Origin of the sequence: Enterovibrio coralii (assembly GCF_001559595.1) — a bacterium.
Lineage (GTDB): Bacteria > Pseudomonadota > Gammaproteobacteria > Enterobacterales > Vibrionaceae > Enterovibrio > Enterovibrio coralii.
Genome location: NZ_LNTY01000059.1, coordinates 1 through 115343 on the forward strand (window position 1 = coordinate 1; position 115343 = coordinate 115343).

The window sequence follows — 115343 nt, forward strand, 5'->3', positions numbered from 1 at the left end:
TCCTAATTGTTGTCAGTTTTTAGCCTTGTCTGACTCTCTTTCGAGCAAGGTATTTGGTGCGAAGGGAGAGACTTGAACTCTCACGTCCGTAAGGACACTAACACCTGAAGCTAGCGCGTCTACCAATTCCGCCACCATCGCATTTTGTTCTTTTCCAGACTGAAAGCCGTTGGCTTTCCGAGAATCGGTAGTTTCTCTTATCCGGTTGAAAGTCGCAAGACCTTCGATATTAGTGGTGGCTACGACGGGATTCGAACCTGTGACCCCATCATTATGAGTGATGTGCTCTAACCAACTGAGCTACGTAGCCAAACCAAAAATATGGCTGGGGTACCTGGATTCGAACCAGGGAATGGCGGCATCAAAAGCCGCTGCCTTACCGCTTGGCGATACCCCAACAGCAACCACGCTTTAAAGCATGATCCTTAAATCTTTTACTCTTAAAGAGTAATGGTGCGGAAGGAGAGACTTGAACTCTCACACCTTGCGGCGCCAGAACCTAAATCTGGTGCGTCTACCAATTTCGCCACTTCCGCATTGTTGTTTTCTTATGAAAACGTTGCACTAAAAAGAATGGTGGCTACGACGGGATTCGAACCTGTGACCCCATCATTATGAGTGATGTGCTCTAACCAACTGAGCTACGTAGCCATCTTTTCGTTTCAGAGGTTTCCCCCTGAGTGCGGGGCGCATTATGCGAATTAGCGTCATAACCGTCAAGGCTTTTTCCAAGGTTTTTTTTGTAATTTGGCGACTTCGGTGTGAATTTAGACGATGTGGTGGAATTTATAACAATATGGGGTTGTAGCCTTCACGATTTCGTTACCTTGGAACGAAAAAAAGCTGGCAATAAGCCAGCTTTTTACGATTACTTTTACGTAATTATTATACGTTGAAGCGGAAGTGAATCACGTCGCCGTCTTTAACGATGTATTCTTTACCTTCAAGACGCCATTTACCTGCAGTCTTCGCACCTGACTCACCGTTGTTCTCGATGTAATCGTCGAAACCGATAATTTCTGCACGGATAAAGCCTTTTTCGAAGTCAGTGTGGATCTTACCTGCTGCTTGTGGCGCAGTTGCACCGACAGGGATAGTCCAAGCGCGTACTTCTTTAACACCAGCGGTGAAGTAAGTTTGCAGCGTCAGCAGATCGTAACCCGCGCGGATAACACGGTTCAGACCTGGTTCTTCCAGACCCATTTCTTCTAGGAACACAGCCGCTTCGTCAGCGTCTAGCTCAGACAGTTCGCCTTCGATTTCCGCACAAACCGCAACAACGGTTGCGCCTTCTGCTTCTGCGATTTCACGAACGATGTCCAGGTATGGGTTGTTCTCGAAGCCGTCATCGTTAACGTTAGCGATGTACATGGTTGGCTTCATGGTCAGGAAGTTCAGGTAATCAACCGCTGCTTTTTCTTCTTTAGTCAGTTGAACAGAACGCAGCATGTTGCCTTCTTCCAGAACTGGCAGCAGTTTTTCCAGAACGCTGATTTCGAATTTCGCGTCGCGGTCACCGCCTTTCGCTTTCTTCGCTTGACGCTGAATTGCACGCTCACATGCTTCCAAGTCAGACAGTGCCAGTTCAGTGTTGATAACATCGATATCGTCAGCTGGGTTTACTTTACCCGCAACGTGGATGATGTTGTCATTTTCGAAACAACGAACAACGTGGCCGATTGCATCTGTTTCACGGATGTTTGCCAGGAATTTGTTACCTAGACCTTCACCTTTCGATGCACCCGCAACCAGACCCGCGATGTCTACGAATTCCATCGTGGTTGGCAGGATACGCTGTGGGTTAACGATTTTTGCCAGTGCGTCCAAACGCAGATCTGGCACTGGTACCACGCCAGTGTTTGGTTCGATAGTACAGAACGGGAAGTTAGCCGCTTCAATACCTGCTTTGGTCAGAGCGTTGAACAGAGTTGATTTACCGACGTTTGGCAGACCAACGATACCGCATTTAAAACCCATGAGATGGTAACCTTTCGTTATATAAACAGAGTAATACCAAACAGATTAAGTACTTAACCCGTGGGGCTTGTTACTTAAGCTGTTTGGTATATGCACAACTCGCTGAGCTTATTGTGCCTTAAATGTATGCAGGCGATTTTGCGCCTTAGCCAGATCGTCTTTCAGCAGAATGTCGATACAACGTACCGCTTCGTCGACAGCTTGCTCGATTTGGCTGTGTTCGTTCGCAGGCGCTTTCGTCAGTACGTAGCCTGCGACTTTGTCTTTGTGTCCCGGATGTCCGATACCGACACGAAGACGATAGAATTCTTTGTTGTTGCCCATTTTGCTGATGATGTCGCGAAGGCCATTGTGACCACCGTGACCACCGCCTTTTTTGAACTTGGCAACACCCGGTGGCAAATCAAGTTCATCATGCGCCACCATGATTTCTTCCGGTTTAATTTGGAAGAATTTCGCCAGTGCTGAAACTGACTTTCCTGACAGGTTCATAAAGGTTGTAGGGACCAGCAAACGCAGATCTTCACCGCCCACACTGATTCTGGCAGTCAGGCCGAAGTACTTTTTGTCTTCTTTCAGCGACACGTTATGAATGCGTGCCAGCTCTTCAACTACCCAGGCACCCGCATTATGGCGGGTTTTAGCATATTCTGGCCCTGGATTTGCCAGACCCACTAAAAGACGAATTTGATCGCTCACGCAGAGATTCTCGTTGTTCTGTATTTTCAGTGATGAGCACAGACAGTAGAACCGCCCCGTGCCAAAAGCGGCTTATCCTACCATTATCTGCGCAAAACAAAAACGCCCCGCGAAAGCGAGGCGTTTTTCTCTAACAACTTTCGATTAGTCGAACATTGCAGAGATAGACTCTTCGTTGCTGATGCGACGGATAGCTTCAGCCAGCATGCCTGACAGTGTCAGTTGAGACACTTTACCGGTTGCTTGCATTTCCGCGCTCAGTGGGATTGAGTCAGTAACGATCACTTCGTCAATCACAGAGTCTTTGATGTTCTGTGGTGCGTTGCCAGAGAATACCGCGTGAGTTGCGTAAGCGAATACACGTTTCGCGCCACGGTTTTTCAGAGCTTCTGCTGCTTTACACAGAGTACCACCGGTGTCGATCATGTCGTCAACGATGATGCAGTCGCGACCTTCAACGTCACCGATCAGGTGCATAACCTGAGAAACGTTTGCACGTGGGCGACGCTTGTCGATGATTGCGATGTCAGTGTCGTCCAACAGTTTCGCTGTTGCACGTGCACGTACTACGCCACCGATGTCTGGAGAAACAACAACTGGATCTTCCAGTTTCTTCGCCAGCATGTCTTCTAGCAGAACAGGCGTACCGAAGATATTGTCTACTGGTACATCGAAGAAGCCTTGGATTTGTTCTGCGTGCAGGTCTACAGTCAGAACGCGGTCAACACCCACGTTAGACAGGAAGTCTGCGATTACTTTCGCAGTGATTGGCACACGCGCAGAGCGAACACGACGGTCCTGACGTGCGTAGCCAAAGTAAGGAATAACTGCAGTGATTCGGCCAGCTGATGCGCGACGCAGTGCGTCGATCATCACAACCAATTCCATCAGATTGTCATTGGTTGGCGCACAGGTCGACTGGATAACGAATACGTCGCTACCCCGTACGTTTTCATTGATTTGTACACACACTTCACCGTCAGAAAAACGGCTAACAGTAGCGTCACCTAGTGACATATACAGGCGATTCGCAATACGTTGAGCGAGTACAGGCGTTGCATTACCAGCAAACAGCTTCATATCAGGCACGGTGGAAAACCTCGGGGTTGTATCCATTGGGTGTTGACTGTCTCATCGTTTTTGCGACTCCAACGTGGTTAAGAGCGGTGAAGTATTCACACCACGAGCCACAAAGCCAGTGAGCCAGTCGGGCAATTGGTTAAATGTTGAACGGGCTGCCTCTTCATTTTCGAACTCAGCAAAAACGCAAGCACCTGTTCCGGTCAATCTTGACGGCGCGTATTCTAGCAGCCACGAAATAGCCTTATCAACCTCTGGGAACAACTCTCTGACAATCTTTTCGCAATCGTTTTCGTATTTTTCTGCCAATAGCTCATTTAATGTGCGCTTGGGTGTATTGCGAGTCAGGTTTTCGTGTCCAAAAATTTTGGCGGTAGGAATGCTAACATCCGGTTTTGCCACTAAATACCATTTCTCTGGTGCATGCGCCGGTTGAAGCTTTTCTCCGACACCTTCAGCGAATGCCGTGGTACCACGAACAAACACAGGCACGTCTGCGCCGAGTGCTAATCCCATTTCGGCTAATTCATCAACAGAGAGCTGTGTATTCCAAAGATAATTCAATGCTATCAGCGTAGTAGCGGCGTTTGATGAGCCACCGCCCAAACCACCGCCCATTGGCAACACTTTGTCGATATGGATATGTGCGCCGAGCTCGCAACCTGTTTTGGCTTTTATCGCCATAGCCGCGCGGTAAACCAGATTGTCTTCAACGTTAACGCCATCAATGTCTGGCGACAGGGTCACCTGACCAGCATCATTGGGGGTGATGGTCAGGCTGTCTCCGTAGTCCACAAACTGAAACAAGGTTTGTAAGTCGTGGTAGCCGTTGTCACGGCGACCTGTGATGTAAAGAAAGAGGTTGAGCTTGGCAGGTGAAGGCCAAACGCTAGCTTGTTGCATCATTCGTACGTCCACTGAGAAATGACGAGATTCACTTTCTGGTCATTCTGAGTCATCTTAATTTTTGAAGGCAGCAGGCTGTCAGTGTTGGCGTCATAACCGGTGTAATCGAGCTGCCAGCCTGGTTGGTTTGAATCGAGTGCGTTCTCACTCAAGGTCGCGAGACGGTTATCGGCACCGAGCTGGTAGTCGTTGTCAGCAGCCGGCAGGCCTTTAATCCAATACATCATGTCTTCGACAGGAAGGGCGACGCCTGTCAGCGAGCGCAAGAGTAAATCCGCATTTCCGCCGACGTAACGTTTACCGTCATTATCGACAAGCACAGCGCGCTCTGGTGTGGCATCCAGTTTGAGAAGCGTGGCACCAAGGAAGTTGGTCAAACGCAGAGAAAGGGTATCCCCTTCTTGTTGCCAGATAAAGTTGGCGGATACGCGCTGCTCAGGGCTGATAAAGGCCACTTTGCCCTTAACAGTGAAATCTTTAATGTTTGATAAAGCGGCTTTCTGGGCATCCCATTGCGTCGTTGGGGCTGGCGGTGGTGTCGTTGTACAGGCAGAAAGGCCAAAAAGGCTGAGAAACAAAAGGAGAATAAGGGGATGTTGTCGCTGCATTGCTAACTCCATGTCAAACCATGTTCCGTGCTAAGCGGAGTAGCCAGATTATATCCCTGTTGCTGGGAGAAATCTCTGTTCCGTTGATTTCGTGGAGATTGAGCGAGTGAAAGAGAAAGACGAACTCGCTGCGTTTTGTATGGAAAACCACCACAAATGTATGAGCTGTGAAGAAAAATTCACACTTCGCTTTGTTAGCGGGATAGGGAATATAATGTTATCTTTTATTCGACGGGCCCATAAAGTAAAATCCACGGTTCGGATTTCTCCTGGTGCTGTCGGTAACCCTGCTTAATGAGCTTGTTAGTTCTCGGAATCAATCACAAGACTGCTACAGTCGATTTGCGTGAAAAAGTCGCTTTTTCACCACAACAACTTCAAGATGCGCTTAACCAGCTTAAAGAAAAGCAGGTCGTGCAGAGTGGGGTTATTGTGTCTACCTGTAACCGAACCGAAATCTATTGTGAAGTAGACCAACCGAGTCCGGGTGCAGTGGTTGATTGGTTGCAGGAATTCCACAACCTTGACAGCGATGCCTTGTTACCTTGCCTTTATACCCATCACGACCAAGCGGCCGCGCAACACCTAATGCGTGTAGCTTGTGGTCTGGATTCTTTGGTGTTGGGTGAGCCTCAAATCTTGGGGCAGGTGAAACAAGCTTATGCGGAATCAGTCGATCATGATGCCATCAGTGGTGCGCTTGAGCGTCTGTTCCACAAAACCTTTACCGTTGCTAAACGCGTACGCACAGAAACTGACATTGGTGGCAACGCGGTTTCTGTGGCGTTCGCCGCGTGTTCATTGGCGCGTCAGATTTTCGAATCGCTGGAAAAATCCACAGCCTTGCTGGTAGGTGCGGGCGAGACCATTGAGCTGGTTGCCAAGCATCTTTATGAGCACAAGTGCCAGAATATCATTGTGGCAAACCGTACCCGCGAACGTGCTAAGCCGTTTGCTGATGCGTTTGGCGCAGAAATCATTTCACTGGAAGAAATTCCAGAGCATATGCATAAAGCCGACATCGTGATCAGTTCGACTGCTGCGCCATTGCCTATTATTGGCAAGGGCATGGTGGAGAAAGCGATCAAGGCGCGTCGTCACCAGCCAATGCTGTTGATTGATATTGCTGTGCCGCGTGATATCGAAGAAGAAGTGGGCGATCTCAACGACGCCTACCTCTATACCGTCGATGATTTGCACTCGATTGTGGAACGCAACCGAGAGCAGCGTAAAGCGGCGGCCGTGCAGGCCGAAGCCATTGTCGATGAAGAAAGCCTCAGTTTTATGACGTGGTTGCGCTCTCGTGATGCTGTCGACAGCATCAAACAATACCGTGCCCACTCTGAAGCCCTGAAAGAAGAGTTGTTGAGCAAAAGTCTGCAATCACTGGCTGGTGGTGCAGATCCTGCCAAAGTGCTGGCAGAGCTGAGCAACAAACTGACCAACAAACTGATCCATGCGCCGACCCAGGCCATGCAAGAAGCCGCCCGAAACGGTGACGAGCGCACGCTAGAAACACTGCGTCAAAGCTTAGGTCTGGATCCCCTGAAATAGTTTTAAGAATTACTATGAAACCATCTATCTCACCAAACTAGAAGTGCTCAGCGAGCGCTACGAAGAAGTACAACACCTGCTGGGTGATCCGGGCATCATCGGTGATCAGGACAAATTCCGCGCACTGTCAAAAGAGTACAGCCAGCTGGAAGAAGTGACCAAGTGTTTCAACGCCTATAAACAGGCCGTTGATGATTTGGAAGCTGCGCAGGAAATGGCAAACGAAGACGATCCAGAAATGCGTGAAATGGCACAAGAAGAAGTGAAAGCAGCGAAGGCAGAAATTGAACGCCTGACTGACGAGCTTCAAGTGCTTCTGCTGCCAAAAGATCCAAACGATGAGCGTAATTGTTTCGTTGAAATTCGTGCAGGTGCAGGTGGTGATGAAGCCGGTATTTTTGCTGGTGATTTGTTCCGCATGTACAGCCGTTTTGCAGAATCTAAAGGTTGGCGCGTAGAAGTCATCAACGCCAACAACTCTGAGCAAGGCGGTTATAAAGAGATGGTAGCGAAAATCTCTGGAGACGGTGCTTACGGCGTATTGAAGTTTGAATCTGGTGGTCACCGTGTGCAGCGTGTTCCTGCGACTGAATCTCAAGGCCGTGTTCACACCTCTGCGTGTACCGTTGCGATTCTGCCGGAAATCCCAGAAGCGGAAATCCCAGAAATTAACCCAGCAGATCTGAAGATCGACACCTTCCGTTCATCGGGTGCGGGTGGTCAGCACGTTAACACCACTGACTCTGCAATCCGTATTACCCACTTGCCAACGGGTACAGTGGTAGAGTGTCAGGACGAGCGTTCACAGCACAAAAACAAAGCGAAAGCGATGGCGGTTCTGGCAGCGCGTTTGATCAAAGCAGAAGAAGAAAAACGTGCCGCGGAACAAGCGAGCACGCGTCGTAACCTGCTGGGCTCGGGTGACCGTTCAGACCGTATCCGTACGTACAACTACCCACAAGGTCGTGTTTCTGACCACCGCATCACCCTGACGGTTTACCGTTTGGATGACGTGATGGAAGGGGACCTGAACTGTTTGATTGAGCCTATCAACCAAGAGTTCCAAGCGGATCAGCTGGCGGCTCTGGCTGAACAGCACTAATGCCAATCAGTATTGAAAATGCGCTGCGTGAAGCAGCGCTTTTGTTAGCTGAGCACCAAAGCCCATCACCGCGCAGTGATGCCTTGGTATTGCTGTGTCACGTCCTCGATAAACCAAGCAGCTATCTCTACACTTGGTCAGACAAACTGCTGACTGATGATGAGAACAACGCGTTTACCGCCTTGCTCGAACGCAGAAAGCTGGGCGAGCCTGTTGCTTACATCATCGGATATCGTGATTTTTGGTCGCTGCGTTTAAACGTTGAACCAAGCACCTTGATCCCTCGCCCTGATACAGAACGTCTGGTAGAACTCGCGCTTGAGCGTTTGCCGTCGCAAGCGGATTCTGTGCTAGATCTTGGCACCGGAACCGGTGCGATTGCGCTGGCGATTGCCAGTGAGCGAAAAGATCTGCAAGTGACCGGAGTTGACCTTCGTTCCGAAGCGGTGGCACTTGCCGAGCGCAACAGGGTTGAAAATGGTATTACTAATGCCCAATTTATGCAGAGCAGTTGGTTCGATAATGTGCCTGCACATCGCTTTAGCATGATTGTGAGCAACCCGCCGTACATTGACCCAGAAGACCCTCATTTGTCTCAAGGGGATGTGCGTTTCGAACCTAAATCTGCGCTCGTTGCTGATGACCATGGTTTGGCGGACATCCGCCAGATTTGCCAGCAAAGCCCAGACTTTCTCGTTGACGATGGATGGCTCCTGATTGAACACGGTTACGATCAGGGCGAACCCGTTCGCGCCATTTTTTCCGCGGCGGGATTCGTTGACGTTGACACACTGCACGATTATGCAGGGCTTGATCGTGTTACGCTGGGGCGTTTTGCGCGCTAGTACAAACGATACCCAAACAACCTGATTCCTGCATGTTCAGGTTGATTGGGTATACAACAAACAAGAAAGAGAGATTGACGGAATTATGTACGTTGCATTGAAGCATACTCACCTATTGTTTATCGCCTTGAGCGTGTCTTTGTTCATTTTGCGTTTTGTATGGCGTCAAATGGGCAGCCAGATGATGCAAAAGAAATGGGTGAAAGTCGTCCCGCACATCATTGATACGGGGTTGCTTGCAACAGGTATCGCGCTGATTGCCATTACGGGCTTTGTGCCATTTACCCCAGCGGGTATGTGGATGACTGAGAAGCTCACCTGTGTACTTGCCTATATCGCTCTTGGCTTTGTGGCTCTGCATTACAGCCACGGCACCATGTTCCGATACTTTGCCTTCTTTGGGGCACTGGGTTGGGTTTATGCCGCGGCTAACTTAGCAATTACGAAAACACCACTGCTGTTGGGGTAACAATGATCGCGTTTACAGATCAAGAACTTGATGAGCTGACGCTTGTAGAAGGCGCGCTGGCACTGAATGCTGCCATCGATTCCTCTACGTCGATGCATTGGGTTCGAGCGGAACTTGAGTTGTTGGCGAAAGAAGCCGAGAACGCATTGGCAGGGGAAGCTAACGACGAGTTGCGATTAGAAGGGTTGCTGCGCCTGTTCTACAAAGATTGGGGCTTTAGTGGCGACTTCGAACAATACTTTTCTTCCGAAAATGCCTTTGTTGAAAAAGTGCTGAAGCGCCGCAAAGGCATTCCAGTCAGCTTAGGTGCGGTGTTGCTGTTTTTCACTGAAAGACTTGAGTTGCCAGTGGAGCCAGTGGGTTTCCCAACGCAGCTCATTTTGAAAGTGAACTGGCGTGACCGTGCGCCGTCTTACATCAATCCGTTTGATGGCGAGTTTCTGTCAGAGCGTACCTTGCGCGGTTGGTTGATTGGCAAAGAAGGCCCCGTGGCGCAGTTGCGTCCTGAAGATCTTGAAGCATCCGACAATCCAACCTTGGTGGGTCGCTGGCTGGCCGTGATCAAAAGCGCATTGTTACGTGAAGAAAAGTACGACATGGCACTGCGCTGCAGCGAACTGGCATTGACCTTCAGCCCTGACGATCCGTACGAAATTCGAGATCGTGGCTACATCTTCCAGCAACTAAAATGTGACTGGGTAGCAGCAGAAGACTACGAATACTTTATTGCTCAGTGTCCGGATGATCCGGCTGCTGAACTCCTTAAGCTGCAAGTCAAAGTACTGACTGCAGAAGCTCCAATTTTCCATTAATCAGGAACTGACCATGACAACACAAAAAACGGTTCAAATTGGCGATATTCAAGTTGCTAACGACAAGCCATTTGTTCTATTTGCCGGGATGAATGTGTTGGAATCTCGCGATCTGGCGATGCAGATCTGTGAGCACTACGTGGAAGTGACCCAGAAACTGGGTATTCCTTATGTGTTTAAAGCCTCTTTCGACAAAGCGAACCGCTCATCTGTGCACTCTTACCGTGGCCCTGGTCTGGAAGAAGGCATGAAGATCTTCCAAGAGCTGAAAGACACCTTTGGCGTGAAAATCATCACTGACGTTCACAATGAAGCGCAAGCGCAGCCTGTGTCTGAAGTGGTTGACGTTATCCAGTTGCCAGCATTCTTGGCGCGTCAAACTGACTTGGTTGAAGCGATGGCGAAAACCGGTTCAGTGATCAACGTGAAAAAACCACAATTCATGAGCCCGGGTCAGGTGGGTAACATCGTTGATAAATTCGCGGAGTGCGGCAACGAGAAGGTGATCCTGTGTGAGCGTGGCGCATGTATGGGCTATGACAACCTTGTGGTTGATATGCTGGGCTTCGACGTAATGAAAAAGGCAAGCAACGGCAGCCCAATCATTTTCGACGTGACCCACTCACTGCAATGTCGTGACCCGTTCGGTTCAGCATCTGGCGGTCGTCGCTCTCAAACGGTTGATCTGGCACGTGCAGGTTTGGGCACTAAGATCGCGGGTCTGTTCATTGAAGCGCACCCGAATCCAGACAGCGCGCGTTGTGATGGTCCTTCAGCACTTCCTCTGGACAAGCTGGAGCCGTTCCTGAAGCAAATGAAAGCACTGGATGATCTGGTAAAAAGCTTCGACGAGCTGGATATCCAATAAGGATTTCTTGTTCAGCGAGACAAAAGAAAAGCCGGCGAAAGCCGGCTTTTTTGTGTCTGATGTAACGCCAAGAATTACAGCTTGAAGCGCGAGATTTCGCTGTTGAGCTGCTGAGACAGACTTGAAAGCTCAGACGCCTGAATCGTTGCTTGATTCGCTTCTTCCGCCAACTCATCCGACGCGTTGCGAACCGCGTCGGTGTTACGGGTGATTTCCGCCGTCACCAAAGATTGCTCCTCTGCGGCAGACGCAATTTGAGTTGCCATGTCACTGATGGTTGATACTGACGACGTGATTTGTGACAGGCTGTCTGTCGCGCTGCTGGCGTCTTCCACGCTGGTGGTCGCAAGGTGACGACTATCTTGCATGATCTGAACTGCTGACTGTGTGGTGGATTGCAGCGTTTCAATCGTCGCCTGAATCTCACGGGTTGAATCGTGGGTACGCTGACTCAGTACACGAACTTCATCGGCAACCACAGCAAAGCCACGACCTTGTGCGCCTGCACGCGCCGCTTCAATCGCCGCGTTCAGTGCCAGCAAGTTTGTTTGCTCGGCGATATCTTGAATGGTCGACAAGATAGAATTAATGCTTTGCGCGTGGGCATGCAACTCGGTAATGACAGACGTTGCTGATTCGACTTCTGTCGACAGATTACCGATAGACTGTTGGCTTTGGTTGACCTGAGATGCACCCGTGTGCGAACGATTCACCGCATCTTTTGACAGTTGCGCGGTATTTTCTGCGCTGCCTGCAATTTCCTGCGTGGCGGCTGCCATCTGGTTAATTGCGGTCGCGACCATGTTGATTTCATCTTGCTGGCCGCGAATACGAGAGCTTCGAATATTGGCGTGCTCGGCTGCACTTGAGGCTTGCTCAGACAGGGCTTCTCCGACGCTCTTCAGATGCGTCACCATGGTGTGCATGTTCGCCACGAAGGTGTTGAAGTTGTGTGCCAGTTGACCCACTTCATCGTTGCTATGCGGTGTGAGGCGCTGTGTTAGGTCTGCTTCGCCGCTTGCGATTTCTGCCATCGCTTTTGACACGCGGTTCAAATCTCTAAACAGCACATTCACCAGCCAAACCGACAGTGCCAGTACCACCAGAGTAACGCCAAAGCTGGTAATAATAAGCGTGGTTACCGCGCTGTTGTGTTCTGCAAGTTCTGTGCTCATGTCCAGTTCAATACCAATGAACCAATCTGCGGATGGTAAAGAAACGAAGTAGTAGGCTTTTTTGTCGCCGTTTAGTTCCATTGGCAGAAGATTGTCTTCGCTCGCTGATTGACGCACTGCGCTCATGGTGAGTGCTGGGTTGTAACGCTCCAGACGCTCACCGTTTAGGGACGCATCATTGTGCGCGATGATCACGCCTTTGCCCGTCACCAACATACCGACGGCGTTGTCACCGAAATCAAACTGGGAAAGGTCATCAACAATTTTGCGCAGGCTGATATCACCACCCAGCACGCCTTGAAGCTTACCGTTGCGATAAACAGGCGTTGCAATGGTGACCATGGTTTCACCAGTCAAAGCATCTGTATACGGGTCTGTACAAACCGTATCGTTGGCTTTAACCGCATCTATATACCAAGGGCGCTGACGTGGGTCGATATCAACGCTGGCACCGTTTGCCAGAGCCAGTGAACCGTCAGTTTCCGCGTAGAACGTCATGGCAAAATTGCCGGAGACTTGGAGCATTTCCAGCGCATTGATTTCATCTTCATGCGGCTGCGTTTTGACAAAGCCTGTCATTGCTGTCGCGTAAGCTTCTAACCAGTTGGTAAAGCCGACTCTCGCTACTTCAGACATGCTTTCGACACGGTATTCAAGGCTGTGGTTGGTTTGCGATGAGAGTTGGTTTGCGGCCAGCAGTGACAAGGTGGTTGCCATTGCAATAACAGCGATAAGGCAGGTGCCAATCAACTTCTGCTTAAGAGTGAGCGTCATGTTTACTTCCTTGCATGGAACTCAAAATAGTAAAGCAAGCCCGACTGCCGTTAACGTTTCAAGGTTGGTGTTGATTCAGTTTGCAATCCCATGTTGAGCGGCATGGGGTAATCCGTTGACTCGAGGTGAGCGTGGCGGGTGACTTTCAGACTGTGACAACATCGAAACGTTACAGGCAAAGAGAACCTGCAAAGTGAATTTTCGTACGATGTTCTATATCGACGTCTCGGGATTGTACTTTAAGAAAAAGTGCGACTGAAAGAGAGTTTTTTTACAACACGATGAATTGACAAAACAATTTCGAGATCTTGGTTCAGTGTTTGGCTTGTGATCAGATTGATGGTTAGAGCGTCATGTTCGGCATGAACTTTCACCGTTGGCAGGGGGGGAGGGATAAAATAAAGAGACGTTTAGACGTCTATTTGTTGACGGGGAAAACGTTTCCTTTTACTCTGCGCTTCACATCACAAAAAATATGCAACACAACATGACAGAGAAGCAATCACAAATCAAACCTTCAGCGCTCGCGCTCTTGCCCTTTGGGCTTTTCCTTTGCCTGTTTATCGGTACTGGTATCTACTTCTCGGCGCAAAACGTCGACTTCGCCTTTTACCAATTGCCTGCACCGATAGCGGTTTTACCAGCCATTGTTCTTGCTGTATTGATGAGCAAAGAAAAGCTCAATGCAGCGATTGGTCAATTCATTGAAGGTGTTTCGCATCGCGACATCACCGCAATGTGTCTTATCTACTTGCTTGCAGGCGCATTCTCGGCTGTTGCTAAAGCAACTGGCGGTGTTGATGCAACAGTAAACTTGGGTCTGGCGGTATTGCCATCGAGCTTTATTCTGCCGGGTCTGTTCCTGATCTCAGCCTTCATCGCAACCGCGATGGGTACATCAATGGGTACCATTGCAGCGGTTGCGCCAGTTGCGCTGGGTATCGCACAAACGACGGGCATTGACTCTGCGCTGATGGCAGGTGTTGTGCTAAGCGGTGCGATGTTTGGTGACAACCTTTCTATCATTTCTGACACCACGATTGCGGCAACGCGTTCGCAAGGCTGTCACATGAAAGACAAGTTCCGCGAGAACGTGAAGATTGCTGTACCTGCGGCATTGGTTGCTCTGGTGATCTTCTTCTTTGCGAACGAAGTGACACAAGCTCCGGTTGCATCAGATGTGGATTGGTTGGCGGTTCTGCCTTACCTGACCATCTTGATCCTAGCTGTTTCTGGTATGAACGTATTCGTCGTACTGTCTATCGGTATCGTGTTTGCAGGTATCGTTGGCATTGTTCAAACACCTGACTACAGCATGATGGCGTTCAGCAAAGACATCTACGCAGGTTTCGGCAACATGCAGGAAATCTTCCTTCTGTCTTTGCTTATTGGCGGTCTGGCTGAGCTGATGCGTCAACAAGGTGGTCTAGCTTTCGTTACCGACAAGCTGAGCCGTTTGATTATGGCGCGTGCAGACAAAGCCGCAGAGAAAGGCTCGCCACGCGCAAGCGAAGCAGGCATTGCGCTGCTGGTCAGCATGACCAATATGTGTACCGCGAACAACACGGTAGCAATCATTGTTGCTGGTGGCGTAGCGAAAGAACTGGCGACACAACATGACGTTGCGCCTAAACGCAGCGCAAGCCTTCTGGATATTTTCTCGTGTGTTATCCAAGGTCTGTTGCCATACGGTGCACAAGCACTGCTGCTCGGCTCTATTTTCGAACTGTCTCCACTGGCGGTTGTTAGCCAGTCTTACTACTGCTTCCTGCTGGCGATTGCTGCGGCATTTGCCATTGCCCGCTCTAAAGGCCAGCACGGCAAATAATAAAAACCTCCACCCAAATCGCTGAGCGAAAACTCCGCGATTTGGGTGTGATTCGGTGATCCATCTAGCACTTTGTTGAAAGAAGAATGTGATGGTTGGCGTAACTATTTAGACTACATCGTGAAATACGATTATTTACGTTAACCATAACAGTGTGAGTACACACTCATCTTGTTAACGCGGAAATCCCTTTTCGCACTATCAACAGAATAATAGGTACACCCCATGACGGATCGCCTTTCTCTTAAAGCAGCAATCAGTGCTGCGTTGCTTGCTTCACTGGCTGGTTGTTCAACCACGCAAAATACGGACATCCCACCGGGCTGGCAGCCTGACACCACCTACAACATCACCATCTTGCATACCAACGACAACCATGGCCGTTTCTGGCACAACAAATATGGTGAGTACGGTATGGCAGCGCGTAAAACGCTGATCGACAATCTGCGCCAAGATGCTGAAGCGAAAGGTTCTGCCGTACTGCTTCTGTCAGGCGGTGACATCAACACTGGTGTACCTGAGTCAGATCTGCAAGATGCAGAGCCGGATTTCAAAGGCATGACCATGATCGGTTATGACGCGATGGCTCTGGGTAACCACGAATTTGATAACCCGCTGGACGTGCTTGAGAAGCAAATGCAGTGGGCAGATTTCCCAATGTTATCGGCAAACATCTACGACAAGGCGACGGGCGAGCGTAAGTATCAGGCATACCAAATGTTTGAGAAAAACGGCCTGCGCATTGCGGTTATCGGCTTAACCACCGAAGACACAGCGAAGATTGGTAACCCAGAATTTATCGGCGAGCTAGAGTTCCGCGACCCTAAAGCGGAAGCGAAGAAGCTGATTGCTGAAATCGAAGAAACTGAAAAGCCTGACATGATCATTGCGGCGACGCACATGGGCCACTACGAAGATGGTAACCGCGGCGTGAACGCACCGGGTGACGTCGCTCTGGCGCGTTACTTGGACGAAGGCACGTTGGACATGATTGTGGGTGGTCACTCACAAGAGCCTGTCTGTATGGAAGGCCCAAACATGTACAACACGTCGTTCAAGCCAGGCGATGAGTGTAAGCCAGACCAACAAAACGGCACTTGGATTGTTCAGGCGCATGAGTGGGGCAAATACGTCGGTAAGGCTGATTTCGAATTCCGTAACGGTGAATTGAATCTGGTCTCTTACGACTGATCCCTGTGAACTTGAAGAAGAAAGTGAAGGTGAACGGCGAGAAGAAACGCGTCTTCATCCAAAACGAGATTCCAAAAGACAAAGAGATGTACGACTTCCTGAAACCGTATCAGGAAAAAGGCCAAGATCAGCTAAATATCAAGATTGCTGAAACCAGCGGTAAACTGGAAGGTGACCGTAACGTTGTACGTTTCGAGCAAACTAACCTAGGCCGTATGATCGCAGCAGCGCACATGGATCGCGCAAAAGCGGATTTCGCAGTCATGAACTCTGGCGGTGTGCGTGACTCTATCGAAGGCGGTGACGTTACTTACAAAGACGTGCTGACAGTACAACCGTTCGGCAATATGGTGACCTACACCGACATGACGGGCGCAGAAGTGCTGGATTACCTCAATGTGGTAGCGACCAAGCCAGTTGACTCGGGTGCATACGCGCAATTCTACGGCATCTCGATGACTGTCTCTCCGGACGGCGTTAGCGATGTAGTGATTGGTGGTGAAGCACTGGATCCAAACAAAACCTACCGCTTCACTGTACCTAGCTACAATGCAGCGGGCGGAGATGGCTATCCGAAAATCAGCGACCACCCAGGCAACGTCAACACAGGTTTCGTTGATGCTGAAGTGCTGAAAGACTTCCTTGAGAAGAACTCGCCAATTGATGTAAACAGCTATGCACCAAACGGTGAAATTGTTTACAAGTAATTGAGTAGATCAATGCTTCTCGGTTAGGGAAATGTCCCGCTTTGAGAAAATTGGAACAATGACAAAAAAGGCACTGGTGACAGTGCCTTTTTCTATGTCATTATCAGCTTACGATTTATAAGGGTTTGCTTTATCAAACTTGTTAAAGCGGCTCGCTAGCAACAAGAGATCTATCGGATGACACCGGCAATTACCCTCGCGGAAAAAGCAGGCATTTCCTTTCATGTTCACAGCTATGAGCATGACCCACATAACACTAACTTTGGGCTGGAAGCGGCAAGCGTACTCGGACAAGACCCTGAGCGCGTGTTTAAGACGCTTCTGTTTGCCATGAATGGTGACCCGAAAAAGTTGGCGGTAGCGGTTGTCCCTGTATCAGGGCAATTGGACTTGAAATCAGCGGCCAAAGCGGCGGGTGCAAAAAAAGCTGAGATGCTAACCCGGATATCGCCGAGAAAACCACAGGGTACATCGTGGGTGGCATTAGCCGCTAGGCCAGAAAAAACGCCTGCCAACGTTTCTTGATGCCAGCGCAGAGGGTTTTGAAACCATTTACGTTAGTGCAGGTCGACGTGGCCTCGAAATTGAACTTTCTCCTTCCGATCTCCTCTCACTAACACAGGGGAAAATGGCAACAATCGGTAAGCAGGGGAAATAAAACATGCGCGTATCGTGGCAAGTTATTTTATTGGGTTCTTTGGTCTCTTTTTCTTCCATGGCGATTGAGAAATCAACGCTTCTGGAGTGCTATAAAACCAATGAGACGCATGTTGAAGTGACCGCTTGCTCGATAATTACCTCTCTATGGCTGAGAGTAAGCTCGGACATGTACAGGCGCAGCTAAGCCAAAAAATGTCTGAGTTGGACCAAGTGACCTCGCATGGTCATGCTGAAGCCTCTGCTGCGAAAGCGTACGAAGGTTTTTCAGATTGGCGTAACAAGCAATGCAAGCTCGTCGAGGCAACATTTGCGTCTGGATCAGGGAGTGGTCAGGCGTACTTAAATTGCATGATTGATGTCACCAACGAGCAAATATCGCGATTGAAGCACTTAATGGGTAGCAAGGAGTAAGCGAAGTGAGTGTGTCTGTTTGGCTGAGTCTGGTGTTGGTCTGTATGTTAGGCGCAATGTCGCCAGGACCGAGCCTTGTGGTAATGGTCAGACATAGTCTGGCAGGTGGGCGATTACATGGCATAGTCGCTGCGTGGGCGCACGCGCTGGGGGTTGGCCTTTATGCTGTGCTTACCTTGCTGGGTCTAGCTGTCATCCTTCAAGAATCACCGATGGTGTTTAAAGGTATCGCTTACGCGGGTGCGGCCTATTTAGCGTGGCTCGGTATTAAATCTATTCGTGCCAATGGTGGCGTTGCTGCCAAATTGGAAAAAGGCGAGAAAACCACATTGCTTGAAGCGGCCAGAGACGGTGCCATGATTTCAGTCCTCAACCCTAAACTGGCATTGTTCTTCTTGGCTCTGTTCAGCCAGTTTGTTGCCATCGGGACTGACATTACCAGCCGTTCTATCATTGTACTGACGCCGATTATCATCGACGGTCTGTGGTATACCATTGTGGCGCTGGTGCTTTCATCTAGTCGTATGTTGGAAAAGCTTAAGCAACGTGCGGTGCTTATCGACAGGCTCTGCGGCGTCGTGTTGATTGGCTTGGCGGCACGTGTGGTTGTTGCGCTCTAAATACCTCAAACCGTACTTAGCAAAAAGGCACTCATTGAGTGCCTTTTTCGTTTTAACCTTTGCGCGCCAAGTGGCGTTCGCGGGTTTCGAGTTTCTTCTCTTGGCTTTTCTTCAAAAGCACGTAAACCGCACCCGTTCCACCTTGGTGACGCTGCGCTGAGTGGAAACATTGCACGTCGGTGATTTGTTCCAACCACTGGCACACATAGCTTTTCATCATTGCTGGTGGATTGGAACGCTCGCCTTTACCGTGGACAATAACCACAGTACGAATATCCATTTTCTGACACTGCTTGAGAAACTTCAGTATCTCGTCACGAGCATCTTTCAAGGTGAACTTGTGTAAGTCCAGACGCGCATGGGCATCATACTTGCCCAGTCTTAACTTACGAAATACACCGTCCTGAACACCGGAGCGTTTAAACGCCACAATATCATCAGGCTTGAGCATTTTTGCGTAATCCAGAGAAAGGTATTCTGGATCACCTTCAGACAGCGACTGCGCCGCTTCTTGGCGAGCGAGCTGCGCCTCTGTTGGTTTGTGAGCCTGTGCCGTTGTATCAACCGTATCGTGCTTGATAGGCGCAACGTCAGACATCATCTCCCGAAATAAATCGAACTCGTTGTTACCGTTCATGGTCTTTGCGGGTTAGTGAAGCATCGCCAGAGTATATACCGAATTGATCACGATACCCAAGCGACAGTAGCGGGTGGCGTATGCAGGTTGCATTGGTGTCTTGAATAGTTCTCTGACCAGAAATAAAGGCGCGTAGAAATGAAAAAAACCAGCAAGAAAGCCTTGCTGGCGTAAGCAAATGGAGAGAATTGAAACTTTCTAGTATTGAATAATTAGTTTGATTCAGGCGTCTTCATTGCCTTGTACACAAAGAAGCAACCCATAAAGCTGATCATGCCCAGAGCCACAAAAATCACGATCATTGAGGAGAGGCCGATAGCGTTGCCGAAAAGTAGGTCTAACCAGAAATCCATGTTTGAGTGTCCTCTGTCTGTAAACGTTACAGATAGGTTGCCAATTGGTGAAAGTTTCAACGATGATCCAGATCAATGGATCGGGGGTTAGTAGCACGTGACTGTCTATGGTGTGTTTGTGGTCGCATTTCACCCGTCTTGGTGATCCTTTGAGCGAACGGTCCGTAAAAGGTCAAAAACGTGAGAAAACACTTGAGTCTGGGCCAAGGATGAGTATTATTAGCCACCTCTAAGGCGTACAGCGTACTTGGAAACAGTCGGTGAATAGCGCAGTTTGGTAGCGCATCTGGTTTGGGACCAGAGGGTCGGGGGTTCGAATCCCTCTTCACCGACCACTAACTCTAGTCTTAAGCTGAATAGCTTGAGCAACATCGTCGGTGAATAGCGCAGTTTGGTAGCGCATCTGGTTTGGGACCAGAGGGTCGGGGGTTCGAATCCCTCTTCACCGACCACTAATTCAAGACTTGAGCTGAATAGCTTAAGCAACATTGTCGTTGAATAGCGCAGTTTGATGGCGCATCTCGGCTCCTGGGAATAGCGGACCAGAGGGTAACCCTCTGAATAGCAAAACCAAGTGAAAACAAATTTAGTTCGGTGAATAGCGCAGTTTGGTAGCGCATCTGGTTTGGGACCAGAGGGTCGGGGGTTCGAATCCCTCTTCACCGACCACCATTAGATAGCCTGCTCAATGAGCAGGCTTTCGTCGTATTGGGAAAGTGAAAAGTGATTGTTAGTCATGCGTGCCGCATGATGGGCCGGGTACGGAAGGCCGCCCCGTTCCAATCCCTCTTCACCGACCACTATTAGAAAGCCTGCTCAATGAGCAGGCTTTCGTCGTTTTAGGCCGCGTTAAAGCGAGGCTTTTCTGTTTGTCGTGAAAACTCTCGAAACGAATGCAGGGTTTTTGATGCGTCGGGAGTGCGCTAGAATGGGGCAGTTTTCAGGTGCCCCTGAGCAATGGCAAAGGAATTGGAATGAAAAAATCTATCTATCTTTGGTTTATTCTGCTTTTTCTCGTTTCGATGATCGTAACGAAAGTTGTTGTGAGTGGTTAATACCACTCACCATGAACGCTAGTTTGGCAACGACATGTTGCAACTGACCTTTTGACCCTCATTAAGGGCTTTCACTGTAAAGCCATCATCTTCTAGCAAATCAAGTAATCCCTCATTGCCATAGAGGTGTAACGCACCGACGACAACTGTGTAGACGCCTTGGCTGAAATGCTCGGTATTACTTAAGGTTTCCGCCCAGCGGCGATTGCGGTCAGTGATTATCACCTCTTCAAGCTCACCTGACTCTTCCATCATCTCATCGACAACATCAGTCAGGGCATGGCTGTCACCCGCTTCCCACGCATCAATCATACACGGCATGATCTCTTGCGACTCTTCCCAGTGATTTAGGGTATCGAGTAAGAGGGGCAGACCGTCGTCTCTCATTGAGGAAATAAAGTCCAACTGCTCCTGAACGGTTTCCAGCGCAATGATGGGGATATTTTTTTGCTGTGCCAGCGTCAGGAAATGCACATCAATGCCAAGTTGAGGCTCAAGGCCCAGTTGTTGGGTCTGTGCTTGTTGAATCGCCATGGCTGCTTGCCACGGTGGCATGTTTTGAAGCGCGATAGGCGGCAGGCTTACATCTTTAGCAATGTTGTTCAGCGTCACTTGCTCTTGAGCATTCAAAAACGTTTTTGATGCTTCGCCAGCTGGTACGGTGAACTGGGTATCGTTGAAAAGGTCGGCTTCGACAATGAGGCCTTCGCTGTCACTGAAGGCGTCAGTGATTTCTTGGGGGAGGGGATAAAAACTTGGTTTTCCCATGTGGACAGAGCCCATCAGGACAAAATTCAGTTCACCTCTTTGGGCTTGCCATACAGTCGGCTCTGCAATGACATTAGCTGCAAAAAGCAGTGAGAAAAGAGGAAGTAACAGTTTTTTCATAAAGCCCCCATACCAGAACTTACCCAGTATGGAGACTTAGCAACCAAAAGTCTTTCTTAGTTGTGGGTGTTGTACACCATGGTCATGCCATTTTTAGAAAAGCCGATAACATCGTAACGGTCTTTCTGGTCGCCATATTCCATGCCTGGTGAGCCAATTGGCATACCCGGTACTGCCAGACCCGCCAGCTTAGGCTTTTGCTCTAGGAAGTTTTTCACGTCGCTTGCTGGGATGTGGCCTTCGAACAGGTAACCATCAATCACTGTCGTGTGACAAGACGCAAGTTGAGGTTTGATGCCTAGCTTCATTTTGATTGGGTTCATGTTGACATGGTCTTCAGACTTCATTTCAAAGCCGTTTTCTTCCATGTGCTTAACCCACTCTTTACAGCAACCGCAGTATGGGGATTTATAAGTGATTCCGGTTGCAGCCATGGTGCTCGCAGAAAGCATTGCCAGCGAAAATGCGGCCAATTTAGGCAATTTTTTCATCGTTGTCTCCTCAACGCTTTGATATTTTATTGCAGCAGTGAGGCGCGTGTTTCGCGCCATCTGCTAAGTTCCTGTCACCAAACTGGTAAAGACTGCGCCTCAGTCTTTGCCACAGTGATTGAGAGTAAGGCAGCGATACCTTCCTCTCGATGTATTCGAGAGAAACCTCTCGTGCATCGTATGTCACCACCAGACTGCGTTTTCCGTTGGTGACTGACTGAACGCCGTTTATCGCAGACAGCTTTTTCAGCACATCATCAGACACATCGGCATTCAATCTTAGTTTTCGTGATACGCAAAATGCGTTGTTCGCTTCACGGTTCATTTGGTGTCTGTCTTTCCAGCAATCCAAAACCACCAGATGATCAGTGCGATCAAACCAAGCCCAATGAGATTTACCAGCATGATTACTTCCTCTTGCTTGGGTTAAACCAACGCAGACGGTTGGCATTGCTCACTACGGTAATGGAGGACAATGCCATCGCAGCACCTGCGACCACTGGGCTTAACAACGAACCGGTGAGGGGATATAGCACACCCGCTGCAATTGGAATACCCAGAGAATTGTAAATAAATGCTCCAAACAAGTTTTCTTTCATGTTGCGAAGCGTGGCTTTTGACAACAGCAGACCATCGGTTGCCGCATCAATGGAGTGACGCATTAAGGTCATTTGCGCACTTTCAATAGCGACATCACTACCGCTACCAATTGCGATACCGACCTCTGCTTTCGCAAGGGCAGGCGCATCGTTAATGCCATCACCAATCATGGCGACTTTTTTGCCTTGTGCCTGAAGTTGAGTGACTACATCGGCTTTACCGTCAGGCAGCACACCCGCAATCACATTACTGATGCCTGCCTGCGCGGCGATGGCTTTTGCCGTATCTGGGTGATCGCCTGTTAGCATGACAACGTCAAAGCCCAGTCGTTGAAGCCTTGCAACCGCTGCTGCGGAGTCATGACGAAGCGGGTCACTGATCCCGATAATGCCAAGAAGCACTTGGTTGCTGGCAAGGTAAACGGCTGTCTCTCCGCGTTTTGCAAGCTCTAGTGCTTGGCTATCAGAGGCGTCGGTATCTATGCCTTGTTCTTGCATTAGTCGCGCATTACCTAGTAGGTACGTGTTTCCGTCGATGTCGGCTTTCAGGCCCTTACCTGGAATGCCTTCAAAGCCATGAATGACGGACAAAGTCAGCGATTCTTTTTCTGCTGCATCCAACACGGCTTTGGCCAGTGGGTGCTCAGAGCCTTGCTCGAGGCTTGCGGCAATTTGAAGAATCACATTCTGCTCACTTTGCAGGGCGACAACCGAGGTCACTTGTGGCTTACCTTCGGTGAGCGTGCCGGTTTTATCCAGCACCACAGTATCTACTTTCGCAGCGTGTTGGAGCGATTCTGCATCGCGGATAAGTACGCCCAGTTCAGCGGCGCGACCCACACCCGTTGTTACTGACATGGGTGTTGCCAAGCCCAACGCACAAGGACAAGCGATGATCAGCACGGTTGTTGCAGTGACCAGCATAAAGCTTAACTTTGGATCGGGGCCGAAGTTGTACCATCCAATGCGGTCAGGATCGCGATGATCATGACGGTCGGGACGAAGATGGCTGATACTGTGTCTGCCATACGTGCTAGTGCCGGTTTGCTGTTCTGCGCTTGTCTTACCAAGTTAATGATGCGCGACAGCATGGTGTCGCTACCAATGCCGGTTGCTTTGAAGACCAAGCTACCGTTTTGGTTAACCGTACCAGCATGGAGTGTTTCGCCTTGGGTTTTTCGCACCGCCAAAGGCTCGCCTGTCAGCATCGACTCGTCGACAAAGCTTTCGCCACTCTCTACCACGCCATCGACTGGGATTTTTGCACCCGGTTTTACACGAAGTAACATGCCAGCTTGTACATCCGCTAATGACACTTCGCGCTCTTTGCCATCTTCAATCAGCAATGCGGTTTGCGGTTGCAAGTCCAGCAGGCGATCTAACGCTTTTGACGTAGATGCACGTGCTCTGGCTTCCAACGCATGGCCTAAAGTGACCAGGCCGATGATCATGGCTGAGGCTTCAAAGTAAACGTGTCGTGCTTGCTCAGGAAAGAGTGCTGGCATGATGACGACCGCAGCAGAGTAAAGCCACGCAGCACCGGTACCCAGTGCCACCAAGGTGTCCATGGTCGCTCTGTGGTGGCGCGCGGCTTTATAAGCGTTCACGAAGAAGTGTTTACCCGAGGTGCAAAGCAACGCGAGTGTGACTAGCGCGATAATGCCCCAGCCAATTTGGCTTGCTGTGCTTTCGATGGTCATTGAGCCACCCAGCAAACCCCAAGCCATCAGCGGTGCACCTAAACCCAGTGCCAGCCATGTGTTGCGCTTGTGTTCAGAAAACTGCTCTGCATGCATCACGGCTTGGCGTTCACGGCGTGTCGCTTCATCTTCACTGACTTCTGCGCCGTAACCCGCTTCCTCCACAGCATGGATAAGCGTTTCTACGTTTGCTGCACCTTTAATCGAAGCGGTTCTTTCAGCAAAGTTCACGCTGACCGATTCAACGCCCGCAACGGCTTTCAGTGCTTTTTCTACCGAAGAGACACAGCTTGCGCAGGTCATGCCTGACAGGATCAGTTGTTGAGTTGGCGCGTTACTTGATGTCGCGGGTGTTGTTGTTGCATCTGACGTGCGGTCTACGGTGGCATTTTGAATGTCGGTAACCGCATCCACAGGCCGCTTCGGTCGGATTCAGACTCATCAGGAACCTGATAGCCCGTTGCCTCGACGATGGCGGTGATTTTCGCGCGATCCAACAGTCCCGTGATGCTGGCTTCTGTTTTGGAGATGTCAGCGTGGAAGACATCTTGCGATTGCTCAAAAGCAGTAGTCAGTTTCGCGACGCAACGTCCGCAACTGAGTCCTGCTAACGGCACAGTGACAGTTTGACCAACGCGATAACCCAAAGACTCAACCGCATTGATGATGTCACTCAATGGTACATCAGCGTTAACCGTCAGAGATGTCGGAGTAGCGTCCACTGTGGTCACGCCGGATATAGGTTCTACCGCGGCAATCACTTTGCGCGCACAGCCCATGCAATTCAGACCTTGCAGGGGCAGGGTTCTGAATGTGGATTCAGCGGTTGGGATCGGCGATGTCGATACGTCTTGAAGTGCCATAACCATTACCTTATGCCCGATTTGCAACTTGCGTTCGAGCAGGACTATTGTTCATAATGCCGAAGCATAAACCTTCCACCAACTGTAAGGTCAAGGGTCGTTTTTGACAGGAGTGAATAATGAAAATAAATGAAGTAGCTCGCCTGACGGGTCTTACAACCAAAACAATTCGTTTTTACGAACAAAAAGGTGTGATCAGTGAACCTCACCGTAGCGAGAATGGCTACCGAGATTACGGCGACCGTCATATCAGTGAATTGCAGATGATCAAACGTTCGCGCTTAGTGGGCTTTAGCTTGGACGAGTGTCAGGAGTTGCTTGAGATGTCGCGAGATCCTAATCGACGCAGTGCAGATGTGAAGCAAAAAGCACTGGAGAAGATCTCTGAGATCGATGAGAAAATCAAAGAGCTTCAAGCAATGAAGACATCGTTGAAAACCTTGGCAAGCTCCTGCCCGGGTAATGACAGTGCGTGCTGTCCAATCATAGAAGCTTTATCGAAAGGCGAAGAGTGATCGGTGTGAAACACTGAGATAAATACCTGTTGATTTTGAAGTCAATCCAATAAGCACAAAAGGAAATGGTTGCTTATTAAGCGTTTCATCAAAGCCGTGAGAGCATTCAGTCTCAAAGGATAGCGTCTGGAGATGGCGATGAAAGTGCTTAAAATTCTTGGTGGTACCATTTTGGCGTTGGTACTTGTGTTGGTTGGCGTATTTTTCTTGATGCCAGCACCCGAAAAACCGGTGCCGACTGGTCGCTATGCCGTTGGCATCAGTGAGTTTGAAGTCAAAGATGGCGCAACGTGGGTACCAGTCACTGCTTGGTATCCGGCCAGCACAAACGAAGGAACCGCCTTCCCCTATATGGATACTTATCTCGCTGAAGCCTTTGCTCAGCAACAAGGTCTTCCCGCCGCATTGCTAGAAGATACTCGACCTTCTCATGCCGTCATCAATGCAGAGGCAGCGGAGGGTAAACACCCTGTCCTTTTGTTTAATCATGGCTTTGGCTCGTTTGCCACTCAAAACCTGACCCAAATGGAAGAGCTGGCGAGCCAGGGGTACATCGTGTTGTCGCTCAGTCATCCAATGCACAGCATGGTGAGTAAAAATGCGGAGGGCGTGCTGGTCTATCAACGCGCCCCTCTAACGCAAGAAGAAATTGCACAGGCAGTCGATATTGGTGATAGAACTTCGAAGGCTATGCGTGCCAGTCAATCATTCGAACAATGGGTTGCGGCGTCCTCTGCTCTGGAAGCGGGTCTTTTTAAATCCATGCCTGCTACTATCCAAGAATGGGCAAGTAACAATGAGGTAGTGCTGAATGCGCTGGTTTCATTATCGACAACGCATCCTGATCTTCCTTTCGCAAACCAGCTAGACGCCGAACGAATTGGTGCGCTTGGGCATTCTTTTGGCGGCAGCGTCGCGGCGCATTTGGCCTTTAACAACCCGCAAATAAAAGCCGCGATGTCGCTGGACAGTTTCATCTATCCAAGTTCTGTGAGCGATCAAAGTGCGCCGATTTGTGTCTTGTATGGAGACACCAGCACACCGCCAGCACAAGAGAGTATGGCGTGGGTGAACAAGACACTGCTCGCCTCGTTGGCCTCTGAAGGAAATTGTGAAGTCTTGTTTAAAGGTGCGGCACACATGAATTTTTCTGATGTTAACCATTTGCCAGGCGTGTCCTTTGTGGGGTTGACTGGTCAGATTGACCCTAAGTTCATGCATCAGGCATCTAACAGACAAATACTGGGTTTCTTTGACCACCACTTCAAAGGCACGCCATTGCCAGGCTCGGTCGACGGGGTGGAAGTGGTGCTGCACTAACAAAAAAAGCCGCTCAATGAGCGGCTTTTCTTTTATCGCAGATTAGTAGAGCAGTGCATAAAGCTGGCGGCGGTAGCGGCCTGCCAGTTCATTGCCTTGGCCGAGAGCAGCCAGAATATCCATCATGGTTTTCTTCGCATCGCCATCGGCAAAGTTCAGGTTCTTGCGCAGCAGACCAATCAATAGCTCGAGCGCCTCTTCTTGACGATTCACTTGGCTGTATTGAATAGCAAGCTCGAAGGCGAGATCGGCATTGTCAGGGTCGGCATCGAATGCTTTTTGAAGTTCTCGGATCTCTGGAGTGTCAGCGGCTTGCTTGTGCAGCTCGACTTTTGCCACGAGTGCTTTGTATTGCGCATCCTGATCTTGCATTAGCACGGTGCCCAAAATGGTTTCCGCGAGATCGTACTGCTGCGTTTCAACATAACACTCGGCCAACGCCAGCTTGAACACACCAAGCTCTCCCAGCGATGCTTCCAACAACTTGAGCTGAGCCAGTGCGTCAGTGAAGTTGCCATCGGCGATCAACGCTTGGGCTTGTTTGAACGCCATTTCGTCTTGGCTAGGCAGGTGGCGGTTCAACAGCTCTTTCACTGAGTCTTCCGTTTGCGGGCCGGCGATGCCATCAACAGGCTGACCATTACTAAAGAGTGCGATGGTAGGCAATGAGCGAACGCCAAATTGTGCCGCAAGCATTTGCTGCTGTTCGCAGTTCAAGAGTGCCAAAGTGAATGCGCCGCTGTACTCGTGTGCGAGCTTTTCAAGAGCGGGAATAATCTCTGTGCTTTCTGGGCTCATTTGCGCCCAGAAATGGATCAGTACGGGAGTCTCTACGGAGCCTTCCAGGATCTGCTGAAAGTTCTGCTCGGTAAGTTCAACAATGTAATTCGGTTGCATGGCTTTGCCTGATCTAATGACTTATTGTCTAAAGGTGGGGGGAGCGGCGCGAAAATTCAAGGCATGAAGGTGCGAACTTCTGCCTGTATCACTTTGAAATGGTGGGAAACAAAAAAGCCGCTGTCTTCACAGCGGCCTTCTTTTTGCGCTCGTCGATATGAGACGCTGACTTAGAACACAAGCAAAACTGCCAGCGTAACACTCAAACAGAGCCAGTTCAGTTGACTTAAGGACATAGTCCGGCTCCTTTAGGGATAATTTAGTTCTTTTTGTAATCCCCGTTCACGGCCTGATCCGACTCGCTTCACATCGAAGAGGAAGAAGGTGGCAGGTGTTTCACGGTACGGTAAGGAGAATAACAAGTGTTTATTACAGTACTGTGAACATGAGCAAATTGTTTTTAAGTCTATTTTTTCGACAAAGTTCGCATTTAGCCGCCTTTGGACAACAATTTGTCCAACATGCGTGAAGACAGCAGACGTTTACTTATCGCCATATACTGCGTTGGCTTGGTGACACGGTAGCGGATTTTGGCTCGTGAGGCAGTCAGCGCATGAACCAAAGGCTCAACAATGGCCTCGGATGGCAGAGTATATTTGTTGCCGGAGGTTTCACTCTCAAGGCGCTGTTTTTGTTTGAGGTATTCCGCTTCGTGGCGGCTGTCATTCAAGTTGATAAAATCAAAAAAAGCAGCCAACGCATTGGCGCGAAAGCGGCTTTCTATCGGGCCTGGTTCAATCAAGCTCACTTGAATGGGGGTATTTTCCAGCTCAAGACGCAATGTGTCGGTATAACCTTCAATCGCAAACTTACTGGCGTTATACGCACCGCGATATTTTAAGGCCACAAACCCCAGTACCGAACTGTTTTGCACGATGCGTCCGGCACCGTTTTTCATCATCATGGGAATGACGGCTTGCGTTAAGGTGTGCCAACCAAACACATTGGTTTCAAATTGCTTTCTGAGAGCATCGGTCGGCAAGTCTTCCAGCGCGCCCGGTTGTCCATACGCCCCGTTATTGAACAAACCGTAGAGTGTGCCGCCTGTGTGTGCTTTCACTGTCTCTACTGCCGAGAGAATGCTGTTTGTATCTGCTAAATCGAGCTGTATGCAATGAAGCCCTTCAGCTTTGAGTTTTTCAACATCTTGTTGAGCGCGGCAAGAAGCAATCACATCAAACCCTTGCTTTTGCAGTGCATGAGCACAGGCGTAGCTATCCCCGTTGAACATCCGGTGATTAAGACCGATTTCGTCATGAAAGTCATATTCCTTTTTAATGGAGCCTTATTGATTGAGATAGGGAGACATTTGCTCTGTCATAAAGTCAGCAATCCAAGGCTGAGCAATGTCTTTGGGATGCAAGCCGTCTGACATCATCCAGCCGTCGGTCATCACGACTTTCTCCATAAAGAAGGGCAAAAGTGGGATTTGCATTTCTTTACTTAACTCTGGATAGATATTGGCGAAAGCATTGCTGTATCGTTGACCATAATTAGGAGGAATGTGGATTTGCATCAGCATCACATTTGCACCACTTTCCGTACTCATGGTGATCAGTTCTTCTAGGTTGGAACGTATTTTCTTTGGCGGAAAGCCACGTAGTCCGTCGTTTGCACCTAATTCGATCATCACCCAATCCGGTTTGTGTTGTTCCAGCAGTTGGGGCAGTCGGTCAAGGCTGTTGCCTGTGGTGTCACCGGAAATACTGGCATTAACGACGTTGGTTACCGGCGTTTGATCTGCCAGTTGTGGTGCCATGAGTGAAGGCCAACTCTTTTCTATGGCCATTTGATAGCCAGCGCTCAAGCTGTCGCCCAGTACCATCAGTGTTTGTGCAGCACTGCTGTGACTAACAATCAAAAGACAAAATGTAAGGATACGAAACATGACAACTCCAGTGATTAGGGCTAACAACGTCTCAAAAATAGTGACGACCAATGCGCAGACTCTAACCATTTTGCAGGATGTTTCCCTTCAGGTCGAGCAGGGGGAAAGCATTGCTTTAGTTGGAGTTTCAGGTGCGGGTAAATCGACACTGATGACACTTCTCGCAGGGCTTGATACGCCAAGTCAGGGCGAAATAGAGCTATTAGGCTCGCCACTTTCTGCATTAACCGACGATGAGCGTGCTGCGATTCGTGCGGAATCTATTGGTTTTGTCTTCCAAAGTTTTCTTTTAGTTCCCTCTCTCACCGCGCTCGAAAATGTTCTCTTACCTTGCACTATCCGCGGGGATGACGAGGATGAAGAACGGGCGATGGAACTGCTTCATTCTGTTGGGCTCTCCGGCCGTGAAACCCATTTACCGTCGCAACTGTCTGGTGGTGAGCAGCAACGCGTCGCCATTGCCCGCGCTTTTATGACCAAACCCCGCGTATTGTTTGCCGATGAACCGACAGGCAATCTCGACCAACATACCGCTTCAACCGTGATCGATTTGCTGTTCAACTTAAACCGCGACCACGCCACAACCTTGATTTTGGTGACTCACGATCCTGACTTGGCGGAACGCTGCAACCGAACGCTTCACCTGAATGCGGGCGAATTGATGGGGGCAGCATGAGACGAACGTTAATTTGGCGCTGGGCTTGGCGCGAACTGTTTCATGGTCAGCTTTGGCCTGTTGTGGCTGCGCTGGCACTTATCATTGCCTGCGTGTTTGCACTGTCTGCGTTGGCAGGACGTATTGAGTCGGTTTTGACCCAACAAGGTCGCTCAATGCTTGCCGCGGATTTGGTGCTTCGCAGTAACCAACCACTAGCGGCAACAGAGCTGGCCAAGTTTGATGCTTTGGGCGTTGAAACGTCTGACCAAACCCGCTTTGGCACCATGGCGTTCAGTGATGAAAACATGCAGCTCATCAGCGTGAAAGCGGTGGAGAGCAACTACCCACTTCGCGGCACGTTAGAGCTTCAAGGACAAGACGCTATGCGTGACAACGTTCAGCCTGGTGAGCTTTGGCTGGAAGAGCGCTTGTTCACCCTCCTTGATGTGTCGGTGGGCGACAAAGTGGATGTCGGGGATTTGACCCTGACTGTCACAGGCAAGATTATTTCTGAGCCCGAACTTTCGTTTAACCCGTTCAGCCAAATGCCTGCTGCCATGATGCATCACAGTGATGTGGATGCCGCTGGGGTGGTGCGTCCGGGCAGCCGCGTAAATTACCGCTACTTCTTTAGCGGTAGCAACAGCGAATTGGCTGATGTGAAAGCTGCTTATACGGTCCAAGAAGGCCAACGTTGGATTGATGAGAACACGGGTGACCGCACCGGTGACATGTTGGATCGCAGCCGCGGATATCTGTCTCTGACTGTGGTGCTGGTGATCATCATGGCAGCGGCCACTTTGCTCCTGACGTGTCAGCATTATGTCGACAGCCGTACCCAAACACTGGCAATGGTGAAAAGCTTGGTGCGCAGCGAAGCTGGGTGCGCAGATGGCTCAGTAAACAGTTGGTGATGTTGATTGTGTTCGCCTCTGTCATTGGTCTGGCATTTGGTGCAGGGCTTGAATATCTGCTGCGCCTGCCGCTTGCTGATGTATTGCCGTCGCCGCTACCCAGCTATGGCATTTTACCTTGGGTATTAGGGCCGCTCGTCGCGTTGTTGGTGGCACTGCCTGCGCTGGGAATTCCGCTGATTCGTTTGATTGATGCACCCGCGATTAGCGTGTTGCAATCACAGGGTGCAGTCAAAGCAAGAAAGAACCCGTGGAGCTGGCTGCTCGCGTCAGTGCCTATTCTGGCACTGGTTGCTTGGTCGTATGACAACCGTTTGATGTGGCTGGTGCTTGCGGCCTTGGTGGTGATGCTCAGTGTCTTAGCCGCAATCGGTGTTTTAGTGCTTCGTTTTGCACAGCGTCGCGTTAAGCGTCCAGCATTCAAACTGGCGCTGTCTCGTATTACCCGTAATCCAGCCGCCAGTGGCGCGCAACTTGGCGCGTTGGCAACGTCGTTTATGTTGTTGTCGATTATCTGGCTGCTAAGAACGGATTTATTAGATGACTGGCAGCAAACCTTGCCTCCAGAAGCACCGAATGTGTTTGCACTGAATATCGCCAAGAACGAGTTGGATGATTATGTTGGCCGCCTCGATGCAAATGGTTTGCAGCGTTCGGAAGCGTATCCGGTGATTCGCGGTCGTTTGGTGGGTCGCAACGGAACGAGCTATGCCGAGTTAGAACCGAATCGCCAAGACAGAGATGAAGCATTAAGGCGTGAGCTGAACTTCACGTGGCGTGATGAGTTACCGAGTCACAATGTGGTGATGGAGGGTGAGTGGCCAAGCCAAGGCGGCGTCTCGGTTGAAGAAGGCATTGCTCAACGTCTGGGGCTTCGCATTGGCGATGTACTGACGTTCAGCGTCAACAGCCAAGAGTTTGATGCCACCGTCAATTCCATCCGCGAAGTCGAGTGGCGCAACATGAAGCCTAACTTTTACTTCATCTTTGACCCGGCATTGGTCGAAACTCTGCCTGCAAACTGGCTGGTGAGTTTCCGACTTGAACAAGGGCAGAGCGATATCATCAATGCTTTGGGGCGTGATTTCCAGACCGTTACCTTGCTGGATCTGCGTACCATGAGTGAGCGCATTCAGGTGATCCTCCGACAAATAAGCATGTCGCTTTCTGTGCTGGCGGGGCTTGCGGTGGTGAGTGGTCTCTTGCTGCTACTTACTTTACTGCGCATTACGCTTGCGGAAAGGCAGCGCGAGATCATGCTTTACCGCACACTTGGGGCGAGCAAGAAACGCATCAACACCACGCTTTGGGCGGAATACGGCATCATGGCATTAGTGTCTGGTTGTATGGCGGTGGGCGGTGCAGAGCTTGCTATGGCTGGGCTGTTGAAGTGGGGCGTTGAATTGCCTGTTCGATTGCACCCAGAGGTGTGGCTGAGCTTGCCAACGCTTGCCGTCGGTTTGGTGTTTATCACAGTGGCATGGATGATCAAAGGGCTGCTTGAACCGCTAAAACGTTAGTGGCAGGTCTGCCTTGGAATAAGGCAACAAAACGGCGCATCTGCGCCGTTTTCTGTTTCAACGATGCCCTTCGCTAGTTAGCGAAAATATTGTCGAGCGCAGGACGGATTTCGCTGAATTGGAACGCATAACCTGAGTCCAGCAACGCCTTTGGCACGACACGTTGCCCTTCAAGCAGCAATTGTCCCGCTTCACCGAGCATAAGCTTAATGGCAAAAGGCGGAGTAAACAGAATATGCGGTCGGTGTAATGCGCCCGCCAATGCCTCGCTGAATGTTTTGTTGGTCACGGGATTCGGTGCGGTTAGGTTAAAAGCACCGTTTGCGGACTCGGTATTCAACAAATACAAAATCCCGCCGACCATGTCGTCGATGTGGATCCACGGGAAATATTGCTTACCCGCACCGATAGGGCCGCCAAGACCCAGTTGGTAAGGCAGTAACATCTTCTTCAATGCACCGCCTTCTTTGCTCAAGACGATCCCTGTTCTGAGCAGGCACACGCGGGTTTGTGCCGCTTTTGCGCGAACCGCAATTTTCTCCCAGTTTTCACAGACAGAATGGGCGAAATCTGATGCGTCAGAGACAAAGGTTTCATCAATCACCTTGTCGCCTTGGTCACCATAGATCCCAACCGCGGAACCGCTGATAAAGGTGTGTGGCGGATTATCGGCTTCGAGGATCTTTTTTACCAAATGTTCGGTAATGCCCCAACGGCTAGAGCAGATAATGCCTTTTTGTTGATCGGACCAGCGTTTGTCGACGATCGGCTCGCCTGCCAAGTTGATCACCGCATCAATCGCATTGAAATCCGGCAAATCATCCAGATTTGAGATGCAGTTGAGCTGGCGAGAAAACAGCGAACGCGCTTTCGACTCAGAGCGAGTCAGCAAGGTGATTTCATGGTCTGAAAGCTTATCAATCAGCGCACGTCCGATTAAGCCCGTGCCGCCAGTGATCAGAATATGCATGGTGAGCGTCCCTAAATGCGTTTTATAGATTCAGTATGCATTCAAACAGTTATTTGATCATCTTCGGCAAGCACTTCCGTTAGACGCTCTGAAAAACCTTGTTACATTTATCACCCTATAGACAAAGTGTGATGGTATTTTTCTTTACACTGGCGCACTGTTAGGTAGGCAGTTTGCTTATTTACATTCTCCATCTTTCCCCGATGTTTTAAATCTGGCTATCCGGAGTGAATGTGAAAGGAATCACCGCATTATTATCTGCGATGCTGGGAAGCTTGAAGGATTTGCTTCCAATCATCCTTGTCATTGGATTTTTCCAAATCGTTGTCCTGCAACAACCGATGCCGGACAGCTTATCTATTCTTGTGGGTCTCGTTCTCGTTGTGATGGGACTGACTTTCTTCGTCTTCGGTTTGGAGATGGGGCTGTTTCCCATCGGTGAATCCATGGCACATGCACTGGCACGAAAAGGCAGTGTGTTTTGGCTGATGGTCTTCGCATTCTTACTTGGCTTTGGCACCACCATCGCCGAACCTGCGTTAACCGCCGTTGCAGCGGAAGCCGCCGAAGTTGCCGCTGAAGGCGGCATGATTGCGATGGAAGAAGCGGCGCAAGAAACCTATGCCAACGGGTTGCGTATTACGGTCGCGCTATCAGTGGGTTTTGCCATCATGTTGGGCGTGCTGCGTATCCTCAAAGGCTGGCCAATCCATCTCATCATCATTGGTGGCTACCTGCTGGTGGTGCTGATGACCATGCTGGCACCGCGTTACATCATCGGCATCGCGTATGACTCAGGCGGTGTGACGACTTCCACCATCACGGTACCTTTGGTGACGGCACTTGGGGTGGGGTTGGCAACCGTGATTAAAGGGCGAAATCCTATGGTCGATGGCTTTGGCCTCATTGCCTTTGCCTCATTGTCTCCCATGATCTTTGTGATGGTTTACGGGATGGTGGTGGCATGACGTTTAGCACTCTCATTCCAACGTTTGTTGAAACGCTTTTCTCTACCGTGCGCGATGTGTTCCCCATCGTTTGCATCATCTTTGGTTTTCAATTTGCAGTGCTTCGCCAGCCCATTGCCAATTTAAGACGCATTATCTTCGGCTTCGTGTATGTCCTGATTGGGCTTTCATTGTTTTTAATGGGCTTAGAACTGGCACTTTTCCCGCTTGGCGAGTCGATGGCAATTCAACTTACCACGCCAGAGTTTTTGTTTGGGGAAGGGGAAACGATGCCGCTGGTGGTCGAGTGGCACCATTACTACTGGGTTTATGTTTTTGCCGCCGCCATTGGCTTTAGTACCACAGTCGCCGAGCCTTCTTTGATAGCAGTGGCAATCAAAGCTTCGCAAGTGTCTGGTGGAGCCATCAGTGTGAATGGCTTGCGATTTTCTGTCGCGCTTGGCGTGGCAATAGGAATCTCCCTTGGTTGCTATCGCATTGTGGCAGGCGACGCTATCCACTATTACATCATTACAGGCTATGTGTTTGTGGTGATACAAACCTATTACGCCCCCAAGTTTATCGTACCGTTAGCGTATGACTCGGGTGGGGTAACCACGTCGACGGTGACCGTTCCCTTGGTGACAGCCCTTGGCCTTGGTCTTGCATCGACAGTTCCAGGAAGAAGTCCTTTGATTGACGGCTTTGGCCTTATCGCCTTTGCCAGTTTGTTTCCCATGATAACGGTGATGGGATACGCCCAAATAACGGCGCGGCTGGCGAAACGTCAGCAAGCACAACAAGAATAGAGGTAATCCAGATGCGATTTAAGTTAATCGTGGCGTTCATCGAAGACTCGAAAACCGATGATGTGCTTGATGCAGCAAGGCAAGCAGGCGCGACAGGTGCAACCGTCATCAACAATGCTCGCGGTGAGGGTTTGACCAAGAAGAAAACCTTTTTTGGTCTGACATTGGACGTACAGCGAGACGTGGTGCTGTTCTTAGTGGAAGAGCATTTGGCGAGAAGCATTCTGGAAACCATCAATGATGTAGGTGAGTTTGATGCTTCGTCGGGCAAGGGGATTGCTGTGCAGCTCGATGTGGAAGATGCCGTGGGTGTTGCCCATCAAATCCAAGAATTAAGTAGCGTGATTGAGGAAGAGTTATGAAGCTAACTAAGCGCGTCAGGGATGTCATGAAAGATGACTTTGCGCTGATCGACGGGTTAACCACGGTGGCTGAAGCAATTCGTATTGCGCGAGATCGTCAAATCAAAGCCTTGGTGATTAAAAAGCGCGATGAAGACGATGAATACGGCTTTGTGCTGATGAACGACATCGCTAAAAAAGTGCTGTCAAAAAACCGCTCACCAGAGCGCGTGAATGTTTATGAGATCATGACCAAACCAGCATTGGGTGTGTCACCCGATATGAACGTGAAATACTGTGCCCGACTGTTCGAACGGTTTGGTATTAGTCGGGCACCAGTGATTGAAAACGGAAAAGTGTTGGGTGTCGTCAGCTACAACAGCATCGTAATGTACGGGATGCTTGCGGACTAATTAGCGATCATTGTGCCCAAGGTCGCGTGCTGGGTCGAAATTGTCTCTCACGCGCTGCTTGAGCACCTTGGCTTCAGGGAAACCGCCGTCGCGCTTTCGTTCCCAAATCACTTCACCATTGCAGAGGATTTCAAAACGTCCTCCTGTATCTGGATGCAGCGTAAGGCTAGTGATCTCTTCACTGAAGGTTGAGAGTAGCTCTTGCGCCATCCAGGTCGAGCGCAGCATCCAATTGCATTGTCGGCAGTAGTAAATCTCTATGCTAACCATCACATCTCCTTGTCTGATGAGGTTTTTAGAATGCGCCCATCAATAGCTTAGCCCCGACGATAAATGTCAGAATTTCAAAGGCTATCTTAATCATTTTATTGCTGTATTTGTCGGCGAGATACGCGCCTAGGTACCCGCCAATCATTGAGCCAGCCAGTAGTGCTGGGATCCACGGCCAATAAATTTCGGCACCTGCGTAAGCAAGGGTGACAGCACCTAAGCCGTTCCAAAACAAACCGACACTCACCAGGGTTAAGGCGACGGCTTGTTTGTAATCAAGCCCGAACCATCTGACGAGAAACAGGGTCACGAAAAGGCCTGTCCCCGCTGTGAGTGATCCGTTGAGAAGCCCAATGGCACTAAGGCCAATACAACCTAGGACCATGCCCATGGTATCGCGGTGCTTAGGGCTGGACTCTTGTCCCAGAGACTTTCGCATGCGCGAGTAAACGCCCAAACCAATGATAAAGGCGCCGAGCAAGGCTTCAGCGACAGGGCCGGGTACGAAAAGGATAAGGTTGGCACCACCGATAACACCGGCAGCACCCGCGAGTGTCACGTAAATCGTGAGTGCAGGGTCGAGGTTACCGCTTCGCCAGTGCTTGAGCGCAGCACCAAGGCCAAGCGCAACAGAGGCCACTTTGTGAGTAGCAAGGGCGACAGAGAATGTCAGGCCGAGAAACAGCAAAAGAGGAAGCTGCAACAAACCTGCACCGCCACCGGCGAGAGAGGCAAAGGTGTTTGCGAGGAGCGAGCCAATAAACAGCCCCAAGGTTGAGAGAAAATCCATATTCGCTCTGAAATCCATTTTAAGTGCTGTGTTGATAACACGGGCGTTGCGGGAAGCCAAGAAAAAAGCCTGTGAGGTCACAGGCTTTTCGAGGTTTTCGCAATAAAGGAGGCAGATTACCAGCCTTTAACGATGCCGCCGTCAAACACTTCTGAAGCCGCGTTGTACACTTCGTCAGTTTGGTAAGCTTTCACGAACTGCTGTACGTTTTCTGCTTTCACGTTGTCAGTACGCGCAACAATCAGGTTCACGTATGGTGACTCTTTATCTTCAACAAAGATGCCGTCTTTTTCAGGGCTCAGGTTGATAGAGCTTGCGAACGTGTTGTTGATGATTGCCAGAGTTACGTCATCCAGAGAGCGTGGCAGTTGCGCCGCTTCCAGCTCAACGATATCCAGGTTTTTCGGGTTGCTGGTGATATCCAGAACCGTTGCACGCAGGCCTGCTTCATCTTTCACTTCAATCAGACCTTGCTTCTCAAGCAGCAACAGTGAGCGGCCTAGGTTTGTTGGGTCGTTAGGTACTGCGATTTGCGCGCCGTCTTCGATCTGGTCAACAGAGGTCACCTTGGTTGAGTAGCCCGCGATTGGGTAAACCAGCGTGTTACCTGCGATTTCAAACTTGTAACCACGGTCAGTGATTTGCTGATCCAGATAAGGTTTGTGTTGGAATGCGTTCGCGTCAATTGACCCTTCTTCCAAAGCCGCGTTTGGCGTAACGTAGTCAGAGAAGGTCACCAGCTCAACATCCAGGCCATACTTCTCTTTTGCAATCTTCGCTGCCACTTCCGCCACTTGTTCTTCAGCACCCGCGATAACACCGATTTTTACTTTGCTCAGATCAACAGTTTGTTCTTCTTTACCACAACCCGTTAGTGCCAGAGCAGAAGCAAGACCGACAACAGCAGCCACTTTCTTAAGAGTAAATTTCATAACGCATCTCCTTAAATTGAATAATCCATTTTGTTTGGGCTAGTGCCCTTATTTATCTGTGGTCAACTCGCTTCACCAGGTAATCACCGGCAGATTGAATGAGCTGAACCAAAATCACGAGCATAACGATGGTGATCATCATGACAGTGCCATCGAAGCGCTGATAACCGTAGCGAATACCAACGTCACCCAGACCGCCGCCGCCGACTGCACCCGCCATCGCGGAGTAACTCACCAGCGTAATCAAGGTAATGGTCACACCGTTCAAAATACCTGGCAGTGCTTCTGGCAACAGGACTTTGCGGATGATTTGCAGTGGCGTTGCGCCCATTGATTGCGCAGCTTCCACTAGACCTGACGGCACTTCTAAAAGCGCACCTTCAACCAGACGCGCAATGAACGGAATCGCACCCACTGTCAGTGGCACAATAGCCGCTGCGGTACCGATTGAGCTGCCCACAACCAAACGCGTGAACGGAATGATGGCAACCAGCAAAATGATGAATGGGATAGAGCGGCCAATGTTCACCACCGTACCCAGCACTTTGTTCAGTGCTTTGTTTTCCAGCAGGCCACGTGGTTTGCTTAGGTGAAGCAGCACTCCCAGCGGGATACCGAACAAAAAGCCAATGGCACCTGACACGAACACCATGGTGAGGGTCTGGCCTAGGGCTTCAATGAGAAGATTTACCAGACGTTCGTTCTCGACGAACCAGCCTGAAATGCTTGCGATATTAAGCGACATAGCCCAGCACCTCGATATTGATATTGTGTTCCTTCAAATACGCCAACGATTGATTCACATCGTTTTCTTCACCGAAAAATTCCGCCAACATCAGGCCGAATTTCACGCCACCGGCGTAGTCCATGTCTGCACTTAAGATGCTGACATCAATATTGAATTTGCGAGATACCTGACTGACCAAAGGTGCATCCACGCTTGCGCCTGTAAATTCAAGGCGAACCAGTGGCGGCAATTTACCTTGGCTTTCGCTTTGCAAACGCTCCGCGTATTCCTGAGGAATGGTCAGATTCAGTGTTGAGCGAATAAAGGTGCGCGCGAGTTCTGTTTTCGGGTGCGCAAAAATGTCGCCAACTGGACCGTTTTCTAGCAGTTCACCACCGCCAATGATCGCCACTTCATGACAAATGCGCTTCACTACATCCATCTCATGGGTGATGAGCAGGATAGTCAGGCCTAGCTTTTGGTTGATGGTCTGCAAAAGGTTCAAAATAGAGTGGGTCGTTGCAGGGTCCAATGCGCTGGTGGCTTCGTCACACAGCAAGACTTTAGGATCGCTTGCCAGAGCACGTGCAATTGCAACACGCTGCTTTTGGCCGCCACTCAAGTTTGATGGATAGCTCTGCTGCTTGTCGCTAAGGCCAACAAGGTCCAGTAGCTCAGTCACTTTCTCGTTGATGTGTTCTTGGCTTTTGCCTGCCAGTTCGAGTGGCAGCGCAATGTTGTCAAACACAGTGCGAGAAGACAGCAGGTTGAAGTGTTGGAAAATCATGCCGATTTTCTGACGCTCTTTGGTCAGTTCAGCATCGTTCAGCGAAGTGAGTTCAACACCATCGACGGTGACAGTTCCGCTGGTTGGGCGTTCGAGAAGGTTAACGATACGGATCAGTGTGCTTTTACCCGCACCTGATGCACCGATGACACCAAAAATCCTGCCCTGAGGAATGTGAAGGTTAATATCACGCAGGGCATGGATGGTTTGCGTGCCCTGTTTGAACTCCTTATTAACCTGTTTTATTTCGATCATACGCCTTCCTGGACAAAATCGTGTTAAATAAACGTTAAAATGCTAGCGATATTCTTTGCTTTTGTTTTGCATCTTGGAATTTGATGCTATTTATTGTCGTGAGCTAAGTCAATAGATATTTTTACGGCTAGACGTCTAAACGTATATTTGAAATTTGGGAAGCCAGCAGAAGGGGCGATAGGACGGGCTTTGTGACGACGAACACCTTGTGTCGTGATAGATACAAATACCTAATCCTTGTGACTATGTAACCTCTTTTTTGCCCTTCACACTATTGGTTGCCGCTTTTTTGTACTAGCCCACGATGGCACGCGTTTTCATGGACTACGGTTTGGGTTTGCTTTCGCAGTTTGAGCCGTAATGTGAGCCGATCTTTTCAGCGAGTAATGTTGCTTGCGAGTGCCCTCAGCTGGGTGCTCGTGTCGTTGATGCCGGTGATCAATGCTCACGGTGCTAACGCTGGAGTGTGGGAAAGGCTCTGCACATTGCATGGATTCAAATTCGTGCAAGTGGAGGGGAGTGACGCCGCTTCCCATAAAGAAACAACGCATGGAAAACCCTGTCCTTTCAGCCACTTCTCTAACTGCCACCAATTAGCGTTATCAACCAGCGAAAGCCATACATGGGTGAGGTATGTCGGAAACCCGGATTACGTCTTTTACACCCCACGACTAAAGTTTGAATCTCCCAACGCCAGAGCCCCGCCTTTCATGCTGTTTTCTGCTTAAAAACAACCCTCTTCGATGAAATTGCATCATCTCCTTTGACGCTTTTCATCGTCAAATTTGCACTGCTTGCGGTGTGATTGTTTATGAGAAAGGAAGATCAATGAAAGAGCTTAACAAGGCGTCTGCAACGGGCGTCGATAAGGCGCGCTACTTTACTGCTTGGCGTTGGCATTTTTACGCCGGCTTGTTTGTTATCCCCTTCATGCTAATGCTGAGCATAACGGGGCTTATCATGTTGTTTGATAAAGAAATTGAATCTGCGCGTTATGCTGATTTGCTCACCGTTGACGTGCTGGACGAAAAAGCGACGCCGTCACAGCAACTCAACGCGGTAAAACTCGCAGCCCCAGATGCTGTCATCACCCAATATATCCCTCCAAGAGGCGAAGGCGCACCGAGCCGATTCTCTGTTCGATTCACTGACGAAACTACACGGTTCTTGCTGGTGAATCCCTACACGGCAGAGGTACTCGGGCAGATAGACCGAAGTGACAGTTGGTATGAGCTTGCCAACGACATTCATGGCACCTTATTGATTGGCGATGTGGGGGATTACCTGATTGAAATCGCAGCCAGCTTTGCCATTTTGCTTCTCGTCTCTGGCATCTATATGTGGTGGCCGCGAGATGCACAAAGCCGTGCTGGTTTTTTGAAGATCAGAATGGGCAGTGGGTCTCGAATCTTGATGCGGGATTTACATGCAAATCTTGGCGGGATCTTTTCTATCGTGCTGCTGTTTTTTGTTGTCTCTGGCCTTGCATGGGCAGGCATTTGGGGTGGAAAGCTGGTGCAACCGTGGGGAAGCTTTCCAGCGGAACGTTCTAAAAATATCCCTCAATCGACAGTCATCCATAAAGATCTCAATCATGGCTCAGAGGAAGAAATGCCATGGAACTTGGAGCTGGTGTCAGTACCTATGTCAGGAGTTAAAGGCGGACAGGTTGATATAGATGACATGGTGCAACTGGCTGAAAGTAAGGGCTTTACCCACTACAAGCTTCGGTTTCCTGAATCAGAAACGGGCGTGTTCACCTTGTCCGCCAACACTATGAGTGGCGATATCTCCAACCCTACGCAAGACAGAACGACACATGTTGACCAATACAGTGGTGACATCCTCGCAGACATTCGGTTCGCCGATTACAACCTGCTCGCAAAGTCGATGGCGGCGGGAATTGCGCTTCATAAAGGCGGAATCAGCATCATCAATAAGGTGCTGAACGTAGTTTTCTGTGCCGTCTTTATTCTTGTTTCTATCACTGGGGGATTGATGTGGTGGAAACGACGCCCGAAAGGCGCGGCAAGGTTGGTTGCACCGCCAATACCTGCGCCAAAAGGGCTATGGGCAGTCGGTTTGCTTACCTTGTTGACCATCTGTGTGCTGTTCCCTTTGGCGGGGGGGACGGTGATCGCGATAGTGAGCATTGATTGGCTCATCTTTCGTAACGTCGATGTTATCAAGCAAGCAATAAACTAAATCGAATCAGCCCCGTTAAGGGGCTTTTTTATGGAGGGCGAATACACAACGCATCCTTGGTAGCACGGCGTTATTAAGCCACAGAGGCTCATATCTATCAGGTGCTTAAAGAATGCTCGCTTATTGTTTGACCAACTTCAAACAACCCAGTGTTGTGACTATTGGCACACCCTCAAAATGAGTAAAGTGTTTGAAACATCTTATTAACTAATTTGGTTGATAAGAATAACAAGGCGAATTAACGCAGTACCTGTTCTTATCGATACACCCTTTTGTGCTGCTGTCATTTTGGCCGAACCCAAGCAAGGAGACCGAACTCATGTTGAAACGTCGTTCTTTTCTCGCAGCAACAACCGTCGCACTCGGCGTTCTGTTGTCTGGTTGTGGGGAGCAGAAACAAGAAGCCGCTGCAGAAGCAAAGCCGGCTGAGCAAGAAAAAATCGAATGGAAAATGGTCACTACGTGGCCGAAGAACTTCCCAGGTTTAGGCACGGGTGCCAACAATCTTGCTGAGCTGATCACCGACATGAGTGATGGTCGCTTGGAAGTGAAAGTGTACGGTGCAGGCGAGCTGGTGGGTGCGCTGGACGTGTTTGACGCAGTGTCTCGCGGTACGGCTGAAATGGGCCATGGCGCAGGTTATTACTGGAAAGGTAAAGCACCAGCAGGCCAATTCTTTGCGGCAGTGCCGTTTGGTCTGACAGCGCAAGAAATGAATGGCTGGATCTACAACGGTGGTGGTCTCGAGCTGTGGGCAGAAGCCTACGAACCTTTCGGTATTATCCCGATGCCTGCGGGTAACACGGGTGTCCAAATGGGTGGTTGGTTTAACAAAGAAATCAACAGCATCCAAGACTTGGAAGGCCTGAAAATGCGTATCCCGGGTCTGGGTGGTGAAGTGCTGAAACGTGCTGGTGGTACACCCGTTCTGTTGCCGGGTGGCGAAATCTTCCCATCACTGCAATCGGGCGCGATTGATGCGACGGAATGGGTAGGCCCATACAACGACTTGGCGTTTGGTCTGCACAAAGCGGCGAAATACTACTACTACCCAGGTTGCACGAGCCAGGTACAACGCTGGAAGCGCTGATCAACAAAGAAGCGTTCGACAAGTTGCCGAAAGATCTGCAAGCCATTGTGCTGGCAGCCACCCGCGTTGCGAACGCCGACATGCTGGCGGAATACACTGCACGTAACAACGCGGCATTGGAGAGCTTGATCAACGAACATAACGTTGAACTTCGCCCATATCCAAAACAAGTGCTGACCGAGCTGCAAACACTGGCTGACGAAGTGGTTGCAGAGCAAGCGGAAGTGGATGCGATCAGTAAGAAAGTCTACGACTCTTACAAATCGTTCCGTGACCAAGCGGTTGATTGGCATGCAATCTCTGAGCAAGCCATGCTGAATGCACGTAACCCACAATAATTGCTTTACCTCGGGGAGTGACGATTGTCCTCCCCCAATTTGCTTTTCCCTTTTCGCCCAATGCAGTTAGAGCAGTCGTATGGATACCGCATCTCCTTTTCTTATTGCCCTGATTCGAGGCATAAATCGATTCAGTGACTGGACGGGACGTTTTGTTTCTTGGTTCGTGTTGGCCATTGTGCTGATCACCTTTGTTGTGGTGGTTATGCGCTATGTGTTCAATACGGGCTCTGTCTTCATGCAAGAGTCCATTCTTTATTTTCACAATTACGTCATTATGTTGGGTGCTGCCTATGCCTTGCTAAAAGGCGCGCATGTTCGGGTAGACATCTTTTATCGACCAGCCTCCGAAAAGAAAAAAGCCTGGGTCGACCTTTTTGGCTTCGTCTTTCTTCTTGTACCGACTTGTGCCTTTATTTTCTATATCGCTTGGGACTATGTCGCTGCTTCGTGGTCCATCATGGAAGGATCACAAGAAGCCGGTGGGGTGGACGCGCGATACATTTTTAAAACCAGCATCCTGTTGATGCCGGCGTTGGTGTTGTTGCAAGGATTCGCGGAAGCACTGAAGGCGATTCTGACGCTGACAGGTCATCAAGACTTGGCGAAACAATTGGAAGATCACGATGAGGAGCACGCCCTATGACCGAGTTCCTCGCGCTGTTTCTTTTCTTGTTCACCTTTGGCGTACTTCTTGTCGGTTACCCTGTTGCCTTCTCACTGGGCGGCTCAGCCTTGTTGTTTGCCTTCATCGGCTCAGCGACAGGCGCGTTTGATCCGGCCTTCTTAGAAGCTATTCCAAACCGTATTTCTGGCACGCTCTCGAATGAATTGCTGGTAGCAATACCCCTGTTTGTCTTTATGGGAGTGATGCTGGAAAAATCCAGAATCGCAGAGGACTTGCTCGATACTATGGGGCAAGTGTTTGGTGGCCTTGCGGGTGGTCTTGGCATTTCCGTGACTATCGTCGGTATGTTGCTCGCAGCCAGTACCGGTATTGTCGGCGCAACTGTTGTGACCATGGGGTTGCTGTCACTGCCTTCCATGATGAAACGAGGATATTGTCCACGTATCGCAACAGGTACCATCTGTGCATCGGGTACCTTGGGGCAAATTATTCCGCCATCCATTGTGTTGGTTCTGCTGGGGGACGTTATTTCCGCGGCCTACCAACAAGCACAGCTTGATCAAGGGATTTACTCGCCAGACAGCGTCACTGTCGGTGATTTGTTCCTTGGTGCTTTGATTCCGGGCTTCGTGTTAGTCGGTCTTTATATCGTTTACATCATTGCAGTATCCCTTCTTCAACCTTACCGTGTTCCGCCAATTCCTGAAGAGGAAAGAAAGGTCAGCAAAGAACTGCTGATGCAGGTTGTCACCGTCTTGATTCCGCCAGTGCTGCTTATTGTGCTGGTGTTGGGCTCTATCCTTACTGGGGTTGCCACACCAACGGAAGCCGCTTCGGTGGGTTCTGTGGGAGCCATCATTTTGGCACTCAGCAAGAGAATGTTTAGCTTCACTATGCTGAAAGAAGTGATGCGTACAACCACCGAAGTGACGGCGATGGTCTTTATGATCTTGATAGGCGCATCGCTGTTTGCTTTGGTCTTCCGTGGCTTTGGTGGCGACGATATTGTCCGTGACTTTTTGACGAGTCTGCCGGGCGGGGTGTTTGGCGCAATGCTTCTGGTGATGTTGGTGCTATTCCTGCTGGGCTTCTTCCTCGACTTCATTGAAATCACCTTTGTAGTGATCCCGATAGTCGCGCCAATCTTGCTGACCATGGGGGTTGATCCTGTATGGCTGGGGATCATGATAGCCCTCAACCTGCAGACTTCCTTCCTGACGCCACCGTTTGGCTTCTCACTGTTTTATTTGAGGGGTGTTGCGCCGGACTCGATCTCAACCATGAAGATATATCGAGGCGTCATGCCGTTTATTGCCATTCAGCTTTTGGTATTGGCATTGTTAGCTTATTGGCCTGCAATGGCGACGTGGTTACCAGATATTGTTTACGGTTAAAATCAATTCAAAAGCCTCCAGATTTGGAGGCTTTTTTTTTGCCTATTTTATTGCTTGACGAAAGTCGGGACTCAGCATCTACTAGGCCACTTTTTGTTTGCTTCAGTCCGGAGTTTAAGTGGTATCCGCTGTTGATATCGCCATGTTGGCGGTGTTTATTCCAACTTTCTTTTTCGTTTCAATCACCCCAGGGATGTGTATGACGCTTGCCATGACGTTAGGCATGAGTATTGGCGTTCGACGCAGCCTTTATATGATGTGGGGTGAATTGGCTGGTGTTGGTTTGGTTGCGTTTTCGTCTGTTATTGGCGTGGCAGCAATCATGCTGAACTATCCAAATGTATTTACGGCACTAAAGACCCTTGGTGGCCTGTATCTGGTGTTTATTGGCGCACAGATGTGGTTATCCAAAGGTAAGATGGCGATCTCAGATGATCCCAATGCTGGGAGCACGTCTGCAATGACGTTAACCATGCAGGGCTTTTTCACTGCAGTGTCTAACCCAAAAAGCTGGGCGTTCAATATTTCTTTATTGCCACCATTTATTAACCCAGCGCAATCACTGGCACCGCAATTGTCTGTGCTGATCAGCATCATCCTTATCACTGAGTTTGCTTGTCTGTTGCTGTACGCAAGTGGCGGAAGAACACTGCGTCATCTTCTACAGAAAAACGGCAATGTTCAGTTGATGAATCGTATTGCTGGTTCGTTGATGGTCGGTGTTGGCGTTTGGTTAGCCTTGGGCTGATAACACGTTTAATCTCTCGTGAGGAGGGTGAGCACACCTTCTTCGTCGAATACCAACAGGGGAACACAACGTGTTCCCCTGTTGCCACCTAAACGGCGTTTTCCCTGCGAACTTTCGTTACACTTCCTCTCGCCATCAAACCAGTTAGCATCGCGTAACCACCTTATTCGCTTAAAGACTTTGTGTCTCAGCAATACCGCTTGACCCTGATTGAGACTCGGTTTTTACTAAGCTTCTTTTTGCCTATTTTGTCCGGAGACTTCGTGACATCTGCCGTTGATTTTGCGCTGTTAGCTGTATTTATCCCTACTGCCTTTTTCGTCTCTGTGACGCCGGGCATGTGTATGACGTTAGCCATGACGTTAGGCATGAGTATTGGTGTCCGTCGCAGCCTGCATATGATGTGGGGCGAGCTTATCGGCGTTGGCTTAGTTGCTTTTGCATCCGTCGTAGGTGTGGCGGCAATCATGTTGAACTATCCCGAGCTCTTTATCTTTTTGAAATACGGCGGCGGGGCGTACCTTTTCTATATCGGTATCCAAATGTGGTTATCAAAAGGAAAAATGGCGATTCCAGAAGACTTTGCAGCGAGCCAGAAAACATCAGCCCTCACCCTCGCGACACAAGGCTTTGTGACTGCGATTGCGAACCCAAAAGGGTGGGCGTTTATGATTTCGCTGTTACCGCCGTTTATTAATTCACAGCTACCTGTGGTGCCTCAGCTTTCTGTGCTGATTGGCATCATCCTGTTTACAGAGTTTGGCTGTTTGCTGATGTATGCAAGTGGTGGTCGCACCTTGCGCCATTTCCTGCAAAAAAGTGGCAACGTAAGGATTTTGAACCGCATTGCGGGCTCATTGATGATGGGGGTTGGCGTCTGGCTGGCTCTGGGGTAAGACTCAGTCTTTGTACGTCTCGGCGATCCGTATAAATTCGTCTTTCAGGTCAAACATCGTATCTACCAGTAGAGGGTCGAAATGCGATCCTCTGCCTTCTCGAATAATCTCAAACGCTTCATCATTGGTCATGGCCGCCTTATAAACTCGCTTGCTGACCAATGCATCAAACACATCTGCGACAGCCATCAATCGCGCGCTGAGCGGAATATCTTCGCCAGCGAGCCCTTGCGGATAACCTGAGCCGTCCCATTTCTCATGGTGACCGTAAGCAATTTCTTTTGCGGCACTCAAGAAGGGATAGTGCGCGCCCACCTCGTCTTCTGCTTTCACAATCGCATCGTAACCCAGCTTGGCGTGGGTCTTCATGATGTCGAATTCTTCTGCCGTCAGCTTACCGGGTTTGAGCAATACCGCATCAGGGATACCAACTTTGCCGATATCGTGCAGTGGTGCCGTTTTGAACACCATGGTAATGAACTCGGGTGTCACAATGTCGGGGTGTTTACCTTTCAGGTAAAGCTGGTCCGCCAGCAGTTTCACATAATACTGAGTACGGACGATGTGGTTACCGGTTTCTTGATCTCGCGTTTCGGCAAGGCTTGCGAGAGCGTTGATCGTCACATCTTGGATAACGCTAAGTTCTTTAACACGTCGCTGCACCTCTGATTCCAAAAACTCGTTCTGGTCTGCCAGAAAGTCCTTCGACGCTTTGTTCTCTAGGTGAATCTTAATGCGCGCCATTGTGATTGGCGGGCTGAGCGGTTTTTTGATGTAGTCAGCCGCTCCGACAGAAAAACCAAACTCCTGATCTTCCGCTTTGGATTTAGACGTCAGGAAAATAACAGGAATATCGCAACAGGTTTTCTTCGCTTTGATCTGGCGGCACACTTCGTAGCCGTCCATGCCAGGCATGACGACATCAAGTAAAATAAGGTCGATGGAGAATTTTTCTACAATCGCCAGCGCAGTCTGTCCGTTGGTTGCCGCTTTCACCTCGTATTTCTCTTTCAGCATTTCACTGACAAAAACGAGGTTCTCCGGTGTGTCGTCAACCACCAGTATCGTAGCGCGTTTTTTTGGACTGTTTACGGGTGACAACATCCAAGGGTTCCTGATTCACTTTTCACTTATTCAATCCTAGGTCTACTCTTACTAATGTTCCAACTGTGAGACGTAATATTTTAGTTGAGACATACGTTTAACGCTCTGAATGACCTTTAAATACTGTCTGCAACTATGGGTTACTGGATTGAATAATTCGAAGCAGGTGCCGTTCAACATTATGAACAATCGTTGGATTTCCGAAGTCATGCGCAAGGTTGTCTCGTCAAAGGCTTCAACCAACCCACGTCTAATCAACACAAAAGCCTTAGCGAATACCGTTGCGAAACTCAGTGTTTTTGCAGCGGGGATGTTGCCTGCCATGGCGATGGCAGAAAAAGAATACGGATACCTTTCCTCCACAAAACTGCCTCCTGTCGGTGAAGGGTTGAGTGCGATTACTGCGTTGCTCGTGGTCATCATGACCTTGCTGGCGGCACTTGTTTTTTTCGTTCTAAGTTTCAAACGCTCTGAAGAAGATGTTCGTCAGCTTCGAGCGCGACTAAGACAAAAAGAGAAAGAACTCTCCATCGCTAAACGCTCGTCAAGAGCGGCCTACAAAGCGAAGAAAGAGTTCCTGTCGAACATGTCGCATGAGCTAAGGACACCGCTAAATGCCATCCTCGGAATGGCGCAACTCGCCTTGGACAGCGGCCTTCAGGGTAAGCAGCAGCGATACGTTAAACGTGTCATGACTGCCGCGCACACTCTGCTACATGCGGTTAACTCGGTACTGGATTTCACCAGTGTGAAATCAGGCAGCCTCGAAATCGAATGGGTGGAATGTAACGTTGAAACCATCTTGACCCCTGTCGCCAACACGTTGGGAGAGCGGGCGAATGACAAGGGACTGCATTTCTCCGTCAATGTTGATATGAATATTCCCAAGATCATTGATGCTGACTCCGTCAGGATGACCCAAGTGTTGATGGCTCTTGGCGACAACGCGATTAAATTCACCAGCGAAGGTGAGGTGTCCATTTCGGTTTGTTTAGAGTCTCGGCGCGAAGATGATGTGATGATCCGCTTTTCCATCAGAGATTCGGGGCAAGGGATAAAACGCAAAGATCTTGAAGCACTCTTTGCGCCATTCTCACAAGCTGACAATTCTTCTTCTAGAGAGCACGGCGGTAAAGGGCTGGGGCTTTCTTTATCAAAAGAACTCATTGCCTGATGGGAGGAGAGCTTCAAGCGGACAGTCGTTTTGGTGAAGGTAGTGTGTTTTCGTTCACGCTCCCTTGCCAATCGGGTGTACGTGAAACCTCGCGACTTGGCGGCGGTTGGTCTCGCTCTTTGACCGGCGTCAGCGCGCTGGTGGTCGCGGCGAATAAAACCCAGTGTTTGAATATATGCAGCCCGCTGGTATTTGCTGGAGCCAATGTCAGTCAGTGCCGTTCGCTGGAAGAACTGGAAGAGTGTAAAGCGACCATTGAAAGAGGGGTGTTTTCCAAAATCATCGTGGATTGGGAAAGTATCCCAGCCGATATGGTGTCGTTTCTTACAGGCGTGCTTGTCTCGTTGCCTAAGTGCAATGCAATCTATCTTCTGGCGGGTAAGAATCACTGTCTTGATATCTCTGAAACTCGCCCACCGTTCTGCTTTGATGTGATCACCAAGCCCGTGTTACCGACAGCGTTTCTCCGTGCTGTGACTGAAGAGAAGCAGCAGCTCAGCCCGATTAAATGCAGTGACGCTCTGCAAGAGTTGGAGCTGGAAGACATTCCAGAGGAAGAGCTCGCGATCCGAAATAAAGTCATTTTGTTGGTAGAAGATAATCTCATTAATCAGGAAGTCGCCCTTGGGGCACTGGAAACTCTGCCAGTGTGCGTATTGGTTGCAAACAATGGCGAAGAAGCCATTGATATGGTCAAGCAACATCCTGTTGATTTAGTGCTGATGGACATGCAAATGCCCGTCGTTGATGGCGTCACGGCGACGAAATTCATTCGCCAAGAAATGGAAATGAAAGCCCTCCCTATTTTGGCTATGACAGCAAACACAGACGCGCATGATGTGGCGGCCTGCAAAGAGGCAGGCATGAATGAACACATTGCTAAGCCGATTGATTTTGACCTGTTGAGAGACAAAGTCATCGAGTGGCTAAACCGTGGTAGTGCGGTGACGGTGACGCCGTTACCAAAACCGGAGATCGAGACACCCGCTGCACCGGAAGGCGATATTGCCCCTGAGCCTGAACCTGAGGTGACAGTGTCAGATAATGTGGAAGAGACAGTACCTCAGCCTATCGACACAGAATACGATGCAGAATCAGTGGTGGCGGATGAGGAAAGCCAGCCCGAAAACAATGACCTTCAACTGGATGAAGAAATACCACCGGAGGCGGAACCAACCCGAAGGAGGGTGATCATGGAATACGATGAAACGATGTTTGACCTGATGGTTGATAACGTACCAGGCATCAATCTGGGTGAGGGTGTAAAACGTCTTGGCGGTAACAAGGCCAAGTACCTCAAGATCCTCTCCCTGTTTTTGAACTCGCAAATGACAGCAATGGACCAGCTTTTGGCTGATGGGGAAAATTCAGACAAGGCTATTTTGGCGCACTCATGCAAAGGGGCCGGAAGCAATATTGGTGCAAATGAAATTTCAGATACGGCGAGCGTGTTGGAAGATAAGTACAACGCGGGAGAGGTCGTTTCTGAAAGTGAGATTTTAGCGTTGAAGGCCAAGATCACTGCGGCGATTGAAAAGTTTGATGAGATTGCCAACAGCGTTGCAGCCGCGCCAACCCCAGAGATTCAGGATGAAGAAATCAAGCCATTGGATGCTTACCTTGTCGACCAAATCAACGCGCTGCAAACCAGTCTGCAGGAGTTTGATATCGGTGTGCAGGACAAAGTCAGCCTTCTTTCAAAGTCATTGCCGCAATGGTGTAACCAATTGGAAGAGTTCAAGAAGCTGCAGGAAGCCATCAGCCAGTTTGATTTTTTAACAGCCGAAGAGCATCTCAAAGACCTGAAAAAGAAAACAGGGTAGGGATAGCAGATAACAAAAAGCCGACGCAGTAGCGTCGGCTTTTTTCACGCGTTTAGAATCAGAGGAGCTTATTTAGCTGCTTCTGCTTCCTCAGCTTGTTTCGCTTGAATCGCAGTCAGTGCAACGGTGTAAACGATATCGTCTACCAGTGCGCCACGAGACAGGTCGTTTACAGGCTTACGCATACCTTGCAGCATTGGACCGATTGAAACCAGGTCTGCTGAACGCTGTACCGCTTTGTAAGTGGTGTTACCGGTGTTCAGGTCTGGGAATACGAATACGGTCGCTTTACCTGCTACTGGAGAGTTTGGTGCTTTAGAAGCAGCAACGTTTTCCATGATAGCAGCGTCGTACTGCAGAGGACCGTCGATCATCAGATCAGGACGTTTCTCTTGAGCAATTTTGGTTGCTTCACGTACTTTATCAACGTCTGCACCTTTACCAGATTCACCAGTAGAGTATGAGATCATTGCTACGCGAGGCTCAATACCGAATGCAGCCGCAGAGTCTGCTGACTGGATAGCGATCTCAGCCAGTTGCTCAGCGTTTGGATCTGGGTTGATCGCACAGTCACCGTAAACCAGAACTTGGTCAGGTAGCAGCATGAAGAACACAGAAGATACGATAGACGCATCCGGTGCAGTTTTGATGATTTGGAACGGAGGAACGATGGTGTTAGCCGTGGTGTGAACCGCGCCAGAAACCAGACCGTCTACTTCACCCGCTTCAAGCATCATAGTGCCAAGGAATACTGAATCTTGCAGCTTCTCACGCGCTACAACTTCAGTCATACCCTTAGAACCACGAAGTTCAACCAGACGAGCTACGTAGTTTTCACGTACTTCGTCAGAGTTGATGATGGTAACGCCAGCACCCAGAGTCACGCCTTGTTGCTCAGCAACACGCTTGATCTCTTCTGGGTTACCCAGCAGCACACATTCCGCGATCTTACGCTCAGCACAGATTGCTGCCGCTTTAACGGTACGTGGCTCATCACCTTCTGGAAGAACGATACGCTTCGCTGCTTTACGTGCCAGCTCAGTCAGCTGGTAGCGGAATGCAGGAGGGCTCAGACGACGCTGACGTGAAGAACCTTCAGACAGAGACTCGATCCAGTTGCCATCGATGTGCGCAGCAACGTGCTCGTTAACGAACTCTACGCGCTCTTTGTCGTCTGCAGGTACTTCAACGCTGAAGCTTTGCAGGTTCAAAGACGTCTGCCACGTGTTACCTTGTGTAGTGAATACTGGCAGACCAGTATCGAATGCACGGTTACACAGGCTCTTCAGTTCTGCAGGAATGCTGTAGCCGCCAGTCAGCAGCAGTGCACCCACTTCAACGCCGTTCATCGCTGCAAGACATGCTGCAACGATAACGTCAGGACGGTCTGCAGAAGTTACCAGCAGAGAGCCCGCACGGAAGTGCTCAACCATGTTAGGGATTGAACGTGCACAGAAAGTGATGCTCTTGATACGACGAGTGTCGATATCACCTTCGTTGATGATTTCGGCATTCAGGTGCTTAGCCAGATCGCTAGCACGGGTCGCAATCAGATCGATGCTCCAAGGCACACAACCCAGTACGCGGATTGGGCTTGAATGGAAGATTTCCATCACTTCAACATTGCTTGGTTTCGCGCCAGTCGCATCGTCAAAGATGTCAGACAGGTCTGGGCGAGTACGGCCTTGCTCGTCAACAGGTGCATTGTGCTTGTTGATGATCACGCCAGCGATGTTGGTGTTTTTGCTACCACCGAAGTTAGATACTGCAACTTCAATGCGCTCTTTCAGTTGCGCTGGGTTGTCAGTACCTGGTGTGGTTACGAATACGATCTCTGCATCCAGAGTTTTCGCGATTTCGTAGTTCACTTGGTTAGCAAACGGGTGGTTGCGAGTTGGTACCAGACCTTCGATCAGTGCAACGTCAGCATCGGCAGTCGCTTCTTTGAAGCGAGCAACGATTTCTTCCATCAGCACGTCATTTTGGTCAGCACGGATCAGCGCTTCAGCATTTGCCATGGTCAGTGGCTCTGCCACTTTCATGTTGCTGTTTGCTTCAATGATGGTGGTGGTCAAATCTGGCTGATTGTCACCATGGCGAGGTTGCGCGATAGGCTTGAAAAACGAAACGCGAACGCCTTTTTGCTCCATCGAACGCAGCACACCTAGGCTAACGCTAGTCAGGCCTACGCCTGCGCCGATTGGGATAAGCATAATAGTACGGGACACAGATGATTCCTCTTTACTATAACGGAAGCAAAGCCTGCATGTAGGCAAGCTTTGTTATGTAATCAGTTTGGCAGGTAACTTTGCCAAATTGAAACGGCTGGTCGCATTGACCAGCCGCAACATCACGTCAGGTTGATTAGATTTCAGCCAGGCGTGCAGTGTCTTGTGCGATTACCAGCTCTTCGTTGGTTGAGATAACCATTGCTGGAACACGGCTGTTATCAGAAGTGATAACGCCTTCGCCGCCGAAGCGAGCTTTCAGGTTGCGCTCTTGGTCAACTTCAACACCCAGCAGACCCAGACGGTTCAGAACTAGCTCACGGATTGGGCCAGAGTTCTCACCGATACCGCCAGTGAACACGATCGCGTCCAGACGGCCGTCAAGACATGCAGTGTAACCAGCAACGTATTTCGCCAGACGGTGACAGAACACGTCCATTGCGCGAGTTGCTTCTTCTTTAGTGCCGTAGTTGTCTTCAACGAAACGACAGTCAGAAGTCACTTCAGTCAGACCAGCAAGGCCAGACTCTTTGGTCAGCATGTTGTTGATTTGCTCAACGCTGTAACCCAGTGCATCGTGCAGGTGGAAGATGATCGCTGGATCCAGGTCACCAGAGCGAGTACCCATTACCAGACCTTCAAGAGGAGTCATACCCATAGAAGTGTCTACAGATTTACCGTTCTTGATTGCACATACAGATGCGCCGTTACCCAGGTGACAGTTGATGATGTTCAGTTCTTCAACTGGCTTGCCTAGTTGTGCTGCTGCTTCTTGCGCGATGAAGAAGTGAGAAGTACCGTGCATACCGTAGCGACGGATACCGTTCTCTTTGTACAGCTTGTATGGCAGTGCGTATAGGAACGCTTCTTCTGGCATAGTCTGGTGGAACGCAGTGTCGAATACCGCTACGTTTTTCAGGCTTGGGAACGCAGCTTTAGCAGCTTCGATACCTACCAGGTGTGCTGGGTTGTGCAGAGGTGCGAAGCTTGCAGCGTCTTCGATACCTTTCAGTACAGTGTCACAGATCAGTGCAGACTTAGTGAACTGCTCGCCGCCGTGTACTACACGGTGACCGATTGCGCCCAGGTTCTCTGCCAGTTCTGGTTTAGAAGCCAGAATGGTTTCAACGATGAAGCTCAGTGCTTCTTTGTGTGCAGCACCTTCGCCCAGTTGAGCTTCGTGTTTGCCGTCCAATTTCCACTTAATGCGAGCTTCTGGCAGGTGCAGACATTCTGCAAGACCTGACAGGTGCTCATCACCTGATTGTGCGTCGATGATAGCGAACTTCAGCGATGAGCTGCCGCAGTTAAGAACAAGAACCAGCTTAGACATTTGAGACTACCTATTCATGTAAAGTAGATGGTGTTTACTAATCGGAGAAGGATAGTTGATAAAAGGTGTCAACCACCGTCTCGCTAAAGCAATAAAGCGTATTTTTGTCGCTGAATAGATACATCAAAAATCGGTCCCTGATACACAACATAAAACGCCAGACAGATTTCCCTACCGAGCACACCAAAATTGGTGGTTTCTTGCCCTGCCGGTTATCCATTTGGCGTTTCAGTGGTTGCGAGATAATCAAATCCGAGCAACAATTGATTTAGGTCGGCTAAGTCTAGCGATACTTGCGACAGATAACAAAAATTTTTAAGTCATTCTTGATTTGAATTAATGTTTCTCAACTTTATTTTAAAGTTTACAGCAAGTTTTTAGCCGATGAGACAGTGACATCGCTTGGAGGTAGCCGTATGAGCAATAAATCAATGTGGAGCAATTTCCGTGATGGACAAAAGTACATGACGGAATGGCCAGTGCGAAAAGAGCTGGCGCCGATGTTCCCAGAAAACAGAGTGATTCGAGCAACCCAGTTTGCGATAAAAGTGATGCCTGCTGTTGCGGTGATCAGTGTACTGATGCAAATGGCTTTCAATAATTATGATGGCTTGCCTCAGGCAATGATTATTGCTTTGTTTGCGCTTAGTATGCCGCTACAAGGACTGTGGTGGTTGGGAAGACGCCGTGAAACGCAACTTCCACCTGCGTTAGCCGGCTGGTATCGTGAATTGCATGAAAAGATTGTCAGTGAAGGCGGGGCACTTCAGCCAATGAAGAGTCGTCCTCGTTACAAAGAGCTGGCACAGACTCTGAACCGCGCATTTAAGCAGTTAGATAAGTCTTCTTTGGAACGCTGGTTCTAATTCGGTTCTCAAACGTCTCTGTGATCAAAAACGCCTCGATATTCGAGGCGTTTTTTGTTTGTGCGTTTGAGAGTTCTGACCTTACAAGTCCGCCAGTACCTTTGCTTGTTGACTGTTCGTTTTCACCTTGGCCGCTTTTTCAAGCAGACCCAGTAAGGTAGCGTTATTCCAAGCGTGAGCATTTGGACTGTAGCTTGCTGCCATCATGGCGTTGATTTCGTCTTCAATCTCGCGCTTTAGCGCAGTCGGCAAATGGTCTTTGTTCCACGCGCGGTAAGCAGAAGATACTTTCACTGCATTGTTTGCCTTCACCGCATCCACTAACGCATTCAATCCATGTTGAGAGGGTTGCTGAACCACTGACGTGTCCGCAGCACCAGACGCGATGTGACGCGGTTTTCTGATGTACATGACCAAGGTCGCGAGCCACAGTAGCGCGAAAGCCCCAGTTGCCCATGGCCAATAGCCTGCCGATGTCACAACCTTGGCTCGCACTTGTGTTGATGCAGGTGTTTGCACCGCAAGCTCTGGCAAGGCTGGTGAGGGTTGAGCGGCGATGTCTCCCGGTTCAACGTTCAGGCTTAGGCCACTTATCTCAGCTTTTTCCTGCTTCCCTGTTTGGGTGTTAAACCAGTTAATAGACAACGCAGGCAAATCAATCTTGCCTTCTTCTCGTGGGATGATGACTTGCTTCAATGTCATCACCGTCGCATCGCCTTGTTGGGTGTACTCCGGTTTGTCTGAATATACACGCACCTGATTCGGGTAAGTGATGCTCAGGTTTGGCATGGCACTTTGCGCCGTATTGGCAATGCTCAGCGAAATCACACGATTAATCGGCTCGCCGACCTTAGCGGTTTGTTCTCCGCCCAAGGTGTCAGGCTCCCAGCGTTGGCTGAGTGTCAGCGAGGAGGTCGGTAGCCAAAGTCCCTTGTAGTCGGCGGGCTTGTCTTTGATTTTCAGCGTGACGCTTTCCGCCTGACGACTAATCGGTAAGCCCAACGATGAACCCCAGCCACTGCCTTTGACTTCTGACCCGGTAAACACCGCGCCTTCCAACCTCAAAGCTCCCGCTTTGGTAGGGGTGATTTGGTAGTTTCGCTCAATCACTACGTAACGGCGACCGTTGATAATGGCTTCAGATTGAGCGTCTTCACCAATAGGTTTGACATTCAGTCCATCACCAAACGGTGCTTGTAGCGATGGCGAGTCAATGCGCGTACCTATCAACAGACGTGCGCGATAGATAAAGGATTCGCCGATATAGCCAGTGTCACGGTCAACGCTTGCTTGCACTTCTACCGCACTGTTGGCTACTTGCGTACTCTTGTCACTCGCGGCCAGCACCTTGATGCTGATTGGAGCGGTTTTCATACCATCAATATCAAAGCTTGGCACCGTGAAAGTGCCAGTTTCTTTCGCCGCGACCGCAACGCGCCAGACGGTGCTTCGGCTCATGTCTCCATTGATGATCTGGGTGCTGCTGCTGATGTTTGGGCGACCGTAGACAAAGTCTTTCGACAGCGCAGAAAGATCCAACTCGTCGTTGTCGACACTGGCATCCACAGCGATGGTGAGCTGGAAAGCATCACCCACGCGGACAACGTTGTTCGACACTGTTGCTTGTGCGGTTGCTGCCCACGCTAAATTTGGCATGGACGTCAGCGCAATCACTGTGGCAGCCAAGAGGGCTTTTGTTCGGCGGGAAAGCTGAGCCCGCCAAGTCATTGTACTTTTCATTATTCGTTACCACGTATTCTCAGAAGGCTCTGGTATGTCTTTTTGACGAGCCTGAAGAATGAGCTGTGCACGGATCAGACCCGCTGTGTCATCAGGCACTTGCTCCAATTTTTTCAATACAGGGTTGCTGGCACTTAAGGCATCATCACCTTCGCCCGATTCAGCAGAAGCCGTTGGTTCGCCCTGAGGTGCATCTTCGCTATCAGACGGTTCACCTGCTTGTGCTTGACCAGACTCAGTCTGCTCTTGGCTGGCGTTATCTTTATTGGCTTGCTCTTGTTTAGCGTTAGCCTGTTGGGATTCTGACTTCTCACCTTTTTGCTGCTGGGTTTGAGCATCTTGCTCACCGGATTGCGCGTCATCTTTTGATGAATCAGAAGACGCATCAGACTGGTTTTGCTCAGCGTTGCTTGGTTCGCTGTTCTGCTGACCTTGCTGACCTTGCTGACCTTGCTGACCTTGCTGACCTTGCTGACCTTGCTGACCTTGCTGACTGTCGGACTGCTGAGAGTCTGATTGTTGGCTATCAGACGGATTGTCAGAAGACTGCTGGTCTTGGTTATTCCCCTGAGATTGTTGCTCGTTCTGGTCTTGTTGTGATTCGCTATTTTGCTGTTGCTGTTGCTGTTGCTGTTGCTGTTGCTGTTGCTGTTGCTGTTGCTCTAGCGCCTTTTTCACAACGTCCAGATTTTTCTGGGCATCCTTGTTGTCCGGGTTGGTTTTCAACACTGATTCATAGGTTTTCACGGCGGATTCTAAATCGCCTGCCTGCGCTTGCGCATTTCCCAAGTTGTAGCGAGAAACCGGATCGTCGAGTTGGGAGAGGGTATCAATTGCCCCTTTGTAATTACCTGCTTTGTATTGGGCGATACCTTTCCACTGCGGCGACGTAAAGCCATCGGCGGCCTCTTTAAACTTACCCGCTTCAAAGTGCTGGTACGCTTGCTGGTCGTCAGTTTGGAATACTGCTGCCTGAACCGGATGAATCGGCAACACCATAAACATGGCAGCCAGCACGACGCCACGGCGAAAGCAAGGAGCGTGAGCAAGACAAGCGGAATGATGAGCCAAAACCCTTCGTTGATTCGCTCCTCGATGGATTTGCTTTTGCCTTCAGCCACACCGTCCTGCGGTTTCGATGTGTACGCCGCAATGTTTTCAACGTCACGGTTGGTAGGTTGCCAAAGCTGCAAGATGCCGCCAGTTTCTTTGGTGATTGCTGACAGTGTGTCTAAATCCAGTTTGGCGATCACGGGCGCACCGTTTTGTTCCAACAAGCTTCCGTTTGGCAGCTTGATGGGTGCGCCTTGCTGTGTGCCGACCGCCAGAATAGAAACGCGATACTTGGTGCCTTTCAGCACATTGAGCGCGGCTTTCGACTCTGATTGGCTCATGCCGTCAGTCATCAATACGATGTCGCCATCGGCGTAACCCGCTTGTTTCAGCAAATCAATCGCCTGCTGAATACCGGCGGCAGGGTTGCTGCCTTGAATCGGCATGATTTCAGGTGACAGGTTTGGGATCAGGTTTCTGAGTGTGCTCGCATCGTCCGTTAATGGGCTGACGATGTAGCCGTCTCCGGCATAGGCAACCAACCCTGTGCTGCCTTCTTTCCATTCCGGCAGCATATCGAGGGCTTTGAAGCGCGCTTGATCGAGGCGGTTTGGTGCAATGTCGGTGGCATACATGGAGCGGGACATGTCCATCACCAGCACGCGCGCACCGGCAAGGTTCACCGCTGGAATTTCCACTTTCTGCCAACTAGGCCCTGCCAGTGCAATCACGGCAATCAGCCAACCAGCAGCGAGTGCAACAATCGGCCAGCGTTTTGCTTTGCCCGTGCTTGCCGCGTTGCCTGAGAGCAGTTTGCTTAAGTGCGGTGCAATCAGCCGGATGTTTGCGCTTTGTCTTTTATCCATGGCAGTAAAAGTGCCAACGGCAAGGCCGCTAGCAACCACATTGGTGCATGAATGTGAAATCAGCCATGACGTCTCCTTACAACAACGATGACGACTGACAGTGCCAATGCCGCAGATAGCGGGAATCGGAACAGCTCATCCCTTGGACGCCAAGTTTGTTGAACGTCTGAGATGGGCTCAAGTTGGTCGATAATTTGATAAATCTTTTCTAGCTCTTGTGGGTCTCGGGCGCGGAAATATTCACCGCCCGTCATCTTGGCGATTTCACGCAGTGATTTTTCATCCAAGTCTTGCGATGGGTTCACCGTGCGGGAACCAAAGAGGCTGCGTTGACGCATGGACTCAGCACCCACGCCCACGGTGTAAATGGTCACGCCATTTTCCTTCGCGAGCTTGGCCGCTTCGAGTGGTTCAATCACGCCAGCGGTGTTGGCTCCATCACTGAGCAAGATGATCACACGCTGTGGGGCCTTACCGTCGATAAAGGTTTTGGTCGCCACACCTAAGCCTTCACCAATGGCGGTACTTTTACCAATCAAACCCAAAACCGCACGGTCGAGTTGTTGCGCCACGGTATTGCGGTCGAGCGTCAACGGTGTTTGCAAGTAACCGTGGTCGGCGAACAGCACCAAGCCTAAACGGTCGCCGTCGCGCTTTTTGATAAAGTCAGACAGCACTTGCTTCACGGCGGTTAGACGGTCAGTGGTATTGCCTGATGGAAGCACCATGTCCTCGATTTCCATTGAGCCAGAAAGGTCGACGGCAAGCATCATGTCGCGGTGCTCAGGTTGAATTTGAATCGGGTCGCCATACCACACTGGACGTGCCAATGCGGTAATCACGCTCACCCATAGCAAGGTCATCAGGAGTTGTCTGATGCGACTGGTATTTTGCTTTTCCCCCAACCTTTTGGCAGCCGCGGCAAATGAATCGCAGCAGGGCGAGGAACAGGCTTCACCCATTTATAAATCACGAGAGGAAGCGGCAGCAATGCAAATGCCCACCACCAGGTAAACTCAAACATCTTTTACCTCGCTCTGTGATTGGCTTGCCTTTTTAGGTGGTAATGCGTTTGTTAGCCAGACACTCGCCAAGGCTTTGCAGGCATTCAGCTCATCCTTGTTCAATCCCTCTTTGGAGAACACGCCTTTTTGCCAAAGGGCTTCATGAGCCACAAAGCCTTGTTTCGACACAGGCAGTTGGTTGTCCAAAAAGGCCAGCCAAGACTGTCCTGTCAGTTTCGCCACGTCATGACGCGGAAAATACGTTAGTGCCGCGCGCTTGAGCAGGGCATTGATATCGCCAAGCGTGTCGGTATGGGAGAGTTGTTTAATCGCTTCTTTCTGTGCTTTTCGCTTTTGCGCGCGCAAACGAAGTGCGTACACCACGACTGCGAGAATAAGTAGCAGTGCTGCGATCAGCACCCACCATCCCCAAGCCAGTGGCCAGAGTCCCGGTGCAGCTTGCAGATGGATATCCGCCAGAGGAAGCGTGTTTGACGTTGGAGTCGTCATGGTTACTACATTGCCTTACTCGAAGAATGACCCAACTGTTGAAGCAGCGATTGACCCGCAGAGAGAGTATGCAAAGGCACCGCTAGGCTTCTTGCCATGTCAGTAATGAACTGCTGATGACGCAGGTATTGTTGTTCCAGACTGTCGCGTGTTTTACGTGAAGAAAAATCCAACCACGCGGTTTGTTCATTGTCAGCAACCAATTCATGACCGCGAAAAGACGTATGACCCTGTTCTAGCGGATCATAGATACGTACGAAGCGGATGCGGTTGTGCTGACGCAATTGGCTCAATCGGCGTTTGTCCGCCATCGTCAGTGAATAAAAATCACTGATCATGCGATGTCACTGCCTTTTGGACACAAGTGATGCAAATGCCTTAGTGCGGCTTGCCAGCTTTCCTGAGACGCAACAGCACTCTCTGCGCCGAGCATTTCCTCATGCGCTTCCATCACGGCATGCATGATACGAAGCGGCCCTTGTTGCCGAGCGGTAGGTTTGCATTCACGCACCTTCAAGCCGTTATAAATCACAGCACCGATGCGGTCTTGCTGACTGACTGTCAACCAACTGATAAGGCTGGCAATGTGCGCTGCTTGCACCGATTTAAGCAGAAGCTGAGAGCCAAACTTCATGCTGCTGCTCAAATCGATAAACAGCATCACAGGTTGTTCACGCTCTTCAGTAAACAGCTTGGTGTGCGTCTTACCCGTTCGGGCGGTCACGCGCCAATCAATGGCGCGGATATCATCGCCCGGTTGGTAAGGACGAACTTCAGAGAAGTTCATACCGCGACCTTTATGACGGCTGCTGTGCTGGCCGCTAAGCTGAGACCAAATGCTCAGTGCCGGTGGCAGCCAGCGGACAGATTGCTTCTGATAATGCAGCAGTTCAGCCAGACACACATTGACGCCATCACTGTGTGGAGGCAGAGCAGCGGCGGTGTCTGTCAGGGTCATACGCTGGCAACCTGCTCAATCAGGTGAGAAACCACACTGTCTGCGGCGATGCCTTCTGCTTGTGCTTCGTAGCTCAATAGCAGACGGTGGCGCAGAACAGGGTAGGCCATGGCTTGCACGTCATCTGGCGTGACAAAGTCACGGCCAGCTAACCATGCATGTGCGCGGGCGCAGCGATCCAGCGCGAGAGTGGCACGCGGTGACACGCCCATTTGCAGCCATGCAGCCAGCTTATCGCTGTAGCGGCTTGGGTTACGGGTCGCCATGATCAGACGGATAATGTATTTCTCAACGTCTTCCGCCATGTGAATGTTCAGCACGGCTTTACGTGCTTCGAAGATGTATTGTTGTTGAATCTGGACAGGCTCTTGCTTCTCAATGCCCTGCGCTTCACCACGGTTCAGACGCAGGATCTCAAGCTCTGCGCTTTCATCTGGGTAGTCCACGTTCAGTTGAAGCAAGAAACGGTCAAGCTGCGCTTCTGGCAGCGGGTACGTGCCTTCTTGCTCAATCGGGTTTTGCGTTGCCATCACAAGGAAAAGCTCTGGCAGGGCATAGGTTTGGCGGCCAGCCGTGATTTGTTTCTCGGCCATGGCTTCAAGCATTGCTGCTTGCACTTTTGCGGGCGCGCGGTTGATTTCATCCGCGAGCACGAGGGAGTTGAAAATCGGCCCCGGTTGGAAGGTGAATTCTCCCGTTTCTGGACGGAAAATATCGGTACCTGTCAGGTCAGCAGGCAGCAAATCAGGCGTAAATTGAATGCGGTGGAAGTCACCTTCGATGCAATCAGACAGCATTTTAACGGCGCGGGTTTTCGCCAGTCCCGGCGGGCCTTGAACCAGAATGTGCCCGTCTGCGAGCAGGGCGATGAGGAGTTGTTTTACCAGTTCTGGTTGACCGATCACCTGACCTTGCAGGTAAGCGTTAAGGCGTTGGAAAGTATCCGCTAACATGAAAGTTTATCCTTGGTATAGCAAAAACAAAGGAGAATCGACCCATTTGAGACCGCCCGACAATCAGGAGGTTCACTGTTGAGTGTATTATCACTAGATAGTGGTTAGCGGATTAACTTTCAAGTCTGTCAATTAAGTAAGACAGTTAGATTTAAAACCTCATCACATCAATCACATGGCGGTGTATGGTGACCGTGACGCATGCTAGTCATGGCTTCTTCCATCTCTGCATCAGAAAGCCACTGTGGCGGCAACGGATTCACGATTAAGCGATAGTCATCAATGGTTTGCTCTAACGGCTCGTCTTCGGTCTGAGGCGAGATAATGGCGACCTTCAAATCTGGGTTGAGAAGATGGATACGATGGGCAATACCCAATCCATTTTCAACGTGAAACGCCCCGGCAATGTGCATGATCTTGTCATTAGGATGCTGCTTTAGAAAGTTCACAATGCTTTCTGCCATGGTGTCATCCCAAGCAAGTTGGGCGAGGTACTGATTTTCTGTCTTGGCTTCATCGCCATGAAACATAGCCGCGAAGAACTTTTCTTTGTAGGGAGATTCGTCGTCATGCAAGGTGGCGGCAACATATTGTCTTTTTTCTTTAGGGAGACGGTCGAGGTAGTCCTCACCTTCAGCCGCGATACAACGCACAGTGTCTGCGGGCGCATTGGAGGCGATGATTGCCAAGCTGTTTTCTTTGGCAAACTCGACCAATGGACGATAGCTGCTGTTGTAATTCGACCAACGATGGGTTTGGCTCAGCAGACTGTTTTCGCCGATTTCTCCGGCAAGATATTGATTAATCACGGCTTGGTCTGGGCGCGCAAACTGCTCCATTGAAAGAGCCATATTTGACGAATTGGATGCTAATTCTGCCAGCAAAGCTGCCTGAAATAGGTGGACGCCAGAATGAGAGTGCCATTCACCGACCAGAACAACATCAGCGTGTTTTAATTCAGTGGCGAGTTTATTGAGTGAGTAGGGTTCACCAGATGCGGATTCAATGCGGTAATCGTATAGCGTGCCCGCTAACGTGGGAGAGGGCGAATAGCTGGCCGTTTGGCTGCAACCTGCGAGCGTCAGGCAAAGCAGGGAAGAAACAAGCAAAGAGCGCATCAGTGTAACCATCCTTTATACAAAGGGTCAGATACGCTCCATTATGGTAGAACGGATTACTTATGCAATCTTACGGTAGACGCGCAGGGTGAAATCCGCTTCACATTCAAACTGTTCTGCGTCTTTCAATGTTTGCCACAGGCTTTCCGGTGCACGCCATGCAAACGGCGTCATTTGCAGCAGGGTCGTAGCATCTGCACTGTTCAGTGTCATTGGGTACGCGACAGTTTGTTCGGTTTCCAATGCAAAGCCCGGCAGTTCTTCTACGGGCACATCGTGCAGGCGTACGTCGTCATAGATGCCTGCTTTCAGTTGATACAAGTGACGAGGTCCAGGTGTGACGGTAACAACCACGCCGCTGTCTTTAACGGTACGTGCCAGTTCGTCGCCGTTACATGGCGCATAGATGCGTACAACGCCGTCTAACTGGTTATCCGCAAACGGCAAACGTTGGCTTGATGCAACGAGGAAGTCTACGTTAGCGTAACGCTTTGCCGCATAGCGGATCATCACTTTTGAAATATCGAGGCCAAAGACCTTGGTGCTTGGCATTTCATCGGCGAAGTAGCTGGTGTAGTAGCCCTCACCACAGCCGATATCTAATAGCTGACCGTCGGCTTTTTCAGCCAGCAGGTTTTTCAGTAAATCGCTGACGGCATCGCGCATAGGCTGGTAATGGCTACCATCCAAAAACTGGCGACGGGCCTGCATCATTTCCTTGTTATCACCCGGATCCTTTGAACGCTTGTGTTGAACAGGCAACAGGTTTACATAGCCCTCTTTTGCCAGATCGAACTGGTGGTTGCTGGCACATTTGTAGGTGCGAGCAGAAAGAGAAAGTGGCTCCTGACAGAGCGGGCAAAGGTATGACATAGCGATATTTCGGTTAGTGGCCGTGATTGAGCGCAAAGGATACGGCGCAAGAGCTCTTGGTTCAAGCTAGGCAAGGAAGTTAGCAGTAATAAGCAAAGCTAGAGGGCCTATTACTGAGTCAAAAAGTGGGTCTTATGTTTCTCGTTGCGTTGCGGGCAAGCGTTAAACCATTCCCGATCTATCAATCCAATCTTTTAGCACGCTGAAAGTGAGCACCATTGAAACTAAGGGGACGGCTAAATCCCACAAGAGCAAATAGCGATGTCTAACACTTCTAGATACGAAAATTCGATAAACATCTGCGATGACAGTAATGAGCAATATTGGGATTAAAACAAAGGGTGAGTAGACCACCGTAGACGAGAACAATTGGCTGAATCCATCCCCAAAGCTATCTATGGCGTCGAAGTAATTCACAACATAGGTTACGGACGCAAGGAGGAGCAGTACTGTCGCCGTTAAGCGGAAGATATTTGTCATCATTTAATACCTAGATTTACTAATTTTTTTGCTAATTCCTCTCGACGTTCCTTTCCCTTATCGTTATTCCCAGAATAGTAAAAATGACCAACTTCCCGTTTCATTTGAAGAGCTAACTCCCAAGATGATTCAATGAGCTCGCCATCGCTAATCCCCGCATAGATTGGATCCCCTTGTTCCTTTAAGTCCATGATAATCACATTTTTGATGTTCGTATGGGATTTCACCGCTTTTACCAGACTGTGATTAATAGGAGCACCAATGAGCACGAGGTTGTCAACAATGATTCCGTTGTTGGCATGATACATTGCTGATCTTGCTGAAATTACGCCACCCCAAGAATAGCCAATCAACGTAAACTCCCCGCCTTGGCTGGGTGTTGGTGCTGAGACATTCAATGCTTGTAGGGAGAGATCTAACGTCCTCGGCTCTAGTTTGACGACAAGTACAGAATTGGGACAGTCATCACCATAGGCGTTTTTGCCAGAATAATTTACCCATTCAGTATCCCCCAATACGTATTTTGATTCGATTTTACATTCGCTAGTGTTCACCATTTGAACCGCTATTGGGTCATTTTCGGCCTGATTATAAAAAATTACAGAGGTCGCATCCGCGCCCATATCGATGTATTCGTTGTACTCAAGATCATCACCGTTCTCAAATAAGCCTGAATAGTTGCCACATACAGCACGCTTTACACCCGCTTGCATCAAAGCACGCACCATATCGTATTGATAGTCTCCGCGCATACCTGCGCCGCCCAAGAAAACAACTAAGTGGTCTTTTTCTTGCTCAGCATCTGGTTGGTTATCAACTGGAGATTGCTGCGCATTTTGAGAGTCCAACACTGATTGGTTTTTGTAGAAGCTAGTATTTTCATTGGAAGGGATATTGGTAGCCTTATTAGCTGTACTATTCTCACGCATTTTACGTGAGATAAAGGCATCTTTTTCCGAGGTTACTTCATAAGTCTTGAGTTTCTCACCTCCTCCAACCCCCTTGATGTTTGAAGGCATATTCATATTCGGGATGATAGAGACATATTGTTTTGGCACGCTGATCTTCCATGATGGCGATGAATAAGAACATTATGAGGAAAACGGAATCCCCTGGGGCTATCAAGTTTGCGAAGAATGGTGATTTGCAATTCCCGTAATCCACAAACAAAAACACCCGCCTAAGCGGGTATTTGATAATCACAAATCGCGATTACTTGTTCTTACGGTTTGCCGCCCAAACGTACAGCAGGTCAGTCGCGATGGTCGCAGCTGCCAGTGAGGTCAGGTCTGCGTGGTCGTAAGCAGGAGCCACTTCTACCACATCCATACCAATCAGGTTGATACCTTGCAGTGAACGGATCACTTTCAGGATCTTATCCGTGCTCAGGCCGCCACATACTGGCGTACCAGTTCCCGGTGCGTAAGCTGGGTCCAGACAGTCGATGTCGAACGTTAGGTAAACCGGACGGTCGCCAACGCGGGTTTTGATAGCATCTACGATTTGCTCTACAGACCAATCGTTCGCGGTTGCCGCGTCGATGACTTGGAAGCCCAGTTTATCACTGTGCTCAGTACGGATACCGATTTGGATTGACGCGTGTGGGTCAATCAGACCTTCTTTCGGTGCCGTGTAGAACATGGTGCCGTGGTCGAACTCGCTACCCTGATCGTAAGTGTCAGTGTGCGCATCGAAGTGAACCAGCGCCATTTCACCGAACTGCTTCGCGTGTGCACGCAGCAGTGGCAGGGTCACAAAGTGGTCACCACCGAACGTCAGCAAGGTTTTGCCTTCCGCCAGCAGGCTGGTGGCATGCGCTTCCAAACGCTCGCTCATGTTTGCTGCGTCACCGCAATCGAATACCAAGTCACCGCAGTCAGCGATCTTAATTTCATCAGTCAGTGAGAAATCCCACGGCCATTTTTTACCTTCCCACGCGAGGTTGGTAGAAGCCTGACGGATAGCACCAGGGCCCATGCGAGCACCTGAACGACCAGTGGTCGCCATATCAAAAGGCACGCCCGTGATAACGATGTCAGCGTCACAACCTTGTGGTGCGAAAACCAAAGGCTGGCGAAGGAAACCGAACGCATTTGCGTACAGTGAGTAGTCTGGGTAGTTGGCCAACGTTGCCATAATAAAAATCCTTACTAAGGCCGCCAGCGCTAGCTAGCGGCCAGAAATAATTACGCGTGACGAATATCTTCGAGGTAGGTGTAGCCGTTCAGGCCTTCAGCCATTTCCGCCAGAATAGAGTCATGTTCTTCTTCAGGCAGGTGCTCTTTCACCATCTCTTCGTATTGCTCAAGGAACTGCGCAGGGTCTAGGTGAACATAACGCAGTACATCGCCCACGCTGTCGCCACGCTCAACATCTTCGATTTCATAGCCGCCATCGTCTTTACAACGCACTACGCTACATCGGTGTCACCGAACAGGTTGTGCATGTCGCCCAAGATTTCTTGGTATGCGCCAACCAAGAAGAAACCCATACGGTACGGTTCTTCGTCAGTCCAAGCAGGAACGGCCAATGTGCTCTCAATGCCTTGGCCTTCCACGTATTGTTCAATCGCGCCGTCTGAGTCACAGGTAATGTCCAGCATCACTGCGCGGCTTTCAGGTGCCTTGTCCAGCTTGCTCAGTGGCAGCACAGGGAAGACTTGCTCAATACCCCACGCATCTGGCAGCGACTGGAACAGCGAGAAGTTCACGAAGAACTTGTCTGCCAGACGGCCGTTCAACTCGTCCAGTACTGGGCGGTGTGCGCGGTTTTTGTGTGACATCTTGCAAGACAGCTCGTAGCAAATACGCAGGCTGATTTGCTCTGCCCATGCGCGCTCTGCGAAGTTCACCAGACCCATTGAGAACTGGATGTGTACTTCTGCCAAATCGTTTTGGTTGTCGTGGTAGATCTCAACCAGTGAACGGTGATCGCTCGACTGGCTCAGTTCTTTAAACGAACGCCACATGTTGTGCAGGATTTGCGGTGCATCTTCTGCAGGCGCAAACACTTCTTCACGCTGGTAGCTTTCAACGCCAACCACATCGGTCACCAGAACCGCGTGGTGTGCGGTCAGGTTACGGCCAGATTCAGAGATGATGCGCGGCATCTTGATGTCGTATTCTTTACACACGTCACCGACGGTGAAGACTACGTTGTTCGCGTACTCGCGCTGGCTGTAGTTCATTGAACAGCTGCTTTGGCTGCGCGTGCCTTCGTAGTCGATCGCCAAACCACCACCAACGTCCAGCGTGGTCAGGCCCGCCCCCATTTGGTACAGCTCAGCAAAGACGCGTGCCGCTTCGTTAACGCCAGAGCGCACATCGCGGATGTTCGACATTTGCGAACCCAAGTGGAAGTGCATCAGTTGCAGCGTGTCCAGCATGTCGTGTTCGCGCAGCTTTTCCATCACGGTCAGAACCTGTGACGCAGACAGGCCGAACTTCGACTTCTCGCCGCCGCTTGCTTGCCACTTGCCTTTACCTTGCGAAGCAAGGCGCGCACGCAGGCCCAGACGTGGTTTCACGCCTAATGCTTTGGCTTCTTCCAGCACGGTATCCAGCTCAGACAGCTTTTCGAGCACGATGTAGACTTCGTGACCCAGCTTTTCACCGATCAGTGCAAGACGCACGTATTCACGGTCTTTGTAACCGTTACAGACGATCACCGAACTTGCCTGACGTGCCATTGCCAGCACTGCCAGAAGCTCAGGCTTACTGCCTGCTTCCAGACCCAGTTGACGCTGTTGGCGTGCATACTGGCTCTTCAAAATTTCGCTCACAACCGCTTGCTGTTGGTTTACTTTGATTGGGTAAACCAGCAGGTACTCGCCGTTGTAGCCGTAATCCGCAATCGCGTCGTTAAAGTGTGCACACAGGCTGTCTACGCGGTGGTGCAGGATCTCTGGGAAACGCACCAGTACAGGTAGAGAGGCACCTTTAGCGATAAGCTCATCTGCCAGCGACGACAGGGCAATTGTGTTGTCCGGTTGATTTACGTTCGGACGAACAACCACTTCACCTTGTTGGTTAATATCGAAATAACCTTGACCCCAATATGGCGTGTTGTAGACATCGCGGGCGTCATTTATAGACCAATCACTCATGTTACTTCCTCATCGGTGATTGGGTACGAGCAAAGGCCAGTGACGGCAGACAATATAAGTCCGTCACCGGTAACTCGTACCAGAAAAAGATGGTTAACGCTGGCAGACCTTATTCAGGCATCTGAAGCGACAAATCAAGAAGCACGGCGTCCGCGCTGCGTGTTCGCTTTAACGATGCCCTTTTCCTGCGAACGGGAGTCGACAGGGATTGGGGTTTGTTTTGCGGATGGAGATTAGCTGCGGTGTCGCAAAGGGTTTTCAGGTCGGCTGCCTGAATCTCGTTGTTTGCGATAGATTTCATTGCCATTCCTAAAAAGGCCGCGTGAGTTAAGTACGCGGTATGACAGAGAAAAACGGCTGATCATAGAGCAAGCTTTTTTGTTTGTTTCATTGCTCTACAAGCCCGTATACACCTCGATGAGTTGACTCTCAATTAGTCGGGTGCGTGGCGATTAGACAATCGTTTTGCGCTGGGTGCAAATTAATATTTTTGCTGGTGACGATAAAAATGTGTGGTGATATTAGCCGGATTAGGTGGGGGCTGGTTTTGACAAGGTTGCTGAACTATTTACAGCGCGAATGTGTTGGAAAACCGACATTATTCGATACAAAAAAGCCGCGTCTACACGCGGCTTTTTAGGGAGTGCAATACGGATTACGCACCGATGATTTTGCAGATTTCTGAACCGCTCAGGTGGTACTGACGAGGGCAGTTACGCCATGTTTTCAGCATACGCTGATATTTCTCCAACATTGGCGTTTGGCTGTTGAAATGGTGCAGTGACTTGTCAAACTGTGGGTACAGACCTTCGCTTTCCGTCAAAAAGCGCACGTAGTGCATCAGGTGCGCTTCCGTCGCAGCATCAAAGCCCCAGAATTGCAGGCGGCGAGCATCGACATCGCATTCACAGCGCGAATGGTCTTCCAGCATACGGTGTGATTCCTGAAGTGCATGGTACATCTCCATGAAATCTACAACCTGACGGCATAGGTCTTCAGACAGTTCACCAAAGTCCTTGTCCAGTTCACGCAGTTGTAGCGCGTAGCCACGTTCTACAATGGTTTGTAGGCGACGGTACTTTTCCGCATTTTGCGGATCCATCTGTGCCATCAGCGTGTACTGGTTAGAAAGGATAAGGCGTTGAGCAGCTGTCATTTCCATAAAAGTGGCCTCAAAAAGTAAAAAATCCTTTATCCAAACAAGCGGTTAGTTGGTCGTTTTTATCAGCAAGTTTGGCAATTCATGTGCTACAGATTAGCAGCTCATTTAGGCCATTTTTTTGATCTCACAACGGGAAATATGTGCATTTTTCGCCTTAAATTTTTAAATTGCTACAAAGTGTAAAAAACGAGGAATAAGCGAACAGGGATGGTTTACTGGCAAGCATTTGGATGGTGCGCTTTTGCAATCGCGCTATGGATGAGTCGATCACCGATTGGGTGGCAAAAGTTTCGAAGCGATAAAGGCTATCAGCACTTTGTTTTCGCCAGCGGCTTAATCCTCTTTTGCCTTTGGGCATTAAAAGCTGGGATTAGCGAAGGGCTAGACATTCATTTTCTGGGTATGACAGTGCTAACGCTTTGCCATGGCCCTCGTATCGCGATTTGGATAAGCACACTTCCGCTAGCGTTGATGGTGGCGTTTGGATTGTTACCTTTTGAAGATGTAGGCCTCTATGCCTGACAACCGCCGTCATTCCTGCAGTGTTTAGCTACGTCATTTTCTGGCTGTCTTACCAGTATCTTTCTCGGCATTTGTTCATCTATATCTTCGTCGCGGGTTTCTTCAACGCCGCGTTCACCATTGTCTTTCACTTGTGTGTGGTGTCGGCAGGGTATTGGATATCTGGGCTTCACAGTTGGGATACCATCATCAACAACTACCTGACGCTTGCGCTCTTAGTGTGGTTTCCGGAAGGTTTGCTAAATGGCATGGCGGTGTCGATGATGGCCGTGTACAGGCCGCAACTGCTTCGTACCTTCTATGACCGGGAATATTTGTCCCCGGAGCGTTAAACAGGCATAAAAAAACCGGCGCAAGGCCGGCTTTTTTGAATCTTTATTTAGTACACCACTTTGTGGCCGTACTCTTCCAGAATGCCTTTCAGCATTTCCATGGTTTCTTTCTTCGGTGGGCTCACGTCTTTCAATTCGTATTCGTAACCCAGTGCTTCCCACTTGTGTGCACCTAGTTGGTGGTATGGCAGCATCTCGATTTTCTCGATGTTGTCCATGTCTTTGATGAACTCGCCCAGACGGCGCGCAGAGTCTTCATCATCTGTGTAGCCAGGAACAACCACGTAGCGAATCCAGGTTTTTTGGCCGCGCTTGTGCAGGTAGCGTGCGAAGTCCAGTACGCGCTTGTTTGGCACGCCAATCAAGTCTTGGTGGATTTCGTCGTTGATTTGCTTGAGATCCAGCATCACCAGATCAGAGGCATCCAGCACTTCATCAATGATGTCAGTGTGCTTACGGATGTAGCCGTTGGTGTCCAGACAGGTGTGAATGCCTTCAGCTTGTGCTGCACGGAAAAAGTCACGCACGAACTCAGGTTGCAGCATGGCTTCACCACCTGATGCAGTCACGCCGCCGCCAGATGCTTTAATGAAGTGGCGGTAAGTCACGACTTCTTTCATGATTTCTTCGACAGACACTTCGCGGCCGTCATCGAGATCCCATGTATCACGGTTGTGGCAGTACTTACAACGCATCAGACAGCCTTGCATAAACACGATAAAGCGGATGCCTGGACCATCTACGGTTCCACAAGACTCAAATGAGTGGATACGGCCAATAACCGACATGAGGTTCTCCAAAAAAACTACTGTAAAAAGTAAGGTGTTATTTTATTACAGAATCGCTACTACCTAAAGCGGAACTCTAGGTGTCAGAGGGTAAACTTATCGCAGTTAGGGAATCTGGTTAAAGGATGAGCAGGAAAAGAAACGCAGCTTGTGAGAAAGCTGCGCTTCAGAGGGTTACTTCACAGTGTTGAGGGCAACGGGCGGGCAGAGTGATCGGCTATCCAACAGAGAGCACCATAGGACTTTCCACTCAGAGATGTCATGTGCCGGCATCGGCTTAGCAACAAAGAAGCCTTGCCCATAGTTACAACCCATGTCTCTGAGCGCATTCCACACTTCAATACATTCAATTCCTTCGGCGACGGAGGCGATATCAATACGGTTCGCCACTAAAATGCTGGCTTCAACCAATGCCAAAGAGGTGCGACTGCTGAGCATCGGCAGCACGCAACCCAGCCCGACTTTTACCGAATCCAGTAGTAGGAACTCGACTTGCTGCAAAGTGGCATACCCTGAGCCGAAATCGTCAATTGCGAGGCGAAACCCATGCAAGAGAAGGCGAGAGGCGGCTTCCTGCAGCTGACCGATTTGCTCTAAGTGTTCTGGCTCATTGAGCTCAAAGTAGATGTGCTGGCTAAGCTCCGGAAAGGATTTGGTTTTCTCCAGCAAACGGTCAATAAAATCAAAACTGATAAGATTCTCAACGGAGATGTTTACGCCAACGGGATGACCTTCAAGGTAGTCTTGATGCTTAATCACATCGTCAATGACTTTGAAAGTGAGCTCGGACTCCAGCCCTAACGCCACAAGCTGCGGCAAGAAGTTATGTGGGGTGAGAACGCCGCGCGTCGGATGCTTGAGACGCTGCAAGGCTTCACACGCCATCCACTCGCCATCATTGAAGCGTACGATGGGTTGGAACCAAGTTTCGAAAAGCCCCGCTTTCCACGCTTCTAGTACTTCGGATTCATTTAAGGGAACGAGGTCGGCAGGGAAGTTGGTGTCATGCTCAATGGCTAAGTTCAAATAATACTTGAGCAAAGGAATCGACGCAGGTTTAGGCAAGGTGCCGAGAACATTAAGATGGAAGTTCTCACACATGTTTTTGACGGTATCGAGCAGCTTGGGTGAGGCAGCACTGGTGATAACAATGCACCCAGAAAAGCCACGCTCGGCAGCGTCACTCAATAGCTTGATACCATCGACATCCGGTAAGTCGAGGTCGCAGAAAATCAAATCAGGCTTGTGCTGAATGATTTGTTCCAGCGCAGAGTTGCCGTCAGAGGCAGACATGAGCGCATCGTCCCCTGAGATAAGCTGCATTAACTGTCCAGCGATGACATCACGCTGAAAGGGATGGTCTTCTACGAGCAGTATGTTCATGTATCCCCACTATTGCTTGTTCAAGCATCAATGAAGTTGGTTGTTTTAGCAGTCGCTAATTCTCAGTATGGAAGGGAAATGGGGGAACGTCGACAGAATGAGATACGGTTTAAGTGCTGGAATTTTAGGCATAAAAAAACACCTCCCGAGGGAGGTGTTTTCGATTCAATGAAAACTCAGATTACAGAGATTCAGTGAAAGTACGAGCGATAACGTCTTTCTGCTGTTCTGCAGTCAGAGAGTTAAAGCGAACTGCGTAACCAGATACACGGATAGTCAGCTGTGGGTACTTCTCTGGGTGCTTAACTGCATCTTCCAGAGTTTCACGGTTCAGAACGTTAACGTTCAGGTGCTGACCACCTTCGATGCCTGATTCGTGGTGGAAGTAACCATCCATCAGACCTGCCAGGTTAGAGCGTTGAGTATCGTGATCTTTACCCAGTGCGTTTGGAACGATAGAGAAGGTGTAAGAGATACCGTCTTTCGCGTGTGCGAATGGCAGTTTACCTACAGAAGTCAGAGATGCTACTGCACCTTTCTCATCACGACCGTGCATTGGGTTCGCGCCTGGTGCGAATGGTGCACCTGCACGACGACCGTCTGGCGTGTTACCCGTCTTCTTACCGTACACTACGTTAGAAGTGATGGTCAGGATAGACTGAGTTGGAACCGCGTTGCGGTAGGTTTTCAGCTTACGAATCTTGTTCATAAACTTCTCAACCATTTCACATGCGATGTCATCTACACGGTTGTCGTTGTTACCGAATTTAGGGTAGTCGCCTTCGATTTCGAAATCGATCGCGATGCCGTCTTCGTCACGAACTGGTTTAACTTTCGCATACTTGATTGCAGACAGTGAGTCAGCTGCAACAGACAGACCTGCGATACCACACGCCATAGTACGGTATACGTCACGGTCCATCAGGGCCATCAGAGACGCTTCGTAGCTGTACTTGTCGTGAGAGTAGTGAATTGCGTTCAGCGCAGTCACGTACTGAGTTGCCAGCCAATCCATGAAGTTGTCCAGACCAGTCCAAACTTTATCGAAGTCCAGGTACTCGTCCATCATTGGCTCTTGCTTAGGACCAACTTGCAGTTTCAGTTTCTCGTCCACACCGCCGTTGATTACGTACAGCAGAGTTTTCGCCAGGTTTGCACGTGCGCCGAAGAACTGCATGTGCTTACCAATAACCTGTGGAGATACACAACAAGCGATCGCGTAGTCATCGTTGTCGAAGTCTGGACGCATCAGGTCATCGTTTTCGTACTGGATAGAAGAAGTATCGATAGATACTTTCGCACAGTAACGCTTGAAGCCGTCAGGCAGTTGCTCAGACCACAGAACAGTGATGTTTGGCTCTGGGCTTGGACCCATAGTGTACAGCGTGTTCAGGAAGCGGAAGTTAGTACGGGTAACCAGAGTACGACCGTCACAACCCATACCACCCATTGATTCTGTTGCCCAGATTGGGTCACCAGAGAACAGCTCATCGTACTCAGGAGTACGCAGGAAGCGAACCATACGCAGCTTCATTACGAAGTGGTCGATGATTTCCTGAGCTTCAACTTCAGTGATCTTGCCAGCAGCGATATCACGCTCGATGTACACGTCAAGGAACGTAGAAGTACGACCCAGTGACATTGCAGCACCGTTTTGAGACTTAACAGCAGCCAGGTAGCCGAAGTACAGCCACTGAACAGCTTCTTGAGCAGTTGTCGCAGGACCAGAGATGTCGAAGCCGTATTTCGCAGCCATTTCTTTCATCTGGTTCAGAGCGCGGTATTGCTCTTGGATTTCTTCGCGAAGCTGCATAGTCATTTGCAGATCGTCGCCAGCTTCCAGTTTCGCTTGCAGCGAGTGGAATTGCTTCGCTTTGTCTTTCAGCAGGAAGTCTACACCGTACAGTGCTACGCGGCGGTAGTCACCGATGATACGACCACGGCCGTATGCGTCAGGCAGACCAGTCAGAACACCAGACTTACGGCAGTTCAGGATATCTGGGGTGTAGATATCGAATACGCCTTGGTTGTGAGTCTTGCGGTACTCTGAGTAAATTTTAGAAACCATTGGGTCCAGCTCACGGCCGTAAGCTTTACAAGAACCCTCGATCATGCGCACGCCGCCGTTTGGCATGATAGCGCGCTTCAGTGGTGCTTCAGTTTGCAGACCAACGATCTTTTCTAGATCTTTGGTGATGTAGCCTGCGTCGTGAGCAGTAATGGTAGAGATAACAGAAGTATCGAAGTCTACAGGAGCGTGAGTTGAGTTCTCCAGCTTGATGCCTTCCATAACTTTTTCCCAAAGCGTGTTAGTAGCTTCAGTACCTTCAGTTACCAGGAATGACTCATCGCCCTCGTAAGGGGTGTAGTTCTTCTGAATGAAGTCACGAACGTCAACTTCTTTCTGCCATTCGCCTTCAGCGAACCCTTCCCATGCTTTAGCAAATTGCTCAGACATGATGTACCTACCTTTTTAGTAGAAGAAAACAAGTACTTAGCAGCTTTAAACCACTCCACTGTTGAGCACAGCGGACAGTACGCGAATTAAAAAACGGTAAAAGCAAAAACGCTAATTCGAAAACGTGCTTGATTTTACGCTCTCTTACCCAGTTTTGGATAGCAATTTGGGCAGCTATTTTTAGCTGCCCAAACGGATTTTACAGTAGAGCTGGAATGCCGTACTGATCTTCGAACATACCTACTGCCAGCATAGCGACCAGACAGATCACCAGTACACCAACAGGGATGACGATTTTATCTACAAAAGACAGACGCTCTGCGCGCTCTTTGTCGCCGATAAGACCGTTGTTGTCCAGAAGCATAGTTAGTGCCCAAGCCAGTACAGGGTTAACTACCGCAGCACCGAAGATACAGATACCTGCAGCTTGTGAAGACTTAGAGTCTTTAACCATTTGCATACCTGCTTCAAGCAGAGGCAGTGATACACCTACCAGCAGAGCAACGCGCATTACTGGTGGCCATACTGCTACGTCCATAGGGAAACCTAGGATAGCGATGATCATCACCAACAAACCAAGCAGGATAGAACCGGCTGGGATTGGACGCTTCGCAATTGCCGCAGGGATCATGTATGTACCCCAAGACGATGTGATGTTACCACCACCAACCGCAGTACCTACCATTTGGCGGATAGAACACATGGTCATGGTGTCATCAACATCCATCAGAACGCGTTCAGTTTTCTTCGGGTAGTTCAGCTCTTGGAAAATACGGTGACCCAGGAAATCTGGTGACCACATTGCAACTGCCAGAATTGCAAATGGCAGAGAGGCAATGAAGTGCTCGAAGTTTGGCATGCCAAGCATCCAACCTTCAGAGGTTGAGCCCCACCAGTAAACAGGGTTCAGGTTAGGTAGACCTGTCTCTGTTACAAACTGGATGTCAAAACCTGTACCCAGTGCCAGTGCGATAACCAGACCAGTGAAGGCACAAACTGGAATCGCCAACCAACGCTTGTTGTATTTTGCTAGAAGTGCGTAAAGCGCAATCGTCACGGCAAGAACAATCAGGCCAACGTAGCCCATGCTACCAGCTTCAACCGTTGGAGATTGAATGCCTACAGCCCATTCTTGGATAGACGTGATTTGGCTTACGGTACCGGTCAAGCCCAAGAAGATAAGCAAGCCACCGGCTGTACCTTCCGAGGTGAGGTTAACCAGCTTGGAACCGCCTTTGAGGAAGCTCAATGCCAGACCAAACACACCAATCAAAATTGCTAGAGCAAGAGGGTGAGCACCAGCCAGTGCAATGGTACCGATCAACGGAATCATTGGACCGTGGTTACCCGCTAGGTTTGCACGAGGGTTAATAAAGCCTGATGCAAGAACACAGAACAGAAACGCTGGAATAAGCATTTCTACACGAGCAACTTCGATAGCGAATTGTTTACCCAGTTCGATGTGATCCCATGCAGCTGTCAAGCCTTCGGCCCAAGACATCATTACCGCAGAGTACATCGCGATGATACCAATGGTACCCGCAAGCGCAGGAACAAGGTCTTCAAGCTCGAAACGGAAGTCACGGCCAGGAAGGTTCAGCTTGTAGCGGCGTGGGTTCATGATTTGCAGTTCGTGGTCCAGATAGTCTGAACGCGTTGCGAACTCTGATGCAGGGCGGTGCTTAGCTTGGTATTCGCTTTGCGCCGGGTTGCCAGTTTGCTCGGTTGGAGCTTGGATTGACATAAAGTCCTCTTCGTACAAAAGCAATCAAATTGATTGTCCTCTCGCTCTTGTTAGAATTTTGCTTGGCAATCGTTGTTGCCAAAAGTGTGTTTGCGAGAGGCTAAAATTCGTTACAGGAATACTAACAAAGCCACTTTTTGCAAACTTGATTTAGATCATTTTCGTGAAAATAAATTACAGCTTGATAGGTTTGAAAATAACGAAATGTGACTTAGTAGATGCTTTATTCCACACATTTAGGGCAGTAACGAATTTTTCTGTAATTAAATTACAAGTTGAGACGTTAAGGATGTGCTACAGGAGGGTGATAAACCGGCGATTATACTGTGAAATTGAGTATGATATGAGATTGTAAAGAAAAGACTGCGTTACTGGTCACAGAGTCATAACCAGCAACGCAGAGGATGTGTTGCTATCTAACGAAATACAAAGGCTTAGTTAGCGGCCTTCGCTTTCGCCGCTTGCAGCTTGTGGTAAGAGCCAAGCAGCTTCGTGTGGGCACCGAATGCGGTCAGATCGCCTTCTGGCGCGTCCAAACCGTAGAAACGAATGTCACCTGAAATTGAGTTCCAAACCGCCTCAGTGATGGCATCACCGTAGTTAAAGCCGAACGCTCGACGATACTCAGCAGGGTCACGATTTTCATCTTGTGCCAGCTCTAAGCTCGCGATCAGACAGCGCATGAAGTTCAAGCGGTCTTTGCTGTAAATGGTCGCGTTGTACTCTAAGCTCCATGCGGCGAATTCTTGTGCAGATTCCAAATCGCCCATGGCCAGCGCCAACAAACACTTGAGCTCGCCAATGGTCAGTGATTTCCACGCACTGCCTGCATCCGGTGCAACGCCCATCAGCTCACAAACCATGTAGCTGTCGTCGAAGTCAGACATTTCAAGCACATCAAACAGAGACTCGATTTCTTCGTCGGCATAATCGGTTGCCAGCAGCATGCCCATCGCATCGCGCAGATCGGTACCGCGGTTGTTGTTACAAAGCTGCACTTCTTCTGGTGGGTAGATTTCAGACCAACCTGGAACGATGATACGGCAGCAGTTTACGCCCAAGTGGTCGTAATCTGCGATGTAAGCATCGGCGTCTTCCGCGTGCAGTTTGCCAAGTAGCCATTCCACTTCTTCTTCAGACGTACCGTCGAAGTTCCACTCAGTGAACGCGTAGTCTGGGGTGTCTTTAAACATGTCCCAAGATACGGTGCCTGAAGAGTCGATGAAGTGCGTTTCTAGGTTATGGTGGTCAGCCACGTCTTCATCATGGAAGGACGGTGCCTCAAACACATCCAAGTCTTTCAGGCTACGGCCTTGAAGTAGTTCAGTCACGGTGCGCTCAAGTGCCACTTGGAAGCGTGGGTGTGCGCCCCAAGAGGTGAAGCATGTGCCGTTGTTCGGGTTGAACAGCGTGACACACACCACTGGGTATTGGCCGCCCATAGACGCATCGTAAACCACGATTGGGAAACCTTCTTCTACCAGCGCGTCGATAGATGCTTTGATGCTTGGGTAGCGAGCAATCACTTCATCAGGGATCTCTGGCATGCTGATGCGTTCAGCGATGATGCGGTTTTTAATCGCACGCTCAAACACTTCAGACAGACCTTGGCTGCGCGCTTCTGTTTTGGTGTTACCCGCAGACATGCCGTTAGACACGTACAGGTTGCCGATGATGTTCATCGGGACATACACGGTTTGTTGGTCTTTTTGACGAGCAAACGGCAGGGCACAGATACCACGCTCTTCATTGCCTGATTGCAGGTCAATCAGATCGCTGGCGTTCAGCATCTCTTCTGGATCGTAAAACGCGCGCATGGCGTCATCCAGCAGAGCGTCTGGCAAGGTGTCGTCATCGGTCAGTGGGAACCACTTCTCGTTCGGGTAATGAACGAACTCAGACTCACCGATTTCCTGACCCAAATAGAAGTCAGCATAGAAATAGTTACAAGACAGACGTTCAAAGTATTCGCCCAGTGCAGAGGCTAGTGCCGCTTTTTTGCTTGCGCCTTTACCATTGGTGAAGTTCATCGGTGCATCGACATCGCGAATGTGCACAGACCATACGTTCGGTACAGGGTTCAGCCAAGAAACGGGCTCAACGTTGAAACCAGCGGCCTTCAACTTAGCTTCAAATGCGTTGATGGATTCTTCTAACGCGGCGTCTTTACCGGGGATATAGGTTTTCATGGGATTCTCTGTCTCTTTTGAAGGCGCGAAGTATATACCAACATAGGGCGAACGAAAGGTTTGATATGTTGCGTGCATGCAAAAAATAGACGATTTTCAAGGCTAAGGTTGTGCAATCTGCGTTATAGTCGAGATATCAATTCGTTATTGGCTCAAGGACATGAACGCATTCGGCATCGCCATCATTGTTATGGGAGTAAGTTTTTCAGTGCAGGCGAGCGATCCTGACTTTGCTCGTCACCTAAATCGCATTGAACAACTCCTGTCTGATGATGAACTGACCGAAGCGGCGTCAATCGCCAAGGCACTGGTTGCGGATAACGATGAACAGGCCGCATTGCATCAGCGTTTGCTGGGCTACATCTATCTTAGCGAAGGCAACTATGACCGCGCCTATCTCGCTTACACCAATGCGCTGAATTACAAAAAGCTGCCTGAGAGCCTCCGACAAGACACCTTGGGGGCATTGGTCTCTCTGTCGATGAAGCGCGGCAAACCCGAAGTGGCGATTCAATACAGCCGCATGTATCTCAACGAATTTCCTCCTTATCAGCCGGTGCAACAACTCTACGCACGCGCGCTGTTTTCCTCGAAAAGCTATGCTGGCGCGCTTGAGCAGGCTAACGCCGTGATCGCGGGTTACTCAGACATTCCTGAGTTCATTTGGCAGATCAAAGCCATCAGTGAAGAACAGCTGGGTTTGAATCGCGCATTGATCAACACCACACGTGTATTGCAGCAGCGTTATGGCGATGATGCCCGCTGGCAGAGAAAAGAAGCCAGCGCACTGGCGCGAATCGGCAGTTACCGAAAAGCACTGGCGATCATGGAATCGCTGGTGGCGTCAGACGCTCAGCTGCAAGAGAGTGATTACTTGGATGCCGCGCAATATGCCGCTTACATCCGTGACCCGGATGCTGCGGTGGTGTGGTTGGAAAAGGGAATAAAGGCTGAGACGGTAGCCCCTAGCCGTTGGTCAGTACCAAAATGCTGGAATACAAAATGCAGGCTGCACGTTGGTCAGATGCATGGGTCATTGCAGCAAAGCTCAACGAGCAACCCGAAATATCGCTGCTTAAAGCACAATGCAAGATTGCATCTCATCTACAAAAGTGGGATGCCGCCGTTGTGCTTTCTCAACAGGCCATTGATATGGGCGGTGAAAACGACCCATTTTTATGGGAAATCCTCGGCTATGCAGCCATGAAAACCCACCAACTCGATCTGTCGCGCTCTGCGTATACCACGCTGAAGCAACTTGACCCCAACAGCGAAGCTGACTTGTGGCTAAAAACGCTCGACCTGATTAAAACGCATTAAATTTCCGACTTAACTGGTCGCGAAAAATGATGGGGTCGACAGGTGTTAGCTCAAGCAACTGAATCAATCTAGCGCGCTCGGTATACCAAATTGGCGGTACATTGGGCTTGCCGTTTTTCTTCATCCGCCATCCTGCAAAACGTGACGTCGTAAACTCAACGGTGTTGAGCTTGTAGTAAAGCGGCACGGTAACTTGCTGATCAGCGATGATCAAATGCAGTTTGTTGATGATCTTGATTTGTTCCTTCTTGTCCGTGGTCAGCAAGAAGGCGTCGAGCAATTGGTTAACTTCTTCGTCGTGGTATTTATGCTGAGCAAATCGCGGTGACGTCTCCGTTTGGTACTTACTGTTGAATGTGGAGTCCAGATATAAATGCGGCGTGATACCCGAGAAGTAGTTGGTGATAGCGATGTCGTAGTTGCCGTTTGTGATGCGATCGATATAGACGGGGAAAGGCAGCGGAATTGCGCGCACATCCAGCCCAATATTTCTCAGCATTTCACTGGTGATGTTGGATGCAGACGTAAAGTCACTCCAACCCACCGGCGCGATAATGGAAAGGTGGAAAGGTTCGCCAGAAGGAAGGTCTCTAAATCCATCGCCATTTTTATCTTTCACTCCCGCTTCATCTAACAAGCGCATGGCCGCTTCAGGGTGATAGCGAATGTAGTAAAGGTGCTGCTCTGCAGAGGCATCAGAGATCCAGTTATCGAATTTGGCTTCTAACCCGCTGGCAAAGGAGGCTTTTTGGCCTTGACCGAACAATGCCACATCAATCAGCAGATCACGCTCCAACCCCATGGAAACTGCTCGGCGAAAACGCACATCCTTGATGACGTTACGAACCTCTTCATTCGGGTGGGCAAAGTTCAGCATCAAACTCACCACGGTAGAAGGCTGGTGGAAGTAGTGATAGTTAGGCGAGTAGGACGCGTAGTTTCGGTCGATGTCAGGGATAAAAGCACTGGCCCAGTCAAACTCTCCACTGCTCAGACGCGAGATCAGTTCGTCGTTGGTTCTGACCATTGGGTAGCGAATGCAATCGACTTCCAATTCGTTGATTTGCCAATACAAGGCATTGCGGCATTGAACAATGTTGTTGCTGCTAAAGGCTTTGATGTTGGTGAAAGGGCCTGTGCCGATGGGATTGGGATTGGTGTAATCCAACTTATTGTTAATTGTCTTCCAGTGATGCTTTGGTACAACGACCAGAGAGGCAAATTTCTGGGCAATCTGTGCATTTGGGCGCGTTAACGAGACGTAGACCTCATTTTGGCCACGTTTCTCTATCGTACTGATCCAGTCCCCAAGTGAATCATAATCCAGTTTTGGTTCATCTTTGAGCAACTGAAGGGAGTACATCACATCATCGGCAGTGAACGGCGAGCCATCTGACCATTTTATACCGTCTCTTAACGTGAGAGTGACGCCTTTTAAGTCACTGTCTAATTTGCATTTTTTGGCGAGGCGATAGTGGATGTCTTCATCTTCTAAAATATAGAGGTATTCATAAATGAAGTCTTTCGTGGTGGCAATCGAATCCGTACGGAAGGGATTGTAGTTACGCACGAAACCATTCGATAACTCGGGCATTATCGTCAACATGTTAGGCGTCGCGCTGGCACTGAAAGCGAGTGCGCAGAGGCACGTTGTTAGCAAGCGAAGCAACATAGCTCTATCTTCTCTGAATCTAGGCAGTATTTTTTTCTTAACACCCTACACCAAGCAAAAATTCGCATCAATGAGAACAGTCCCGCCTACTCACTACCGATTTGCGTAATTATGCGAAAATTTCGACTTGTTTATTACTTTTGAGTAGGTTAACAATTTGTTGCCACGTGAGGTTTTGGATGTTATTTTCACATAATTGGGCTTAATTAGTGAATTGTATTGCTGCTGAGTCGAAAGATAATAAAAAGGTCAATAATAACATCTCGTAGAGGTGGCTAGGTCTCTATAAATGCATGAGGAATCGCTTTTGCGGCTACCCAGCGAGACAAATAAAATGAGACAGGAGTCAAGCGCATGAAGGACGCAGTGGCGCTTCAGATTAAAGATCTTCACAAGACTTTTGGGCAACATGAAGTGCTCAAAGGCATTTCGCTCGATGCACATCGTGGTGATGTGATATCCATCATAGGCTCTTCCGGTTCCGGTAAGAGTACCTTTCTTCGTTGTATCAACCTGCTAGAAACGCCAACCAGCGGTGAAATCTGGGTAAATGGCGAGCTTATCGAAATGAAAAACGGTCGCGGTGGACAAGCGGTGCCCGTTGATGAAAAGCAGGTTCAACGCATCCGTTCACGTCTGGCAATGGTTTTTCAAGGCTTCAACCTCTGGTCACACATGACTGTGATGGAAAATGTCATTGAAGCACCTATTCATGTTCTCGGGGTTCCAAAAAAAGAAGCCATGGAGCGAGCAGAAGCCTATCTGCAGCGCGTGGGGCTTTGGGAACGTCGTGACTACTATCCAGGGCACCTTTCCGGTGGTCAGCAACAGCGTGCCGCCATTGCGCGAGCACTGGCTGTCGAGCCAGAAGTGCTGCTGTTTGATGAGCCAACGTCAGCACTCGACCCTGAATTGGTCGGTGAAGTACTCAACGTCATGAAAAGTTTGGCGGAAGAGGGGCGCACCATGCTGGTAGTGACACATGAAATGGCCTTTGCCAGAGACGTATCCAGCCACGTAATGTTCTTACACCAAGGTCTGGTGGAAGAGCAGGGCGACCCAGCTAAGCTATTTACTAATCCTGAGTCAGAACGTTTGCAACAGTTCATCTCATCGATTTACTAAGTTTTGTTAGCTCTTTAATAGTGCGTTTTACGCAATATCACGGGTGGAGAAGGAGTTGTACCACTCGAATAAAAAATCCATAAGGAGACAGAAAGATGAAAAAATGGTTAGTTGCTGCTGCAGTAACTGCTGCGCTTGGCGCGACTGCGGTTCAAGCGAAAGATTGGAAAGATGTACGCATCGCTGTGGATGTACCTTATGAACCTTTCGAATATAAAGCACCAGATGGCACCCTGACCGGTTTTGAAGTCGATCTGGGCAACGCTGTGTGTGAAAACGCCAAGCTGAACTGTAGCTGGGTTGTTCAGGCATGGGACGGCATTATCCCAGGCTTACAAGCGCGTAAATACGACGTTATCTTCTCTTCAATGTCTATCACGCCTGAGCGCGCCAAGCAGGTTCTTTTCTCCGAACCGTACTACAACACGCCAAGTGGCTACTTCGCACCTAAAGGCACCAGCATCAATCCAGCCGACGTTTCTTCAATGGAAGGCAAGCGCATCGGTGTTCAACGCGGCACCATCCAAGACACGCACGCAACAGATACCTTCGGTAAGATTGCGGACGTAAAGCGCTACACCACGGGTGATGATCTGGTACTGGATTTACAAGGCGGTCGTCTGGATATCGTGCTGATCGACTTCCCAGTGGGTGAGTCAGCATCCTGGGTGGTAAAGACGGCGATACCTTTGAAGCAGTGGGTGACACCATTCAACTAGGTAACGGCGTAGCAGCAGCATTCCGTAAGCGTGATAAAGACCTAGCAGGTATCTTTAACGAGTCGCTGGCGGAAGTGAAAGAGAACGGTACGTACGACGAGATTCGTAAGAAGTATTTCGCCTACGACATCAAAATGTAAATCTGCTTCGTTGTTGGAGCGATAGCGGCGTTGCTTGCGCGCGTTCACCCCAATCACATAGGAAATCTATGCTCATGGGGATCCACGTGCTCGGCGCCTTGCTCTAGCTCCAACATCTTTGCAGATTACATTGCTGGTTATAGATGGCACTGTATCGGCTTTAACTGCGCAAACTCGCTTGGTCACTTAGTGAACTAAGCTCCCGGCGACTCGTTTGCTTGTTGCTTGATACAGCACCATCTATTTACAGCAATCTCTATAGGCGGGGTTATAGCTTGAGTTCTTTGTTTAGTGCCTAGCTTTAGCTCCACCTGTTTTGCAGGATAATTGTCAGTTATAGACAGCAATTCCTTCTGATCTATGGATGACAAATGCTCTAAGGGGAGCGGATTCGCTCTCTTTGACTGATAAGCGAAAACGGAAAACGAGATCTATAAAGCGGTAGTTTCGCTATCGGTTTATTCGTGCAGGAGGAAAGGATGTTAGATCTGCATGGTTACGGCCCATCCATCTTTATGGGGGCGATTTTAACCGTCGAATTGGCGGTGCTGTCGGCGATAATTGCGGTGCTGTTAGGATTGGTCACAGCATTGGCGAGACTGTCTCACAACCCTTTTGCCCGTGGCGTGGCGACGGTGTATTCCACCGTGGTGCGCGGCGTGCTGATCTGGTTTTGATGCTGCTGATCTTCTTCGGTGCTCAAATCATGATGAATAACTTCTCCGACTGGCTTTACGAAAAGTACGACGTCGACATCTTCATCAACATCAATGAGTTCACAGCGGGTGTGTCCACCATTGGTTTTATTTTCGGTGCCTATATGGCAGAGACCTTCCGCGGCGCGTTTCTGGCAGTCGACAGGGGCCAATTGGAAGCAGGTACGGCCTATGGCATGAGCCGTTGGATGGTGTTCCGTCGCATCATGTTCCCTCAAATGATGCGCCATGCGTTGCCAGGTATCGGTAACAATTGGTTGGTACTAGTGAAAACAACGGCATTGGTGTCGGTGATCGGTTTGGCCGATATGACACGCTTAGCCAAAGAGGCGGCAGGTGCGGTCAATGAACCGTTCAAGTTCTTCATTCCTGTTGCCATTGTTTATCTGCTGATCACCTCTGTGTCTGAATTAGGCCTCAAGCGTTTAGAGCGTAAATTCAGTGCCGGTGTAGTAAGAGGGTAAGGAGATAACGCATGTTAGAGTCAATTTACGCCTTTCTCGACCAGAACGAGATATTCACGTCAACAACCATACTGCATTACTGGGATGGCTTGACGGTGACCGTGCAGCTTGTGTTCTTGTCCTTGGTGCTGGGTCTCATACTGTCCGTGCCTTTAGCGGTTGCAAGAACCTCAAAGAATCCTTGGATTAACCGCCCTGTATGGTTCTATGTTTACGTCTTTCGTGGCACGCCATTGCTGATTCAGCTCTACCTTATCTACTATGGTGTGGCAACAATCGAAGGCATTCAGCAATCCATGTTTTGGGCGGTTGTGGAAGATGCGTTCTACCCCTGTTTGATGGCCTTTGTCCTCAACACGGCGGCTTATACTACCGAGATTTTGCGTGGTGCGATGGAAGCAACGTCGCGCGGTGAAATTGAAGCGGGTAAAGCCTATGGCATGTCGCGATTTACCATTTTGCGCCGTATCATTCTGCCTTCGGCGTTTCGTCGCGCGTTGCCAGCTTACAGCAATGAAGTCATTTTCATGCTGCACGCCAGTTCGATTGCGTCGGTGGTTACCATCATTGACCTGACGGGAGCGGCACGTGACATCTATGCGCGTTTCTATGCGCCGTTTGATGCCTTCTTGTTTGTGGCTGCAATCTACCTGTGTCTGACCTTTACCATTGTGTATGGTTTTAAACGACTTGAGCATCATTGGCATCGACACCTGAGACCGCTCGAAACCAAATAGGTCTGACGTCGAGAATTAGAGAACAAAAAAGCCAGCTTCGATTGCTGGCTTTTTGTTTGTCTGGCGTCAGTGAGGCTTACTTGAATGTCGCCCAAATCGGTGCGTGATCAGACGGTTTTTCTATGCCACGCAACTCGTAGTCAATGCCGGTATCTACACATTCCGCTGCCAGTGAAGGCGTTGCCAGAATCACGTCGATGCGCAGGCCGCGGTTATCATCAAAGCCGCGAGAGCGGTAATCAAACCACGAGAATTTGTCGTCTGCGTCTGGGAACTGTTGGCGGAAGGTATCGACGAAACCCCAGTTCATGAGAGTAGCCAGCATTTCACGCTCTTCTGGCTGGAATGAGCACTTGCCCGTTTTAAGCCAACGCTTACGGTTTACTTCGCCGATACCGATATCCAAGTCGATAGGACTGATGTTGATGTCACCCATGACGATGATGTTCTCGTCGTTGCTGTGTGCATCAGTTAGGTAGGTCATCAGATCTTTGTAGAACTTGCGTTTAGCTGGGTACTTGGTTTCGTGCGCAATGTTTTCACCCTGCGGGAAGTAGCCATTCAGCACGGTCACTTTGCTGCCGTCTTCTTTTTCAAACGTCGCCATGATCATGCGACGTTGCGCGTCTTCGTCGTCCGTTGGAAACCCTTTTTGAACGCTCAACGGCTCTTGTTTGCAAAGCATGGCCACGCCGTAGTGTGCCTTTTGGCCGTGGAAGAAGACTTTGTAGCCCATTGCTTCAACATCTTCGATTGGAAACGCTTCGTCGTGCACTTTGATTTCTTGCAAGCCAATCACATCAGGTTGGTGTTTTTCGATAAGTGCCTGAAGTTGGTGAAGGCGAGCGCGCAATCCGTTGATATTAAATGAAATGACTTTCATGCTGACTAACTTCTCTTTGTGTTGACGTGCATTTGATGCAGATAGTGTATCTAAATTCGAGGCGTTTAGCTGAACAAATACAAGACCTTGCTGAAACAAGAATGCGGCGAAGTCTCATCTTTGCAACTATGCTTTTGAGTAAAGAAAGTATTACCACTCAAAGTCTTACTCAAATTGTGTGAATAGGCGGAGGCGTTTTAATGAAAATACGTGCGCTAATAAAGACCTTAACCGTAACACTATCTGCTCTGATTGTATCTGGCTGTAGCGAATACGGAGACTTCACACAAGAACAGATTTGTCGGGCCAGTGTGGCGGCAATCAAAGGAAAAAGCCCTTCCATCATGATCGTCGACAAACGTGTCGTAGAAGCAGAAACGGAACTCGATATTTTCCACATCTCTTACAAACGCCCAGACGATGGCAAGAAATGGCATTACCGCTGTAAGGTCGATAAAACCCGCGCGGTATGGTCACAAGGCAAAGATGGTCGTTGGCGAGATCAAGCGCAGGATCCAACCGTGCGCTTTGAGATCGAAGGCGATGAAATCAAGATCAATGAGACCTTCCCGGATGGTAGCGCATCGTTTGACGTGACCTACAACATCTACATGTTGGGTGGTAAATCTTAATCCTACTCTCATTGCCCTGATGACTCGGTTGTCAGGGCATCGCTTCACTTATCTTCGAAAATTTCGAACGACATTAACGAATCCCTTCTGCCGACTTCAATGCCGACGAAACATATACTTATCTCGTTGACGAAAAGGAGATGAGATATGGGCAAGTTAGTGGAAGGCGTATGGCATGACGTTTGGTATGACACCAAATCATCTAACGGCAAGTTTGTGCGTGAGGATGCGGGCTTTCGTTCTTGGGTGACCGCCACGGGTGACGCTGGGCCTTCTGGAGAAGCGGGCTTTAGTGCCGAGTCAGGGCGTTATCATCTCTATGTTTCTCTTGCCTGTCCGTGGGCGCACCGTACCTTGATTTTCAGAAAGCTCAAAGGGCTAGAAGCGCATATTGATGTTTCTGTTGTCAGCCCCGATATGCTGGAAAAAGGCTGGCAGTTTGATGAGCCAGAACCGCTTTACGGTTTCAACTACATGCATCAGGTCTACACAAAAGCTAAATCGGATTACACAGGCCGAGTGACGGTGCCGGTTTTGTGGGACAAGAAGACAGAGACGATTGTCAGCAATGAATCGTCGGAAATCATTCGTATGTTTAACTCTGCCTTCAATGATCTGACGGGTAACACTGACGATTACTACCCAGAGGCGTTGCAAAGCGTGATTGATGAGTGGAACGATTATGTGTATCCAAACATCAACAATGGGGTGTATCGCAGCGGATTTGCAACTACGCAAGAAGCCTATGAAGAGGCATACGACAACTTGTTTGCCGCCCTCGACAAAGTAGATGCTCATCTTGCAACCAGTCGCTACTTAGCGGGAGACAAAATCACGGAAGCAGACTGGCGATTGTTCACCACACTTGTGCGCTTTGACCCTGTGTACGTAGGGCATTTTAAATGTAACCGTCAGCAGATTGCGCAATACGACAACCTTTTTGGTTACTTGAAGGAGTTGTATCAAGTGGCAGGCGTGGCAGACACCGTCGACATGTACCACATCAAGCGTCATTACTATTACAGCCACGCAACGATTAACCCGACACGTGTTGTACCGAAAGGACCTGAGCAAGATTTGTGGGCACCTCACGGGCGTGAGCGCATCGGCAGCTAGTCTGAATGACAGAAAGCAGAAAAGAAAAAAGCCAGCTCAATGAGCTGGCTTTCTAATGATGGTGGTGGGAGAAGGATTCGAACCTTCGAAGGCGGAGCCGTCAGATTTACAGTCTGATCCCTTTGGCCACTCGGGAATCCCACCACGAGTTATTCTAGTTGTATGCTTCATCGCGGAAATCGTCGAACATCGCTATGAACGCTGAAAGTGGTGGTGGGAGAAGGATTCGAACCTTCGAAGGCGGAGCCGTCAGATTTACAGTCTGATCCCTTTGGCCACTCGGGAATCCCACCACGCTGTGCGGGGCGCATATTATCAAACGAAGACAAGCTGTAAAGCACTTTTCTTGAAAATGCTGTGCGTTTGCTGTTTTTTTCGGCGTTAGTGTGTTTTACGCACACCTAAAGTGGAATTTTGTTGATAAAAGGCAATCTAATCGCGCGAAAATTAGGTAATTCTCTGCAGTTCATGGGTTTTTCTTTGGCGGTAATTTCTTTTTGTAGATTTACATTTCTTTACCGCACGGAAGATAGGCATGAAGTAGACTATCGCGAGTTGTCATTTACGGTTATCACAATGAAGAATAAAGTCCTTTTCACAGCAGTCATTGCGCTCGGTGCTGCCGGCTATTTTGTTTGGCAGGGAGAATCCGAAGCGGCGGATAAACCTGCTCCTAATCGTGCGCGTCCAGCCGTTGCTGTTGCGACCGCACAAGTCCAAGAGCACCCTGTTGCTCGAAGCCTTTCTCTGATTGGTAATCTCAAGTCAGAAAACTCAGTGGTTATTGCGCCTGAGTTGGGCGGCAAGATTGAATCTGTGCTGGTGAAAGCAGGACAGCGCGTTGAAGAAGGCACAACACTCTTTACGTTAGATTCGGCAAAATCTCAGGCTTCATTTTCTGAAGCACAAGCATTCTATAAAGATGAACAACGTAAACTGAACGAATTCTCAAAGCTGCACAAACGTGGCGCGCTGACCAAAACTGAGCTTGATGCACAGCAAGCCAGTGTGGACATCGCTAAAGCACGTTTAGACGCGGCAACGGCCGATCTGGACGATCACAAGATCAAAGCACCGTTCTCAGGCACTTTGGGTCTGGTTGATATCACCCGTGGCCAGTTGGTGACGGCGGGTGAAGCTCTGATAAACCTGGATGACTTGTCTTTAATGCAACTGGACGTGAATGTACCAGAGCAATACCTGAGCGAGCTAAACAAAGACATCGATGTGTCTGCGAAATCAAAAGCATGGCAAGGCAAGACGTTTGACGGTGAACTGTCAGCAGTAGACTCGCGTGTAAACAACGACTCACTGAATCTGCGTGCGCGTATCGACATCGACAATGAAGAGCGTCTGCTACGTCCGGGCATGATGATGGAAGCAACACTGGCGTTTGAGCCGCAGGTGAATGCGATTATTCCGGTTCAGGCGATTGAATACTCAGGTACCAAGCGTTTCGTTTACCGCGTGGATGAAGCAGGTATCGCACACCGCACCGAAGTGAAATTGGGCGCGCGTGTTGAAAACTTCGTGACCGTTGAGAGCGGATTGGATCTGGGCGACCGCATTGTTGTTCAAGGTCTGGTAAGTATGCGTGACGGCACAAAAGTGAATGATCTGACTGCGGCGGCGAAGGGCGAGGGCAAATAAATGTGGCTCTCGGACGTCTCCGTTAAGCGACCGGTCGTCGCTATCGTTCTGAGCTTGCTGCTGATGGTATTCGGTATCGTTTCCTTCAGTAAGCTTGCCGTACGTGAATACCCTGATATCGACAGCCCTGTCGTGTCTGTTATGACCATCTATTCTGGCGCGTCAGCCAGTATTATGGAAAGTCAGATCACACAGGTACTGGAAGATGAGCTGTCAGGCATCAGCGGTATTGAAGAAATTACCTCTGTTAGCCGTAATGGTGTGTCGCGCATTACCGTTGAATTCAATATTGATTGGGATTTAACGGAAGGTGTGAGTGACGTACGTGACGCCGTTGCGCGTGCACAGCGTCGTCTGCCTGACGAAGCCAACGAACCAATTGTGTCGAAATCGAACGGTTCGGGTGAAGCCTCTATTTATATAAACCTTGCTTCATCAGAAATGGACCGCACCCAGATGACCGAATACGCGCAGCGCGTATTGGAAGACAAGTTCGGTTTGTTGAATGGCGTGAGCTCGGTGGAGCTTTACGGTGCACTGTATAAAGTCATGTATGTGCGTCTTGACCCTGTTCTGATGGCAGGTCGCGGCGTTACAACGCAAGACATTACTGCGGCATTGCGTAGTGAAAACTTAGAAAGCCCAGGCGGTGAAATCCGTAACGACATCACCAAGATGACGGTGCGTACTGAACGTCTTTACCAAACGCCAGAAGACTTTGATTATCTGGTGGTTCGCACGGCAAGTGATGGCAGCCCAATCTACCTGAAAGACGTTGCTGACGTTTACATTGGCTCGCAGAACGAAAACGCGACCTACAAGAACAACGGCATCAACAACCTGAGCTTAGGTATTGTGCCTCAGTCAGATGCAAACCCACTGGATGTGGCCGTTGGTGTTCGTAAGTTGGTTGAAGAGATGCAGCCGTTTCTGCCTGTGGGTACCAGCCTTTGGGTTGACTATGACTCGACGGTATTCATCGAGCGCTCGATTGCCGAAGTGTACAGCACCCTGTTTGTGACGGGGGGGCTGGTTATTCTGATCCTGTACATCTTTATCGGTCAGGCGCGAGCAACGCTGATCCCTGCGGTCACCGTGCCTGTTTCACTGATTTCGGCATTTATCGCTGCGTACTTCTTTGGTTTCTCTATCAACTTGCTGACCTTGATGGCCTTGATTCTTGCTATCGGTCTGGTGGTGGATGACGCCATCGTTGTTGTGGAAAACATGTTCCACCACCTTGAGAAAGGTGATACGCCGCTGGTGGCTGCGTTTAACGGCACCCGTGAAGTGGGCTTTGCTGTTGTGGCAACAACTGCGGTACTGGTGATGGTGTTCCTGCCGATCTCCTTTATGGATGGTATGGTCGGCAAGATGTTCACTGAGTTTGCCGTATTGCTGGCAATGGCGGTGATCTTCTCCTCTGTGGTTGCACTGACGCTGACGCCTGTTCTCGGCAGTAAGATCCTGAAAGCGAACGTGAAGCGTGGTGCCTTCAACCGCATGGTTGATAGCTTGTTCGAACACCTTGAGAACGGCTACCGCAAAGTGGTGAGCTTCTCCGTCAAAGCGCGTTTCGCAGCACCATTGGTGATTATCGCGTGTATCGCAGGTAGTTATGGCCTGATGAAAGTGCTGCCAGCAGAGCTGGTGCCACAAGAAGACCGCGGCGTGCTAATGGCGTTTGTAAAAGGCGCAGAAGGCACAGCGTACAATCGTATGGTCGGCAACATGGAAGAAGTCGAGCGTCGTCTTCTGCCACTGGTTGATGAAGGTCTTTTAACCTCTATCAGCTTGCAAGCTCCGGCATTCGGCGGCATGGCGGGTGACCAGACTGGCTTTGTGATCATGCAGCTAGAAGACTGGGACAACCGTGACGTGACGGCAGGTTATGTGCTCGGCCGTGTTCAAACCGCACTGGCTGGCATTCCTGACATCTTCGTTCGCGCCTTTATTCCGGGTTTCCGTGGTGGTTCGAGTGAGCCTGTTCAGTTTGTTCTTGGTGGTCCAGATTACAAAGAGCTAAACAAATGGGCGCAAGTGCTGCTTGATGAAGCCAAAGCGAGCCCAATTCTGCAAGGTGCCGATTTGGACTACGCAGAAACCACGCCTGAATTGGTGGTGAAAATCGACCGCAAGCGCGCAGCCGAGCTAGGCATTAGCGTGGACGAAGTGTCTAACACCATGGAAATCATGCTGGGCGGCACAACGGAAACCACCTTCGTGGACCGTGGTGAAGAGTTTGATGTTTACCTGCGTGGTGATGAAGCGCGTTTCAGCAGCAAAGATGACCTAAGCCAGATTTACATGCGTACTCGCACTGGCGATCTGGTGAGCTTGGATACCTTGGCGGAAGTGGAAGAAGTGGCTTCGGCGCAAATGCTTCGTCACTTTAACAAGCAAAAGGCAATCACGCTGAAAGCGAACTTGGGCGATGGCTACACGCTAGGCGATGCGCTGGCGTTTTTGGATGGCAAAGCGATTGAGCTGCTTCCTTCTGACATCACCATCAGCTACGCGGGTGAATCAGCCGAGTTCAAAGACAACCAAAGCAGCATGCTGGTGGTCTTTGGTCTAGCACTCTTGGTTGCTTACCTTGTGCTTGCCGCGCAGTTTGAAAGCTTCGTCAACCCGTTGGTTGTTATGCTAACCGTACCTATGGGCGTATTTGGCGGCTTGGTCGGTCTGCAATTCGCGGGGCTTGGCCTCAATATATACTCGCAAATCGGCATGATCATGTTGATCGGTATGGTAACCAAAAACGGTATTTTGATCGTTGAGTTTGCCAACCAGTTGCGTGACCGTGGTGTAGCGTTTGAGCAAGCGATCATTGATGCCTCTGTGCGTCGTCTTCGCCCAATCATGATGACAGCATTCACTACCATCATCGGCGCAATTCCTCTGATTGTGTCGACAGGTGCAGGCTTTGAAAGCCGCGTGGCAGTGGGTACCGTTATCTTTGCCGGTATGTCGTTTGCAACGGCGGTAACGCTCATCGTTATCCCTGCAATGTATCGACTGCTGTCTGCGAAGACACAATCACCGGGTTACGTCGAAGCGCAATTGAACGCTGAGCTTGAAGCCATGCAGCCGCATCGCCACAGTCACGGTGATTTCAAAGTGCAATAATTGACAGTGTATTAAACGCTTAAATTGCACTGAAAAATCAATGCCAGTCCCTGAAAAGGGGCTGGCATTTTCTTTATGGATTGCACAAGCACTGGTATGGTTATCGGGTAAACCAAAAAAACACTATAGGAAGAGAGTCATGTCAGAGAAATTGACGCAAGAACAACAAGATCAACTGGATGCAGCGACATTCCGTCGTTTTCTGTCTCACCTAGACAACAACAAAGATGTGCAGAATATCGACCTGATGATCCTTGCTGACTTTTGCCGCAACTGCCTTGGCAAATGGTACAAAGCCGAAGCCGACAAGCTGGGTGTGGATGTGAGCGATGACGAAGCGCGTGAGCGCGTTTACGGCATGCCTTACAGCGAGTGGAAAGCCAACCACCAAACGCCTGCGACTGATGAGCAAATGGCCGCATACAATGCGCGTCAAGAAGCGAAAAAGAACAAGTAAAATGACAGAAAAGCACCGAAAGGTGCTTTTCTTTTAACGGGCAGAAAGCGTTCCTTGGATAAACTCTGAAGCTGTTACTGACAGCAAGTGTGGGTGACTGAGTGCCAAAGCCTGTAGCTTTGGAAAAATGGTTCGCTGACAAAACGGTTTCTCCGGCTGTCGCCAGAAATAATCTTGCTGCGTATTTTTCGTTGGATAGAAAGCGACGAAAGGGCGTATTTCGGTAATAACTGGCTCGTCAAACGCCTTTTCACACTTACGCAAGGCAGCCGTAACGAGAGCTTCATCATTCGGTGAAACCGGATATATGGCACTCGGGTATTTTGCACGGCCGCTGTGGTTTGAGGTACTTGCGTGCGTGGCTAGATGAACACCGACGAAGTCTTTCAGCGAGAGAGATGAGACGTCCACGAAACAAAACACGGCTTCGCAATGCTGGCCACTGCTTGATTTCACAAACCCTTGCTCAACGCGACTCACGCCGTTCAACGAACGAAAGACGGCTTCCATACACCAATAACACGTTCCACTGACCGCGATATACATATCGTCGCCCCTCTTTATCTTGGTTCTGAGTAAACCTGAGTCATGGCCGTTTTCTTTCAAATAACGCGAAATGCTCTGTGCTTCAGTGAAGGATAGAGTGTTTTGAGTGCGAAAAGTTGTGAAGAAAAAGTGACGACATGCATTGATTTCGCTTACTCGCAACGCATTTGGCATCTAACTGTGACACTGATTCACCAAGGTTTTTTCAATCTCTCAACTCTCTCGCAAATCACCCAATTGATGGAAGGTTTCCTTCTGATAGTGTCTGTATTTCAAGACGATTTTTGCTGGGTACTGGTATATTTTGCTGCCTCCAGCATGCACTACCGTTTGTTGGTGGCAAGGTTATTTGAGCAGCTTTCCTTCGCTTCAGCGACACCTCCATTTAAAGTGAATGAAAGCCACTACCACCTTTTTTTAAAATAGGGATAACAGTGAAAGACGTACTATTTTCGTTTAAAGGACGCATCGGTCGTAAACAATTTTGGCTTGGTTCGCTGGTGATGCTTATTCAAAACATCATTCTTTTCATCGCTTTTTCAATGACTTTTGACATGACGACAAACATGCCAACGGTTGCTGGATTTGGCATTCTGGCGGTGACTATGGTGTTGAGCATTTGGGAGGCATTGGCACTGTATGTGAAACGCCTGCATGATCGAAACAAGAGCGGTTGGTGGGTGCTGATTGGTATTATTCCAGTTATTGGTGCGCTATGGCTGTTGATTGATTGTGGTTTCTTGAAAGGCGCAAACGGTGAGAACGTTTTTGGTGCCAACCCAAGATTTGCGTAATTACCTGATTGATGAAATCTTGGTTCGCTCTGAATCAGAGATAAAAAACGGCAAAACAGTGTTTGTTTTGCCGTTTATCAGACGTTTGAAACGATATTATTTACTGTTCAAAGACGCCATCACATTTTCTTTGTCGTTTAGGTAGCTGACCAAACCTTTTTGGCGAAGGTCGCATGCCGGGCAATCACCACAACCACTGCCAATCACACCGTTGTAGCAAGTCAGGGTTTGGTCGCGAACGAAGTCCAACTTGCCGAATTTGTCTGCCAATGCCCATGTTTCTGCTTTGTTCAGCCACATCAGCGGTGTGCGGATATCCAATTGACGATCCATGCCCAGCACCAGAGCGTTATTCATCGCTTGTACAAAATCATTGCGACAATCTGGATAGCCAGAGAAGTCGGTTTCACACACTCCAGTGATCACTGCTTCTGCACCGAGTTGATAGGCGTAGATACCCGCCAGTGTCAGGAACAGGATATTGCGCCCCGGCACAAAAGAGTTAGGCAGGCCATTTTCCTGAAGTTCATGAGAAACAGGAATGTTATCGCGAGTCAGTGAGCTGATCGCAAGCTCATTCAGTAGGCCGACATCCATCACTTTGTGCGAAGTCGCACCCAGTGCGTTTGCAACATCACGCGCCACGTCGATTTCTTGTTTGTGGCGTTGGTTATAGTCGAACGTAATACAGTGTACTTCGTCAAACTCAGACAGAGCTTGAATCAGACATGTTGTTGAGTCTTGGCCACCACTGAAGACGACTACCGCTTTTTTCATGGCTAAATCCTTAACCGGAGAGTTCATTTGCTTGTGGCGAAGTGTAATACTTACGAACAAAAATTTCTCCCGTTTCAGAGGGGAGTAGTCGAGTTAGAATTTAGACCCTATTTAAACCATCATGAGCTTTTTGTCTTCTCGCCCAAGATCGCCCTGCCGTCGGTCGCGAATGTCTTGGTTACGTGCTATGGGCTGAATTGTGGGCAAAAATTCTTGTTTTTTTATGATGTAAGGTTAAACTTTTGGTAACCGTTAGTAAGTGCACACATGTGACTTTATGAGTGCATTTTTTACGAGATGTAGCGGTTCAAAAGGGGGCAGATATGTTTTGGAACAAAAAACCAAAAAATGATTCACTTGAGCAAGTATTGAAAGACAACAAAAACAAGTTCAAGGTTAGTCAAGATGGTTTTATCTCCATCGATCTTTCGTCCAAAGAGGCGATTAAGGCCATTAAAAAACAAGTAGATAAAATTGAGGATATTGCTGTCAAAGCATGAGTGCGGTTTTCATATTATTAGTGCTTGTTTCTGGCTTTGTTTTCACTAGCCTTCATGTCCCAGCGCGGTTTAAGCAAAAGCGAACAACTGGCTGGGATTCTTATTTTTATGTAGTAGCTTGGGGAACTTTTTGGGGTTTTTTTAGTGCTGTTGTGTGCGTGTTAATTGATTACTTCGATTACATTGCGTTAACCCTTGACCTCTTTGATATCAAGCTAAAAGATTTTTCTAAACTGCAGTCCAACCTGATGATGTTAGAGTTATTTCTTGGGCGTTTCTATCGATTTCGCTAGCATCTACTTTTGGCGTTTTATCTCGATTTTATTACACGATATTCTCGGATAGAAAGCTCAAACACATAGCAAAAATTGCCAAAAATGACCATCGAGATGCTTTTATTCTTGAAGCGTCGGCAACGCAACAACCGATTTTGGTTACGATGGGGTCTAGGAAGTGCTATGTCGGTATATGTTTTGGCGAAGCTGGTTTTGATGATGGCGGCTGTGAGCACGTTTCAATTCTGCCTTTACTAAGTGGGTATCGAGACAAAGACAACCTATCTTTGGAAATCAAAACGAACTATCACGTTCATTTTGAAGATCATGATATTTACTCAGGAAAGCACGACAGTTTAACAGTTAATCACTTTCGCGTGATAATCCCTAAATCTGAGATAGAGTCATACTCATTTTTTGATGTCGATACTTTCAAACTCTTCAAGAAAGTGGAGAAAGAGTGTAGTGAACATGGTTCGGACAGTAATATAGGCATCCCAAACTCATCTTATGATGGTGAGTCGGCCGAAGAAAGTTATCGTAGTTTTAGTCAAGAGCCGGCGTAAATAGGTAGCCTTGGAGAAAACATAGAGAGTTGACGACGTTACTAGTTCAACCGCCACTATACTCTAGAGTGCAAATGATAGGAATGAAGCCCAGCGACTACTCGCTGGCTTTGAATTATTAAGCTTTCGGCTTGGCGTAATGGTTTAGCAGAATGTTATCGCTTTCAATGTCCTTGCGGTATTCGGCATACGCTTGGTCATTGAATTCAGCTTCTCTTTGTATTCAGCTTTACCGATCAGGTTGTACACTTCGTACGGATCTTCTTCGATGTTGAACAGGTACTTACCTTTGCCATCACGGTCAACGATCAGTTTGTAATCGTCGATACGCACTGCGTATTCGTTGATTGGATCATCTTGGTATGGCATGTCGATGGTCCAAACCATTGGCTTGGTACGAGCCACCTCTTTACCTTCGAACGCATCAGTGATTGACACACCATCGATCACGCGGTCTGTTGGAAGATCGAAACCGATCATCTTAGACAGCGTCGGTACCACATCCAGCCCGTAAACTGGTTCGTGAGATTGTGATGCCGCATTGATGCCAGGGCCTGCCATGATCATCGGAACGCGGATGCCGCCTTCAAACAGGTTGTCTTTACGGCCACGTAGACCGCCCGTTTCACCTGCCATGTTCAGTTCCCAAGGCTTACGCGCTTCGCGGGTAACAGGGCCATTGTCTGATGAGAACAGGAAGATGGTGTTGTCGTATTCACCCATCTCTTTCAGCTTGGCAACGATACGGCCAACCTGTGCATCCATGTAGGTGATGTTGGCGTAGTATTCGCCTTGACCACGGTATGGCTGTCCTTTCCAATCCCAGTGGTACAGATCTGGGTTTTCTTTGGCAAATTCAGTGATGTGGTCACTGTACATGTCCAAATATTCTTTTGGCGATGCGATTGGGGTGTGAACTTCTGGGAATGGCACGTACAGGAAGAACGGGTCTTCTTTGTTGATGCTGCTCAGCCACTCGATAGATTCATCAGCAACGATTCCACCTGCAAAATCATCGGTCTCACCAACAGGCTTACCGTTACGAATGAAGTTGTCTGGGTAAATCTTGCCATGGCGTAGGCTGCCATCGGCGCGAGGTTTTTCTACTTTTGCGTTTTTCTGCCAGCCAGCATACATCGCGAATGAGTAGTCAAAGCCCAGATCGGCTGCTTGTGGGTGCTCAGTCATGTGCGCGCCACCGTTCAGGTGCACTTTGCCCATCAATGCCGTGTTATAGCCTTCATCTTTCAGCATGTGTGCCAGCGTGCGCTCACCCCAGCCAATGTGTACGTTTTGGCTGTCTGGGATCCAAGAGCGAATACCGGTACGGTATGGCGTACGACCCGTCAACAGACCTGCACGAGAAGGCGAACAAAGTGGAGCAGGTGCATAGTACTGGGTGAACTTGATACCTTCCTGAGCCAGCTTATCAATGTTCGGCGTTTTCACGATTTGGTGGCCGTACGACGCAAGGTCGCCATAGCCCAAATCATCAACGTAGAAAATCACAACGTTTGGCTTTTCTGCCGTTTTAGCTGGTGTTGCTGGGTTACTGGCACACGCAGTCGTCGCCAGTGCTGCCAGTGCAATGGCACTCGCTAGTTTGGTTTTTCTCATTGTTATTACTCTTAGTTTTAAGTCGTCCTTTAAATAAAAAAGAGCGTCACGTTATTTAAAGGAGGTTGTTTACGATGTACTTCATGGTGTTTTGGGTGTTCTTGAAAAAGGTCTTGTAGGACTGACAAAGATGGTTAGAACCGTCCGGTTTGGTGTGTTTTGGACAGCCGCCGTTGCACACAGACAGGAACTCACATTTTTGGCAGTACTTGGTGCTGCGCAGAGACAAAAACGACTGATGCTTCTGGCTTGTGGCAGCTTCAGAGAAGGTGGTTTGGGCGATATTGCCAAGCTGGTACTTGTCTTCGACGTAGTGGTCGCAGGAATACACAGCACCGTTGGATTCAATCACAAACGGTGAACCACATTCTTTGTTGTGGAAACAGATAAGCGGGTAGCCATTGGCATGCGAAGACATGGCACTTTCAAAGTTCATCACGAACATAAAGCCGATATCACCTTCAACCCACTCTTTGAACACGTCAGTTAGGAAAGTGCCAAACCCTTTCTCTGGTACCGTAAAACCCAGCGGTTTGCCCTTGTGGTAAGCGACAACAGGGATGAACTGAATGAAACGCGCGCCCATCTGTTTGATGTTGTTATAGACCTGCTTGCCTTTGTTCCAATTAGCACTGTTAACGGTGCAGAGCACGTTGTATTCCACGCCCGCCTCATTAAACATGTGAACGGTTTGCTTCACTTTTTGGTAGGTATCACCGCCAGAAAGGGTAATGCGGTATTTATCGTGTGCCGCTTGGGTGCCATCGAGGGAGATACCAACAAGGAATTGGTGTTCTTTTAAGAACGCGACCCATTGCTTATTGATGGCGATGCCGTTGGTTTGCAGCGAATTGGTAATGGTTTTTCCATTGGCGTATTTCTTTTGAAGCGATACCGCTTTTCGAAAGAAGTCGAGACCTGCAACGTAGGTTCACCGCCTTGCCAGACAAAGCTCACTTGCGGCGTATTGGCTTGTGCAATGTACTGTTGAACAAAGCGTTCTAGCGTTTCATCAGACATGCATTCTGTCGGCTTGCTGGAAAGCGAATCTGCGGTACCAAGGTAAAAACAGTACTCACACTTCAGGTTACATTTGTCACTGACAGGCTTTGCCATAACGGTGAAGTTATTAGCATTCATCTAGGGGTGTTCCTTATTATTTTTGTTCTCTCGAAAACGCGATTTCTTGAGCGAAGCGTCAGGCAATAAACCCTGAAAAAATTGCGTGAACTTATAGCGTGTAAACGATTTCAGAGATATCGCTTTTGTGCGGAATTGTGTGAAAGGTCAATAAGGAAGGCGCAGAATAAAACGACTGTCCGGTGTTCTTTTCTCGACTGACTGAAATTCTGGTTATGGTGAGCATTTACCGAGATGGGAATCGTGGTGCTATCGCTAGGAAAACATCCTAACCGTATGATTTTTAATGTTGTTGAAGTGATAATAAATAGTAACGACAAGGCGTGTTTTTGCCTTCTAGGTCATTAAAAAAGCCCTCATGAGAGGGCTTCATATTTGGACGAGCTTTCAGCGCATCAAAGTACGCTTTCGCATGCATCTGCGACCCATGCAGGTGTTTCCTGCGCTTGACCAGTTGCAGCAAGAATCAATGGTGTTACGTGATGCCATGCGCGATGTGCAATCTGGTAGCTTTCCATGGATTGAAGTGTATCTAGCCATCTCAAAACGCTTGGATAATGGCGCAATATCTCCTCTCTATGTGGGTCGATATCCAAAACAACCACATCACATGCATACAAAATATCAGCTGCGCAGATCTTGTCACCATTGAGGTATTTGCCTTTCGACAGCATGTCGTTGAGCTGCTCAAACATGGTGTGTATTGCATCCAGCTTACTCTGAATGTCCTGCTCCGGCGGTTTAGGAAAACCAAGGTAGGCGGGCATCAGCAGAACCGGCAGGAAGTAATCCAGCGTTAAAATGCGGCGAAGGTTGGTGTGATACCAAGACAAAAGCTTGTTGATTTCGGCTTTGCTTTTTATGTCATGACCAAACCAAGTTTCGCTAACGTCATGAATATCTGTCAGATAGTTCATGATGGCACTGGCTTCTGACAAACAGAAATCGTCATGCTTAAGTGCTGGCACTTGGTGAAACGGGTTTACTTCCAGAAACGTTGGCGAAACATGATCGCCTCGGGTCAACCATGTGTAAGAAATATCAACTGGGATTTGAGCTTCAATACATAACCAGTGAACAGCACGGCTCGGTTCTGACGTAGGATCGTGATAGATAATTGGCTTGCTCATATTTACCTTTTCTATAAAGAGTGAGAACTGCTTTCGCAGTTAGTGCGGTAAATTTAACGCAGCATTACAGTGTCTACTCAGATGTGAAAAAAGGCAATAACCTTCTTTCTGGTATGGAAATTTTCTGGTTAATTGAAAATTGAAGCACCACTGAGTTGAGACTATCGAGCATATCAAAAACGCCCCTCCTTCTTTTATGACTGTTTTGAAGCACACGAGGTGTAGGGTGTCACCTGTCTGATCCTACAGGTGATATTTTTTCCACTACATGCAAACTAGTGATACCCATAAATACAAGGATGTGAGCGTGAAAATACTGGAGAGAGACAGCCTGCCGCGAGGCGGGTTTGCAGGCATAGAAGAAACCCGTTTGGTGGTAGATAAAAAACTGGGTGGCAAAGACAATACCTGGGATGGGTTGGGGCAATTTGTGTATCTGGCTGATGCGCGTTATCTGCCTTTCGGTGAGAGCAAAATGCATAGCCACCGAGAAGTCGATGTGATCACTGTGATGCTTGAAGGCGACTTGCAGCACGAAGGGTCGATGAAGCATGGACGTTCATTGAAAGCGAATGAAGTGCAGGTTCAACGTGCGGGTGGAGAAGGGTTTAGTCACAATGAAATCAATCCCGCAGAATTTCGTTGCCGATTATTGCAAGTATGGGCACTCCCTGAAACCGAGGGAGAACGAGCAGACTACAAAAGCTATGAAATCGGGTTGGGTGAACTCACGCAGATTTACGGTGATGACCATGAGTGGAAGACGGATACCTTTTCTTCATCGACACGCATCTATGTGGGGCGATTAACCAAAGGTCAAAGCCTGTCGCTACCTGAGAACTATATGCTGTATGCCGTAAATGGCCGAGCATTGGTTGACGATCACCTAGTGAAAGATGGTTCCTTGGTACAAGGAAACGGCGGTTTTCTCGTGGTGGAATCAGATGAGATTCATCTGACGATCATTGAGGCTTAGTATCCGTACAGATAGCCCGTCTGGTTTCAGCGGAAAAAAAGAAAAGGCGTATAAAACGCCTTTTCTAATTCGGGATGATTAATTGAATTTCTTCAGATAATCCAAGGTTGGATGGATATCGCCAATGTTTTCAGCAACCCAGTTGTCATCAAAATGGGTGTCGAGGTAGCGGTCTCCACTATCACAAAGCAAGGTAACCAGAGAGCCTTTCTCGCCGCGCGCTTTCATCTCTTCTGCCAGCTTCAACACACCAAACAGGTTAGTGCCTGTTGATGGACCTGCTTTGCGGCCAAGAATGCCTTCCAGCCAATGCACGGTTGCCACACTGTCGACATCTGCGATGGTTTCCATGCGGTCGATAACGCCCGGGATAAAGCTTGGTTCTACACGTGGACGACCGATGCCTTCAATTTTGCCGCCACGATCCAGCGTCAGGGTTGCATCACCCGTTTTGTAGAACTCATGGAACACGGAGTTTTCTGGGTCTACCGCCATCAGTTGTGTTTGGTGGCAACGATAGCGAATGAAACGACCGATAGTGGCAGAAGTGCCGCCTGTGCCCGGGCTCATCACAATCCAGCTTGGTACTGGGTAACGCTCGTATTTCATCTGACTGAAAATGCTGTTTGCGATGTTGTTGTTGCTGCGCCAGTCGGTTGCGCGCTCGGCGTAAGTGAACTGGTCCATGTAATGACCGTTCAACTCTTCCGCCAAACGGCGAGATTCTGCATAAATTTCGTCTGAGCGCTCAACAAAGTGCGCTTCACCGCCGTAGAACTGGATCTGTTCAATCTTTTTCTTAGCTGTGGTTTTTGGCACAACGGCGATAAATCTCAAGCCAAGCAGGCGCGCAAAGTAGGCTTCTGAGATGGCGGTGCTGCCTGAAGACGATTCAATGATGGTGGTGTCTTTGTTAATCCAACCATTACACAAACCGTAGAGAAAAAGTGAGCGTGCAAGGCGGTGTTTCAGACTACCCGTTGGGTGCGTGCTTTCATCTTTCAGGTAGATGTCGATGTCGCACTCTTCGAAATATGGCAAATCCAGTTTGATCAGATGGGTGTCCGCAGAACGTTGAACGTCAGCTTCGATCTTACGAATCGCTTCACACGTCCAATTACAGGTGGCAGCAGAACAGCATTTATTCGTCATTATTATTGCTTCTCTCAATAAGCGTAGGGATGTGATTACTATAAGTGCTTGTTAAGAGTATTTTTTTGCTATTTTTTGGTGAAAATACCTATATCGTAGAAAAAAACAGTCGCCAATGACTTTGAAAAGGAAAAATTTTCCCTTTAACATGACCTAGTAGAATATTTGCCCTTCATTAGGCTGATCTGTAATGACAATTTCACTGGATAAAGTAGACCGACAATTGCTTGACTGGCTGCAGCGAGATGCCTCATTGTCGTTGTCTGAGCTTGCCGAGCACGTCAACCTGACGACCACGCCGTGTTGGAAACGCTTAAAGCGGCTGGAAGAGAGCGGCATACTGCAAAAGCGTGTGGCATTGCTGGATCCGGAAGCTCTAGGGCTTTCCTTTACCGCGTTTGTGCACATTAAAACCTCGGACCATTCTGAAGCTTGGTATCGAAAGTTTGTCGACGCCGTGACGCCGTTTCCTGAAGTCATGGAGTGCTATCGCATGGCAGGGGAATACGACTACATGATGAAGGTGCAAGTCGCCGACATGGGCGCGTATGACCGCTTCTACAAAAAGCTGGTTAACAGCATTGAAGGACTCACTAATGTCACGTCTACGTTTGCGATGGAGCCATTGAAATACACCACCGCATTGCCACTATAACAAACAGGACGTACCGCAATCTCAATCAGGCAACTCATAGACCTGACGAGTAACATAGTCGCGCAAGGGAGGAAGAATGCGCATATTTTTAGAGCTAGGTTGGTTTTTCAAGATGGCGTGGAAACGCTATCTTGGCGCAATCATTCTCCTTTTCTTTGTCGCAACGTTTGAGCTGATCCCACCCAAAGCCATTGGCTGGCTGGTGGATGGCGTCATGGCGGGCGATATCAGCCGAAACCAAATGTTCCTCGTGTTAGGTGCTTTGGTTGCACTTTGGCTCGTCATTTACGCACTCCGTATCGTCTGGCGTATCTGGTTGTTTGGGGCAGCTGCTGAATTAGGCACTGTGCTTCGTGACAAGCTCTATCGCCACTTCACCACCCACGCGCCGCCTTTCTTCGATCGTTATCGCACCGGCGACTTAATGGCGCGCTCAACCAATGACGTTAAAGCGGTCGTGATGACAGCGGGCGAGGGGGTATTAACGCTCGCCGATTCCCTGATCATGGGGCTTGCGGTGCTTATTGTGATGACGACCTTGGTGAGCTGGGAGCTAACCTTACTGGCACTGGCACCAATGCCTGTCATGGCCATTCTTGTGAACCGTTTCGGTGAGCAGCTTCACCACAGATTTACGTCGTCACAGGCGGCCTTTTCTTCGCTGTCTGATGAAACCCAATCTTCGCTCAATGGCATTCGAATGATCCGCGCATTCGGTTTGGAAGCGCAGCAAATCGAACGATTCAACGCCGTGGCTGATGACACGGGCGATAAGAACATGGAAGTGGCCAAAGTCGATGCCATGTTTGACCCTGTCATTTACATCACCATTGGTACCTCGTTCTTCTGTTCAATCAGTGGCGGTGGCTACATGGTGGCAAACGGCATGATGACGTTGGGTGAGCTCACTGCCTTTACCCTCTATCAAGCTTGATGATTTGGCCGATGCTCGCGGTCGCTTGGTTGTTCAACATCATCGAACGTGGCTCTGCCGCGTGGAAACGCATCAAGGAAATTCTCGATACCACGCCAGATCTGGTGGATGGTAAGGCGGCACTCCCGACGGAGAAAGCGACACTGTCCATCAATATTGACCAGTTTACGTGGCGAGGTCATGAGCACCCGGTGCTTCGCGATGTTGCCGTGACCCTTGAACCAGGAAAAATGCTCGGCATCGCTGGGCCTGTGGGCAGTGGGAAAACCACCTTGTTGTCGCTCATGCTTCGCTTTGAAGACCCAGTGCAAGGCCGACTGCAGTATGGCGATATCGACCTTCGAGATTTCAAGCTGGGAGATTGGCGCGGCAAGATGGCGGTGGTCACGCAAACGCCATTCCTGTTTTCAAGAAGCATTGCTGACAACATCGCGTTGGGTAAGCCCGATGCCACGATTGAAGAAATTCGCGCGGCAGCTGAACTCGCCTGTATCGATGAAGACATTATGCAGTTCAGAGAAGGCTACGACACCCTGGTTGGCGAGAAGGGCATTACCTTGTCAGGCGGTCAGAAGCAGCGTATTTCCATCGCCCGTGCGTTGCTGTTAGACGCTGAAATCTTGGTGCTGGATGATGCATTGTCTGCCGTTGATGGCAGAACTGAGCATCACATTTTGAAGAACCTTCACGACAGAGCACAGCATCAAACGACCGTAGTGATTGCACACAGACTGTCTGCATTGGAGTCTGCCGATGAGATCATCGTTTTGCAGGCCGGACATATTGAAGAGCGCGGTAAACACAACGAGTTATTGGCGGCGAATGGTTGGTATGCAGAAATGCAGCGTTACCAGCAACTGGAACAAGCATTGGAGGAGGCGTAATGAGCAAACGTGAAACCCTGAAACGCCTTTTGAGCTATCTGCTGGAAGACAAAACTTCGTTCGCGATAGCCGCCATGTTCCTGCTATTTGCTGTTGTAGCGGATGTGAGCGGCCCTTGGTTGATTCGTATCTTCCTCGATGACTATGTCGCGAAAGACATCTACCCGCCAACCATGCTTTGGGCATTAGCCGTTGGCTATATCACTGTCACCGTGCTTTCTGGTGTCTTGCATTACGCCTATGGCATTCGTTTTAGTCGCATTGCTATCGACATCGTGCAGACCATTCGAAAGAAGGTTTACGCCAGCATTATCAACCAACCCTTGTCAGCATTTGATTATGTGCCTGCGGGGAAATTGGTTTCTCGCGTGACGAATGATACGGAATCGTTGAAAGAGCTGTACGTGCAGGTGGTGGCGAGTTTTCTTCAAGCCAGTGCCTGATCATTGCCATGTTGACGGCGATGTATTTGCTCAGCCCAATACTCACTGTTGTCGTCGCCATTTTGATCCCAACTGTCGTCTTGGTGATGTACTACTACCAACGCCGCTCTTCATCAGCGTACCGCGACTCTCGTGACCTTCTGACTGACATTAACTCGGTAATGAGCGAGTCAATTCAAGGGATGAGCCTGATACAGCTGATGGGACAAGAGCAGCGTTTTTCTGAGCGATTTGCTTCACTGACCGACCTGCATTTCTCGACCGAGGTGAAGATCGTCAAAATCAACGGTATCTTCCTTCGCCCGCTGATTGATCTTTTGTCAGGCATGGCACTGTTGTCTCTGGCTGCGATTTTCGGCTGGACGGGCAGCGAGGTGATTGGTGTTGGTGTGCTTTACGCCTTTATCAGCTACCTAGGCCGCGTGACGGAGCCTTTGATTGAACTGATGCAGCGCCTGTCATTGCTGCAACAGGCCATCATGGCGGGAGAGCGCTTGTTTGAACTCATGGACGCCAAAGCACATGAGTATGGAGATGATGACAGGGCATTGGCGTCTGGTGACATCGCGATCAACAGCCTTCATTTTAGCTATGACGGTAAAACCAAAGTGTTGAATGACATCAACGTTGAGGTGAAGGAAGGCGAGTTTCTGGCACTTGTTGGCCACACGGGGAGCGGCAAAAGTACCTTAGCGTCACTGCTCATGGGCTTTTATCCGGTTCAAACGGGCGAAATTGCGTTGGGAGGCAGAGCATTATCGTCATTTACTCAACGGGCTTTGCGCTCTGGCATCGCGATGGTGCAGCAAGACCCGCACGTACTTTCTGATACCTTCAGAGAAAACGTGACGCTTGGTCGTCAGGTTTCGGATGAGCAAGTCTGGGAAGCGTTAGAGCGTGTTGATCTGGCGGATTACGTTAATCAGCTTCCAAGCAAGCTTGAAACACCGATTGGTGTTGGCGAAATTGCCTTGTCAGCGGGGCAGAAGCAGTTACTGGCACTCGCTCGTGTATTGGTCGAAAAGCCTAAGATCCTGATCTTGGATGAAGCCACGGCGAACATTGACTCGGGCACCGAAGAGCGGGTGCAAAAAGCATTGGCAGCATTGCGCCAATCCATGACCATAGTGGTTATTGCTCACCGTCTTTCAACGATTGCCGATGCCGACCACATCATGGTGCTGCATCACGGCAATGTTGAGGAGCAGGGCAATCATCAAGCGTTGTTGGCACAAAAAGGGCGATACTGGCAGATGTATCAGCTGCAACAAACCCGCGCGCACCTTGAAGAGATTGAGCATGCCTGCGCGGAATCGGATCAAAGCAGTGTAACGAGTAGCAGTCTAACTGAATAAGGGGCGAGGAACATCATGACCCATCCCGATACCGTCATTGATATCTGGCAGTCTTCTGTCAAAGAAATTGCATCGCTCAGCGTGGTGCCAGATGGTTGTCGGGATGTGATTGTCACCAAGCACGGTGATGAAATGTCTGTCCATATTTCTCCGCTTTACTCCAAGACCATTGAGGTGGATATGAAGCCTGACGTTGTGATGACAGGCTTTCGTTTAGCACCGGGCACATGGATAGATGAAGATAAGCTGCTGACGGTTCTCGGCGATTCCCCTTCTGATGTCGAAGACAAGATTTCTACCTTCACGCATTGCAGCGCGAACTTGTCAGACATTCTGGCGCAAACGCGCATACACAAAGGCAAAGCCTCTTCATTAGCGGTAAAGCTTGGCGTCAGTGAGCGAACGCTTCAACGCTGTTTGTCTCGCGAAACGGGGACCTCGCCGGTGTTCTGGCTCCAATTGGCAAGAGCACGCCAAAGCGCACTCTCCATAGGTGAGGGGAAGCCGCTTTGCGATGTGGCTTTTGATGAAGGGTACGCCGATCAGGCGCACCTTACGCGGGACATCAAACGTTGGTTTGGGGCTACGCCTTTGGTGCTAAAAGATCGCCATGATCTTTTACGTCAGCTCACCGCTCCGGGCTTTTGAGCCACGGATGTCTTTGAGCGTTTGCCTAACTAACCGCGGTACAAATCTCAACGAGGGTGCCATTGATATCGCGCACATAGGCCGTGGTTTGTCCCCATGGCATGTGTTCGACGTCTTGAACCAACACAGCACCCGCTTCTAAGGCTTTTTCTAGCTTGGTTTTTACATCATCGGTTTCAAATGCAATTTCAAAACTCGGTGAATTGTCATCCAATGCTTTTGGGTTCTTTCCCAAGTCTTTCATCAATGCCATGGATGAAAAGGCCAGCTTGGTCTCGCCAGTGACAAGCTCTCCGTAATCACCACTTTCATGCAAAAAGCCCCGCGTTAAACCGAAGGCGTTTTCATAAAACGACAGGGTTTTTGCCACGTCTTCGACGTATAAAATCGTGTAACGAAAAATCATGTCAGCATCCTTGTAAGTGGTTTTTCTTTAGCTTAATCCTGTCCAAATGGCGTGTATTGAATATTTCCGACACCACATATTGAGTGATTTCTCTCGAGCGTCGCGATGAGTGAAAATCCTCATAATTTCAATGAAATGAGAGCTTGATCGTTCGTCATCGTTTCGTCATTTCCGTGGAACCAAAACGTCATGGGATGGAAACCCAATCGTCATTTTTCTCTTCTACCTTTAGCCCCGCTTTTTATTTATTGGGCAGGAAAGCCCCTCAAATACAATAAGGTAGTAAGAAATGAAAATCGCAGTGTTAACTTCCGCAATGCTTGTCGCTCTGACTTCGATTCCAGCCAATGCGGCAACGGTTTACGACAGTGAAGGTACTGTTCTGAAAGTCGGTGGCCGTGCTGAAGCGCGTTTCAATGTGTCTGATGACAATGAAAGCGACAGCAACAGCTCATTTGAAGATAAATCTCGTGCTCGCGTTCACTTGAAAGGAAAGACTGAGCTTTCAGATGACCTGTACGGTTTTGGTAAGTATGAAGCAGAATTTTCTGGTGATGATAGCCTGAAGAATCGCTACATCTTCGCGGGTGTTGGTACAGCAGCGGGTGAGTTTTCTTACGGTAAGCAAGATTCTGCGCAAGTGCAATTGACGGACGTTACCGATGTGATGGCGACGTTTGGCGGTGACGCTGCGGATTTAGTTTCTGGCAACAAAGACAAGCGCGACAACAACTTCTTGTACGCGGGCGAGTTTGATGCGCTGTCAATTCAGGCAAACTACATCGCAGCAGACGAGAAAGATGCCGACAGCTATGGCATCTCAGCAATGTACGGCCTTGGCCCAGTAAGCGTGGGGGCTGGTTATGTGTCTCAGGACGCTGGCACGGAGTCAGATGACCAATTTAACTTTGTTGCTCAGTACGCACAAAGCGGCATTACGCTAGGCGCGCTTTACACCACAGGTTCAAAAAGCAATAAAGACTACACAGGCTTCGAAGCGGCTGCACAATACAAAGCAACCAAACAACTGAAGCTGGTGGCGGTATATAACTTTGGCGAGTTCGACGATACGGACACTGAAGAAGCAAACAACTTTGCTGCAGAAGCGGTATACAAGTTTAACGGCCACTTCCGTACTTACCTGGGTTACAAGTTTGAAGGTATCAAAGGTAAAGAAGACCAACTGCAAGCTGGCGTTCGCTACGACTTCTAAGTCTTCCTACCTGCTATAAAAAAGGCCAGCGTTACAGCTGGCCTTTTCTTTAGGATTTTTTGCTTTGACGCATCAAACCTTCTTGGACTGCCGAAGCAACAAGCTCGCCGCGTTGGTTGAATATTTCACCGCGAACAAGGCCACGAGAACCACTCGCTGAAGGACTGTCGATAGCAAACAGCAGCCACTCATCCATACGGAATTCACGGTGGAACCACATCGCGTGATCAATGGTGGCAACCTTGAGTTTTGGTGTCATCACAGTCACACCATGCGGTTGTAAGGCTGTGGTCAAAAAGCCCCAGTCAGAAGCGTAAGCCAGCAAGTATTGATGCACTCGAAGATCATCACTCATCTTGCCGTTGGCGCGGATCCAAAGATATTGCTTTGCTTCGGTTTTCTGAGGTTGCAGTGGATTGATGATATTTACCGGACGCACTTCAATCGGGCGTTCACCACCGAAGGTTTCCAGTAACTTTTTCGGCAGGTGTTGAGCGATAGCATCCACTAACTGCTTTTCTGACATCAAGCCTTCTGGGCCAGCCACGTCGGGCATGGCGGATTGGTGCTCAAAGCCGGGCTCACTTTTGTGGTAAGAGGCCGTTAGGTAGAAAATCGGTTGGCCGTATTGAACCGCTTTCACGCGGCGAGTGCTGAAACTGGCACCATCACGCAGGTTTTCTACGTCATAGACGATCGGTCTTTCCGGATCGCCTGGTCTTAAGAAGTAGCTGTGAAATGAATGGACGAAGCGGTCGCCGTCCACTGTGCCTTTCGCGGCAGAAAGGGCTTGTCCAATAACTTGTCCGCCGTAAACTTGTGGCAAACCAAGATTCTCACTTTGGCCGCGGTAAATTCCTTCTTCGATTTGTTCTAGCTTGAGCAGTGTTAACAACTCTTCCAGTTTTGTGCTCATAAACCCTCTGACACACCCACATTGCATAAATTGACAAAGAAATGACATATTCCTCTCAATTTATCCATAAATTATTTGGAATCTAGAGGTTAATATACCAGAGCTAGAGTGTCTCAGTGTGAAAACCTGTGATCTTAAACCCATTAATTGGGTGCGGGTTTTTATTCAATAGCTGTTACACTATTGTTAGTTTTCTCTATACAGCTAAGAAGTTGGAGCTTCGTACCATGAAAAAGGTGTTTTTCGGTTTTTTTGCGGCACTGTCGCTGCTCGCATTCACAGCATGCAGTAATTTCATGGAAGAGAGAGACATGGCAAATATTCAAGGTGATGTGTATTACCTTCAGCGCATTGCGTTGCCTGATAACGCGAAGCTAACGGTAACGCTGGCGGATGTGTCTTTGGCAGACGCACCCATGGATGTGATTAGCAGCCAGTCTTACATCACAGAAGGTCAGCAGGTGCCACTGCCGTTTAATCTTAGCTACTCGCCATCAGAAATTAAGCCAAACCACACCTACAGTGTGAGTGCGAAGATTGAAGTAGACGGTGAGTTGATGTTCATCAGTGACACGGCATACAACGTGATTACCGATCCAAACAACACGACGAATGTGAGAATCCAAGTGGTTAGCGCACAGCGTTAAGCAGGTTCTCCATCCCAACGATAACGGCGCATTGAAATGGCGCCGTTTTCTTTTACCTCGACACCATCATCCAACAGCAATTCTCGTTGTCGCGTAAAGCGCGAACCTGTCAGTGAAATCATACCTTTAGCATTCACCACCCGAAACCATGGCAGGCGGCTATCCTTGGGTAAGGTGCCCAATAATTTGCCGACATGACGAGCGTGGCGCGGGTAGCCCGCCATTTTTGCGACGTCGCCGTAAGTTGTTACTTTTCCTTGTGGGATCTGCGCCAGTACAGCATAGATTTGCAGATCAAAATTAGGCATATTTAAAGCAGTCATCGCTACAATCGGACAAAATAAAAGTAAGAACAATATACCAAGTGTGCACCAACAAAGAGAAAAGAAAGGGCACAAGATTCTAAAGAAAGCACACCTTGGTAACACAATGAGGTCGACATAGAAGCGCAAGGAGGTGTGGCTATGTGGTATTCGACAATGCTCATGATAACGTCAGCCGTGATGGTGGTGGGAGCGGCGCTTTCACTCGCGATTGCGGACGGCAACATTCCCTTGATTGCGTTTGCAATTCCTGCGCTTTTCTTTGCTCGTGGCGGCATCGCCGTTTGGTTTCTGGCATTGGGTCTGGTTGGATTCGGTGCGGTTACGCCTTATCAGCCGATCTCAATCTCGCTCAGCCTTTGGATGATACTGCCCGCGCTTGTTCTTATCACCGGCGTTAAACGCAATTGGCAAGTATCGGTTCTCGTGATTTCCGTGGTTATCGCCATGGAATGTGGCGTGCTCGCGCTACAAAGTGACCAGAAGCTAGGCGGCGCAATGAGCTATACCTTGCTGCAAATTGTCTGCGTCATGATGGTTTGGGTCTCAGTGCATTTCTGGAAGCCTGTAAAAACCATTAGCTGGTGGCCTGCACTTTTGATTTTTGCACTCTTTGCGGGTGGCTGGGGACAAGCCGCATTATTGGCATTTTGTGGCAGTGTGTTGGCCTTGTCACTGCAAGAGCTAAATCGACTTGGCGGTGAAGACAGAGGCGACAAACTGAGCGTAATTCTTCCTGCCATTGCCTTTGCAACCATCGTAGTGATTCCCGATTTCAGTGTGCCGAATCCGGTGTTTGTCGCTTGGTTGCTGTCTCTCACCATCGCATGGCTCGGGGATTATTTGATCAACACAGAGAACGAAGAAGAGTAAGCGGGTAAAATCTCGCCATTCAATCGCTTAAACGCCGCTAAGCCCTTGCATTGGTGGTTGGGTTCCCACATAATGCGCTCGAACCAACCGATTCTTCGACAGATTTCGGACGGTGTATCAAATCTATGGAGGCCTCCTTGGTCCTCCCGCAACACTAACTTGTGTACTGGGTCAGGTCCGGAAGGAAGCAGCCCGCGCTTGGGACGTGTGTGCCGGGATGTGGCTGGGGAGGCTTCCACCCATCTAGCGTTTCTGTTTCTGATACCATAAGTCTGCAAATTAGCACCACAAGTTTGCAAATTGACACCATAAGATTGCACAACTACCTTTATCTGTAACAAAACAACATGCGGTAAATGCCCATGTATCGTCGCAATCTAAAGCACTCTCGCGTCAAAAATCTCTTTAAATTCTGCAGCTTAAAGAATGGTTCTGTTCTTACCGTTGAATCCGCCTTAGAGTTCGATACTTGCTTTCACCTCGAATATTGTAAAGACATTGTGTGTTTCGAGGCTCAGCCAGAAGGCTTTTACTATCAATTTGAAGGTAAAAAGCTGCCTTATACACCAGATTTTCGGGTTAGCTATGAAGATAGACGTGAGGTATTTCTGGAGATAAAGCCTGCCAGCAAAATTGAAGGGGATGAGTTTCGTCGGAAGTTTGTCGGCAAAATGGAAGTAGCAAAATCTTTGGGGTGTCCTCTTTCATTGGTAACCGATAACCAAATCAGAGTTAATCCAGTCCTATACAATCTGAAGCTATTGCACCGCTATACAGGTATCGTTGGCATCAACGCTATACAAGCGCAGCTACTCAAAGTGGTGAGAGCAAGTGGGTTAGTCTCTATTAATGACTTGTCACAACGAGTTCATGTCTCTAGTGGAGAGTTAAAAGCCAATGCGTTGGCGCTAATTTCACGTGGGCAATTGCAGGCAGAATTGAATAAAGAGAAATTTGGCATGCACAGTGTGGTGTGGATTGGAGCATGAACTCCAGTGATGACGACGATAGCCTACCACTGTTCAGCAATGAATTTTCGCCATCATCGAGTTCGGAATATAAACCAAATAGCTCCCCACCCAAAGAACCACAAAAGCTAATAGAAAGAGATCTTGATAGCTATCCTGCACACCTGAAAGAAGAAGCGATCAAACGCTTTCGATTACTCGCCTTTATCAATAAAAACCTCAATGGTGGCTGGACACCTAAAAACCTTAACCCGCTAATCCAGCAGCACTTTGAAGAAACAGGGCAATCAGACCCACCAAAAAGCCGAGTGGTATGCAATTGGCGAAAAAGCTATGAATTGTCGGGTGGAAAGATCACAGCGTTGGTTCCAAAGCATCATCGCAAAGGTAATTACGAATTAAAGAATACCGGTGATGGCGCTATTTTTCATGATGCGCTGGAACGATTTTTAAATGCCCGAAGACCCTCGATGACTACGGCCTATGAGTACTACAAAGATCAAATATTACTTAGCAATGAAAGGCTTGTTGAGGGTGTTATAAAGCCACTGTCCTATTCGGGCTTCAAAAAGCGCATTAAGCAGCTTCCGCCCTATCAGGTAGCTGTCGCAAGGCACGGCAAGTTTATGGCGGATCAGTGGTATGGTTATTTCAGTGCTCACAAGCCCCCGACGCGCATTTTAGAAAAGGTTGAAATTGACCATACACCGCTAGATCTCATTTTGATTGATGATGAGCTTTTTGTTCCGTTTGGCCGACCGTATTTAACCTTGCTCATCGATGTATTTAGTTCCTGCATAGTTGGCTTCCACCTTGGTTACAAAGCACCAAGCTATGACTCAGTGAGTAAAGCAATTATCCATGCGACCAAGCCCAAGGATTACCTTGATAGTATTGCCAGCGACTTCCAACATGACTGGCCTTGTTGTGGAAAAATCGAGACGTTGGTTGTTGA

The 115343-nt window shown here is 49.3% G+C and carries 99 protein-coding genes, 10 tRNA genes, 1 other RNA gene and 12 pseudogenes (1 of these 122 running past the window's edge); 60 read left to right on the forward strand and 62 right to left on the reverse strand.

Annotated elements, in window-relative coordinates:
- Nucleotides 1-54: 54 nt before the first annotated feature.
- The 10 genes from ATN88_RS22585 to lolB form a co-directional block, all read right to left on the reverse strand.
- Nucleotides 55-141, reverse strand: a tRNA-Leu gene (locus ATN88_RS22585).
- 92 nt (nucleotides 142-233) lie between these two features.
- Nucleotides 234-310 (reverse strand) — tRNA-Met (locus tag ATN88_RS22590).
- A gap of 12 nt (nucleotides 311-322) precedes the next feature.
- A tRNA-Gln gene (locus ATN88_RS22595) sits at nucleotides 323-397 on the reverse strand.
- 54 nt (nucleotides 398-451) lie between these two features.
- A tRNA-Leu gene (locus tag ATN88_RS22600) sits at nucleotides 452-536 on the reverse strand.
- A 38-nt stretch (nucleotides 537-574) separates the two neighbouring features.
- Nucleotides 575-651 (reverse strand) — tRNA-Met (locus ATN88_RS22605).
- A gap of 234 nt (nucleotides 652-885) precedes the next feature.
- Nucleotides 886-1977 carry a redox-regulated ATPase YchF gene (ychF, locus tag ATN88_RS22610; protein ID WP_067419790.1) on the reverse strand — a complete coding sequence of 364 codons (1092 nt, stop codon included), beginning with the start codon at nucleotides 1975-1977 and terminating at the stop codon, nucleotides 886-888.
- Between the two features lie 108 nt (nucleotides 1978-2085).
- Nucleotides 2086-2676: an aminoacyl-tRNA hydrolase gene (pth, locus tag ATN88_RS22615; protein ID WP_067419791.1), complete on the reverse strand. Its 591-nt coding sequence runs from the start codon at nucleotides 2674-2676 to the stop codon at nucleotides 2086-2088.
- Nucleotides 2677-2820: 144 nt separating this feature from the next.
- Nucleotides 2821-3765, reverse strand: a complete 945-nt coding sequence (locus ATN88_RS22620) for a ribose-phosphate pyrophosphokinase (protein WP_067419947.1) — start codon at nucleotides 3763-3765, stop codon at nucleotides 2821-2823.
- Nucleotides 3766-3807: 42 nt separating this feature from the next.
- Complete coding sequence (gene ispE, locus ATN88_RS22625) at nucleotides 3808-4662, reverse strand: 4-(cytidine 5'-diphospho)-2-C-methyl-D-erythritol kinase (RefSeq protein WP_067419792.1); 855 nt, start codon at nucleotides 4660-4662, stop codon at nucleotides 3808-3810.
- A complete protein-coding gene (lolB, locus tag ATN88_RS22630) occupies nucleotides 4659-5270 on the reverse strand; it encodes a lipoprotein insertase outer membrane protein LolB (RefSeq protein ID WP_067419793.1) in 612 nt (203 codons plus the stop codon). The genes ispE and lolB overlap by 4 nt, the downstream gene beginning before the upstream one ends.
- Nucleotides 5271-5564: 294 nt before the next feature.
- Here lolB and hemA point away from each other — a divergent pair, with 294 nt between their 5' ends.
- From hemA to kdsA, 6 genes are all read left to right on the forward strand, one after another.
- A complete protein-coding gene (gene hemA, locus ATN88_RS22635) occupies nucleotides 5565-6824 on the forward strand; it encodes a glutamyl-tRNA reductase (protein ID WP_067419794.1) in 1260 nt (419 codons plus the stop codon).
- 22 nt (nucleotides 6825-6846) lie between these two features.
- The gene (prfA, locus tag ATN88_RS22640) at nucleotides 6847-7926 is read left to right on the forward strand and encodes a peptide chain release factor 1 (RefSeq protein WP_067419795.1); all 1080 of its coding nucleotides are present in this window, start codon (nucleotides 6847-6849) and stop codon (nucleotides 7924-7926) included.
- Nucleotides 7926-8771, forward strand: coding sequence for a peptide chain release factor N(5)-glutamine methyltransferase (gene prmC, locus ATN88_RS22645; RefSeq protein WP_067419796.1), 846 nt, complete (start codon nucleotides 7926-7928; stop codon nucleotides 8769-8771). The genes prfA and prmC overlap by 1 nt, the downstream gene beginning before the upstream one ends.
- An 85-nt stretch (nucleotides 8772-8856) precedes the next feature.
- Nucleotides 8857-9240, forward strand: coding sequence for a SirB2 family protein (locus ATN88_RS22650; RefSeq protein WP_067419797.1), 384 nt, complete (start codon nucleotides 8857-8859; stop codon nucleotides 9238-9240).
- Nucleotides 9241-9242: 2 nt separating this feature from the next.
- Entirely contained in the window at nucleotides 9243-10052 is an 810-nt protein-coding gene (locus ATN88_RS22655; protein WP_067419798.1) for a SirB1 family protein, read from the forward strand.
- A 13-nt stretch (nucleotides 10053-10065) separates the two neighbouring features.
- Complete coding sequence (gene kdsA, locus ATN88_RS22660) at nucleotides 10066-10920, forward strand: 3-deoxy-8-phosphooctulonate synthase (RefSeq protein WP_067419799.1); 855 nt, start codon at nucleotides 10066-10068, stop codon at nucleotides 10918-10920.
- Nucleotides 10921-10994: 74 nt separating this feature from the next.
- Here kdsA and ATN88_RS22665 read toward each other — a convergent pair whose 3' ends face one another.
- Nucleotides 10995-12869, reverse strand: coding sequence for a methyl-accepting chemotaxis protein (locus ATN88_RS22665; RefSeq protein ID WP_067419800.1), 1875 nt, complete (start codon nucleotides 12867-12869; stop codon nucleotides 10995-10997).
- Between the two features lie 487 nt (nucleotides 12870-13356).
- Between ATN88_RS22665 and ATN88_RS22670 the strand changes: the two genes are divergently transcribed.
- The 5 genes and pseudogenes from ATN88_RS22670 (at nucleotide 13357) to ATN88_RS22690 (ending at nucleotide 18286) form a co-directional block, all read left to right on the forward strand.
- A complete protein-coding gene (locus ATN88_RS22670; protein ID WP_067419801.1) occupies nucleotides 13357-14697 on the forward strand; it encodes a Na+/H+ antiporter NhaC family protein in 1341 nt (446 codons plus the stop codon).
- A 225-nt stretch (nucleotides 14698-14922) separates the two neighbouring features.
- Nucleotides 14923-16595 (forward strand): annotated as a pseudogene (gene ushA / locus ATN88_RS22675) (bifunctional UDP-sugar hydrolase/5'-nucleotidase UshA).
- A gap of 177 nt (nucleotides 16596-16772) precedes the next feature.
- Nucleotides 16773-17253: pseudogene (ybaK, locus tag ATN88_RS22680) on the forward strand (Cys-tRNA(Pro) deacylase).
- A gap of 125 nt (nucleotides 17254-17378) precedes the next feature.
- The gene (locus ATN88_RS22685; RefSeq protein WP_067419802.1) at nucleotides 17379-17666 is read left to right on the forward strand and encodes a lysozyme inhibitor LprI family protein; all 288 of its coding nucleotides are present in this window, start codon (nucleotides 17379-17381) and stop codon (nucleotides 17664-17666) included.
- Between the two features lie 5 nt (nucleotides 17667-17671).
- Nucleotides 17672-18286: a LysE family translocator gene (locus ATN88_RS22690; protein ID WP_067419803.1), complete on the forward strand. Its 615-nt coding sequence runs from the start codon at nucleotides 17672-17674 to the stop codon at nucleotides 18284-18286.
- Nucleotides 18287-18338: 52 nt separating this feature from the next.
- Here the strand turns inward: ATN88_RS22690 and smrA are convergent, their stop codons facing one another.
- The gene (gene smrA / locus ATN88_RS22695) at nucleotides 18339-18923 is read right to left on the reverse strand and encodes a DNA endonuclease SmrA (RefSeq protein WP_083539560.1); all 585 of its coding nucleotides are present in this window, start codon (nucleotides 18921-18923) and stop codon (nucleotides 18339-18341) included.
- 212 nt (nucleotides 18924-19135) lie between these two features.
- Nucleotides 19136-19276 (reverse strand): DUF3149 domain-containing protein, encoded by a 141-nt coding sequence (locus ATN88_RS25695; RefSeq protein WP_083539561.1) that lies wholly within the window; start codon nucleotides 19274-19276, stop codon nucleotides 19136-19138.
- Between the two features lie 258 nt (nucleotides 19277-19534).
- Between ATN88_RS25695 and ATN88_RS22700 the strand changes: the two genes are divergently transcribed.
- The 3 genes from ATN88_RS22700 to ATN88_RS22710 all read left to right on the forward strand — a co-directional run bounded on the left by ATN88_RS22700 (nucleotide 19535) and on the right by ATN88_RS22710 (nucleotide 19945).
- Nucleotides 19535-19611: transfer RNA gene (locus ATN88_RS22700), tRNA-Pro, on the forward strand.
- A gap of 40 nt (nucleotides 19612-19651) precedes the next feature.
- Nucleotides 19652-19728 (forward strand) — tRNA-Pro (locus ATN88_RS22705).
- 140 nt (nucleotides 19729-19868) lie between these two features.
- Nucleotides 19869-19945 (forward strand) — tRNA-Pro (locus ATN88_RS22710).
- 404 nt (nucleotides 19946-20349) lie between these two features.
- Here ATN88_RS22710 and ATN88_RS22715 read toward each other — a convergent pair.
- The 4 genes and pseudogenes from ATN88_RS22715 to ATN88_RS22730 all read right to left on the reverse strand — a co-directional run bounded on the left by ATN88_RS22715 (nucleotide 20350) and on the right by ATN88_RS22730 (nucleotide 24788).
- Nucleotides 20350-21219 carry a TraB/GumN family protein gene (locus tag ATN88_RS22715; RefSeq protein ID WP_067419805.1) on the reverse strand — a complete coding sequence of 290 codons (870 nt, stop codon included), beginning with the start codon at nucleotides 21217-21219 and terminating at the stop codon, nucleotides 20350-20352.
- A gap of 56 nt (nucleotides 21220-21275) precedes the next feature.
- The gene (locus ATN88_RS22720; protein WP_067419806.1) at nucleotides 21276-21710 is read right to left on the reverse strand and encodes a DUF411 domain-containing protein; all 435 of its coding nucleotides are present in this window, start codon (nucleotides 21708-21710) and stop codon (nucleotides 21276-21278) included.
- Nucleotides 21711-21720: 10 nt separating this feature from the next.
- Entirely contained in the window at nucleotides 21721-22161 is a 441-nt protein-coding gene (locus ATN88_RS29025; protein WP_198158449.1) for a heavy-metal-associated domain-containing protein, read from the reverse strand.
- Nucleotides 22118-24788 (reverse strand): annotated as a pseudogene (locus ATN88_RS22730) (heavy metal translocating P-type ATPase). The gene ATN88_RS29025 and the pseudogene ATN88_RS22730 overlap by 44 nt, the downstream one beginning before the upstream one ends.
- Before the next feature lie 203 nt (nucleotides 24789-24991).
- On the opposite strand from ATN88_RS22730, the gene cueR reads away from it, so the two are divergent.
- The gene (gene cueR, locus ATN88_RS22735) at nucleotides 24992-25387 is read left to right on the forward strand and encodes a Cu(I)-responsive transcriptional regulator (protein WP_067419808.1); all 396 of its coding nucleotides are present in this window, start codon (nucleotides 24992-24994) and stop codon (nucleotides 25385-25387) included.
- A gap of 138 nt (nucleotides 25388-25525) precedes the next feature.
- The gene (locus ATN88_RS22740) at nucleotides 25526-26707 is read left to right on the forward strand and encodes an alpha/beta hydrolase family protein (RefSeq protein WP_198158439.1); all 1182 of its coding nucleotides are present in this window, start codon (nucleotides 25526-25528) and stop codon (nucleotides 26705-26707) included.
- 42 nt (nucleotides 26708-26749) lie between these two features.
- Here the strand turns inward: ATN88_RS22740 and ATN88_RS22745 are convergent, their stop codons facing one another.
- From ATN88_RS22745 to tesA, 3 genes and pseudogenes are all read right to left on the reverse strand, one after another.
- Entirely contained in the window at nucleotides 26750-27604 is an 855-nt protein-coding gene (locus ATN88_RS22745) for a thioredoxin family protein (RefSeq protein ID WP_067419810.1), read from the reverse strand.
- 430 nt (nucleotides 27605-28034) lie between these two features.
- Nucleotides 28035-28861: pseudogene (locus ATN88_RS22750) on the reverse strand (SDR family oxidoreductase).
- Nucleotides 28862-28889: 28 nt separating this feature from the next.
- The gene (tesA, locus tag ATN88_RS22755) at nucleotides 28890-29492 is read right to left on the reverse strand and encodes a multifunctional acyl-CoA thioesterase I/protease I/lysophospholipase L1 (protein ID WP_067419811.1); all 603 of its coding nucleotides are present in this window, start codon (nucleotides 29490-29492) and stop codon (nucleotides 28890-28892) included.
- On the opposite strand from tesA, the gene ATN88_RS22760 reads away from it, so the two are divergent.
- The gene (locus ATN88_RS22760; RefSeq protein WP_067419812.1) at nucleotides 29491-30168 is read left to right on the forward strand and encodes an ABC transporter ATP-binding protein; all 678 of its coding nucleotides are present in this window, start codon (nucleotides 29491-29493) and stop codon (nucleotides 30166-30168) included. The genes tesA and ATN88_RS22760 overlap by 2 nt on opposite strands.
- Nucleotides 30165-32584 (forward strand): annotated as a pseudogene (locus tag ATN88_RS22765) (ABC transporter permease). Before ATN88_RS22760 ends, ATN88_RS22765 begins: the two are co-directional and overlap by 4 nt.
- A 73-nt stretch (nucleotides 32585-32657) precedes the next feature.
- On the opposite strand, the gene ATN88_RS22770 reads toward ATN88_RS22765, so the two are convergent.
- Entirely contained in the window at nucleotides 32658-33554 is an 897-nt protein-coding gene (locus tag ATN88_RS22770) for a TIGR01777 family oxidoreductase (protein WP_067419813.1), read from the reverse strand.
- Nucleotides 33555-33787: 233 nt separating this feature from the next.
- Between ATN88_RS22770 and ATN88_RS22775 the strand changes: the two genes are divergently transcribed.
- The 4 genes from ATN88_RS22775 to ATN88_RS22790 are packed head-to-tail and all read left to right on the forward strand — an operon-like array spanning nucleotide 33788 to nucleotide 36064.
- Entirely contained in the window at nucleotides 33788-34522 is a 735-nt protein-coding gene (locus ATN88_RS22775) for a DUF1538 domain-containing protein (RefSeq protein WP_157490792.1), read from the forward strand.
- Nucleotides 34519-35310: a DUF1538 domain-containing protein gene (locus ATN88_RS22780; protein ID WP_067419815.1), complete on the forward strand. Its 792-nt coding sequence runs from the start codon at nucleotides 34519-34521 to the stop codon at nucleotides 35308-35310. Before ATN88_RS22775 ends, ATN88_RS22780 begins: the two co-directional genes overlap by 4 nt.
- An 11-nt stretch (nucleotides 35311-35321) precedes the next feature.
- Nucleotides 35322-35672: a P-II family nitrogen regulator gene (locus tag ATN88_RS22785; protein WP_067419816.1), complete on the forward strand. Its 351-nt coding sequence runs from the start codon at nucleotides 35322-35324 to the stop codon at nucleotides 35670-35672.
- A complete protein-coding gene (locus tag ATN88_RS22790; protein ID WP_067419817.1) occupies nucleotides 35669-36064 on the forward strand; it encodes a CBS domain-containing protein in 396 nt (131 codons plus the stop codon). Before ATN88_RS22785 ends, ATN88_RS22790 begins: the two co-directional genes overlap by 4 nt.
- Here ATN88_RS22790 and ATN88_RS22795 read toward each other — a convergent pair whose 3' ends face one another.
- The 5 genes from ATN88_RS22795 to metN form a co-directional block, all read right to left on the reverse strand.
- A complete protein-coding gene (locus tag ATN88_RS22795) occupies nucleotides 36065-36334 on the reverse strand; it encodes a SelT/SelW/SelH family protein (RefSeq protein WP_067419818.1) in 270 nt (89 codons plus the stop codon).
- A 25-nt stretch (nucleotides 36335-36359) separates the two neighbouring features.
- Entirely contained in the window at nucleotides 36360-37124 is a 765-nt protein-coding gene (locus ATN88_RS22800) for a sulfite exporter TauE/SafE family protein (protein ID WP_067419819.1), read from the reverse strand.
- 116 nt (nucleotides 37125-37240) lie between these two features.
- A complete protein-coding gene (locus ATN88_RS22805) occupies nucleotides 37241-38056 on the reverse strand; it encodes a MetQ/NlpA family lipoprotein (protein WP_067419820.1) in 816 nt (271 codons plus the stop codon).
- A 52-nt stretch (nucleotides 38057-38108) separates the two neighbouring features.
- Complete coding sequence (locus ATN88_RS22810) at nucleotides 38109-38801, reverse strand: methionine ABC transporter permease (RefSeq protein WP_067419821.1); 693 nt, start codon at nucleotides 38799-38801, stop codon at nucleotides 38109-38111.
- A complete protein-coding gene (gene metN / locus ATN88_RS22815; RefSeq protein ID WP_067419822.1) occupies nucleotides 38791-39825 on the reverse strand; it encodes a methionine ABC transporter ATP-binding protein MetN in 1035 nt (344 codons plus the stop codon). Before metN ends, ATN88_RS22810 begins: the two co-directional genes overlap by 11 nt.
- A gap of 828 nt (nucleotides 39826-40653) precedes the next feature.
- Between metN and ATN88_RS22820 the strand changes: the two genes are divergently transcribed.
- The 6 genes and pseudogenes from ATN88_RS22820 (at nucleotide 40654) to ATN88_RS22845 (ending at nucleotide 47124) form a co-directional block, all read left to right on the forward strand.
- A complete protein-coding gene (locus ATN88_RS22820) occupies nucleotides 40654-42030 on the forward strand; it encodes a PepSY-associated TM helix domain-containing protein (RefSeq protein WP_067419823.1) in 1377 nt (458 codons plus the stop codon).
- A gap of 319 nt (nucleotides 42031-42349) precedes the next feature.
- A pseudogene (locus ATN88_RS28455) lies at nucleotides 42350-43458 on the forward strand (TRAP transporter substrate-binding protein).
- 79 nt (nucleotides 43459-43537) lie between these two features.
- Nucleotides 43538-44104: a TRAP transporter small permease subunit gene (locus ATN88_RS22830; RefSeq protein ID WP_067419824.1), complete on the forward strand. Its 567-nt coding sequence runs from the start codon at nucleotides 43538-43540 to the stop codon at nucleotides 44102-44104.
- Entirely contained in the window at nucleotides 44101-45480 is a 1380-nt protein-coding gene (locus ATN88_RS22835; protein ID WP_067419825.1) for a TRAP transporter large permease, read from the forward strand. Before ATN88_RS22830 ends, ATN88_RS22835 begins: the two co-directional genes overlap by 4 nt.
- A 142-nt stretch (nucleotides 45481-45622) precedes the next feature.
- Nucleotides 45623-46228: a LysE family translocator gene (locus ATN88_RS22840; RefSeq protein ID WP_198158446.1), complete on the forward strand. Its 606-nt coding sequence runs from the start codon at nucleotides 45623-45625 to the stop codon at nucleotides 46226-46228.
- Between the two features lie 263 nt (nucleotides 46229-46491).
- Nucleotides 46492-47124, forward strand: coding sequence for a LysE family translocator (locus tag ATN88_RS22845; protein ID WP_067419827.1), 633 nt, complete (start codon nucleotides 46492-46494; stop codon nucleotides 47122-47124).
- 3 nt (nucleotides 47125-47127) lie between these two features.
- On the opposite strand, the gene ATN88_RS22850 is transcribed toward ATN88_RS22845, so the two are convergent.
- Nucleotides 47128-48228, reverse strand: a complete 1101-nt coding sequence (locus ATN88_RS22850) for a response regulator (RefSeq protein WP_067419828.1) — start codon at nucleotides 48226-48228, stop codon at nucleotides 47128-47130.
- A gap of 148 nt (nucleotides 48229-48376) precedes the next feature.
- Between ATN88_RS22850 and ATN88_RS27930 the strand changes: the two genes are divergently transcribed.
- Nucleotides 48377-49402 carry a sensor histidine kinase gene (locus ATN88_RS27930; RefSeq protein WP_232313490.1) on the forward strand — a complete coding sequence of 342 codons (1026 nt, stop codon included), beginning with the start codon at nucleotides 48377-48379 and terminating at the stop codon, nucleotides 49400-49402.
- Nucleotides 49402-51225, forward strand: a complete 1824-nt coding sequence (locus tag ATN88_RS22855; RefSeq protein ID WP_232313491.1) for a response regulator — start codon at nucleotides 49402-49404, stop codon at nucleotides 51223-51225. The genes ATN88_RS27930 and ATN88_RS22855 overlap by 1 nt, the downstream gene beginning before the upstream one ends.
- Nucleotides 51226-51293: 68 nt before the next feature.
- On the opposite strand, the gene pta is transcribed toward ATN88_RS22855, so the two are convergent.
- Nucleotides 51294-53438 carry a phosphate acetyltransferase gene (gene pta / locus ATN88_RS22860; protein WP_067419829.1) on the reverse strand — a complete coding sequence of 715 codons (2145 nt, stop codon included), beginning with the start codon at nucleotides 53436-53438 and terminating at the stop codon, nucleotides 51294-51296.
- A gap of 151 nt (nucleotides 53439-53589) precedes the next feature.
- Nucleotides 53590-54786 carry an acetate kinase gene (locus ATN88_RS22865; protein ID WP_067419830.1) on the reverse strand — a complete coding sequence of 399 codons (1197 nt, stop codon included), beginning with the start codon at nucleotides 54784-54786 and terminating at the stop codon, nucleotides 53590-53592.
- A gap of 416 nt (nucleotides 54787-55202) precedes the next feature.
- Here ATN88_RS22865 and yfbV point away from each other — a divergent pair, with 416 nt between their 5' ends.
- The gene (gene yfbV / locus ATN88_RS22870) at nucleotides 55203-55652 is read left to right on the forward strand and encodes a terminus macrodomain insulation protein YfbV (protein ID WP_067419831.1); all 450 of its coding nucleotides are present in this window, start codon (nucleotides 55203-55205) and stop codon (nucleotides 55650-55652) included.
- A gap of 81 nt (nucleotides 55653-55733) precedes the next feature.
- On the opposite strand, the gene ATN88_RS22875 is transcribed toward yfbV, so the two are convergent.
- From ATN88_RS22875 to ATN88_RS22940, 14 genes and pseudogenes are all read right to left on the reverse strand, one after another.
- Nucleotides 55734-57380: a BatD family protein gene (locus tag ATN88_RS22875; protein WP_232313492.1), complete on the reverse strand. Its 1647-nt coding sequence runs from the start codon at nucleotides 57378-57380 to the stop codon at nucleotides 55734-55736.
- Between the two features lie 18 nt (nucleotides 57381-57398).
- Entirely contained in the window at nucleotides 57399-58262 is an 864-nt protein-coding gene (locus tag ATN88_RS28685; protein ID WP_332308966.1) for a tetratricopeptide repeat protein, read from the reverse strand.
- Nucleotides 58148-59311, reverse strand: a complete 1164-nt coding sequence (locus ATN88_RS28690; protein WP_332308960.1) for a vWA domain-containing protein — start codon at nucleotides 59309-59311, stop codon at nucleotides 58148-58150. The genes ATN88_RS28685 and ATN88_RS28690 overlap by 115 nt, the downstream gene beginning before the upstream one ends.
- A gap of 59 nt (nucleotides 59312-59370) precedes the next feature.
- Nucleotides 59371-60335 (reverse strand): annotated as a pseudogene (locus ATN88_RS22885) (vWA domain-containing protein).
- A complete protein-coding gene (locus ATN88_RS22890) occupies nucleotides 60328-60825 on the reverse strand; it encodes a DUF4381 domain-containing protein (protein WP_067419832.1) in 498 nt (165 codons plus the stop codon). The pseudogene ATN88_RS22885 and the gene ATN88_RS22890 overlap by 8 nt, the downstream one beginning before the upstream one ends.
- A 5-nt stretch (nucleotides 60826-60830) precedes the next feature.
- Nucleotides 60831-61783, reverse strand: a pseudogene (locus ATN88_RS22895) (DUF58 domain-containing protein).
- Nucleotides 61780-62736, reverse strand: coding sequence for an AAA family ATPase (locus tag ATN88_RS22900; protein ID WP_067419833.1), 957 nt, complete (start codon nucleotides 62734-62736; stop codon nucleotides 61780-61782). The pseudogene ATN88_RS22895 and the gene ATN88_RS22900 overlap by 4 nt, the downstream one beginning before the upstream one ends.
- Nucleotides 62737-62903: 167 nt before the next feature.
- Entirely contained in the window at nucleotides 62904-63854 is a 951-nt protein-coding gene (locus tag ATN88_RS22905) for a ChaN family lipoprotein (protein WP_067419949.1), read from the reverse strand.
- 60 nt (nucleotides 63855-63914) lie between these two features.
- Nucleotides 63915-64727, reverse strand: a complete 813-nt coding sequence (gene rlmA, locus ATN88_RS22910; RefSeq protein ID WP_067419834.1) for a 23S rRNA (guanine(745)-N(1))-methyltransferase — start codon at nucleotides 64725-64727, stop codon at nucleotides 63915-63917.
- A gap of 479 nt (nucleotides 64728-65206) precedes the next feature.
- On the reverse strand, nucleotides 65207-66265 hold the full coding sequence (locus ATN88_RS22920; RefSeq protein WP_067419836.1) for a hypothetical protein: 1059 nt from the start codon (nucleotides 66263-66265) through the stop codon (nucleotides 65207-65209).
- A gap of 154 nt (nucleotides 66266-66419) precedes the next feature.
- Entirely contained in the window at nucleotides 66420-67343 is a 924-nt protein-coding gene (speB, locus tag ATN88_RS22925; protein ID WP_067419837.1) for an agmatinase, read from the reverse strand.
- Between the two features lie 50 nt (nucleotides 67344-67393).
- A pseudogene (gene speA / locus ATN88_RS22930) lies at nucleotides 67394-69312 on the reverse strand (biosynthetic arginine decarboxylase).
- A gap of 109 nt (nucleotides 69313-69421) precedes the next feature.
- On the reverse strand, nucleotides 69422-69613 hold the full coding sequence (locus ATN88_RS22935) for a hypothetical protein (RefSeq protein ID WP_067419838.1): 192 nt from the start codon (nucleotides 69611-69613) through the stop codon (nucleotides 69422-69424).
- Nucleotides 69614-69967: 354 nt separating this feature from the next.
- Complete coding sequence (locus ATN88_RS22940; protein WP_067419839.1) at nucleotides 69968-70474, reverse strand: YfbU family protein; 507 nt, start codon at nucleotides 70472-70474, stop codon at nucleotides 69968-69970.
- Between the two features lie 258 nt (nucleotides 70475-70732).
- Here ATN88_RS22940 and ATN88_RS27935 point away from each other — a divergent pair, with 258 nt between their 5' ends.
- A complete protein-coding gene (locus ATN88_RS27935; RefSeq protein WP_232313493.1) occupies nucleotides 70733-70996 on the forward strand; it encodes a hypothetical protein in 264 nt (87 codons plus the stop codon).
- Between the two features lie 20 nt (nucleotides 70997-71016).
- On the forward strand, nucleotides 71017-71328 hold the full coding sequence (locus ATN88_RS27940; protein ID WP_232313494.1) for an energy-coupling factor ABC transporter permease: 312 nt from the start codon (nucleotides 71017-71019) through the stop codon (nucleotides 71326-71328).
- A 47-nt stretch (nucleotides 71329-71375) separates the two neighbouring features.
- On the opposite strand, the gene pflA is transcribed toward ATN88_RS27940, so the two are convergent.
- From pflA to ycaO, 5 genes are all read right to left on the reverse strand, one after another.
- Nucleotides 71376-72116 (reverse strand): pyruvate formate lyase 1-activating protein, encoded by a 741-nt coding sequence (gene pflA, locus ATN88_RS22950; protein ID WP_067419840.1) that lies wholly within the window; start codon nucleotides 72114-72116, stop codon nucleotides 71376-71378.
- 174 nt (nucleotides 72117-72290) lie between these two features.
- Complete coding sequence (locus ATN88_RS22955; protein WP_067419841.1) at nucleotides 72291-73499, reverse strand: EAL domain-containing response regulator; 1209 nt, start codon at nucleotides 73497-73499, stop codon at nucleotides 72291-72293.
- 181 nt (nucleotides 73500-73680) lie between these two features.
- A complete protein-coding gene (gene pflB, locus ATN88_RS22960; RefSeq protein ID WP_067419842.1) occupies nucleotides 73681-75957 on the reverse strand; it encodes a formate C-acetyltransferase in 2277 nt (758 codons plus the stop codon).
- A gap of 199 nt (nucleotides 75958-76156) precedes the next feature.
- The gene (locus ATN88_RS22965) at nucleotides 76157-77701 is read right to left on the reverse strand and encodes a DUF3360 family protein (protein WP_067419843.1); all 1545 of its coding nucleotides are present in this window, start codon (nucleotides 77699-77701) and stop codon (nucleotides 76157-76159) included.
- A gap of 434 nt (nucleotides 77702-78135) precedes the next feature.
- Complete coding sequence (gene ycaO, locus ATN88_RS22970) at nucleotides 78136-79890, reverse strand: 30S ribosomal protein S12 methylthiotransferase accessory factor YcaO (protein WP_067419844.1); 1755 nt, start codon at nucleotides 79888-79890, stop codon at nucleotides 78136-78138.
- Between the two features lie 160 nt (nucleotides 79891-80050).
- On the opposite strand from ycaO, the gene ATN88_RS22975 reads away from it, so the two are divergent.
- Nucleotides 80051-81097 (forward strand): tetratricopeptide repeat protein, encoded by a 1047-nt coding sequence (locus tag ATN88_RS22975; RefSeq protein WP_232313495.1) that lies wholly within the window; start codon nucleotides 80051-80053, stop codon nucleotides 81095-81097.
- 99 nt (nucleotides 81098-81196) lie between these two features.
- On the opposite strand, the gene ATN88_RS22980 is transcribed toward ATN88_RS22975, so the two are convergent.
- Nucleotides 81197-82816, reverse strand: coding sequence for an ABC transporter substrate-binding protein (locus ATN88_RS22980; protein WP_232313496.1), 1620 nt, complete (start codon nucleotides 82814-82816; stop codon nucleotides 81197-81199).
- Nucleotides 82817-83236: 420 nt separating this feature from the next.
- Here ATN88_RS22980 and ATN88_RS22985 point away from each other — a divergent pair, with 420 nt between their 5' ends.
- The 6 genes from ATN88_RS22985 (at nucleotide 83237) to ATN88_RS23000 (ending at nucleotide 86783) form a co-directional block, all read left to right on the forward strand.
- The gene (locus ATN88_RS22985) at nucleotides 83237-84007 is read left to right on the forward strand and encodes an ABC transporter ATP-binding protein (protein ID WP_067419846.1); all 771 of its coding nucleotides are present in this window, start codon (nucleotides 83237-83239) and stop codon (nucleotides 84005-84007) included.
- A 95-nt stretch (nucleotides 84008-84102) separates the two neighbouring features.
- On the forward strand, nucleotides 84103-84726 hold the full coding sequence (locus ATN88_RS22990; RefSeq protein ID WP_269748229.1) for a transporter substrate-binding domain-containing protein: 624 nt from the start codon (nucleotides 84103-84105) through the stop codon (nucleotides 84724-84726).
- On the forward strand, nucleotides 84705-84866 hold the full coding sequence (locus ATN88_RS28465; RefSeq protein WP_269748230.1) for a transporter substrate-binding domain-containing protein: 162 nt from the start codon (nucleotides 84705-84707) through the stop codon (nucleotides 84864-84866). Before ATN88_RS22990 ends, ATN88_RS28465 begins: the two co-directional genes overlap by 22 nt.
- Nucleotides 84867-85345: 479 nt before the next feature.
- Nucleotides 85346-85543, forward strand: coding sequence for a hypothetical protein (locus ATN88_RS29030; RefSeq protein WP_408607731.1), 198 nt, complete (start codon nucleotides 85346-85348; stop codon nucleotides 85541-85543).
- 32 nt (nucleotides 85544-85575) lie between these two features.
- Nucleotides 85576-86046, forward strand: coding sequence for an ABC transporter permease (locus ATN88_RS22995; RefSeq protein ID WP_408607734.1), 471 nt, complete (start codon nucleotides 85576-85578; stop codon nucleotides 86044-86046).
- A gap of 11 nt (nucleotides 86047-86057) precedes the next feature.
- Nucleotides 86058-86783 (forward strand): ABC transporter permease, encoded by a 726-nt coding sequence (locus tag ATN88_RS23000; RefSeq protein ID WP_067419847.1) that lies wholly within the window; start codon nucleotides 86058-86060, stop codon nucleotides 86781-86783.
- 76 nt (nucleotides 86784-86859) lie between these two features.
- Here ATN88_RS23000 and xthA read toward each other — a convergent pair whose 3' ends face one another.
- On the reverse strand, nucleotides 86860-87666 hold the full coding sequence (gene xthA, locus ATN88_RS23005) for an exodeoxyribonuclease III (protein ID WP_067419848.1): 807 nt from the start codon (nucleotides 87664-87666) through the stop codon (nucleotides 86860-86862).
- Nucleotides 87667-87866: 200 nt separating this feature from the next.
- On the opposite strand from xthA, the gene ATN88_RS23010 reads away from it, so the two are divergent.
- Nucleotides 87867-88298 carry a hypothetical protein gene (locus ATN88_RS23010; RefSeq protein ID WP_067419849.1) on the forward strand — a complete coding sequence of 144 codons (432 nt, stop codon included), beginning with the start codon at nucleotides 87867-87869 and terminating at the stop codon, nucleotides 88296-88298.
- 147 nt (nucleotides 88299-88445) lie between these two features.
- Nucleotides 88446-89414, forward strand: coding sequence for a glutathione S-transferase family protein (locus tag ATN88_RS23015; protein ID WP_067419850.1), 969 nt, complete (start codon nucleotides 88446-88448; stop codon nucleotides 89412-89414).
- Between the two features lie 59 nt (nucleotides 89415-89473).
- Here ATN88_RS23015 and ATN88_RS23020 read toward each other — a convergent pair.
- Both ATN88_RS23020 and ATN88_RS23025 read right to left on the reverse strand, forming a co-directional pair.
- A tRNA-Tyr gene (locus ATN88_RS23020) sits at nucleotides 89474-89558 on the reverse strand.
- A 64-nt stretch (nucleotides 89559-89622) separates the two neighbouring features.
- Nucleotides 89623-89707, reverse strand: a tRNA-Tyr gene (locus ATN88_RS23025).
- A gap of 283 nt (nucleotides 89708-89990) precedes the next feature.
- On the opposite strand from ATN88_RS23025, the gene ATN88_RS23030 reads away from it, so the two are divergent.
- The 3 genes from ATN88_RS23030 (at nucleotide 89991) to ATN88_RS23040 (ending at nucleotide 94650) form a co-directional block, all read left to right on the forward strand.
- Nucleotides 89991-91064, forward strand: a complete 1074-nt coding sequence (locus ATN88_RS23030) for an efflux RND transporter periplasmic adaptor subunit (RefSeq protein ID WP_067419950.1) — start codon at nucleotides 89991-89993, stop codon at nucleotides 91062-91064.
- Entirely contained in the window at nucleotides 91065-94193 is a 3129-nt protein-coding gene (locus ATN88_RS23035) for a multidrug efflux RND transporter permease subunit (protein WP_067419851.1), read from the forward strand. It begins immediately after the preceding gene.
- Between the two features lie 139 nt (nucleotides 94194-94332).
- The gene (locus ATN88_RS23040) at nucleotides 94333-94650 is read left to right on the forward strand and encodes a DUF1244 domain-containing protein (RefSeq protein WP_067419852.1); all 318 of its coding nucleotides are present in this window, start codon (nucleotides 94333-94335) and stop codon (nucleotides 94648-94650) included.
- A 33-nt stretch (nucleotides 94651-94683) separates the two neighbouring features.
- Here the strand turns inward: ATN88_RS23040 and ATN88_RS23045 are convergent, their stop codons facing one another.
- A complete protein-coding gene (locus ATN88_RS23045) occupies nucleotides 94684-95196 on the reverse strand; it encodes a peptide-methionine (S)-S-oxide reductase (protein ID WP_067419853.1) in 513 nt (170 codons plus the stop codon).
- Between the two features lie 102 nt (nucleotides 95197-95298).
- Between ATN88_RS23045 and ATN88_RS23050 the strand changes: the two genes are divergently transcribed.
- Both ATN88_RS23050 and ATN88_RS23055 read left to right on the forward strand, forming a co-directional pair.
- Nucleotides 95299-95622: a hypothetical protein gene (locus ATN88_RS23050; RefSeq protein WP_067419854.1), complete on the forward strand. Its 324-nt coding sequence runs from the start codon at nucleotides 95299-95301 to the stop codon at nucleotides 95620-95622.
- A gap of 8 nt (nucleotides 95623-95630) precedes the next feature.
- A complete protein-coding gene (locus tag ATN88_RS23055) occupies nucleotides 95631-95990 on the forward strand; it encodes a DUF805 domain-containing protein (RefSeq protein ID WP_067419855.1) in 360 nt (119 codons plus the stop codon).
- Nucleotides 95991-96086: 96 nt separating this feature from the next.
- Here ATN88_RS23055 and queC read toward each other — a convergent pair whose 3' ends face one another.
- Complete coding sequence (gene queC / locus ATN88_RS23060) at nucleotides 96087-96767, reverse strand: 7-cyano-7-deazaguanine synthase QueC (protein ID WP_067419856.1); 681 nt, start codon at nucleotides 96765-96767, stop codon at nucleotides 96087-96089.
- A gap of 323 nt (nucleotides 96768-97090) precedes the next feature.
- On the opposite strand from queC, the gene ATN88_RS26260 reads away from it, so the two are divergent.
- Both ATN88_RS26260 and ATN88_RS23065 read left to right on the forward strand, forming a co-directional pair.
- On the forward strand, nucleotides 97091-97267 hold the full coding sequence (locus ATN88_RS26260) for a hypothetical protein (RefSeq protein WP_198158440.1): 177 nt from the start codon (nucleotides 97091-97093) through the stop codon (nucleotides 97265-97267).
- Entirely contained in the window at nucleotides 97264-97560 is a 297-nt protein-coding gene (locus tag ATN88_RS23065) for a hypothetical protein (RefSeq protein WP_067419857.1), read from the forward strand. The genes ATN88_RS26260 and ATN88_RS23065 overlap by 4 nt, the downstream gene beginning before the upstream one ends.
- Before the next feature lie 692 nt (nucleotides 97561-98252).
- Here the strand turns inward: ATN88_RS23065 and ATN88_RS23075 are convergent.
- The 4 genes and pseudogenes from ATN88_RS23075 to ATN88_RS23085 all read right to left on the reverse strand — a co-directional run bounded on the left by ATN88_RS23075 (nucleotide 98253) and on the right by ATN88_RS23085 (nucleotide 101995).
- Nucleotides 98253-99725, reverse strand: coding sequence for a sulfatase family protein (locus ATN88_RS23075; protein WP_198158441.1), 1473 nt, complete (start codon nucleotides 99723-99725; stop codon nucleotides 98253-98255).
- 55 nt (nucleotides 99726-99780) lie between these two features.
- Nucleotides 99781-100590, reverse strand: a pseudogene (locus tag ATN88_RS23080) (SPASM domain-containing protein); the annotation flags it as partial.
- Nucleotides 100524-100865 carry a 4Fe-4S cluster-binding domain-containing protein gene (locus ATN88_RS27945; RefSeq protein WP_332308962.1) on the reverse strand — a complete coding sequence of 114 codons (342 nt, stop codon included), beginning with the start codon at nucleotides 100863-100865 and terminating at the stop codon, nucleotides 100524-100526. The pseudogene ATN88_RS23080 and the gene ATN88_RS27945, both read right to left, overlap by 67 nt.
- 395 nt (nucleotides 100866-101260) lie before the next feature.
- The gene (locus ATN88_RS23085; RefSeq protein ID WP_067419859.1) at nucleotides 101261-101995 is read right to left on the reverse strand and encodes a glutathione S-transferase family protein; all 735 of its coding nucleotides are present in this window, start codon (nucleotides 101993-101995) and stop codon (nucleotides 101261-101263) included.
- Nucleotides 101996-102302: 307 nt separating this feature from the next.
- Between ATN88_RS23085 and ATN88_RS23090 the strand changes: the two genes are divergently transcribed.
- Nucleotides 102303-102971 carry a pirin family protein gene (locus tag ATN88_RS23090; protein WP_157490793.1) on the forward strand — a complete coding sequence of 223 codons (669 nt, stop codon included), beginning with the start codon at nucleotides 102303-102305 and terminating at the stop codon, nucleotides 102969-102971.
- Between the two features lie 78 nt (nucleotides 102972-103049).
- Here ATN88_RS23090 and ATN88_RS23095 read toward each other — a convergent pair whose 3' ends face one another.
- Nucleotides 103050-104123 (reverse strand): PLP-dependent cysteine synthase family protein, encoded by a 1074-nt coding sequence (locus ATN88_RS23095; RefSeq protein WP_067419861.1) that lies wholly within the window; start codon nucleotides 104121-104123, stop codon nucleotides 103050-103052.
- A gap of 190 nt (nucleotides 104124-104313) precedes the next feature.
- Here ATN88_RS23095 and ATN88_RS23100 point away from each other — a divergent pair, with 190 nt between their 5' ends.
- The 4 genes and pseudogenes from ATN88_RS23100 (at nucleotide 104314) to ATN88_RS23115 (ending at nucleotide 109042) form a co-directional block, all read left to right on the forward strand.
- Nucleotides 104314-104778, forward strand: a complete 465-nt coding sequence (locus ATN88_RS23100; RefSeq protein WP_067419862.1) for an Lrp/AsnC family transcriptional regulator — start codon at nucleotides 104314-104316, stop codon at nucleotides 104776-104778.
- 76 nt (nucleotides 104779-104854) lie between these two features.
- Nucleotides 104855-106596, forward strand: a pseudogene (locus tag ATN88_RS23105) (SmdA family multidrug ABC transporter permease/ATP-binding protein).
- Nucleotides 106596-108394: pseudogene (locus tag ATN88_RS23110) on the forward strand (ABC transporter transmembrane domain-containing protein). Before ATN88_RS23105 ends, ATN88_RS23110 begins: the two co-directional pseudogenes overlap by 1 nt.
- A gap of 15 nt (nucleotides 108395-108409) precedes the next feature.
- The gene (locus ATN88_RS23115; RefSeq protein ID WP_067419863.1) at nucleotides 108410-109042 is read left to right on the forward strand and encodes a helix-turn-helix domain-containing protein; all 633 of its coding nucleotides are present in this window, start codon (nucleotides 108410-108412) and stop codon (nucleotides 109040-109042) included.
- A gap of 25 nt (nucleotides 109043-109067) precedes the next feature.
- Here the strand turns inward: ATN88_RS23115 and ATN88_RS23120 are convergent, their stop codons facing one another.
- A complete protein-coding gene (locus ATN88_RS23120; protein WP_067419864.1) occupies nucleotides 109068-109448 on the reverse strand; it encodes a VOC family protein in 381 nt (126 codons plus the stop codon).
- Between the two features lie 289 nt (nucleotides 109449-109737).
- On the opposite strand from ATN88_RS23120, the gene ATN88_RS23125 reads away from it, so the two are divergent.
- A complete protein-coding gene (locus tag ATN88_RS23125) occupies nucleotides 109738-110661 on the forward strand; it encodes a porin (protein ID WP_067419865.1) in 924 nt (307 codons plus the stop codon).
- Nucleotides 110662-110710: 49 nt separating this feature from the next.
- Here ATN88_RS23125 and tesB read toward each other — a convergent pair whose 3' ends face one another.
- Entirely contained in the window at nucleotides 110711-111577 is an 867-nt protein-coding gene (tesB, locus tag ATN88_RS23130; protein WP_067419866.1) for an acyl-CoA thioesterase II, read from the reverse strand.
- Between the two features lie 227 nt (nucleotides 111578-111804).
- Between tesB and ATN88_RS23135 the strand changes: the two genes are divergently transcribed.
- Nucleotides 111805-112224, forward strand: a complete 420-nt coding sequence (locus tag ATN88_RS23135) for a YbaY family lipoprotein (RefSeq protein WP_067419867.1) — start codon at nucleotides 111805-111807, stop codon at nucleotides 112222-112224.
- On the opposite strand, the gene ATN88_RS23140 is transcribed toward ATN88_RS23135, so the two are convergent.
- On the reverse strand, nucleotides 112221-112532 hold the full coding sequence (locus tag ATN88_RS23140) for an MGMT family protein (RefSeq protein ID WP_067419868.1): 312 nt from the start codon (nucleotides 112530-112532) through the stop codon (nucleotides 112221-112223). The genes ATN88_RS23135 and ATN88_RS23140 overlap by 4 nt on opposite strands.
- Before the next feature lie 156 nt (nucleotides 112533-112688).
- On the opposite strand from ATN88_RS23140, the gene ATN88_RS23145 reads away from it, so the two are divergent.
- From ATN88_RS23145 to ATN88_RS23160, 4 genes are all read left to right on the forward strand, one after another.
- Nucleotides 112689-113420, forward strand: a complete 732-nt coding sequence (locus tag ATN88_RS23145; RefSeq protein WP_067419869.1) for a VP0952 family biofilm-associated protein — start codon at nucleotides 112689-112691, stop codon at nucleotides 113418-113420.
- Nucleotides 113421-113555: 135 nt separating this feature from the next.
- An RNA gene (gene ffs / locus ATN88_RS23150) (signal recognition particle sRNA small type) lies at nucleotides 113556-113652 on the forward strand.
- Nucleotides 113653-113782: 130 nt separating this feature from the next.
- The gene (locus ATN88_RS23155; protein ID WP_157490794.1) at nucleotides 113783-114409 is read left to right on the forward strand and encodes a TnsA endonuclease N-terminal domain-containing protein; all 627 of its coding nucleotides are present in this window, start codon (nucleotides 113783-113785) and stop codon (nucleotides 114407-114409) included.
- A protein-coding gene (locus ATN88_RS23160; RefSeq protein ID WP_067419871.1) for a Mu transposase C-terminal domain-containing protein crosses the window boundary here: on the forward strand, nucleotides 114406-115343 show its start. It continues 943 nt past the right edge of the window; only the first 938 of its 1881 coding nucleotides appear in the window; its start codon is at nucleotides 114406-114408; its stop codon lies off the right edge, out of view. The genes ATN88_RS23155 and ATN88_RS23160 overlap by 4 nt, the downstream gene beginning before the upstream one ends.

What these genes read in the sequence shown, in the direction of transcription:
- ATN88_RS22830 (WP_067419824.1), top strand. Translation starts at nt 43,538, where the DNA reads ATGGATACCGCATCTCCTTTTCTTATTGCCCTGATTCGAGGCATAAAT.
- ATN88_RS23040 (WP_067419852.1), top strand. Translation starts at nt 94,333, where the DNA reads ATGTCAGAGAAATTGACGCAAGAACAACAAGATCAACTGGATGCAGCG.
- ATN88_RS23135 (WP_067419867.1), top strand. Translation starts at nt 111,805, where the DNA reads ATGAAAAAGGTGTTTTTCGGTTTTTTTGCGGCACTGTCGCTGCTCGCA.
- ATN88_RS22855 (WP_232313491.1), top strand. Translation starts at nt 49,402, where the DNA reads ATGGGAGGAGAGCTTCAAGCGGACAGTCGTTTTGGTGAAGGTAGTGTG.
- ATN88_RS23095 (WP_067419861.1), bottom strand. Translation starts at nt 104,123, where the DNA reads ATGACGAATAAATGCTGTTCTGCTGCCACCTGTAATTGGACGTGTGAA.
- ispE (WP_067419792.1), bottom strand. Translation starts at nt 4,662, where the DNA reads ATGATGCAACAAGCTAGCGTTTGGCCTTCACCTGCCAAGCTCAACCTC.
- ATN88_RS22985 (WP_067419846.1), top strand. Translation starts at nt 83,237, where the DNA reads ATGAAGGACGCAGTGGCGCTTCAGATTAAAGATCTTCACAAGACTTTT.
- tesB (WP_067419866.1), bottom strand. Translation starts at nt 111,577, where the DNA reads ATGAGCACAAAACTGGAAGAGTTGTTAACACTGCTCAAGCTAGAACAA.
- ATN88_RS22720 (WP_067419806.1), bottom strand. Translation starts at nt 21,710, where the DNA reads ATGAAAAAATTGCCTAAATTGGCCGCATTTTCGCTGGCAATGCTTTCT.
- ATN88_RS22780 (WP_067419815.1), top strand. Translation starts at nt 34,519, where the DNA reads ATGACGTTTAGCACTCTCATTCCAACGTTTGTTGAAACGCTTTTCTCT.
- ATN88_RS23010 (WP_067419849.1), top strand. Translation starts at nt 87,867, where the DNA reads ATGAAAATACGTGCGCTAATAAAGACCTTAACCGTAACACTATCTGCT.
- ATN88_RS23125 (WP_067419865.1), top strand. Translation starts at nt 109,738, where the DNA reads ATGAAAATCGCAGTGTTAACTTCCGCAATGCTTGTCGCTCTGACTTCG.
- smrA (WP_083539560.1), bottom strand. Translation starts at nt 18,923, where the DNA reads ATGAACGGTAACAACGAGTTCGATTTATTTCGGGAGATGATGTCTGAC.
- ATN88_RS23075 (WP_198158441.1), bottom strand. Translation starts at nt 99,725, where the DNA reads ATGAGAAAAACCAAACTAGCGAGTGCCATTGCACTGGCAGCACTGGCG.
- ATN88_RS29025 (WP_198158449.1), bottom strand. Translation starts at nt 22,161, where the DNA reads ATGCCAACCGTCTGCGTTGGTTTAACCCAAGCAAGAGGAAGTAATCAT.
- queC (WP_067419856.1), bottom strand. Translation starts at nt 96,767, where the DNA reads ATGAAAAAAGCGGTAGTCGTCTTCAGTGGTGGCCAAGACTCAACAACA.
- ATN88_RS22875 (WP_232313492.1), bottom strand. Translation starts at nt 57,380, where the DNA reads ATGACTTGGCGGGCTCAGCTTTCCCGCCGAACAAAAGCCCTCTTGGCT.
- ATN88_RS22840 (WP_198158446.1), top strand. Translation starts at nt 45,623, where the DNA reads ATGTTGGCGGTGTTTATTCCAACTTTCTTTTTCGTTTCAATCACCCCA.
- ATN88_RS22770 (WP_067419813.1), bottom strand. Translation starts at nt 33,554, where the DNA reads ATGCATATTCTGATCACTGGCGGCACGGGCTTAATCGGACGTGCGCTG.
- ATN88_RS22785 (WP_067419816.1), top strand. Translation starts at nt 35,322, where the DNA reads ATGCGATTTAAGTTAATCGTGGCGTTCATCGAAGACTCGAAAACCGAT.
- ATN88_RS23045 (WP_067419853.1), bottom strand. Translation starts at nt 95,196, where the DNA reads ATGTATATCGCGGTCAGTGGAACGTGTTATTGGTGTATGGAAGCCGTC.
- ATN88_RS22800 (WP_067419819.1), bottom strand. Translation starts at nt 37,124, where the DNA reads ATGGATTTTCTCTCAACCTTGGGGCTGTTTATTGGCTCGCTCCTCGCA.
- ATN88_RS22810 (WP_067419821.1), bottom strand. Translation starts at nt 38,801, where the DNA reads ATGTCGCTTAATATCGCAAGCATTTCAGGCTGGTTCGTCGAGAACGAA.
- ATN88_RS22905 (WP_067419949.1), bottom strand. Translation starts at nt 63,854, where the DNA reads ATGCGCTCTTTGCTTGTTTCTTCCCTGCTTTGCCTGACGCTCGCAGGT.
- ATN88_RS22655 (WP_067419798.1), top strand. Translation starts at nt 9,243, where the DNA reads ATGATCGCGTTTACAGATCAAGAACTTGATGAGCTGACGCTTGTAGAA.
- tesA (WP_067419811.1), bottom strand. Translation starts at nt 29,492, where the DNA reads ATGTTTCGTATCCTTACATTTTGTCTTTTGATTGTTAGTCACAGCAGT.
- prmC (WP_067419796.1), top strand. Translation starts at nt 7,926, where the DNA reads ATGCCAATCAGTATTGAAAATGCGCTGCGTGAAGCAGCGCTTTTGTTA.
- pta (WP_067419829.1), bottom strand. Translation starts at nt 53,438, where the DNA reads ATGCTTATCCCAATCGGCGCAGGCGTAGGCCTGACTAGCGTTAGCCTA.
- pflA (WP_067419840.1), bottom strand. Translation starts at nt 72,116, where the DNA reads ATGTCGGTTATTGGCCGTATCCACTCATTTGAGTCTTGTGGAACCGTA.
- ycaO (WP_067419844.1), bottom strand. Translation starts at nt 79,890, where the DNA reads ATGAAAACCTATATCCCCGGTAAAGACGCCGCGTTAGAAGAATCCATC.
- ATN88_RS29030 (WP_408607731.1), top strand. Translation starts at nt 85,346, where the DNA reads ATGTTAGATCTGCATGGTTACGGCCCATCCATCTTTATGGGGGCGATT.
- ATN88_RS22715 (WP_067419805.1), bottom strand. Translation starts at nt 21,219, where the DNA reads ATGAAAAAACTGTTACTTCCTCTTTTCTCACTGCTTTTTGCAGCTAAT.
- ATN88_RS22955 (WP_067419841.1), bottom strand. Translation starts at nt 73,499, where the DNA reads ATGAACATACTGCTCGTAGAAGACCATCCCTTTCAGCGTGATGTCATC.
- ATN88_RS22980 (WP_232313496.1), bottom strand. Translation starts at nt 82,816, where the DNA reads ATGTTGACGATAATGCCCGAGTTATCGAATGGTTTCGTGCGTAACTAC.
- ATN88_RS22995 (WP_408607734.1), top strand. Translation starts at nt 85,576, where the DNA reads ATGAATAACTTCTCCGACTGGCTTTACGAAAAGTACGACGTCGACATC.
- rlmA (WP_067419834.1), bottom strand. Translation starts at nt 64,727, where the DNA reads ATGTCATACCTTTGCCCGCTCTGTCAGGAGCCACTTTCTCTTTCTGCT.
- ATN88_RS22835 (WP_067419825.1), top strand. Translation starts at nt 44,101, where the DNA reads ATGACCGAGTTCCTCGCGCTGTTTCTTTTCTTGTTCACCTTTGGCGTA.
- ATN88_RS22670 (WP_067419801.1), top strand. Translation starts at nt 13,357, where the DNA reads ATGACAGAGAAGCAATCACAAATCAAACCTTCAGCGCTCGCGCTCTTG.
- xthA (WP_067419848.1), bottom strand. Translation starts at nt 87,666, where the DNA reads ATGAAAGTCATTTCATTTAATATCAACGGATTGCGCGCTCGCCTTCAC.
- ATN88_RS22900 (WP_067419833.1), bottom strand. Translation starts at nt 62,736, where the DNA reads ATGTTAGCGGATACTTTCCAACGCCTTAACGCTTACCTGCAAGGTCAG.
- ychF (WP_067419790.1), bottom strand. Translation starts at nt 1,977, where the DNA reads ATGGGTTTTAAATGCGGTATCGTTGGTCTGCCAAACGTCGGTAAATCA.
- lolB (WP_067419793.1), bottom strand. Translation starts at nt 5,270, where the DNA reads ATGCAGCGACAACATCCCCTTATTCTCCTTTTGTTTCTCAGCCTTTTT.
- ATN88_RS22795 (WP_067419818.1), bottom strand. Translation starts at nt 36,334, where the DNA reads ATGGTTAGCATAGAGATTTACTACTGCCGACAATGCAATTGGATGCTG.
- ATN88_RS22865 (WP_067419830.1), bottom strand. Translation starts at nt 54,786, where the DNA reads ATGTCTAAGCTGGTTCTTGTTCTTAACTGCGGCAGCTCATCGCTGAAG.
- ATN88_RS23015 (WP_067419850.1), top strand. Translation starts at nt 88,446, where the DNA reads ATGGGCAAGTTAGTGGAAGGCGTATGGCATGACGTTTGGTATGACACC.
- ATN88_RS22740 (WP_198158439.1), top strand. Translation starts at nt 25,526, where the DNA reads ATGAAAGTGCTTAAAATTCTTGGTGGTACCATTTTGGCGTTGGTACTT.
- ATN88_RS22965 (WP_067419843.1), bottom strand. Translation starts at nt 77,701, where the DNA reads ATGTCAATCCAAGCTCCAACCGAGCAAACTGGCAACCCGGCGCAAAGC.
- kdsA (WP_067419799.1), top strand. Translation starts at nt 10,066, where the DNA reads ATGACAACACAAAAAACGGTTCAAATTGGCGATATTCAAGTTGCTAAC.
- ATN88_RS26260 (WP_198158440.1), top strand. Translation starts at nt 97,091, where the DNA reads ATGTTTTGGAACAAAAAACCAAAAAATGATTCACTTGAGCAAGTATTG.
- ATN88_RS22790 (WP_067419817.1), top strand. Translation starts at nt 35,669, where the DNA reads ATGAAGCTAACTAAGCGCGTCAGGGATGTCATGAAAGATGACTTTGCG.
- cueR (WP_067419808.1), top strand. Translation starts at nt 24,992, where the DNA reads ATGAAAATAAATGAAGTAGCTCGCCTGACGGGTCTTACAACCAAAACA.
- ATN88_RS22650 (WP_067419797.1), top strand. Translation starts at nt 8,857, where the DNA reads ATGTACGTTGCATTGAAGCATACTCACCTATTGTTTATCGCCTTGAGC.
- ATN88_RS23120 (WP_067419864.1), bottom strand. Translation starts at nt 109,448, where the DNA reads ATGATTTTTCGTTACACGATTTTATACGTCGAAGACGTGGCAAAAACC.
- ATN88_RS25695 (WP_083539561.1), bottom strand. Translation starts at nt 19,276, where the DNA reads ATGGATTTCTGGTTAGACCTACTTTTCGGCAACGCTATCGGCCTCTCC.
- ATN88_RS22760 (WP_067419812.1), top strand. Translation starts at nt 29,491, where the DNA reads ATGACAACTCCAGTGATTAGGGCTAACAACGTCTCAAAAATAGTGACG.
- ATN88_RS22990 (WP_269748229.1), top strand. Translation starts at nt 84,103, where the DNA reads ATGAAAAAATGGTTAGTTGCTGCTGCAGTAACTGCTGCGCTTGGCGCG.
- ATN88_RS23155 (WP_157490794.1), top strand. Translation starts at nt 113,783, where the DNA reads ATGTATCGTCGCAATCTAAAGCACTCTCGCGTCAAAAATCTCTTTAAA.
- ATN88_RS22940 (WP_067419839.1), bottom strand. Translation starts at nt 70,474, where the DNA reads ATGGAAATGACAGCTGCTCAACGCCTTATCCTTTCTAACCAGTACACG.
- metN (WP_067419822.1), bottom strand. Translation starts at nt 39,825, where the DNA reads ATGATCGAAATAAAACAGGTTAATAAGGAGTTCAAACAGGGCACGCAA.
- yfbV (WP_067419831.1), top strand. Translation starts at nt 55,203, where the DNA reads ATGAGCAATAAATCAATGTGGAGCAATTTCCGTGATGGACAAAAGTAC.
- ATN88_RS23140 (WP_067419868.1), bottom strand. Translation starts at nt 112,532, where the DNA reads ATGCCTAATTTTGATCTGCAAATCTATGCTGTACTGGCGCAGATCCCA.
- ATN88_RS22805 (WP_067419820.1), bottom strand. Translation starts at nt 38,056, where the DNA reads ATGAAATTTACTCTTAAGAAAGTGGCTGCTGTTGTCGGTCTTGCTTCT.
- ATN88_RS23035 (WP_067419851.1), top strand. Translation starts at nt 91,065, where the DNA reads ATGTGGCTCTCGGACGTCTCCGTTAAGCGACCGGTCGTCGCTATCGTT.
- ATN88_RS22820 (WP_067419823.1), top strand. Translation starts at nt 40,654, where the DNA reads ATGAAAGAGCTTAACAAGGCGTCTGCAACGGGCGTCGATAAGGCGCGC.
- ATN88_RS22665 (WP_067419800.1), bottom strand. Translation starts at nt 12,869, where the DNA reads ATGACGCTCACTCTTAAGCAGAAGTTGATTGGCACCTGCCTTATCGCT.
- ATN88_RS22935 (WP_067419838.1), bottom strand. Translation starts at nt 69,613, where the DNA reads ATGAAATCTATCGCAAACAACGAGATTCAGGCAGCCGACCTGAAAACC.
- ATN88_RS22745 (WP_067419810.1), bottom strand. Translation starts at nt 27,604, where the DNA reads ATGCAACCGAATTACATTGTTGAACTTACCGAGCAGAACTTTCAGCAG.
- ATN88_RS27935 (WP_232313493.1), top strand. Translation starts at nt 70,733, where the DNA reads ATGAGTCGATCACCGATTGGGTGGCAAAAGTTTCGAAGCGATAAAGGC.
- ATN88_RS27945 (WP_332308962.1), bottom strand. Translation starts at nt 100,865, where the DNA reads ATGAATGCTAATAACTTCACCGTTATGGCAAAGCCTGTCAGTGACAAA.
- ATN88_RS23145 (WP_067419869.1), top strand. Translation starts at nt 112,689, where the DNA reads ATGTGGTATTCGACAATGCTCATGATAACGTCAGCCGTGATGGTGGTG.
- pflB (WP_067419842.1), bottom strand. Translation starts at nt 75,957, where the DNA reads ATGTCTGAGCAATTTGCTAAAGCATGGGAAGGGTTCGCTGAAGGCGAA.
- ATN88_RS23085 (WP_067419859.1), bottom strand. Translation starts at nt 101,995, where the DNA reads ATGAGCAAGCCAATTATCTATCACGATCCTACGTCAGAACCGAGCCGT.
- ATN88_RS22850 (WP_067419828.1), bottom strand. Translation starts at nt 48,228, where the DNA reads ATGTTGTCACCCGTAAACAGTCCAAAAAAACGCGCTACGATACTGGTG.
- ATN88_RS23100 (WP_067419862.1), top strand. Translation starts at nt 104,314, where the DNA reads ATGACAATTTCACTGGATAAAGTAGACCGACAATTGCTTGACTGGCTG.
- ATN88_RS23115 (WP_067419863.1), top strand. Translation starts at nt 108,410, where the DNA reads ATGACCCATCCCGATACCGTCATTGATATCTGGCAGTCTTCTGTCAAA.
- ATN88_RS28690 (WP_332308960.1), bottom strand. Translation starts at nt 59,311, where the DNA reads ATGGATAAAAGACAAAGCGCAAACATCCGGCTGATTGCACCGCACTTA.
- speB (WP_067419837.1), bottom strand. Translation starts at nt 67,343, where the DNA reads ATGGCAACGTTGGCCAACTACCCAGACTACTCACTGTACGCAAATGCG.
- ATN88_RS22975 (WP_232313495.1), top strand. Translation starts at nt 80,051, where the DNA reads ATGAACGCATTCGGCATCGCCATCATTGTTATGGGAGTAAGTTTTTCA.
- ATN88_RS23065 (WP_067419857.1), top strand. Translation starts at nt 97,264, where the DNA reads ATGAGTGCGGTTTTCATATTATTAGTGCTTGTTTCTGGCTTTGTTTTC.
- ATN88_RS23000 (WP_067419847.1), top strand. Translation starts at nt 86,058, where the DNA reads ATGTTAGAGTCAATTTACGCCTTTCTCGACCAGAACGAGATATTCACG.
- hemA (WP_067419794.1), top strand. Translation starts at nt 5,565, where the DNA reads ATGAGCTTGTTAGTTCTCGGAATCAATCACAAGACTGCTACAGTCGAT.
- ATN88_RS22890 (WP_067419832.1), bottom strand. Translation starts at nt 60,825, where the DNA reads ATGACGACTCCAACGTCAAACACGCTTCCTCTGGCGGATATCCATCTG.
- ATN88_RS23030 (WP_067419950.1), top strand. Translation starts at nt 89,991, where the DNA reads ATGAAGAATAAAGTCCTTTTCACAGCAGTCATTGCGCTCGGTGCTGCC.